General features: G+C 43.8%; 75 protein-coding genes (1 of these 75 running past the window's edge). 35 read left to right on the top strand and 40 right to left on the bottom strand.

Annotated features, from left to right (window positions below; translation table 11 throughout):
- Positions 1-2,114 (bottom strand): fasciclin domain-containing protein (locus W7W_RS23265; RefSeq protein ID WP_010664658.1); only part of this gene is annotated, 2,114 nt, incomplete at its 3' end.
- Between the two features lie 265 nt (positions 2,115-2,379).
- On the opposite strand from W7W_RS23265, the gene W7W_RS22330 reads away from it, so the two are divergent.
- Both W7W_RS22330 and W7W_RS0115735 read left to right on the top strand, forming a co-directional pair.
- Positions 2,380-2,988 (top strand): DUF6992 family protein, encoded by a 609-nt coding sequence (locus W7W_RS22330; RefSeq protein ID WP_010664657.1) that lies wholly within the window; start codon positions 2,380-2,382, stop codon positions 2,986-2,988.
- A gap of 65 nt (positions 2,989-3,053) precedes the next feature.
- Complete coding sequence (locus tag W7W_RS0115735; RefSeq protein WP_010664656.1) at positions 3,054-3,566, top strand: DUF4251 domain-containing protein; 513 nt, start codon at positions 3,054-3,056, stop codon at positions 3,564-3,566.
- Between the two features lie 214 nt (positions 3,567-3,780).
- Here the strand turns inward: W7W_RS0115735 and W7W_RS0115730 are convergent, their stop codons facing one another.
- Positions 3,781-6,615, bottom strand: coding sequence for a triple tyrosine motif-containing protein (locus W7W_RS0115730; RefSeq protein ID WP_010664655.1), 2,835 nt, complete (start codon positions 6,613-6,615; stop codon positions 3,781-3,783).
- A gap of 377 nt (positions 6,616-6,992) precedes the next feature.
- Between W7W_RS0115730 and W7W_RS0115725 the strand changes: the two genes are divergently transcribed.
- The 8 genes from W7W_RS0115725 (at position 6,993) to W7W_RS0115690 (ending at position 23,169) form a co-directional block, all read left to right on the top strand.
- Entirely contained in the window at positions 6,993-10,016 is a 3,024-nt protein-coding gene (locus W7W_RS0115725; RefSeq protein WP_010664654.1) for a SusC/RagA family TonB-linked outer membrane protein, read from the top strand.
- An 18-nt stretch (positions 10,017-10,034) separates the two neighbouring features.
- Positions 10,035-11,570: a RagB/SusD family nutrient uptake outer membrane protein gene (locus tag W7W_RS0115720; protein ID WP_010664653.1), complete on the top strand. Its 1,536-nt coding sequence runs from the start codon at positions 10,035-10,037 to the stop codon at positions 11,568-11,570.
- A 30-nt stretch (positions 11,571-11,600) separates the two neighbouring features.
- The gene (locus W7W_RS0115715) at positions 11,601-13,337 is read left to right on the top strand and encodes a LamG-like jellyroll fold domain-containing protein (RefSeq protein ID WP_010664652.1); all 1,737 of its coding nucleotides are present in this window, start codon (positions 11,601-11,603) and stop codon (positions 13,335-13,337) included.
- 104 nt (positions 13,338-13,441) lie between these two features.
- Positions 13,442-15,415 carry a glucoamylase family protein gene (locus tag W7W_RS0115710; protein WP_010664651.1) on the top strand — a complete coding sequence of 658 codons (1,974 nt, stop codon included), beginning with the start codon at positions 13,442-13,444 and terminating at the stop codon, positions 15,413-15,415.
- A 4-nt stretch (positions 15,416-15,419) separates the two neighbouring features.
- Positions 15,420-16,868, top strand: coding sequence for a glucoamylase family protein (locus tag W7W_RS0115705; protein WP_010664650.1), 1,449 nt, complete (start codon positions 15,420-15,422; stop codon positions 16,866-16,868).
- Positions 16,869-17,185: 317 nt separating this feature from the next.
- Positions 17,186-19,513 carry a beta-glucosidase BglX gene (gene bglX, locus W7W_RS0115700; RefSeq protein ID WP_010664649.1) on the top strand — a complete coding sequence of 776 codons (2,328 nt, stop codon included), beginning with the start codon at positions 17,186-17,188 and terminating at the stop codon, positions 19,511-19,513.
- A 104-nt stretch (positions 19,514-19,617) separates the two neighbouring features.
- On the top strand, positions 19,618-21,423 hold the full coding sequence (locus W7W_RS0115695; protein WP_010664648.1) for a family 43 glycosylhydrolase: 1,806 nt from the start codon (positions 19,618-19,620) through the stop codon (positions 21,421-21,423).
- Between the two features lie 114 nt (positions 21,424-21,537).
- Positions 21,538-23,169, top strand: coding sequence for a sulfatase family protein (locus tag W7W_RS0115690; protein WP_010664647.1), 1,632 nt, complete (start codon positions 21,538-21,540; stop codon positions 23,167-23,169).
- Positions 23,170-23,422: 253 nt separating this feature from the next.
- Here W7W_RS0115690 and W7W_RS0115685 read toward each other — a convergent pair whose 3' ends face one another.
- Positions 23,423-24,835, bottom strand: coding sequence for a hypothetical protein (locus W7W_RS0115685; protein ID WP_010664646.1), 1,413 nt, complete (start codon positions 24,833-24,835; stop codon positions 23,423-23,425).
- Between the two features lie 39 nt (positions 24,836-24,874).
- Positions 24,875-25,501: a hypothetical protein gene (locus tag W7W_RS0115680; RefSeq protein WP_010664645.1), complete on the bottom strand. Its 627-nt coding sequence runs from the start codon at positions 25,499-25,501 to the stop codon at positions 24,875-24,877.
- Between the two features lie 150 nt (positions 25,502-25,651).
- On the opposite strand from W7W_RS0115680, the gene W7W_RS0115675 reads away from it, so the two are divergent.
- Positions 25,652-26,653, top strand: a complete 1,002-nt coding sequence (locus tag W7W_RS0115675) for a glycoside hydrolase family 5 protein (RefSeq protein WP_010664644.1) — start codon at positions 25,652-25,654, stop codon at positions 26,651-26,653.
- Between the two features lie 349 nt (positions 26,654-27,002).
- A complete protein-coding gene (gene dnaB / locus W7W_RS0115670; RefSeq protein WP_010664643.1) occupies positions 27,003-28,583 on the top strand; it encodes a replicative DNA helicase in 1,581 nt (526 codons plus the stop codon).
- Between the two features lie 66 nt (positions 28,584-28,649).
- Here the strand turns inward: dnaB and W7W_RS0115665 are convergent, their stop codons facing one another.
- The 4 genes from W7W_RS0115665 to W7W_RS0115650 all read right to left on the bottom strand — a co-directional run bounded on the left by W7W_RS0115665 (position 28,650) and on the right by W7W_RS0115650 (position 31,938).
- Complete coding sequence (locus W7W_RS0115665) at positions 28,650-29,342, bottom strand: YjjG family noncanonical pyrimidine nucleotidase (protein ID WP_010664642.1); 693 nt, start codon at positions 29,340-29,342, stop codon at positions 28,650-28,652.
- A gap of 103 nt (positions 29,343-29,445) precedes the next feature.
- Positions 29,446-30,318, bottom strand: a complete 873-nt coding sequence (locus W7W_RS0115660; RefSeq protein WP_010664641.1) for a Cbp1 family collagen-binding glycoprotein adhesin — start codon at positions 30,316-30,318, stop codon at positions 29,446-29,448.
- Positions 30,319-30,422: 104 nt separating this feature from the next.
- Entirely contained in the window at positions 30,423-31,097 is a 675-nt protein-coding gene (rsmI, locus tag W7W_RS0115655) for a 16S rRNA (cytidine(1402)-2'-O)-methyltransferase (protein ID WP_010664640.1), read from the bottom strand.
- Between the two features lie 7 nt (positions 31,098-31,104).
- Positions 31,105-31,938 (bottom strand): hypothetical protein, encoded by an 834-nt coding sequence (locus W7W_RS0115650; RefSeq protein WP_010664639.1) that lies wholly within the window; start codon positions 31,936-31,938, stop codon positions 31,105-31,107.
- Between the two features lie 72 nt (positions 31,939-32,010).
- Between W7W_RS0115650 and W7W_RS0115645 the strand changes: the two genes are divergently transcribed.
- Complete coding sequence (locus W7W_RS0115645; protein WP_010664638.1) at positions 32,011-32,589, top strand: thymidine kinase; 579 nt, start codon at positions 32,011-32,013, stop codon at positions 32,587-32,589.
- On the top strand, positions 32,586-35,051 hold the full coding sequence (locus W7W_RS0115640) for a bifunctional UDP-N-acetylmuramoyl-tripeptide:D-alanyl-D-alanine ligase/alanine racemase (RefSeq protein WP_010664637.1): 2,466 nt from the start codon (positions 32,586-32,588) through the stop codon (positions 35,049-35,051). The genes W7W_RS0115645 and W7W_RS0115640 overlap by 4 nt, the downstream gene beginning before the upstream one ends.
- Before the next feature lie 125 nt (positions 35,052-35,176).
- On the opposite strand, the gene W7W_RS0115635 is transcribed toward W7W_RS0115640, so the two are convergent.
- Together W7W_RS0115635 and W7W_RS0115630 are read right to left on the bottom strand one after the other, a co-directional pair.
- On the bottom strand, positions 35,177-35,881 hold the full coding sequence (locus W7W_RS0115635) for a Crp/Fnr family transcriptional regulator (RefSeq protein WP_010664636.1): 705 nt from the start codon (positions 35,879-35,881) through the stop codon (positions 35,177-35,179).
- A 127-nt stretch (positions 35,882-36,008) separates the two neighbouring features.
- Complete coding sequence (locus W7W_RS0115630) at positions 36,009-37,196, bottom strand: M20 metallopeptidase family protein (RefSeq protein ID WP_010664635.1); 1,188 nt, start codon at positions 37,194-37,196, stop codon at positions 36,009-36,011.
- Between the two features lie 408 nt (positions 37,197-37,604).
- Between W7W_RS0115630 and W7W_RS0115625 the strand changes: the two genes are divergently transcribed.
- The 4 genes from W7W_RS0115625 to lpdA all read left to right on the top strand — a co-directional run bounded on the left by W7W_RS0115625 (position 37,605) and on the right by lpdA (position 42,714).
- A complete protein-coding gene (locus W7W_RS0115625) occupies positions 37,605-38,687 on the top strand; it encodes a DUF1573 domain-containing protein (RefSeq protein ID WP_157202497.1) in 1,083 nt (360 codons plus the stop codon).
- 233 nt (positions 38,688-38,920) lie between these two features.
- Complete coding sequence (gene meaB / locus W7W_RS0115620) at positions 38,921-40,036, top strand: methylmalonyl Co-A mutase-associated GTPase MeaB (protein WP_010664633.1); 1,116 nt, start codon at positions 38,921-38,923, stop codon at positions 40,034-40,036.
- 10 nt (positions 40,037-40,046) lie between these two features.
- Entirely contained in the window at positions 40,047-41,147 is a 1,101-nt protein-coding gene (locus tag W7W_RS0115615) for a TlpA disulfide reductase family protein (protein ID WP_025006812.1), read from the top strand.
- A 175-nt stretch (positions 41,148-41,322) separates the two neighbouring features.
- Positions 41,323-42,714, top strand: a complete 1,392-nt coding sequence (lpdA, locus tag W7W_RS0115610) for a dihydrolipoyl dehydrogenase (protein ID WP_010664631.1) — start codon at positions 41,323-41,325, stop codon at positions 42,712-42,714.
- A gap of 94 nt (positions 42,715-42,808) precedes the next feature.
- On the opposite strand, the gene aroA is transcribed toward lpdA, so the two are convergent.
- Positions 42,809-44,044, bottom strand: a complete 1,236-nt coding sequence (gene aroA / locus W7W_RS0115605; RefSeq protein WP_010664630.1) for a 3-phosphoshikimate 1-carboxyvinyltransferase — start codon at positions 44,042-44,044, stop codon at positions 42,809-42,811.
- A 218-nt stretch (positions 44,045-44,262) separates the two neighbouring features.
- Positions 44,263-45,318: a 3-dehydroquinate synthase gene (locus W7W_RS0115600; protein WP_010664629.1), complete on the bottom strand. Its 1,056-nt coding sequence runs from the start codon at positions 45,316-45,318 to the stop codon at positions 44,263-44,265.
- Positions 45,319-45,746: 428 nt separating this feature from the next.
- On the opposite strand from W7W_RS0115600, the gene W7W_RS0115595 reads away from it, so the two are divergent.
- A complete protein-coding gene (locus tag W7W_RS0115595) occupies positions 45,747-46,205 on the top strand; it encodes a hypothetical protein (protein ID WP_010664628.1) in 459 nt (152 codons plus the stop codon).
- 203 nt (positions 46,206-46,408) lie between these two features.
- On the opposite strand, the gene W7W_RS0115590 is transcribed toward W7W_RS0115595, so the two are convergent.
- The 17 genes from W7W_RS0115590 to W7W_RS22325 all read right to left on the bottom strand — a co-directional run bounded on the left by W7W_RS0115590 (position 46,409) and on the right by W7W_RS22325 (position 66,057).
- Entirely contained in the window at positions 46,409-46,753 is a 345-nt protein-coding gene (locus W7W_RS0115590; protein WP_010664627.1) for a TM2 domain-containing protein, read from the bottom strand.
- 6 nt (positions 46,754-46,759) lie between these two features.
- Positions 46,760-47,059 (bottom strand): DUF2752 domain-containing protein, encoded by a 300-nt coding sequence (locus tag W7W_RS0115585; RefSeq protein ID WP_010664626.1) that lies wholly within the window; start codon positions 47,057-47,059, stop codon positions 46,760-46,762.
- A gap of 327 nt (positions 47,060-47,386) precedes the next feature.
- Positions 47,387-49,054: a nucleoside kinase gene (locus W7W_RS0115580; protein WP_010664625.1), complete on the bottom strand. Its 1,668-nt coding sequence runs from the start codon at positions 49,052-49,054 to the stop codon at positions 47,387-47,389.
- A gap of 74 nt (positions 49,055-49,128) precedes the next feature.
- Positions 49,129-51,987, bottom strand: coding sequence for an excinuclease ABC subunit UvrA (uvrA, locus tag W7W_RS0115575; RefSeq protein WP_010664624.1), 2,859 nt, complete (start codon positions 51,985-51,987; stop codon positions 49,129-49,131).
- 527 nt (positions 51,988-52,514) lie between these two features.
- Positions 52,515-53,537, bottom strand: coding sequence for a lytic transglycosylase domain-containing protein (locus W7W_RS0115570; protein WP_010664623.1), 1,023 nt, complete (start codon positions 53,535-53,537; stop codon positions 52,515-52,517).
- Positions 53,538-53,668: 131 nt separating this feature from the next.
- Positions 53,669-54,241, bottom strand: a complete 573-nt coding sequence (locus tag W7W_RS0115565; RefSeq protein ID WP_010664622.1) for an electron transport complex protein RnfA — start codon at positions 54,239-54,241, stop codon at positions 53,669-53,671.
- 52 nt (positions 54,242-54,293) lie between these two features.
- The gene (locus W7W_RS0115560; protein ID WP_010664621.1) at positions 54,294-54,878 is read right to left on the bottom strand and encodes an RnfABCDGE type electron transport complex subunit E; all 585 of its coding nucleotides are present in this window, start codon (positions 54,876-54,878) and stop codon (positions 54,294-54,296) included.
- Complete coding sequence (locus W7W_RS0115555) at positions 54,875-55,585, bottom strand: RnfABCDGE type electron transport complex subunit G (protein WP_010664620.1); 711 nt, start codon at positions 55,583-55,585, stop codon at positions 54,875-54,877. The genes W7W_RS0115560 and W7W_RS0115555 overlap by 4 nt, the downstream gene beginning before the upstream one ends.
- A gap of 14 nt (positions 55,586-55,599) precedes the next feature.
- Positions 55,600-56,616: an RnfABCDGE type electron transport complex subunit D gene (locus W7W_RS0115550; RefSeq protein WP_010664619.1), complete on the bottom strand. Its 1,017-nt coding sequence runs from the start codon at positions 56,614-56,616 to the stop codon at positions 55,600-55,602.
- Between the two features lie 18 nt (positions 56,617-56,634).
- Positions 56,635-57,963 (bottom strand): electron transport complex subunit RsxC, encoded by a 1,329-nt coding sequence (gene rsxC / locus W7W_RS0115545; RefSeq protein WP_010664618.1) that lies wholly within the window; start codon positions 57,961-57,963, stop codon positions 56,635-56,637.
- Between the two features lie 30 nt (positions 57,964-57,993).
- Positions 57,994-58,869, bottom strand: a complete 876-nt coding sequence (locus W7W_RS0115540; RefSeq protein WP_010664617.1) for a Fe-S cluster domain-containing protein — start codon at positions 58,867-58,869, stop codon at positions 57,994-57,996.
- A 4-nt stretch (positions 58,870-58,873) separates the two neighbouring features.
- The gene (locus W7W_RS0115535; RefSeq protein WP_010664616.1) at positions 58,874-59,296 is read right to left on the bottom strand and encodes a SoxR reducing system RseC family protein; all 423 of its coding nucleotides are present in this window, start codon (positions 59,294-59,296) and stop codon (positions 58,874-58,876) included.
- 185 nt (positions 59,297-59,481) lie between these two features.
- Positions 59,482-61,581, bottom strand: a complete 2,100-nt coding sequence (recG, locus tag W7W_RS0115530; protein WP_029510633.1) for an ATP-dependent DNA helicase RecG — start codon at positions 61,579-61,581, stop codon at positions 59,482-59,484.
- Positions 61,582-61,733: 152 nt separating this feature from the next.
- Positions 61,734-62,042, bottom strand: coding sequence for a hypothetical protein (locus W7W_RS0115525; RefSeq protein ID WP_010664614.1), 309 nt, complete (start codon positions 62,040-62,042; stop codon positions 61,734-61,736).
- Between the two features lie 157 nt (positions 62,043-62,199).
- Positions 62,200-63,162: an L-threonylcarbamoyladenylate synthase gene (locus W7W_RS0115520; protein WP_010664613.1), complete on the bottom strand. Its 963-nt coding sequence runs from the start codon at positions 63,160-63,162 to the stop codon at positions 62,200-62,202.
- A 509-nt stretch (positions 63,163-63,671) separates the two neighbouring features.
- The gene (locus tag W7W_RS0115515) at positions 63,672-64,139 is read right to left on the bottom strand and encodes an AIR carboxylase family protein (protein WP_010664612.1); all 468 of its coding nucleotides are present in this window, start codon (positions 64,137-64,139) and stop codon (positions 63,672-63,674) included.
- A complete protein-coding gene (locus W7W_RS22325; RefSeq protein WP_010664611.1) occupies positions 64,132-66,057 on the bottom strand; it encodes a DUF4914 family protein in 1,926 nt (641 codons plus the stop codon). The genes W7W_RS0115515 and W7W_RS22325 overlap by 8 nt, the downstream gene beginning before the upstream one ends.
- Positions 66,058-66,397: 340 nt before the next feature.
- Here W7W_RS22325 and W7W_RS0115505 point away from each other — a divergent pair, with 340 nt between their 5' ends.
- The 3 genes from W7W_RS0115505 to W7W_RS0115495 all read left to right on the top strand — a co-directional run bounded on the left by W7W_RS0115505 (position 66,398) and on the right by W7W_RS0115495 (position 68,723).
- Entirely contained in the window at positions 66,398-66,952 is a 555-nt protein-coding gene (locus tag W7W_RS0115505; protein WP_157202496.1) for a helix-turn-helix domain-containing protein, read from the top strand.
- 141 nt (positions 66,953-67,093) lie between these two features.
- A complete protein-coding gene (locus W7W_RS0115500) occupies positions 67,094-67,849 on the top strand; it encodes an O-methyltransferase (protein ID WP_010664609.1) in 756 nt (251 codons plus the stop codon).
- 163 nt (positions 67,850-68,012) lie between these two features.
- On the top strand, positions 68,013-68,723 hold the full coding sequence (locus tag W7W_RS0115495) for an ABC transporter ATP-binding protein (RefSeq protein ID WP_010664608.1): 711 nt from the start codon (positions 68,013-68,015) through the stop codon (positions 68,721-68,723).
- 276 nt (positions 68,724-68,999) lie between these two features.
- Here W7W_RS0115495 and W7W_RS0115490 read toward each other — a convergent pair whose 3' ends face one another.
- Positions 69,000-69,947 (bottom strand): lysine exporter LysO family protein, encoded by a 948-nt coding sequence (locus tag W7W_RS0115490; protein WP_081485190.1) that lies wholly within the window; start codon positions 69,945-69,947, stop codon positions 69,000-69,002.
- 113 nt (positions 69,948-70,060) lie between these two features.
- A complete protein-coding gene (locus tag W7W_RS0115480; RefSeq protein WP_010664605.1) occupies positions 70,061-71,764 on the bottom strand; it encodes an alanine/glycine:cation symporter family protein in 1,704 nt (567 codons plus the stop codon).
- Positions 71,765-72,204: 440 nt separating this feature from the next.
- On the opposite strand from W7W_RS0115480, the gene W7W_RS0115475 reads away from it, so the two are divergent.
- A complete protein-coding gene (locus W7W_RS0115475; RefSeq protein WP_010664604.1) occupies positions 72,205-74,190 on the top strand; it encodes a coiled-coil domain-containing protein in 1,986 nt (661 codons plus the stop codon).
- Between the two features lie 94 nt (positions 74,191-74,284).
- On the top strand, positions 74,285-75,106 hold the full coding sequence (locus tag W7W_RS0115470) for a BT1926 family outer membrane beta-barrel protein (protein ID WP_081485189.1): 822 nt from the start codon (positions 74,285-74,287) through the stop codon (positions 75,104-75,106).
- Between the two features lie 97 nt (positions 75,107-75,203).
- Here W7W_RS0115470 and W7W_RS0115465 read toward each other — a convergent pair whose 3' ends face one another.
- From W7W_RS0115465 to W7W_RS0115430, 6 genes are all read right to left on the bottom strand, one after another.
- On the bottom strand, positions 75,204-77,327 hold the full coding sequence (locus W7W_RS0115465) for a Tex family protein (protein WP_010664602.1): 2,124 nt from the start codon (positions 77,325-77,327) through the stop codon (positions 75,204-75,206).
- Between the two features lie 308 nt (positions 77,328-77,635).
- Complete coding sequence (locus W7W_RS0115455) at positions 77,636-78,871, bottom strand: DEAD/DEAH box helicase (protein ID WP_010664601.1); 1,236 nt, start codon at positions 78,869-78,871, stop codon at positions 77,636-77,638.
- 23 nt (positions 78,872-78,894) lie between these two features.
- Positions 78,895-80,079 carry a class I SAM-dependent rRNA methyltransferase gene (locus W7W_RS0115450; protein ID WP_010664600.1) on the bottom strand — a complete coding sequence of 395 codons (1,185 nt, stop codon included), beginning with the start codon at positions 80,077-80,079 and terminating at the stop codon, positions 78,895-78,897.
- Between the two features lie 14 nt (positions 80,080-80,093).
- The gene (locus W7W_RS0115445; protein WP_010664599.1) at positions 80,094-80,714 is read right to left on the bottom strand and encodes a 3'-5' exonuclease; all 621 of its coding nucleotides are present in this window, start codon (positions 80,712-80,714) and stop codon (positions 80,094-80,096) included.
- 286 nt (positions 80,715-81,000) lie between these two features.
- The gene (locus W7W_RS0115435) at positions 81,001-81,648 is read right to left on the bottom strand and encodes a DUF5063 domain-containing protein (RefSeq protein WP_010664598.1); all 648 of its coding nucleotides are present in this window, start codon (positions 81,646-81,648) and stop codon (positions 81,001-81,003) included.
- Between the two features lie 100 nt (positions 81,649-81,748).
- Positions 81,749-83,656, bottom strand: coding sequence for a RecQ family ATP-dependent DNA helicase (locus W7W_RS0115430; protein ID WP_025006820.1), 1,908 nt, complete (start codon positions 83,654-83,656; stop codon positions 81,749-81,751).
- A gap of 102 nt (positions 83,657-83,758) precedes the next feature.
- Here W7W_RS0115430 and guaB point away from each other — a divergent pair, with 102 nt between their 5' ends.
- From guaB to W7W_RS0115400, 5 genes are all read left to right on the top strand, one after another.
- Entirely contained in the window at positions 83,759-85,228 is a 1,470-nt protein-coding gene (gene guaB, locus W7W_RS0115425) for an IMP dehydrogenase (RefSeq protein ID WP_010664596.1), read from the top strand.
- Positions 85,229-85,652: 424 nt separating this feature from the next.
- Positions 85,653-86,513, top strand: coding sequence for a hypothetical protein (locus W7W_RS0115415; RefSeq protein ID WP_010664595.1), 861 nt, complete (start codon positions 85,653-85,655; stop codon positions 86,511-86,513).
- Positions 86,514-86,734: 221 nt separating this feature from the next.
- Positions 86,735-88,096, top strand: coding sequence for a peptidylprolyl isomerase (locus W7W_RS0115410; RefSeq protein WP_010664594.1), 1,362 nt, complete (start codon positions 86,735-86,737; stop codon positions 88,094-88,096).
- Positions 88,097-88,106: 10 nt separating this feature from the next.
- Complete coding sequence (locus W7W_RS0115405) at positions 88,107-89,060, top strand: hypothetical protein (RefSeq protein WP_010664593.1); 954 nt, start codon at positions 88,107-88,109, stop codon at positions 89,058-89,060.
- Between the two features lie 290 nt (positions 89,061-89,350).
- Entirely contained in the window at positions 89,351-90,931 is a 1,581-nt protein-coding gene (locus tag W7W_RS0115400) for an OstA-like protein (protein ID WP_010664592.1), read from the top strand.
- Between the two features lie 121 nt (positions 90,932-91,052).
- On the opposite strand, the gene W7W_RS0115395 is transcribed toward W7W_RS0115400, so the two are convergent.
- Both W7W_RS0115395 and W7W_RS0115390 read right to left on the bottom strand, forming a co-directional pair.
- Positions 91,053-91,274 (bottom strand): DUF2795 domain-containing protein, encoded by a 222-nt coding sequence (locus W7W_RS0115395; protein WP_010425069.1) that lies wholly within the window; start codon positions 91,272-91,274, stop codon positions 91,053-91,055.
- 81 nt (positions 91,275-91,355) lie between these two features.
- A complete protein-coding gene (locus W7W_RS0115390; protein ID WP_010664591.1) occupies positions 91,356-91,916 on the bottom strand; it encodes a cob(I)yrinic acid a,c-diamide adenosyltransferase in 561 nt (186 codons plus the stop codon).
- 1,198 nt (positions 91,917-93,114) lie between these two features.
- Between W7W_RS0115390 and W7W_RS0115380 the strand changes: the two genes are divergently transcribed.
- The 6 genes from W7W_RS0115380 (at position 93,115) to W7W_RS0115355 (ending at position 104,427) form a co-directional block, all read left to right on the top strand.
- Positions 93,115-93,855, top strand: a complete 741-nt coding sequence (locus W7W_RS0115380; RefSeq protein WP_025006821.1) for an NUDIX hydrolase — start codon at positions 93,115-93,117, stop codon at positions 93,853-93,855.
- Positions 93,856-93,864: 9 nt separating this feature from the next.
- Positions 93,865-95,478 carry an MFS transporter gene (locus tag W7W_RS0115375; protein WP_010664589.1) on the top strand — a complete coding sequence of 538 codons (1,614 nt, stop codon included), beginning with the start codon at positions 93,865-93,867 and terminating at the stop codon, positions 95,476-95,478.
- A 123-nt stretch (positions 95,479-95,601) separates the two neighbouring features.
- Positions 95,602-98,034: a GH36-type glycosyl hydrolase domain-containing protein gene (locus W7W_RS0115370; protein ID WP_010664588.1), complete on the top strand. Its 2,433-nt coding sequence runs from the start codon at positions 95,602-95,604 to the stop codon at positions 98,032-98,034.
- Between the two features lie 130 nt (positions 98,035-98,164).
- Entirely contained in the window at positions 98,165-101,254 is a 3,090-nt protein-coding gene (locus W7W_RS0115365) for a SusC/RagA family TonB-linked outer membrane protein (RefSeq protein WP_010664587.1), read from the top strand.
- 21 nt (positions 101,255-101,275) lie between these two features.
- Positions 101,276-102,844 (top strand): RagB/SusD family nutrient uptake outer membrane protein, encoded by a 1,569-nt coding sequence (locus W7W_RS0115360; RefSeq protein ID WP_025006822.1) that lies wholly within the window; start codon positions 101,276-101,278, stop codon positions 102,842-102,844.
- A 143-nt stretch (positions 102,845-102,987) separates the two neighbouring features.
- Positions 102,988-104,427: a carbon starvation CstA family protein gene (locus W7W_RS0115355; protein WP_010664585.1), complete on the top strand. Its 1,440-nt coding sequence runs from the start codon at positions 102,988-102,990 to the stop codon at positions 104,425-104,427.
- Here W7W_RS0115355 and W7W_RS22320 read toward each other — a convergent pair.
- A protein-coding gene (locus W7W_RS22320) for a lycopene cyclase domain-containing protein (RefSeq protein WP_025006823.1) crosses the window boundary here: on the bottom strand, positions 104,383-104,900 show its 3' portion. 208 nt of this gene lie beyond the right edge of the window; only the last 518 of its 726 coding nucleotides appear in the window; its start codon lies beyond the right edge, outside the window — the gene reads right to left on this strand; its stop codon occupies positions 104,383-104,385. The genes W7W_RS0115355 and W7W_RS22320 overlap by 45 nt on opposite strands.

The following is a 104,900-nucleotide window of genomic DNA, read 5'->3' as shown; positions in this document are numbered from 1 at the left end:
ACATCCAGTTCAGCGGCCTCCAGAGCTGTCTCCAGGGTTGTATGGTCCGGACTGTCGTTGATAATATCCACAACTGTGGTGGGAGGAATAAGTACAGCATCAATCACATGCACAACTCCATTGTCGGTTTCAATATCGGCCACGGTAACCTGCGCACCGTTGATAAATACATCTCCGCCGACAATAGTCACTTCAATGTCTTTACCCAGCATGGTGGTGATGACTTGTCCGTCGGAAACACTTGAAGACAGTGCCTCAGCTTCCACTACATGGTATAAGAGAACCTCTGTGAGTGCTCCTGATGGGTCGGCCAAAAGGTCGTCCAAAGTCCCGGCGGGTAAAGCATCAAATGCCGCATCGGTAGGTGCAAATACAGTGAATGGTCCTTCGCCGCTCAGAGCGACTTCAAGCCCGGCTTCCAATAGAGCTGTTTCGAGTGTGGTATGATCGGGACTGTTGACAATGACATCCACAACTGTGTAAGCCGGGGCTGCCATCATTCCGTCTACTGCTACCGGCCACACACCTGGTGAGGGAGCACTGACACCCTGATTTTCGCCACGGTTCATATCCTGACCAAAGAAGTAGAGTGGCCAACCTTTAAAGGTTAACTGATCTCTGCCGTAAACATTGATGCTTCCAAAGTCTGAAACATTAAGGTCCGATGGCACTAATGCTTCTGTCTCTTCATAAATGGGCCAGTTCGAATTGTTAGAGAAATCTTCAGCAGTAAACATATTTCTCATGTCATAATCGTTGATCCAAGTGTAAAGCGTGTTGCCATAGTCATCCACAAAGTATTGTGTTACCTCTGTGCCATGCTCGTAGGTACTGGTGTAATCATTTCCATCCAGTCCGGTTAGTTGATTATCAACCAGCATAATGGTATAATCCGGTTTGGCAACATACCATTTTGCATTAACTCCTTCACCAACGATGTCACCAGCCGAGTGATCATTGATAAAATAATATAAAGGCCAGCCTTTGTAAGTAGTCTGCATAACGCCGCTTCCGCGATCGATGGAACCAAAGTCAGATTCGTCCAACTCTGCTGGAATGATCATATCTTCAGAGTAGAAAACCGGCCAGTTATCAAGGCAACCATCAATACAAACTGATGTTCCGTCTGCATCAAGTGTGAAGAAGTACAAAGTGTTGCCATCTACATCGGTCAGGATTTTTCCGTAATCAACAGTTTCGGAAATATTTACGTCATAAGTGGGCGTTAATACTGCATCAATGACATGCACAATGCCATTGTCGGCATGGATGTCTGCAGCAGTAACCTCTGCATTGTTGATAAATACGCCGTCTACATTGATCGTGACATGGATATCATCGCCCAGCATGGTTGTGATGATATCACCATCGCTTAAGCTTGAGGATGCAGCCTCAGCTTGAACCACATGGTAGCGCAATATGTTTGCAAGTTCTCCGGTGGGATCGGCCAGCAATTCATCAAGAAGACCTGCGGGTAAAGCATCAAATGCAGCGTCGGTTGGAGCAAAGACGGTAAAAGGTCCTGTTTGATTCAGGGGAGTATCCAGCTCTGACACCTGAAGAGCAGCTTCAAGCGTAGCATGGTCGGGGCTGTCGTTGATTATGTCCACAACGGTGGTGGGAGGAATAAGAACGGCATCAATCACGTGCACTATCCCGTTTGCGGCATCAATGTCAGCCATGGTTACCTGTGCATCATTAATAAAAACATCTCCGCCGGTAATGGTCACCTCAATGTCTTTCCCCAGCATGGTCGTAATGATCTGGCCATCTGAAAGACTTGTGGAGAGAGCTTCTGCTGCCACAACATGATAGATTAATACGTTGGCGAGTGCACCGGTGGGATCGGCCAGTAAATCGTCCAGAGTCCCTGCCGGAAGTGCGTCAAAAGCGGCATCGGTGGGGGCGAAAACGGTGAATGGCCCTTCGCCGCTCAGGTCGTCATCTAATCCGGCTGCCACCACTGCCGTTTCCAGTGTGGTGTGATCTGCACTGTTGACAATGATGTCGACAACAGTTTGTGCATTAACCTGGAAGGAAACCAGGAATAGCGCTACAAAAGTTAAAATCCTAAATGGGATTTTGAATCTTAAATTTTTGGTAAAATGCTTCATGACCTTTTATTTGATTGTTCAATAAAATGATTAAAAATTTAAACAAAACAAATTTAATGTGAATGGATTCTGTTGTCAATACCCTGATGGAAAAAAAAGTGGTAAAAAAACAAATATTTGGGGGTGATTGGCTTTTCGTTAGAAGAAGGCTGTGAGGGTTTTTGTCTCTCTTTTTTTATAAGGTAATCAGTTGAACTAATAAATGGACTAGAGTGTTATCTTCGATATAGGTTTGTTTATTTTATGTGTTGTAAATTATGAACAGATGAAGGGGTTTTACACTTTGCGATGGCTTTTTTTGCTTGCCTTTATAATGATATTTGCAATGGATGCAGATGCTCAGGTAAGTTCTGACGAGTTTTATCCAAGGCATGTTCAGACTCAGAATGCAGGGATGTATGTCCTGGGGTCATGGGCTGTTGCAAATATTGCCATAGGAGCTCATGGTTGGAATCGTTTCAATGGTGAAAAGAAATATTTTCATCAGATGAATCTGTTTTGGAATACCGTCAACCTGGGCATTGCCGGATTTGCTCTATATAACAATATGCGAACGGATCCGTTGATGTTTGGTGTAGAAGAAGCTTTGGGTGAAGCCCGGAAGATAGAAAAAATACTGTTGATCAACAGTGGGTTGGATGTGGCCTATATTGGCACCGGCTTTTTGCTCAGGCATCTTTCATCCAATTCAGACAAACGTAAGGATTTACTGAAAGGCTATGGAAACTCTTTAATTCTTCAGGGCAGTTTTTTGCTGGTGTTTGACCTGATCCTTTATGGAGTATTGCATTCATCCCGAATGGATTTTATGGAGGGAATCTCCTTTTCCATGGGAGAAAGTTATTGGGGCGTTTCCTGGTGTTATCGATTTTGAATGAGGATATTCCGGCATGTATTTTGGATGTTTTTGGAGTGAGAAACTTAAAAAACAGGAGAGATATGAGAAGATTAGTTACATTTTTTCTGGCTGGTGCTTTTATTTTCGGAGCTTTGACTTCCGTTGAAGCTCAGCAGAAAATGACCAAAGCAGAAAATCGACAACAGCAGTTTGAAGAAACAAAAAACCTGGTAGAGAGCCGGAATTTTATTTTTGAGGCTGACCGTGCTTTTCCTTCAGGTGGAGCATCTATTGATCTGACTACCAATTACGGTTATCTTAAAGTGAAAGAAGACTCAATTGTAGTAGGAGATTTGCCCTTCTTTGGCAGGGCTTTCAGCGTTGATTACGGAGGAGGTGGAGGCATTGAATTCTCAGGAAAGATGGATGAACAAGAGTCTGAAATCGATGAAGAAAAGAAAACTATTACATATTCTTTTAAGGTGAAAGATGGTGATTATTTTCAGGTGTCGCTGCAAGTCTCGTACAATGGAGATGCCTCCCTGAATGTAATTAGTCACAATCGCAGTGCAATCAGGTATCAGGGGGATATATCCCGGGTTGAGGAAAATTGATGTGCTTTTTTGTTAGGAATCTCTATTTGATGGATTTGAGGCGCTGTTGATTAGTGTCTATCAATGAACTAAGTAAATTCTGTTTTAGAACTGTTTCTGGTCAGAACGTGCCAATTGCTAGGCTTGCAAAGCCGCCAAAAACGGAGTTTACTAATCGTAAATGAGTATTTTGGCGGCAAGCGTAACGACGCAAGTGGTACTTTATGGACAGAAACTAGTTTCCGTTCTGAAAAGTCAAAATAAAATCAGTAAGATCGGTGTCGGGGGAAAGATCCAGTTTCTTTCGCACCCGGTAGCGATGGTTCTCCACCCCGCGTACCGAAATCCCGAGCAAGGGTGCAATCTCTTTCGACGTGAGATTAATTCGGAGAAAGGCGCAGAGTCGCAGATCGCTGGGGGTAAGATCGGGGTATTCGGTTTTCAGAGACTGGAGAAAAGTTTCATGGGCCAGGTTGAAGTTGTATTCAAACGTTTTCCAATCGTCATCGCCTGTAATGTTACTGTCAATTTTTTTGATCAGCTCATTGTAGTATTTGTCCGGATACCTAGTTCCCAGTTGCTCTTTGTGACGTTTAAGCTTTTCTTTTAAGGAGATCAGGAACTCATTCTTTTTGATGATTCCCATGGTAGAGTTGGCCAATTCTCTGCTTTTGAATGAGAGTTCCGATTGTAGTTTCTCGTTTCTCAGTTGTATCAATTCTCTCTCTTTTTCCTCATTTTTGTGTTTCTCGTTCATCTTCACTCTCTTAATGGTGATGTACTTGCCAATGAAGGTTAACCCGCCGAAGAGGAGTGCATAAACGATAAATGCCAGTGTGCTTTGGTACCATGGCGGATTTACGGTAAACGAAAGTTCATGAATTTGGGAAGTATTCCCCCAGCTGTTTTTTGCCCGTACCTTGATGGCGTAATCGCCGGGAGGGATACGGTTGATTACAAACTCAGGATACTTCACCGGTTCTGACCATTCGTTATTCAGTCCTTCAATCCTGTATTGATAACTGATTTTTTCTGATGAATAGAGTGGAAAGGAGTAGCGCAGTGCAATATTGTTTTTACTGTAAGGAATTGCCAGTCGGGAGTTGAATGGGGATACCGCTTCAGCATTTCCTTCCTGCCCCCGAATCTCAATTTTACGGATATGTAATTGTTTGTTTTCAATCTCGCTGCCACTTTCAGGAGAGGTTGCATCCAGCAGTGCAAATCCGTTTTCGAGACAAAGCAGACCTGTTTTATTATCCAACGGAATGAGATTTTCTTCTTTGGGAATCATTTCGTTACGAAACAGGCCAATTGGAAACTCTTTTATTTTTTCCACATCCGTACCAAGAATCCTGAACAGTGCAATTCCTGCCGAATTCATAAACCAGTAGTGGTGATCTGGTCCGGAGGCAATAAAGAAAGCTGAAGTATATTCTCCCAGGTGATTATTCAGGAAGGTGTAGGGAACAATGGCATCTTTGAGGTCATCGTAGGTGTAAATGGAATCTTCATTGGTGAAAACCACCCTGTTCTCAACGGAGAAGGTTCGGATGCTTGCACCTTGTCTCCATATTTTGGACTCCTTACCAAAATGAGTTACCTGAACGGCAGAGTCAAGTGCCTCATTGAGTCTGATTTTATATATGCCCTGATATAAGTGTGAGGCCCACAGGTTGTTGCGGTGATCAAACTCAACAAACCGGATGAGGTCGCTGAAACCTTTTACAAAATGATCTGCCTGCCATCGGTTGTTTTTTCGTGAGAAAACTACCAGATCATTGTAGGTGCTCTGTAACAGATGGTTCAGATGGTCAGGGATTTTGGTGATAGAATACCCGCCGGCATGATTTGAAATCATCTGAGCTTCCTGGTCTTTAATCAGAAAGGTGCCCGAATTATGTCCCACCAGCAACTGGTTGTCGATTATTTCGCAATCCCATACCTGTCGCTGTGTACCGGGAACCAATTTAAAAGGTTCAGTGCGCTTTTCCCATTTGCGGTGGAATACTCCCTGATTTGTACCTGCATACAAAATACCATCCAGCAGGGCTGCAGAGTAAACCGCCCCCAGTTCCGGATGCTGGTAAACGGTATAGGATTTATTGGAAGAGAAGGAAATGAAATCCACTCCCTTGTCGGATGCCACCCAGATGTTCCCCTCTGCGTCACACCTCATAAAATGGACCGTGTTGCTTTGAAGACCGGTTTGAATGTTGATGTCCTGGACGAGCGTTCCCTCTTCGTCCAACACTTTGATGCCTTCCAGAATGGTTCCCACTATGGTGTGTCCGTCTTTGGTACGAAGTGCATTGTTGATGTTGTTGCGAATGAAACTTTGATGAAGTTCGCCGGCCCAGATGTTATAACTGCCTGTCTCTGAATTATAAATATAAAATCCGCTACTTTCGGTTCCCAGCAGAAATTTGCTTTTGGAAAGTTTTTCAATAAATGTGATTGATTTGCCTGTGAAGAATTCACCTTTTAGCACGGGACTATAATTATCTTCAGTAATTCTATAGATTCCATCGGAAACCAGTGCGATTAACAATTCATTGTCAACCACGGTAGCATTGGTAATAAATCCGTTTATGCGGACGACTGAGAATTTCCCGTCGGCATAAATGTAAATCCCCGAAAATGATTGAAAATACACTTTATTGTCGATAACGAAAACATGCCAGAATTCTTCATTCTTAGGAAAATAATCCTCCACCATAGAAGTGAGTGAATGGTATTGCAATCTGCCCAGGTTGTTACGTTCCCAGTAGCCCAATTCCCGGTATCCGCCGGTATATATTCTGTTGTTTTTATCTACTGCAATACAGCGAACTGCAAAACCATTGGGGGAGTGGTGCAGGTGCCACGATACTCCGTCAAATTCGATCAGGCCGATGCTGTTTCCTATGTAGGTGAAGCCATTTTGATCCATGGCAATCGACCAGTTCTTGTTGGAACCGCCGTATTGCTGTTTGTTAAAGTTTATTACATGCGGATTTAGAAAGTTGCCGGCAGTGGCAACCCCTGTGAAGGAGATAAAAAAGACGAGCAATTGCAGGGATTTCCTCATTTCTTCTTTATTAAGTGGAACTGGATTCTGTTTTTTGGGTGCGTATGGTCGGCGAATTTAATTGATAAAATGCAAAAATGTGTTTCGTGTCCATGTGTTTTCCTTTACAAATTACCCTTTTTGGCCTTAAAACCCTAAAATATACCTCATTTTTTTGAGGCTAATGAAATCTTTAGCCGGAATGTTTTTAAGATTGGTGTTTTTGTTAAAATCTGAATAATAGTTTTTTAGGTTAGGATTTTTTTTGTTGATGAGGTAATTGTGAAACGGGAAATCACATTTTTTAACAATGAGAGTTGTTGGTGTAGCAGAATATTACTGCTTCGGGAATTGTTGACCGTAATTTTACATCAGCAAAAACAAAAAAAATCATAGTCATGAGAAAAACTCTGTTGTTTATCTGTTTCTTAATGGTGTCTGCATTTGTCTTTGGACAGGATGAAATATCCGTCAGTGGCAAAGTGACAGACTCGGATGGTCTTGGTATTCCCGGGGCTTCAATCGTAATTGAGGGAACCACCACAGGTACCATTACCGATATGGATGGAAATTACAATCTCTCTGTCCCGCCTGATGCAACACTTACTTTTAGTTTTGTAGGATTGCAGTCACAAATTGTACCGGTTGAAGGACGCTCTGTTATAAATGTTCAGATGACAGAGTCCACAGTCGATCTGGAGGAGGTTGTGGTAGTTGGATATGGAGAGATGAAGGTAAAAGACCTGACCTCTTCTATAACTACTATTAAATCTGATGACCTGGCAAAAACTCCGACCGGACAAGCGATGCAGGCCATGCAGGGAAAAGTGGCCGGTATGCAGGTGGTGAGCAGTGGTGCTCCGGGAGATGCGCCAACCATCAGGGTGCGTGGTATTGGGTCCTATCCCGGTCAGGGGAATGAGTCTCCCTTGTATGTAGTGGATGGGATGTTTTTTGATAACATCGACTTCCTGAACTCTTCAGATATTACTTCTATTTCTGTGTTGAAAGATGCCTCTGCTGCTGCCATATATGGTGTTCGTGCTGCCAATGGTGTTGTCCTGATAGAGACCAAATCGGGAAGTTACAACAAAGAAGCCGAAATAACTTATGATGGTTATTACGGGGTTCAGGTGGCTCAGGATATATTAAAGATGGCCAATGCCGAACAATTCACCACCATGGCAATGGAATCCGGCTCTGCTACTGATGCACAATACATCCAGAATGCAATGCAGCGTTATGGAAGGAGCCGCATCAATCCGAATGTTCCTGATGTGAATACCGACTGGTACGATGAGATCTTGAGACCGGGAGCCATTCAGAATCATAGTGTGGCCGTTTCAGGCGGTGGAGAAAATACTACCTATTCACTGGGAGCCAACTATTTTGCCCAGGAGGGTATTCTGGATATGAAAAACGATTATGAGCGTTTTAATTTGCGTTCAAAAATTGACTATAGAGCTACCGATCGTTTGACTGTCGGTGCCAATGTTATTTTCAGTAACTCGACTAAATACATGCAGGATGGGGCTGCCTGGTTTGAGGCTTATTACGCGGTGCCTGTAATGCCGGTATATGATGAACAGAATGAAGTTGCCTGGCCTGATAAGTTTGCCAGTGCTCAGACTCTTGGTTATCGGGGAGGAAAAAACCCTTTTACAGCCATGACCTATTCGGATAATCGTGACAAACAAAGGAAAACAATGGCCAGTTTTTATGCTGAACTGGACATTATTCCTGATGTACTGAGTTTAAAAACTACTTACAATCACGATTTTACATCTTCCGAGAGACGTGAAGTCAGATTGCCTTATTATTTGACAGAAGGCGCGCAACGAAAAAATTCTTCTGTTGCAAAAACGGCCGCCAATTGGTCCAACCAGAGTTGGGATAATGTGCTGACTTTCCAACAGGATTTTGGTCCGCATGATTTGACAGTGATGGCTGGTACCTCATATCGTGACGAAGCTTATCAGGATCTCTGGGCTACCGGACTGGATTTTCCGGTGAACCAGGAGCAGGCATGGTATCTCAATCAGTCGAAAACAACTCCTGAAAATTCTGTGAATGACAATGGCCTTCGTCAATACGGAATGTCTTATTTTGGAAGAATTTCGTATAATTACAATAACAGGTACCTGCTTTATGGAACAATGCGGGCTGACGGAAGTTCCAAGTATCAGGAAACCTGGGGATATTTCCCTACAATTGGCGCAGGCTGGGTGGTCTCGGAAGAATCATTTATGGATGATGTTTCATTTATTGACTATCTGAAAATTCGTGGAAGCTGGGGAGAACTTGGAAATGACAAGATTCAGGCCAGCGACGGAGCCCGAACAACGACAGTAATTAATACCGCCATTGACGATAACCTTGTGGCCGGAATCATTGCCAGTAGTACCTATGGTGAGCTGGAATGGGAATTGACCGAGGAGACCAATATCGGATTGACTTCCAGATTTCTGGATAGTAATCTCTCGCTGGAAGCTGATTATTACATCAGAGATACCAAGAATGCTGCCATTTATGTGAATATTCCTTCTGTTGGGCAACGTGTTCTTCGTAACGTGGGTGTCATTCGAAACTCCGGATTTGAGTTGGCTCTTAATTATAGTAATTCTATCTCAGATGATTTGAGCTATTCTGTAGGTGCTAACATCTCTACCTTGGAAAATGAAGTTCGCGACCTTTACGGGCAGCCCTATATAGATGGTGGTTCGGCAGAGTTCCGTCAGCGTTCCATCGTGGGAGAGCCATTGTTGGCATTCTTTGGTCATGAGGTGACAGGTGTCTTTCAGAATGAAGAGCAAATCGCCAACAGCGGTCTTACCGAGCAATTTATCAATGATAGCGGTATAGAACCCGGCGATTTTATCTACAAAGATCAGAATGGCGATAATGTAATTGACGACAAAGACCGGGTTGTGCTGGGATCCTATTTCCCTTCATTTATGTATGGAGCCAATCTGGGCGTCAACTACCGGAATTTTGATTTTTCTTTAAGTCTCACCGGACAAACAGGAAATAAAATTCTGAATCGTAAACGGGGAGAGATTATCTGGACCAACGACGGAAATTTGGATGCAGATCTTGCCATTAACAGATGGCACGGTGAAGGAACTTCCAATAAATATCCTTCATCAGCAGGGCTGAGAAAAGGATACAACCAAAAAATGAGCGATTACTTTGTGGAAGATGGTTCGTTCTTCCGAATCCAGAATGTGCAGTTGGGATATACTCTCGATACAGAAAACTGGTTGGGAGGACAACTTCCCGGGGCACGGATCTATGTGACCGCCGAACGACCTGTGACTGTATTTGACTACAACGGGTTCAACCCCGAAGTCTCCGATGGTATCGACCGTCAGACTTATCCCATTCCTGCAGTTTATACTGTTGGTCTGAATCTGAAATTTTAATCTCAAAACGCATTGATTATGAAACCAGTTAAATATATTTTATTCACTTTTTCGGTTGCAGGAATGTTGTTTGCTACGGCATGCCACGACCTGCTTGATGAGCCTGCAGAAAACCGGGCTTTCACCGAAGAGACAGATTATACCATATCTGAAAATATGGTGTTGCCGCTTATGGGAGCTTATGCAGATTTCTACCAAAGGGGCTGGGAGGATATTCCTTTGCTTGCAGTACGTGGTGATGATGTGAATCACGGAGGTGAAGGTGATCAACAGGATTATGCGAACACGGATGATTTTAATTACAATCAGAATTTCTGGATGTTCAACTCGGTGTGGCAAAATATGTACAAAGATATCTTCACTGCCCACTCTGCCATGGAACAGGTGGAACTCTACATTGCCAATGGTGCATCTGCTTCGCGTGGGGATCAGTATATCGCAGAAGCCAAAGTGCTTCGTGCATGGCTGATGCTTCAACTGTCCAGGATGTGGGGAGATGTCTTTATTACAGAAAGTTCTGATCCGGCTCAGCTTTACACGTTGGCACCCTCTCCCAAAACTGAGGTGATGCAACATATTTCGAATCAGATGGATGAGGCTATTCCAAATCTGCCCGACATGCGTCCCAATGAGCGGACTGATATACCTGGAGGTGTGACACGTTACACAGCTTTAGCGCTAAAAGCAATGGCTCACCTGGAAATGGAAAACTACCAGGGTGTAGCGGATGCTACCGGAGCAATTATTTCTTCAGGGTTATTCTCGTTGGAACCCGATTATTATAATTTATTTAAAGTTCCGGGGAAATTGAATGATGAGAACCTGCTTGAGTTGCAATACTCCGATTTCGGACAGGGATCAGGTGATAATATTAGTCATTTGTTTGAATTTTACGGTCCTCAAAACTGGACACCCGCTGTAGAAGGTGCCGGAGGTGGCTGGGGATTCTTCGAACCCAGTCTGAAATGGATTAAGTTTATGCTGGACAGAGGGGAACAACTTCGACTGGAGACCAGTGTGCTTTTTACCAACCGGGGAATTGCTGAAATTCAGGAGGATCCGGAGTACGCTGAACTTCCCGAATGGATTTCAAACACTACTCCCTCGGGCGATGTGATCAACGACTTTCCCCGTGGGCTGTTTTCCAGTGGAAAGCACTATCTGCCTTCCAATCAGCTGACAGAAGGTAGAACAGCCTATGGAACCAATAAGAATTATATCATCACCCGTTATGCTGAGATTTTATTGATGCATGCTGAGGCCCTTACCAGAGGTGCTAGTAGTTCAGTTATGACTGCAGATGAGGCGGTAAACGAGGTGCGTGATCGTGCCGGTTTGTCCCCGCTTAGTGGTGTGAACACTCAGCAGGTGATGGATGAGAAATTTGCCGAACTGGCCATGGAACTGGGAATTCGTTACTACGATATGATCCGCATCGATAACTACAATGCATTGAGTTACGACGGGCGTCAGTTTACAGCCGACAAAGAATATCTGCCTTATCCGCAGGCCCAGGTTGATCTGCTGCCTGTTTTGGGAGAAGACGCAGAATAATTGTTTTTCAAATTATAAAAAGACAATCTCATGAAGGTTTTAAAGAATATATTGGTTTTTTCAATGCTGCTTCTTTTTGCTGCATCTTGTGAAGAGGGCATTGATTCCATTTCACGCGTTGAACCCGGAGCCGATGAAACAGCTCCGCAGATTACCCTCAATTATCCCAAAGAGGGCACCCGTATTCAGGTTACTGAAGCGGAAACCACTATTGTTATTGATTTTGAAGTCACCGATGATATCGAAATCGGCACGATAAAAGTTGTACTTGATGGGACTGAAATCGGCACTTTCAGTGATTTTATTGATTACCGCAGGTTTCTCCATGAGCTGACTTATGAAGGGTTGGCAAATGGTGAACATACACTTCAAATTACCGCGACAGATTTAGACGGTAAGAGTACAAACCTGTCGGTAACCTTTGAAAAGGTACCTCCTTATGAACCTAAATTTGATGGTGAAATTTTCTATATGCCATTCAATGGTGATCTGATGGAGCTCATATCTCAGGAGATGGGCACCAAAGTTGGAGACCCCGGGTTTGTTGATGACGGAATATCTCTCAAAGCTTATCAGGGCGCTGAAAATTCTTATGTCTCTTATCCTGTTGATATTTTAAATACAGGTGCTTTTACTGCTGCTTTCTGGTACAAAGTGAATCCAGTGCCGGGCAATGCCGGTGTGATTTCCATCAGTCCCGAAGGAGAAGACCGCACGAAAGGTTTGCGCTTCTTCCGTGAAGGAGATGCTGCCTCTCAACGGTTTAAGCTGAATGTGGGAACCGGAAGTGGCGAAATCTGGAACGACGGAGATGTGATTGATGCATCCGCAGATCAATGGATACACATCGCATTTACGGTTTCTGAAGCTTCCACCATCATCTATTTCAACGGAGAACCGGTAAATTCTACCGATGGTGGTATCATCGACTGGACAGGATGTGAAGGTATTTCCATCGCCTCCGGAGCACCTAATTTTAGTTACTGGGGGCATAATTCAGATGAAAGTTTGTATGATGAGTTGCGTCTTTTCAACAGGGCTCTTTCTCAGGAAGAACTACATGCTGTAATGGCTGATGAGGGAGAAGTACCTCCCTATGAGCCGCAATACGAGAATGAAATGTTTTATATGCCGTTTGATGGTACTTATGAGGAGAAAATCAGTGAAACGATGGCCACCGAAATCGGGACACCCGGCTTTGCAGGCGAAAGTGTTGCGGGCATAAACGCTTACGCAGGTGCTACTGATTCCTATCTTACTTACCCGACAGAGGGGCTGACTTCCGGAGAGTTCAGCGCAGCTTTCTGGTACAAGTCAAATACCGAGGCTGCTCGCGCAGGAATCCTTGTGGCAGGGCCTGAAGATCCTGATAATCCGGATGCTCAGAACCTTCGAACTTCCGGCTTTCGGTTCTTACGTGAAGGAAGTGAAACAGAGCAGCGGTTTAAGTTGAACATCGGTACCGGAGATGGCGAAGTCTGGAATGACGGAGGTACGATTGATCCTACTCTAAATGAATGGGTACATCTTGCTTTTACTATCTCTGAAAGCCAGACGGTAATCTATATTAATGGAGTAGAGGCTATGGCGGTTGATTCCAGCCCCATCGACTGGACAGGTTGCGATATCATGTCTATAATGTCAGGAGCCCCGCGTTTTGCAGGATGGGATCATCTTTCGGATTTGAGTTATATGGATGAGCTCTACCTCTTTGATAAGGCACTCACCGCAGAAGAGGTGGAGTCTCTGATGAATGATGCTTTGTAGATTACACAACCGATAAAACCTTTGTTGGCCCGCCGGAAGTTTCCGGTGGGCCATCATCTACTTTTAGGTAAAAGTAATACCGGACTGTCATTAGTTTATTTGATATGCGTTACTTTTTGTTGCTTTTGTTATCGGGCCTGCTGTTTTTTCAGTCCTGTAAAGATGATGAACCGGAATCTGAAGATAAACCGGAGAATCTTACAGTGACTTATGTGCGGGTTGGAGAACAGGTTCTTTCTTCTTCAGGAGACAATCAGGATGTTGTGATTGATGAGCCAATAGAAATAAGGTTTAGCCATTCGGTGGCACCTGCTGAGGCAGCGAAGAGTATTGCTTTGTCAGGTGCCGATGGTCAGTTAGTTGACTTGACCTTTTCTTCGGTAAATGAGGATAAGCTCTTTAGCATTAGTCACCCTGTTTTGGCTGAAAATAGTAGTTACACCCTCAGTATTTCTGGTTCTCTCAAAGGGGTAAATAATGAATCTTTTGAGGAACAGGTTTACAATTTTACCACATTTATCACTCCTTTGGTTTTGGAAATCATCAAAATCAATGGTGCGAAAGTTGATCCTTCAGATCGAATTAAAGACATTGATCGAAATCCGCAAATCGATTTTTATTTTAATGGGTCCATTTCATCTGATGATCTTTCCGGTTATACTTTGTTAAGAAACAATGGCTCTCCGGTAGGATTTTCTTTAAGTCAGATTGATGACCAAGCCATTTCTCTTTCTCCCGATCAAACGCTGGATGACTACGAAAAATTTCGGTTGACTGTTTCTTCAAATATTGAAAACCGCATTGGCCGGCCTTTTGAAGGTTTGGATCTGGAATTTTATACCCAATTGGATTCCACCCCTAAATTCCCTCAGATTTCTGATGCAGAACTACTGACTAAAATTCAGCAGCAAACATTTCGGTATTTCTGGGATTTTGCGCATCCCGCTAGCGGAATGGCCAGGGAGCGGGATACCTCAGGGGAGATTGTCACAACAGGTGGCTCCGGCTTCGGTGTTATGGCGCTGATTATCGGTATGGAACGCGGTTTTATAACCCGCGAACAGGGTGTTATCCGGTTGCACAAAATTGTTGATTTTCTGGCATCTGCCGACCGGTTTCATGGCGTTTGGCCACACTGGCTGAACGGCACAACAGGTGAAGTTCAACCCTTCAGTACTTATGATGATGGGGGTGATTTGGTGGAGACCTCCTTTATGGCTGCCGGACTTCTGGCTGCCCGTCAGTATCTGAATGCAACCGATCCGGATGAGAACTCTCTGATCACCAGAATAAATCAGTTGGTGGAGACCATTGAATGGGACTGGTACACCCGGGATGGACAAAATGTACTTTACTGGCACTGGTCGCCAAGTCACGGTTGGGAAATGGATATGAAAATCCAGGGATACAATGAAGCTCTGATCACTTACGTTATGGCAGCTTCATCTGATACTCACCCGGTTTCTGCTGATGTATATCATGAGGGGTGGGGGCGTAACGGTGGCATCGTCAACGGGAAAGAGTTTTACGGGATTAATCTTCCTGTGGGATATGATTACGGAGGCCCATTGTTTTTTGCCCATTACTCATTTCTGGGGATTGATCCGCGGAACCTTTCCGATCAGTATGCCAATTATTGGGAGCAAAACCGCAATCATACGCTCATTAATCGGGCTCATTGTGTGAGTAATCCCAACAACTATGTTGGCTATAGTGAGGAGTGTTGGGGGCTAACCGCCAGCGACAATCATGAAGGGTATTCTGCTCATTCACCAACTAATGATTTGGGCGTGATAACTCCGACGGCTGCCATTTCGTCCATTCCGTTTACACCTGACGAATCGATGGCTGCCATCCGGTTCTTTTATTACCAGTTAGGAGACCGCCTTTGGGGTGAATATGGATTTTATGATGCGATCAATGTTACGGAAGAGTGGACTGCAAACTCCTACCTGGCCATTGACCAGGGGCCAATCGTTGTGATGATTGAGAATTACCGTACCGGGCTGATTTGGGATTTGCTGATGTCATCTCCCGAAGTTCAGGCCGGGCTGTCGAAATTAGGTTTTAATTATTAATCTTATGAGAACTACCGCTATATCTTTTTTGAAGCTGGCAGTCTTTTTTTCTTTAACGCTGCTTGCCGCCTGCAATTCCGGAAGGCAAAAAAACGGAAATACACCTTCAGGAAATGACCATGAAATCTCAGATGATTCACTGCTTACACTTGTGCAGTACCGGACATTCCAATATTTCTGGGAGGGTGCTGAGCCTAACTCTGGGTTGGCAAGGGAACGACTGCATATGGATGACATTTATCCTCAGGATGACAAGCATATTGTGACCACCGGAGGTAGTGGTTTTGGTTTGATGGCCATTCTGGTGGGTGTGGAACGGGGATTTATCACCCGTGAAGAAGCTTTTCAACGCTTTCAAAAGATTATTGATTTTCTGGAAAAAGCCGATCGTTTTCATGGTGCCTGGCCACATTGGTTGAATGGTGAAACAGGGAAAGTAAAGCCTTTCTCCCAATATGATGATGGGGGCGACCTGGTGGAAACAGCTTTCCTGGTTCAGGGATTGCTGGCAGTGAAACAGTATTTTGTTGATGGCAATGAGGATGAGCAGCAACTGGCACAAAAGATTGATCAGTTGTGGCGTGAAGTGGAGTGGGACTGGTACACCAAAGGAGGAGAGGATATTCTTTACTGGCACTGGTCGCCCAACCACGGCTGGAAGATGAATTTTGGTGTCACCGGCTACAACGAATGCATGGTGATGTATATCCTCGCAGCATCATCGCCAACCCATCCTGTTGATCCGGAAGTTTACCATCAGGGATGGGCTATGAACGGCGATATTTCAGGTGAATACACTACTTTTGGTCACACCCTGCCTTTGAAGCAGCACGTAGATCCCCGAAAGGGAGGCCCCCTGTTTTGGGCTCATTATTCCTGGCTGGGTCTCGATCCCAGAGGGTTGTCAGATCAGTATGCCAATTATTGGGATAACAATGTGGCACATACACTCATCAATCGACAACATTGTATTAATAATCCAAATAATTATGCCGGTTATGGCGAAGATGCCTGGGGGCTTACTTCCAGTTACAGTGTTCCGGGAGCAGCTGCCTTTGTCCGGGGACAATCTGATGAGAAGCCTGAAAGCGGTAATTCGCAACAGACGGGTTATGCAGGTCATCGACCTTCTTTCGATCTGGGAGTTGTAACGCCCACAGCAGCTTTGTCTTCCATGCCCTACGCTCCGGAGAAAGTACTGTCGGTTATCCGTCATTTTTACGAAGATCTGGGGGATGAAATCTGGGGCGTTTACGGATTTTATGATGCTTTCAGCGAGGAATATGAATGGTATCCCAAACGTTATCTCGCCATTGATCAGGGGCCCATCCCGGTAATGATTGAAAACCATCGTACCGGATTGCTCTGGGAGCTTTTCATGCAGGAGGAGGATGTGCAACAAGGCCTCAAAGAACTTGGATTTACTAGTCCACATATAAGTATAGATCGATAGATTTTTAGAAGCTAGTGACCATCAGGCAGAAGTTAAAGAGGCAGAAGGCAGAAGAACAAATATGGCTCCAAAAGCCATCTTTCATTATTCTAAAGAAAGTTTTGCCTGATAAGAAAAAATGTAATTGCATGCTATAATGTTTTGATATAGGGCAACTTGCAGCTCAATCAAGATGAAAGATAAATCGTATAGTATTGACATTGTGGATTTTATGAATGAGCATTCGTTAAGTCTTTAAGTTTTAATTTTCAGAGCTTTGAAAAATTTTAACGGACTATTGCATATAAGAAAGTATAACTGAAATAATAGTTTTTATCATGAAGGAATCGAAAATATTGATCGTTGTATTGGGGTTTATGATGACTTTGGGTGCCTGTAGTGAGGTTGGAATTGCCGGAAAGACCCCAGACTGGAAAAGTTACAGCGGCGACCCCGTTATTGAGAGAAAAGTGGATTCGGTATTGAATCTGATGACGCTGGAAGAGAAAATCGGACAGATGAATCAATACTCCGGGAACTTTGCCACCACAGGTGAGGTTGCTGATACCAAATCGGGAGAATATCTGAAGAAAGGAATGATTGGAAGTACCTTCAATGTTTTTGGCGCCGATCATCTGCGAATGTTGCAGGAACAAAACCTGAAACACTCAAGGTTGAAAATACCCATGCTTTTTGCTGCTGATGTGATACACGGGTTGGAGACCACTTTCCCCATTCCTTTGGCTGAGGCTTGCTCCTGGGATTTGGAGTTGATGGAGAAAAGTGCGCGAATTGCCGCCGAAGAGGCCACTGCCTCGGGTGTAGCCTGGAATTTTGCTCCCATGATTGATATAGGGCGCGATCCCCGCTGGGGCCGTGTGATGGAAGGTGCCGGAGAAGATGTGTATCTGGCAACCCAGGTGGCCCGTGCACGGGTCATTGGTTTTCAGGGAATTGAGGATTACACCGATCTGTCCCAATCCAATACCATGATGGCTACCAGCAAACATTTTGTGGGGTATGGTGCTGCTTTGGCCGGGAGGGATTATCAATCTGTGGATATGTCGGAACGTGAACTCCATGAAACATTTTTGCCTCCTTTCAAAGCAACCGTTGATGAAGGAGTGGCTTCATTTATGACCGCTTTTAACGATTTGAATGGTGTCCCCTGCACGGGTAATCAATATCTTTTTAAAGAGATTTTGCGCGATCGGTGGGGTTTTGGCGGAATGGTGGTCACTGACTACACAGCCATTATGGAGATGGTAGCACATGGTTTTGCCAAAGATCTGAAACATGCTGCCGAACTGGCCATTGATGCCGGCATCGATATGGATATGATCAGCGAAGCTTTTGTGACTCATCTGAAAGAACTGGTTGAGGAAGGCGACGTTTCTGAAGAACAGATTGATGTGGCGGTTTCGCGTATCCTGGAGATGAAATTTCTGTTGGGGCTATTTGATGATCCTTTCAGATACTTTGATGCTGAACGTCAGCAGGAAGTTGTGATGAACCCTGAGCACCTGAAAACTGCCAGAGAAGCAGCTCAGCGATCGATTGTATTGCTGAAAAATGAAGGCAATGTGTTGCCGTTGGATAAAAACACATCCAAAAGGGTGGCGCTCATAGGGCCATTTGTTAAAGAGCGCGAAAGTCTCAATGGAGAATGGGCCATTAAAGGTGATCGCAATAAGTCGGTAACACTCCTGGAGGGACTGGAGGAGAAATATGACGGCTCCCGGGTGGAATTTACTTATGCGCAGGGAACCACGTTGCCATTGATTGATCGCAGCACTCAGAAAGTTTCCGTGACCGAGGTCCCTGATCGAAGAGGTTTTGCCGAAGCAGTGAATGTTGCCCGCAACAGCGATGTGATAATGGTGGCGATGGGCGAGAATTACCACTGGTCAGGCGAGGCTGCCAGCCGCACAGATATTACACTGCCCGGAAATCAGCGTGAGTTGCTCAAAGAGTTGAAAAAAACAGGCAAACCAATCGTTCTGGTCCTGTTTAACGGCCGGCCTCTGGATCTCTCCTGGGAAGAAGAGAATGTGGATGCCATTGTGGAAGCCTGGTATCCGGGAATGATGTCGGGACATGCCGTGGCTGATATTTTATCGGGTGATTACAATCCGTCTGCCAAACTGGTAATGACCTTTCCGCGTAATGTGGGGCAGATTCCTATTTTTTATAATATGAAAAATACCGGACGGCCTTTTGATGCAGAGCACCCTGCCGATTACCGGTCCTCTTATATTGACAGTCCCAACACACCACTTTTCCCGTTTGGATATGGTTTGAGCTACACTACTTTTGAGTATGCCAATGCTAAAATAAGTTCTGACAAGTTTCAGTCGGGGAGTAGTTTAACAGCTTCAGTGGAGGTTACCAATACAGGCGATTTGGATGGAGAAGAAGTTGTGCAATTGTACCTCCGTGACAGAGTAGGGTCTGTGGTTCGACCGGTAAAAGAACTTAAAGGGTTTGAGAAAATACACCTCAAGGCAGGAGAGACCAAAACGGTTGAATTTTCCATCGATGAAGAAATGCTGAAGATGTACAACATTGACATGGAGTGGGTGGCTGAACCCGGTGAGTTTGACCTTTGGATCGCAACAAGTTCTGCCGATGAATCCAATCACCTGGAGTTTTCATTGGTAGAGTGATATTAGTGATTGATAGGTCACTGTTTCATGGGATGGCTTTGTCCGATGCAATCTCTGATTGCAACAACGTTATTTTATAAATTATTCGTATAAAATTTTTTTTTATGAATCGAATAAAATATCTCCTGGCTGTAGTTGTTCTGTCCATAAGCGCGACAACAAATGCCCAGGAAATAATTCCCAATACCTATTGCAATCCGTTGGATATCGATTATACCTACATGGTGTACAATTCGGCCAGGAATATTTCCTATCGCTCAGGAGCCGATCCTGCGGTGGTTGAATTCCGGGATGAATATTATATGTTTGTAACGCGCTCTTTCGGATACTGGCATTCTACCGATCTGGTGAACTGGGAGTTCATTGAGCCAGAAAAGTGGTTTTTTGAAGGATCCAATGCCCCGACGGCCTTTAATTACAAAGATTCTGTAATCTACTTTGCCGGCGATCCTGCCGGCTATGGAAGCATTCTCTATACTGATGATCCCAAAAGCGGGAAGTGGAAACCCACGGCATCTATCACCAATAATATTCAGGATTCGGAATTGTTTATTGACGATGATGGGAAGACCTATCTTTATTGGGGATCTTCTAATGTGCATCCCATTCGGGTGAAAATGCTCAATAAGGATGACCGTTTTCTGGAAACCGGAGTGCAAAAAGACCTGATCAATCTGAATGAGGAAGAACATGGCTGGGAGCGGTTTGGAGAGAATAATTTTCATCCAACCCTGAAAGAGGGGTATATGGAGGGGGCCTCCATGACCAAACATAATGGGAAATACTATCTCCAGTATGCTGCTCCCGGCACTCAGTTTAATGTTTACGGGGATGGTGCTTATGTGGGAGATTCCCCGTTAGGGCCGTTTGAATACATGAAGAACAACCCCATGAGTTTTAAACCCGGCGGTTTCACCAATGGTGCCGGTCATGGAATCACCATGCAACAAACGAACGGACAGTACTGGCATTTTGGCACGATGGCACTGGCTTCCAATTCGCACTGGGAACGGCGACTTTGCATGTTTCCTACCTATTTTGATGAGGATGGGTTGATGTATTCCAATACCCACTATGGCGATTATCCCCGCTTTGCCCCCGATCATCCTACCAAAGCCGGACAGCATAACGGGTGGATGTTGTTGTCCTACAGAGGGAAAGCTGCTGTTTCTTCCTCTCAGGTGCAGATTAAAAAAAGCACTTCTACCGACGATGAGTATGACATCACTGAGATGCCTCGGAAAAAAGATGCTGAAGGAAGAATAATATCGGAAGTTCTGACTGACGAAAGTCCCAGGTCATTCTGGGTTGCGGAAGCCAATGATGCCAATCAATGGGTAGAAATAGAAATGCGCTCGCCTGGTAAGGTGTATGCATTCCAGTTGAATTATCACGATCATAACACCGGTATTTATACCAGGGTGGATGGTTTGCGTCACCGTTTTACAATTGAGGTTTCTGAAGATGGTGAACAGTGGAAAACAGTGGTGGACAGAAGCAACAGTTACAAGGATGCTCCCAATGCTTATATTGTGCTTAATCAGCCCGTTCGGGCAAAATATGTTCGTTACAACAATGTGAACGTCCCGGGAAATAACCTGGGGTTGTCCGAAGTCAGAGTATTTGGAAAAGGGTATGGCGAAAAGCCGTCTCAGGTGAAGGGTTTTGATGTGAACCGTCAGACAGATCGCCGGGATGTGGGCTTTTCCTGGAAACCGGTGAAAGGTGCTCAGGGGTACAACATCCGATGGGGAATTGCACCGGATAAATTGTACCAGTCGTGGTTGTTATATGAAGTTGATGACCATTTTATGCGCAATCTCGACCGCGATACAAAGTATTATTTCACTATTGAAGCCTTTAATGAAAACGGAATTTCGGAGAAATCAGAAATTGTTGAAGTCAGGTAGTGTTGTTGCCATATACGGTAAAGGCTTAAAGCAGGAGGAGTCTGGTCAAAAAGTGAAAAGTTGACTTCGACTCTTTAGATATCTGTCGTATTAGTACCGAAAACTTATGATACTATGAATTCAGGAAATTACGTAAAAGCAGCAACGGCATTGACCTTCGCGGCGACACTCTGTCTGGTGAGTTCCTGTAAAGAAGAACAAGCCAAACCCGAAAGGCCAAACATTGTCTTCATAATGAGCGATGATCATGCCTACCAGGCCATCAGTGCCTACAGCGATAAGCTGATCAGGACGCCTAATATTGACAGGCTCTCCCGAGAGGGCATGCTTTTTACCAATGCCTCGGTGACCAATTCGATATGCGCTCCCTCCCGGGCAACCATTCTGACAGGTAAGCATACCCACATTCATGGGAAAATAGATAACATCTTCCCTTTTGATACGACCAATGTAACATTTCCGCAAATTCTGCACGAGCAGGGCTATCAGACAGCCATGTTTGGTAAGCTTCACTTTGGAAACAACCCCAAAGGTTTTGATGAGTTTAAAATTCTTCCGGGTCAGGGAGATTATTACAATCCGCAGTTCATTACCGACAAGGGAGATACGACCATTCAGGGGTATGTGACAGATATTATTACTGACCTGACGTTAGACTGGCTTGAAAAACGCCGCAGGGAGGAAGATCCGTTTATGTTGTTTTATCTGCACAAAGCTCCGCACCGGGAGTGGCTGCCTGCCCCGCGACATTACAAAGAATTTACGAAACGCTCTTTTCCAGAGCCGGAAACCTTATTCGATGATTATGATGGGAGAGGAAGTGCCGCTCGTGAAGCAGAGATGAACTTGTTGAAACACATGACCATCTCCGCGGATAACAAAATTTATCCGGAGGTGGCCAAAGATCTGGGGATAGAAGAGCTGAGTGAATGGGGATTTAACGTATTTAAAAGCAAGTACGATCGCTTTACAGAAGAGCAGCGTGAGGAGTGGGATGCCGTTTATGGTCCCATCAATGAGGAATTCAAAGCGTTATACCCCAATATGAATGATTCGGCATTTATGCGATGGAAATATCAGCGTTATATGCAGGATTACCTGGGATGTATTGCTTCGGTGGATGAGAATGTGGGACGGGTACTTGACTATCTGGATGAAAACGGACTGAGTGAAAACACCATTGTGGTTTATACTTCTGATCAGGGCTTTTATCTGGGAGAGCATGGCTGGTTCGACAAACGTTTTATTTACGATGAATCTTTTAAAACTCCACTCCTGATCAGGTGGCCCGAAAAGATAACACCCGGTTCGGAAACCGATGAGATGGTTCAAAACCTTGATTTTGCACAAACCTTTTTGGAAGCTGCCGGAGTCGAATCTCCGGAAGACATGCAGGGAGAAAGTCTGATGCCTTTACTGGAAGGAAGAGCTGGAGAATGGACCCGCGATGCCGTCTATTATCACTATTATGAGTATCCTGGCTTCCATATGGTAAAGCGGCATTACGGAATTGTCAATAAAGACTATAAATTGGCGCATTTCTATTATGATATTGATGAGTGGGAGCTCTTCGACCGCAAGAATGACCCGCTGGAATTGAACAATGTCTATGATGACCCCGATTATCAGGAGGTGGTCAAAGATCTGAAAAGGGAACTTCAGGAACTAAGGAGAAAATACAAGGATTCGAAAGAGCTGGATCAGCATTTTATTCAAAAGTATGAGGAAAGGGGATTGATTGAATAGGTTTTGTTGTTTCTGTTTCCCGGAGGTTAAGAGCCTTTATTTTTAATAGTCCGAAGGTCTTAAAGCAATAGCCTGAGGCAACGCCCCGGGAATATTGTAATAAATTAATCCCCCTCTCTTTATTGGTCCCAGCGCGACCAATAAAGAGAGGGGGGGGATAGCAATAGCCTCGTTTTGTTGCTGTCAGGCTTTCAGCCTGTTGTGTTTAACCTGTTTTCTGTATAATCCAGATTATATGTATTTAATGAGTAAATTACATAATCATAGGTATTCTCTGAAGCTGGACGTAAAAACCATATCCATCAACGTCCGGGTTATAGTTGGTAATTTTAAGAATCAATTTTTTATCATTAATATACCAAACTTCCATCATTTCAAAATAGGCATAATTTTCCTGAATGTTCTCAAAATCCTCTTCTTCTGTTGCAAACATGAGATAAAATTTATTCTTTGGACCCTGAGTAAACCTCCAGAAACCACTGAAGCCTCTATCCAGAATTTGTTCATCCCCTTCATCCCATGATCCTCTTTGTTCAATGCTCGATCCGTTTGGATTTAGATGAAGAATTCGTTCAAGACTATCGCCTAATAAATTCTCCTTTCTGTTTTTCGGATCAAAGTTTTCATTGGATGTGGGAAGGTTGTCGGTTGTGATGCGCATAAACCTCCATGAACCTGCCAGTAAATTTCTGATATCGTTTGGAGAATCCGGTTTCATCCGGTTTTCTCCTTCGATCATGGGTTTTATGGATTCATCATATTCAAGATCAACGAATTTAAAATTTGACTCTCCATTGTTGCCTTTTGTGATCATTTTTAGACTGTCTGTCAGGAAGTTATGGCCATTGAGGGCAAGGTTGTAAAAACCTCCGATCTCCTCACTTGCGGTGGTCTTAATTTTTTCCGCTTCTTCATAATTTTCAAGGATAGCGAGGATTTGGATGAGATTTTGGTACAGCCCTTTGGTGACTGATTCGTTTATTCTGGCGTTTTTATCGGAAAGATCCTTTTCATCCAGGGCAGACATCCATTTCTCCAGTGCTTTTTCAAATTCCATTTTTGCCTTATCATATTCTTTGTTATTATGCAGGACAATGGCCTTTTTTGCATCCTCAACTGCAGAGTTGATATCATCGTGGTCCTCACTTTTTTTGATATAAAACAGTTTTATGTCAAACCTGGGGACATAATTGGGCGAAAAAAGATAAGACAGTTCTCTGCCCTGATGCATCTGAACTGAAAGTTCTGATCTCAAAGTGCCATTGATGGGTTCACCTGATTCGGCTTCGAAAACGCTATATACGCGGTGAAAAATGATTTTTCCATCTTTGTCCTTTACAGTGGTGGTAAAGGGTTGTGTATAGAATGATTTGTCATACCGCTGACCGGCATCGATGCTGGTTGGATCTTCGAGCCACCAGTTGGAAAGTTTTGCGGCAGGATAGACATTGTTTAGAACAATTAGGTCCGGACTGCTGCTTGTTCTCTCAAGTCCACCAAGGTTTAGGTGAAAAGCGTTCGATCCAAAAGTTTTGGGTTGCGTCTTAAGTTTTACCAAGGGTGTGGTTTCGAATTGAATTTCAATTTTTTCTTTTCTGACTTTCTGAGAAGTAACAGTTATTACAAAGACACAAAGAAGCAGGAAAGTGGTAATAAGTTTTTTCATCGTTGAATTGAGGTTAGAAAAAATAATAATCAGATTGAGTTATTTTTTAGGACCGGTCAAAACCGATAAAGGCGTATGTATTCCGAATTTCAGACCATTTTCCCAAAGATGTTGATCTTCCCCCATGAATGATAGGAGTGAGTGCATCCTGGCGTAATGACTTACAGTGAAAGTCCATCCGGAGGTCATCTCATACTCAATCCCGTATCCCAACTCAACTCCCAGACCTGCCTGGTTATCAATGCGTGCATTCGGGCCTGTATAAATATCCACGATTCCACCTCCCTCTATGAAAAAAAATCTTAGAAAACGTGCTTTTAATGTTGCCGGGATTGTGAATAATGCGAAGTTGGAGTGGGTGATTGTCTTTTCAATTTCCGGACTATAGGGAACCGATTCTGTCCTGATTTTTTGGTGCGAGTACTCCAGACCGGTTTTAAATTTAAGCCAGTTTTTTGACAAGTTCTGCTGGTATGACAGGCCGATGGAAAAGTATCCCTCTCCATAGGTTGAGCCTGCACCATCCAGAGCATTAAAGGTTGAAACATCATTATCGCCAACGGGAGTGAAGGTAATTCCCAGCTTTTTGTCGGACGAATTTTGCTGTTGAGCGAAGCCAGTAAGAGTTAGCAGACTCAGACTGAGGGTCAGAATTAAAGTTTTCATTATTAACTTTTGGGTTTTTGTTGCAAGCTGTAATCTTTAATTGTAAAGATAGTATTTTTAAGAAAAACGATTTCCAAATAGCATCAAAATGTTTATATTTGTTAAAGTGTTTGGTGTACACTTTTTTACTTTCTAATATAAACTTATCCTATGAAGAAAAGATTAACTTTTTTGTGCCTGGGTTTACTGGTGGTATCACTGATGACATCAGCTCAGGACAATCCATTTTCACGCATCTCGGTCGAGGGCAAAAATTTTGTCAATGAACAGGGTGAAGTCGTTGTGTTTAAAGGTCTGAATATTGCCGATCCCGACCGTCTGGAAAAAGAAGGCCAGTGGAAGGCCGATATTTTTGATGAGGTAGCCGCCTGGGGTGCCAATATTGTGCGTCTTCCCGTTCATCCCGCTGCCTGGCGTGAAAGAGGGCAGGAAGAGTACCTTGGGTTACTTGATCAGGGTATTGAATGGGCCAAAGCTGCTGGTTTGTATGTGATTATCGACTGGCATTCTATCGGAAACCTGCGTACCGGATTGTTTCAGAATGAGATGTATGATACCTCTATCCGGGAAACCTATCGTTTCTGGTACACCATCAGTCGCAGATATAAGAATGAACCGGCGGTGGCACTTTATGAGATTTTTAATGAACCCACCACTTACAATGGTGAGCTGGGAACATTAACGTGGGGGCAGTGGAGCAATATAATGGTGGATGTTATTTCGGTGATACGTGCGAACAATCCTCATGCTGTACCTTTGGTGGCCGGATTTAACTGGGCCTATGACCTTACACCTGTTATGAATGAACCGTTACCGGTTGAAAATATTGCTTATGTGAGTCATCCCTATCCACAGAAACGAGAACAACCCTGGGTTCCCCAATGGGAGCGTGATTTCGGGTTTGTAGCTGACAACTATCCGGTAATTGCCACCGAGGTAGGCTACATGTATCCCGATCAGAAAGGGGCCCATATTCCTTGCCTGGGAGATGAAACTTATGGAGAGACTCTTACCGGTTATTTTACTGAAAAGGGAATTTCTTATGTTGTTTGGGTTTTTGATCCTGGCTGGTCGCCACAGTTGATTAAAGACTGGGATTATACACCCACCCGTGCCGGTGAATTTTTTAAAGGAGTTATGTCCGGAAAATAGCCAGACCCGTTTTTTCCCATGATGGGTTGAAGCAGATTTTTAAAAACCCCGCTGTGCAAATTCTGCAGCGGGGTTTTGTGTATTTATTATAGGTGTTCAGGTTGTTGAATATTAATGAGTTGTGTTGTTTTTGATGTCATTTGATAAATCTCCGTGTGGAAGTGCTACAATCAGGCACATTTTTTTCTAACTTTGTTTCCCTTTCCCCAAAATCCGATAATGAAACGAATTTGTGCTGGCAGTCCCTTCTAACTGTTTTATTTATTAGCATATAAGAGGGGATAAACTTGTTGTGGCACTATTTGTAAAAATGATAATTTTTCCCTGAGAAATAAAAACAGATTTGGTCATGGCCCAAAAAAGCAATTTTAAGAACAACAACAATCGAAGAACACCAATTCAGGCTGATTCCGAAATGGGACGAATTCCTCCCCAGGCAGTGGAGATTGAAGAGGCTGTTCTGGGTGCTTTGTTGTTGGAGAAAGACGCTTTTATTGCCGTATCGGAACTTCTGAAGCCGGAATGTTTTTACCGGGAGGCTCATCAGCACATTTTTCAGGCTATTTCTAATCTGTTTTTTCACGAACAACCTGTTGATATTCTCACGGTTACCGAGGAGTTGAAGAAGCTCGGAAAAATGGAAGAGGTGGGAGGTGCTTTTTATGTATCTCAGCTTACCAGCCGCGTGGCTTCTGCTGCTCATATCGAGTATCATGCACGAATTATCTGGCAGAAATATCTGCAGCGTGAAATGATTCATATTTCCAGCGATCTTCAGACCCGCTCATACGATGAGTCATTGGATGTGAATGACTTGTTGGATGAAGCGGAAAACAGCTTCTTTCTGTTGTCGCAGGGAACTATGAAAAAGGAGGTGACACAGATTGATCCTGTCATCCAGGAATCTATTGAAAGAATTAAAGAAGCCGGAAAGCGAACAGACGGTTTGAGTGGGGTTCCTTCGGGTTTTTCCGGTCTGGACCGCATTACCTCGGGATGGCAGGCTTCCGATTTGGTGATTATTGCAGCGCGTCCGGCGATGGGAAAAACAGCCTTTGTACTTTCGATGGCAAGAAATATGGCCATTACACATCAGCAACCCGTGGCTTTGTTCTCACTTGAGATGGCTAATGTGCAGTTGGTGAATCGTTTAATTGTTTCAGAGACTGAGATTCCCGGTGAAAAGATAAAAAATGGAAATTTGTCCTCTCAGGAATGGGAACAGCTGGATTCCAAAATTCATTCACTGATGGGAGCCCCCATTTTTGTGGATGACACGCCGGGGTTGTCTGTTTTTGAACTCAGAGCCAAATGTCGGCGGCTGAAAAAACAGCACGATGTAAAGATCATTATCATTGATTACCTTCAGCTGATGAGTGCTGCCGGAATGAACCCCGGAAGTCGTGAGCAGGAGGTGAGTATGATTTCGCGGTCGCTGAAGGGACTGGCTAAAGAACTTGATGTCCCTATTATTGCGCTATCTCAGTTGAACCGCGGGGTGGAGAACCGGACAGGATTGGAAGGAAAACGTCCCCAGCTGGCCGACCTGCGTGAATCCGGAGCCATTGAACAGGATGCTGATATGGTGTGTTTTATTCACCGTCCTGAATATTATGGCCTGTTCGAGGATGCAGAAGGTTATTCTCTTGAAGGAATGGGGGAAGTGATTATTGCCAAGCACCGTAACGGTGCTACCGGAGATGTGCGCTTGCGTTTCCGAAAAGAACTGGCACGTTTTGAAGATCCCGAACTTCAGGGATTGCCCATGTCGGGTGATGGTTTTGATCCGGGCAACGGAGGTTCTGAACCCATGACATTTAAGTCCAAAATGAATGAGGATGAAAGTGTTCCATCTGGAGGTTTAGCTCCGGGACAGGGAGGAGGTTTTGACGCACCTCCTGCCGGATTCGATAAGGATGCACCATTTTAACAAGCTTAACTGAATTTTGAAGTTCAGCTCTCATGCTCTATGCTCTGCGCTCCAAACTCTGCGACTTTAAAGCCACTCTATTAATTCCTTCAGAGATGATATTTCTTTTGAAATTGGCTCCTCGTGTGGTGTTTTCTCCGGGTTAAAATAGACCTGATCGACCCCGAACTCCCGGGCTCCTTTAATATCGTTTTCCAAACTGTCTCCAATTACCAGGCTCTCTTTTTTTCGGGCATTGGCACTTTTGATGGCATACTCAAAGAAATCCCTGTGAGGCTTACTGACCCCGACATCTTCGGAAATGAAAATTCGTTCAAAAAATGGTGTCAGGCCACTCTTTTCCATTTTTGTATGCTGGGCCTCCCTGAAACCGTTCGTGATGATGTACAGGTGATATTTTTTCTTTTTGAGATACTTAAGGGTTTCTTTTGCATGGGGAATGACCTTGGTTTGCAGTGAGTTTCCCGAAACAAAGTCATTGGCAAAGGATTCGGCAACGGCAATGTCATCAAATCCTGCCTGAGAAAATGTCTGATGGAACCGACCTACTTTTACATCTCGCTTGGGGATACGTCCATGTTGGTATTCATGCCAGAGGCCGGTGTTGATGGGCATATATTGGGCAAAGAAATCGTCGAAATTATTGAAAAACCGATTCAGTTGATAGGTGTCAAAAAGTTCTTTTAGTGTGGTTATCTGATTGTTGTGAAAGTCCCACAGGGTGTGATCGAGATCGAAAAAAAGATGTTTGTATTGCATGTCATTTCTTAGGTTAAAAATCCGAACCTCCGCAGGAATTTCCTGAGAGATCCGGATTTTGTATCTATTTTAAGTCCCCCCATGGGGGGATTTACGTGGCCTTTTATTTAGCTTGAACCACCAGATATCTTGAGATGCTCCAGAACGCATCCTTGTCTTCTATTTTCAGAACCATGTTGCCATTCTCATCGGCACCCAGAGAGAAAGACTCTTCCGGATGTGAGGTAAGAACTTCAACGTTAGGCTGAAACAATTCCAAGCTGTCGGTTTCCCGGATGTCGATTTCGGCAAAATACTCTTTTTCAAAGTTCTCCTTCAGGAGTTCTGTTTTGCCAAAGAATAGGAATCCTTCCCGGTTGATGATGTTTTTTTCTTTTAACTCATTCTTAGTGCCGATGGCATAATATGCGGTGTACATATCGTCGCGTGTTGACTGCAGCTCCTTGTGGGCTTCTTCGTTGGCAGTTTTGATGGAGTCAAGTGCAATTTCCATGTCAGTAAGGGCATAAAACATGTCATCAATCTCTGCATTTTTCTTTTTAAGAAGGTCGTTGAGTTGCTTTATTTCCACATTTTTCTGACGCAATTCGTCATTCAGACTGGCCACCAGTTTGTTCAAACGGCCTGTTTCTATGCCTGATTGCTTCAGTTGTTGTTCAAGCGATTCAATGCGCTCTTTGTTCTGGACCATCAGATCATAAATCAGCCGGATGTCTTCGTTGATTTGTTCGGCCGACTCACCGGAAGTTTCTCCCTGGCGGGCTTTTAAGGCAATAATTTGTTCCTTTTCTTTAATAACACGGAGGGTTGCTTCAATGTCACCAATCGTGTTGACCATTTGATTCATCTGGCTGTCTTTCTGAGCGGTAGCTCTGGCAAGCGAGTCGTTTTGCTGTTGGAGCTCGGTCCGGCTTGGACCACTTTGACATTGCCAAAGGAGAGGCAGGACAAACAATATAATTAGTAGCTTTTTCATTTTACTAAGGTTTATGTTTTTAAGATCTTTTCCTGATTACCTGTATAGTACGTAGTTCAGGAGATATTTATTGTATTCCTGAACAGAAATACCAATCAAAGTTATTAATCTTTTTGCCCGTTGACAATTAAAACAATTTCTCCTTTGGGTGGATGATCGGAAAAGTGGGCCACGAGATCCTGTAAAGAGCCTCTGACAGTTTCTTCGTGAATTTTGCTGATCTCCCTGCAAACAGCTGCCTGACGGTCGGCTCCGAAATGTTCGGAAAATTGACCGAGGGTTTTTAGCAACCGGTGGGGGGATTCATAAAAAACCATTGTTCTTTTTTCGTTCTGAAGAAATTCCAGCCTGGTTTTTCGTCCTTTTTTTACCGGCAGGAAACCTTCGAAACAGAATTTGTCATTGGGAAGTCCTGCTGTTACCAGAGCCGGGACAAAGGCGGTTGGTCCTGGCAGGCATTCCACGGCGATGCCGGCATCGATGCAATTTCGGACAACCAGGTATCCCGGGTCTGAGATGGCCGGAGTTCCGGCATCTGATATCAGGGCTGCAGTTTCTCCATGTGCGAGACGGGAAATGACCTTCTCTACCGATGCATGCTCGTTGAATTTATGGTGGGCATACATTTTTGTGGTTATTTCCAGGTGCTTTAGGAGTTTACCTGAAGTTCTTGTGTCTTCGGCGAGGATGAAATCCACCTCCTTGAGAGTTCTGACAGCCCGGAAAGTGATGTCTTCCAGATTGCCAATGGGCGTGGGAATCACATATAGTTTACTCATGATAATACTAAAGATAACGGCGTTCCACCAGTTCCATAAAACTCAGTACTGCCTCATTTTCCGGATCCCAGTTGAAATTGGCCAGCAGAAAATTTTGAGCTTCATTAATTCCGTGCATCTCATTGAGTTGCTCCAGGGTTTGATTCATTACATCTGCGCTGCCTCCGAACAACTCTCTTTGAAAAAAGAACCGGTCGTTGATGCCCATTGCTTTTTTTAGATCAGCAATGGGAGGAGTACTAAAGGAGCGTTGGGATGAAGTGCTTTTCTGATGTTTTCCTATTTGCTCGTTGAAGGAAGATTTTTCGGTTACCAGCTTTTCTCCCAGTACCTGGTTTTCCTTTTTTTTCTCCTGATGGTTTTTTTTCTCAGGTTCCGGCGAGGGAGCGGGGATCTCTTCTTTCGATGGTGCCCTCTCGTCAGGAATATCAGTCACCAGCGGTTCCTCTTCAGATTCTTTTTCCTGAGCTGTTTCATCCGGAGAGGGAAATTCTTTTTCATCAATGGTTTTCTCTTCAGGAAAATTTTTTGGACCCGTTTCTTTAGGTTTCGTGGTTGCCTGGTTGTTTTTTCCTTCTTCTTCCTCCTGATCAATTATTGAGATTTTCTCTGAAGGAGTAGTGCTTTCAGGTGTTTCAGGATTTTTAGTTGCTTGAGTTCCGGCAACGGGAAGCGAAATTTCTTCCAGCATTTCAATTTCATCCAGAATGCTGTTTATCCTGTTTCTGGTAAGCTTAAAGTAAGCTTTTGACAGATGTTTGTCACCTTTGGCATTTTCTGCCATTATCTCCACTTCTTTTAGATCGTGGATAATTATTTCGAGAAGAGCATCTTTTTCCATAATAGCTTGAGGCCCATTTTTGTTACATTTGCAAATGTAGTGATTGAAGTGCGAAAATAAATTTTTCTTTAAATGTTTCTTGAAAATAAGGTTGATAAGTCTGAAAAACGAGGTTGGATAGAAGTTATTGCAGGCTCGATGTTTTCCGGGAAAACCGAGGAGTTACTGCGTCGTCTTCGTCGTGCCGGAATTGCCCGTCAGCGGGTTGAAATTTTTAAACCCATGGTGGATAGCAGGTACAGTGAAGATGAAGTAGTCTCTCATGATTCCAATAGTATTCGTTCCACACCTGTGGAGAGTTCCGGGAATATATTGCTGCTAAGCAGTAATGTAGATGTGGTAGGAATTGATGAAGCGCAGTTTTTCGACAGTAACCTTTTGAGTGTGTGTAATCAGCTTGCAGGTCAGGGTGTACGTGTTATTGTTGCAGGTCTGGATATGGATTTTAAAGGGATTCCTTTTGGTCCCATGCCAGCACTGATGGCCTCGGCTGAGTATGTTACTAAAGTTCATGCTATTTGTATGCGTTGCGGCGATCTGGCTCAATATTCTTTACGAAAATCACAAAGCGACAAGCTGGTGGAACTGGGGGCATCAGACAACTATGAAGCTGTTTGTCGTGCCTGTTATCACAAATTTTATAAGAAATGATTACATATTCTCCTGAACAATTAGCAGAAGCCTGTGATGGGCATTTGGTGAAAAATAATGACTCGGTTGTGGCGCGTTTGCTGATAGACAGTCGCTCCGTTTATGATGCTGGTGAGAGTCTTTTTATTGCTTTGACCGGAAATAAACACGATGGACATCAGTTTTTACATCAATTGGCAGGAAAAGGGGTGCGTAATTTTGTGGTGAAGAAGGGACGCATTCCGGCGGATGTTGCGGCAAAGGCCAACTGGATTGAAGTGGATAACCCTGTGCGGGCACTTCAAAAAATAGGGGCATGGCATCGGTCACGGTTTCAGATTCCTGTATTGGGAATTGCCGGAAGTAACGGTAAAACCATTGTTAAGGAATGGATTACCCAGATGATGGGCAGCGATGTTTTCATTGCACGGTCACCTCGCAGCTATAACAGTCAGATTGGAGTACCTTTTTCTGTTTGGCACCTGAATGAAACTTCTGAATTGGGCATCTTTGAGGCCGGAATTTCCATGCCGGGAGAGATGCGGTTGTTGCAGGAGATTATCCGGCCGACCATCGGACTTTTTACCACTCTGGGACAGGCGCATCAGGAGAATTTTTCTTCGTTGGAGGAGAAGCTGAAAGAAAAAATGGTGCTTTTTAAGGATGTGGATACCATTTTATATGATTGTGATCAGGCGCTGGTGGATGAGCGGATGGGAACCATGTTTCCCGAAAAGGAATTGCTGACATGGGGCCGCGCCGAAAAAGCAACGCTTCAATTGCTGAGCGAGGATGAGGTCAATGATCGCAAGCACCTGATGCTTCGGTGGGGCGTGGACACATTCGAAGTGGTCATCCCTTATACCGATCAGGTGAGTGTGGAAAATACGCTACCTGTGGTTTTGTTCATGCTTTATCACGGATATTCACCCGAACAGATTCTTGAGAAAATTGGCGGATTGGTTCCTGTGGCAATGCGCATGGAACAGAAGGTTGGTATCAATAACAACCTGGTGATTAATGATACATACAATGCTGATTTTACCTCACTTGAGGTAGCCCTTGATTTCCTTGTACAGCAAAGCCGTAAAAAGGGGGTGAAGCGTACGGTAATACTTTCTGACCTTTTGCAAACCGGGATTCCTGATCATGATTTGTATCCGTTGGTGGCGACATTGGTGAATGAGAAGCAGATTGATCGTTTTGTGGGGGTAGGTCCCGCTATGGTACGCTATGCGTCGCATTTTCATTTGCCTTCATCGTTTTATGAAACCACGGAAGAGATGCTGGAAGCTCTTTCTACTTTTCATTTCAGAGGAGAGGCCATATTGGTGAAAGGGTCCAGGAAATACAGTTTCGAAAGAATTGTGGCGCGTCTTGAGTTACAACGACATGCTACGGTAATGGAGATAAATCTGGATGCCATGGTGCATAACCTTAATCGCTACAGACGGTTGCTTGGTCCGGAGACAAAACTCCTGGCCATGGTAAAGGCTTTTTCTTACGGAAGCGGATCTTATGAAATCGCCGCAGCACTGCAATATCAGAATGTGGATTATCTGGGAGTGGCTTTTGCTGATGAGGGAGTAGAGCTTCGCCGCGCAGGAATTGCAACCCCGATTATTGTGATGAATCCGGAAGAGAAGAGTTTTCTGCAAATGCTCGATTATAATCTGGAACCCGAGATTTACGGGTTCAATGTGTTGGAAGCATTTAATGCAGTGGTACGTGCAGAGGCGTCAGGAGTGATGCCGATTCATATAAAAGTTGATACCGGCATGAACAGAATGGGGTTTCTGGAGCATGAAATTGATGAACTGGTTGCCCGTCTGAAGCATATGCCTTCGTTGCGTGTCAAGTCCGTTTTTTCCCACCTGGCAGGAAGTGATGACGAGGCGCATGATGCTTTTACTCTGCAACAGATAAAGAAATTTAAAACCATTTGCGACCGTTTGAGAAAAGAATTGGATACTGAATTTATGATGCATATTCTGAACAGTGCGGGGATTGAACGTTTCCCGGAAGCACGATTCGATATGGCGCGACTGGGAATCGGACTCTATGGTTTTGGACCCGGTAAAATTGAAGATCTGCGCAATGTGGTCACTCTGAAGTCATACATTTCTCACATAAAGCCGGTTCCTGGATTTGAAACCATTGGATATGGCCGTGTGGGAATGGTAAAGAGAGACAGCCGGATTGGTGTGGTTCCGGTGGGGTATGCCGATGGTCTGAACCGCCACTTAAGCAACGGGGTGGGCAAAATGATGGTAAACGGCCGTTTGGCACCCATAGTCGGAAATATCTGTATGGATATGTGTATGATTGACCTGACAGACATCCAGGCCGAAGAGGGGGATGAGGTGATTGTTTTCGGAGATGACTATCCACTGACCAATCTTGCTCGTCAACTGGAAACCATTCCTTATGAAATTCTTACAAGTATCTCCCGGCGGGTTACACGGGTCTATTACAAGGAGTAGTCGGTTCTACTTTCTTTTGAATGTTGAAAGATGGCTTTTGTGTCAATATTTTTTCTTCTGCCTTTTAAACTTCTGCCTGTCGGGTCACTAACTACTGGCTACTAACTACTGACTAATTCTCTGCCTCACCCGAGCCTCGAAATCCGTTCCAATTTTTGCTCGTCGAGAATTTTTATGATGCGTCCGTCAACAGTGAGTACTTTCTCTTTGACAAATGCGGTAAGTGTGCGTATGGCATTGGAAGCGGTCATGTTGGAAAAGTTGGCCAGATCTTCCCGGGATAGATAAATGCCGAGCGTGATGCGATCTTCTTCATAACCATAGATGTCGCGCAATACCAAAATGCTCTCGGCCAGTCTTCCCCGGATGTGCTTCTGAGTGAGTGATACGGTACGGAAGCGTGCAAAGCCCAGTTCGGTGGCGAAAGATTTGATGATGTTCATGCACAGAGCATTGTTGGATTGCATCAGCTCCATGATTACATCTTTTGCTACATGGAAAATGACACATGGCTCAAAAACCACAGCGGAAGCAATGTGTGCTTCATCAGCAAAAAGAGCACGATATCCGATAAAGCCCGGGCCGCTTGCCATGCGGACAATTTGTTCACGCCCAGTCATTCCTTCTTTATAGATCTTTACTTTGCCGGAACCAATGCAAGACAGGCCGGTGGGTTTTTCACCCTCCTGATAAATAATTTGATTTTTCCTGTAACGGATGGTCGTGTGATTGGCCAGCAGATACTCTTTCTCCTCAGGGGTCAATACATCATATAGTTGAGGAATGTCCTTGATGGTTGGTTCTTGTAATGTGCCTTTTTTGTTACCCATTTCTTATTTGTGTGCTATGCTTTTCCTGTTTTTCCGGAATAAGCCCCCTTTTGAACAATGTTCTAAAACCATGTTTTACAACAGGCAAAATTAAGAAAAAAAGTGCATTAAGTGAATAACCGTTGAGTTATTGGTTCAGGAAACGAATAGCCAGCCAGGAGAGCATGCCTGTTGCTGTTTTCAGACTTTCTTCATTAATGTTGAGCCGGGGTGTATGGAGCGCACCTGTCTCTCCGTTTTTTTGTGCCACACCAAAGCGGTAGAAAACAGAAGGGAACCGATGTGTGTAATAGCCAAAATCTTCAGCGGTCATACGAATGTCCATCTCTTCCACTTTTTCAGGATTTAGAAATTCTCTGGCAAAAGAAAGAGCATCGTGGGTGGACTGTTCGTGATTATGCACCACAGGGTAGCCGTGTTTTATATCTACCTCGCACTCTGCTCCCATAGCTTTTGCTGTTCCTTCGGCTATCTCTTTTATTTTATTTTGAATGATTATTCGCCACTCTTCGTTCATCGTTCGTAATGTCCCGGCAATTTCCACTTTCTCCGGAATGATATTGGTGGCACCCAATCCTTCTATTCTGCCAAAAGAGAGAACTGTTGGGATGCTGGCCGGAACAATTCGTGAAACCACTTGTTGAAGTGCTACAATAATGCTGGAAGCAATTAAAATGGTATCATTGAGGGTATGTGGCAATGCTGCATGTCCGCCTTTTCCTTTCACGGTCAGATATACCTCGTCTCCTGAGGCCATGTACATCCCCGGTTTGAAACCTACGTGCCCTGCCGGCATATCCGGTAATACATGCTGCCCGATAACCAGGTCCGGTTTCGGGTTTTCAAGTGCTCCCTCCTTCAGCATCAGGTTGGCTCCGCCGGGAAACATCTCTTCTCCCGGCTGAAATATCAGTAAAATGGTGCCTTTCCAGTGCTCTTTTAATGTTGAAAGAATTTCTGCAGCCCCCAGCAGAGCCGATGTGTGTGCATCATGGCCGCAGGCATGCATTACGCCTTTGTTTACCGAGGCAAAAGGTAAGGATGTTTCCTCCTGAATTGGAAGTGCATCCATGTCGGCACGCAATGCAACGGTTTTTCCTTTCCCGGTTCCTTCAATGGTGGCCACAATGCCTGTTCCTGCATATCCATGCTTAAAAGAAATGCCCAGTTTCTTTAATTCTCCTGCTACATAGTCCGAAGTGTTGTGTTCCTGAAACGACAGTTCCGGATGTTGATGAATATGCCGTCTGTGGCCGATGATTTTTTCAAATTTCTCGTCGGTAAGTGCTTGTATTAATTGTTTTAAGCTGTTCATAGTGCATTGTTTGTGAGGTAATCCCGATGTGTCAGGTTAATGTTTGATAAATCCGGATAAAGAAATGTTAATTAGTGCTGGCAAGAAAATTAAGCTTTCCCCAGTCTTTGATAAGAAAGCGCCAAATACAAGGCTTTCGAAGTTTTTGAATCCAAGGAGTTTACTTTTTGTAAATGACTGATTCAAAAACAAGAATAACGAAGTAGTTGGTGTTTTTTTGCAAAGACTAATTACAAAGGTAGTGGTTTCAGTGGATAAAGGAAAAATATGGCTATTTCCAAATTAGTGAATTTATTTTTGGGGTTTGGCATGGTTTTGGAAAATTTTCGGAATTAAAATTATTATTAGCTTTGTGAGAATGTAATGGAATGAATTGTTTTATTCTAATTGGTTAACAAAAACATATAGATGATGCATAAATTATTATTGTCTTTCGCTATTCTTTTATTGGGATTTGGGGTGCAGGCACAACAAGCGAAGCCTGCCATTTCTTTTGAGGAAGAAATTTTCGATTTTGGTGAGGTTAAAGAGGATGGTGGGACTGTGACGCACACCTTCACATTTACCAATAAGGGGGAGCAGCCTCTGATTGTTCATAATGTTCGTGCCTCCTGCGGATGTACAAGTCCCGATTGGACTCGTCAACCCATCCAACCCGGGAAAAGGGGGTTTGTTAAGGTAACATTCGATCCCCGTAACCGCCCCGGCAATTTTAATAAATCGGCGATTGTTTCAACCAATGGCACTGAGCCTACCAAGGTACTTCGTATTACTGGGAAGGTTCTGCCAAAGGAAAAAACCATAGAGGATATTTACCCCAGAGAGATGGGCCCAATCAGATTGAAGACTTCTCATCTTTCACTGACACGCATTGCGCCGGAAGAGGTTAAAAGTGAAGAGCTTGAGTTTATTAATTCATCAGATAGTGAAGTAGCCATTGATTTCGAAAGTGTCCCTTCTCATCTGAATGTAAGTGTGGATCCTGAGGTCGTGGCTCCCGGTAAAAAAGGTGTTATTACTGCTGTTTATGATGCCGGAGTGAAAAGTGACTGGGGGTTTGTGGTTGATCAGATCTATCTGAAGATAAATGGTGAGAGCAATCGTAGAAACAGGTTGAGTGTAAGTGCGACCATTGAAGAGGATTTTTCTGCCTGGACAGATGAACAGATTGCCAATGCTCCTGTTTTAGATGTTAATAACAGGGTTTTTGATTTTGGTGAGCTAAAACAGGGTGAAAAAGTTTCTCACAATTTTGTAATCACCAACTCCGGAAAATCAAATCTGGTTTTAAGAAAGGTGCGGTCTTCTTGTGGATGTACTGCTATTCAGCCCGATAAAATGGTGATTGCACCCGGTGAAAGCACCAATGTGGTGGCTGAATTTAACTCCAGAGGTATGAGTGGAAGACAGAATAAATCGGTAACCATCTATTCAAATGACCCTAAGAAAAGCACCATGCTGCTTCGGTTGACCGGAACAGTGGTGAAATAGGATTTCCTGAATCCCATGGAAAGACTTATATCGGGTTAGGATAAGTAGCGGGGGAGAAATCAGAAAGTTTTTTCCGGATTAATTGCTAAGTGCCTTGTATTGTAGAGGGTCGAAAGAGCTTCGTCAGGAAGAGTGGTTGTACCCCGGAAAATAATTTTAATTTCCTTTTGTTTTCATCGCCTGATTGTATCGCAATCGGCGGGAAAAGCGGAAGGGTGAAAAAATATTGGAGAATGGATGTTTGGGACAGACACAAACATGTGGAAAATGATCCAGCCTATAAAGGGTTGAATGTAAACAAAGGCGTGGAGAGCCTGCCCTCAGTGAACCCTGAAGCTGCGAAACGGTTTCTGGGACGGAAGCGATCTAAATTGACTGTTGATCAGTATGTGGAAGGTATTCTGAAAGGGAATGTAACCATACTGAGCCGGGCTGTAACGATGATTGAGAGCAGTAAACCGGAACACCAGGAGGTAGCTCAGCAAATTATTGAGAAATGTGTGCCCTATGCCGGTAAATCTGTAAGGCTTGGTATTACCGGTGTGCCTGGTGCCGGAAAGAGTACTTTTATTGAGGCGCTGGGGATGCACATCCTGAAACGTGGCGGGAAGCTTGCGGTGTTGGCCATAGACCCTAGTAGTGAGCGTTCTCGCGGAAGTATTCTGGGGGATAAAACCCGTATGGAAAAGTTGTCTGCCGAAAAAAATGCTTACATTCGCCCCTCACCTTCAGCTGGTTCTTTGGGGGGGGTAGCCCGCAAAACCAGAGAGACGATAATTCTCTGTGAAGCAGCCGGATTTGATACCATTTTTATAGAGACAGTGGGAGTGGGGCAGTCGGAAACGGCCGTGCATTCAATGGTAGATTTCTTTTTGCTTCTGATGCTTGCCGGTGCCGGTGATGAATTGCAGGGGATAAAAAGAGGAATAATGGAGATGGCCGATGCCATTGCGATTAACAAGGCAGACGGACAAAATATCCAGAAGGCCAAAATGGCCCGGACGGAATACAAAAATGCCTTACATCTGTTCCCCCCCACACAATCAGGATGGACACCCAGAGTGGAAATCTGCTCATCTCTTTTTGATGAAGGAGTGGAAGATGTTTGGGAGATGATTCTGGAATATGTAAATATGACCCGGGAGAACGGTTATTTTAGCAATAATCGCCGGGAACAATCGAAATACTGGATGTTTGAAAGTATCAACGAACAGTTGAAGAATAATTTTTATCATCATCCGGAAATAAAAGGTGAGCTGAAAAAATATGAACAAAAGGTGTTGAATGCGGAAACCAGTTCATTTATTGCAGCTCGTGACTTATTGAATAAATACTTTGATAAACTATAATGATTATTTTATGAGAAAGATTGGTTTTTTATTATTGACTGGCCTTGTGGTTTTGGCATCTTGTGGCAAAACTGACCAATATAAGGTAAGTGGAACAGTAGAGGGTGTAACCGAAGGACAGGCCGTGTTGCAGAAAATTGAAGCACAGGGACCTGCAGCCATCGACACCGCTGAAATTATAGACGGTACTTTTACTTTTACAGGTTCTGTAGAACATCCTGAACTTCACTTGATTTATGTTGACGATAATCAGGTGCCTGTTGCATTCTTCCTGGAAAATGCGAATATCACCATTAATGCAGATGTTGAGAATATGCAGGATGCAGAGGTAACAGGATCTGATATCAACGCTAAATTTAAAGAGTTTAATGATGGTGTTCCTTCCAATGATCGAGCGCAAAGTCTTCAGCAGGAATTTATGGCTGCCCGCCAGAGTGGCGACCAGGAGAAAATGCAGGAACTGGCTGCTGAATATCAGGGAATTATGCAGGAGCAACAGCAGTATTACCACGACTTCGTAATGGCCAATACCGATAATGTGGTTGGTGCTTTTCTGGCTATGAATATGGCTGGTTCCATGGAGCTTAACGAACTTGAAGAATTGGTGACATCCTTGCAGGAAAGCAATGCCGGACATCCGTATGTGCTTGAACTGGAAAAAATGCTGGAACCTATGAAGAAGCAGAAGGCTGCTGAAACAACAATTCAGGCAGGAAATGCTGCTCCTGAATTTACATTGGCAGATATTGATGGAAACCAAGTGAGCCTTGCTGATTTTCAGGGAAAATATGTATTTCTGGATTTCTGGGCGTCATGGTGCAGTCCCTGTCGTAAAGAAAGTCCTAACATGGTTAAGGCTTATGAAGAGTTTGGCGGAGAGAACTTTGAAATTGTAGGTGTATCTCTCGATAAAACTGCCGAACCATGGCTGAAGGCTGTTGAAGAAGATAATATGACCTGGACGCTGCTTCACGATCCTCAGGGAGATGTGGCAAATACTTATGGTGTTCAGTCTATTCCATTTACTTTGCTCCTCGATAAAGAGGGAAATATTATTGAGAAAAACCTCAGAGGTGAGCAACTTCAAAATAAGTTAAAAGAACTTTTATAAGTCCGAGTCAAGACTTCTAAAAAAGAGCCGGTTTTCATTGCGAAGACCGGCTTACTTTTTTATAATATTGGCCTGTTTTCAACAAAGATTCAAATCGATTGTTTACTCTAAAATATCTACGATATTTGGATTTGAATCAATCACATTATTATATCAAATAAAGTAATACAAAATTATGAGTTACGATCTCGTTGTTATAGGAAGTGGCCCGGGTGGCTATGTGGCTGCTATCAGGGCTTCCCAACTTGGTATGAAAGTAGGCGTTGTGGAAAAGGCCGAACTGGGCGGTGTTTGCCTGAATTGGGGCTGTATTCCCACCAAGTCGCTGTTGAAGAGTGCTCAGGTTTTTGAATATCTGAACCACGCCAAAGATTATGGTATCAACATCGATGGCAAAGCCTCTGCCGATTTTTCAGCCATGGTGAAACGAAGCCGTGAAGTGGCCGGTGGTATGAGCAATGGCATCCAGTTTCTGTTCAAAAAAAATAAAATTGAAGTGCTTCAGGGGACCGGAAAACTTACCAAAGACAAAAAAGTTGAGGTTACCAACAGCGATGGTAAAAAAGATACCATCGAGGCAAAACATGTTTTGTTGGCTACAGGTGCCCGCAGTCGTCAGCTGCCAAATCTTCCACAAGACGGAGAAAAAATTATTGGTTATCGCAAAGCATTGACGCTGGAGAAACAACCCGAATCGATGGTAGTGGTTGGTTCCGGAGCCATCGGTAGTGAATTTGCTTATTTCTATAACTCCATTGGAACAAAAGTTACCCTGGTGGAGTATCTCGACAATGTGGTGCCTTTGGAGGATGAAGAGGTCTCTAAACAGTTGGGGCGTTCATTTAAGAAAGCCGGCATTAAAGTGATGACCAGCAGTGAAGTTACCAACGTGGATGCTTCTGGTAAAAAGGTGAAAGTAACGGTGAAGACCAAGAAAGGTGAAGAAAGCATTGAGGCAGATATCGTTTTGTCTGCAGTTGGAATTGCTCCAAACATTGAAGATATAGGACTCGAGGATGCTGGTGTTGAGGTTGAAAAAGGGCGCGTGAAGGTTGATGAATATTACCGGACTACGGCCGAAGGTGTGTATGCCATCGGCGATATTGTCCCTGGACAGGCACTGGCGCATACTGCTTCTGCTGAAGGAATTATTTGTGTGGAGAAAATTGCCGGAAAAGATGTGGAACCTCTCAATTATGGCAATATTCCTGCTTGTACATATACAACGCCTGAAGTTGCTTCCGTGGGAATGACCGAAAAAGCCGCCAAAGAAGCCGGATATGAGCTTAAGGTTGGTAAATTCCCGTTCTCAGCAAGTGGTAAAGCCAGTGCTGCAGGACATAAGGAAGGGTTTGTGAAACTTATTTTTGATGCCAAATATGGTGAGCTGCTCGGGGCTCATATGATTGGTGCAAATGTTACCGAGATGATTGCCGAACTGGTCTCTGCCCGTAAGTTAGAAACTACCGGTCACGAAATCATCAAAACGGTTCATCCGCACCCGACCATGTCGGAGGCTGTGATGGAGGCTGCTGCTGCTGCCTACGATGAGGTTATTCATATTTAGGAATAGACAAACATTATAATAAAAATGGAAAGGCTGCCAACTGGCAGCCTTTTCATTCTTATTATGGTTGATGATTTCTGAATATACTAAGCTTTTACTCAATAATCTCCACGCCAAATCCTGCTTTCACTAAATCGTCCCAATACTCGGGGTAAGATTTAGTGACAACCTCCGGGTCTTCAATGAATATTTGATCGTTGGTAAGTGCTGCCGGGGCAAATGCCATGGCCATACGGTGGTCGTGGTAGGTGCTGATGGTTGCCTGTCCGGAAACTTCTTCTCGTTGGCCATCCCATTTCAAATCATCCACATCGTTGGTGGTAAAAACAAAGCCTAATTTACGGGCTTCGGCAATAAGTGCATTGATTCGGTCGGTCTCTTTTATTTTTAAGGTGTGGAGACCCTTTAGATGAAAAGGGATGTTGAGGCAGGCACAGGTTACGGCAAAGGTCTGGGCCAGATCAGGCTGATCTGTGAAGTCGTAACTAAAAAGCTTGGTTAGAGTACCCGATTTGGTAAGTTGAAGGCCTTTCTGCGAAAATTTATGTTTTACCCCCAATTGATCAAAGAGGTTGGCCACTTCTGCATCTCCCTGCAGGCTGTAACGGTCGAGTCCGCCCAATGTAATAGTGCTTTCGTTTTTGGAAAGAGCCACCATCTGAAACCAGTACGATGCTGCGCTCCAGTCTCCTTCTGCTTTGGTTTGCACCGGTTTTAACTGTTGTTCGGGAACAATGATTGTGTCATTGGTCCATGTGTGCTGTACCCCAAATTGCTCCATAAGTTTGAGGGTGAGGTTGATATACGGTCGGGAGGTTATTTCGCCAACAAGCTTCAGTGTGAGCCCGTCAGTTACTGTTGGTGCAATCATCAAAAGGGCTGAAATGTATTGGCTGCTGATGTTGCCGGGCAATTCCAGCGTTTTGCCTTGCAGTGAACTACCAAATATTTTCAGGGGCGGGTAACCTTCCTTTTCGGTGTATTCAATCCTGGCTCCAATCTCTTTTAACGCATCCACCAAGACTCTGATTGGTCTTTCTTTCATTCGTGCACTTCCGGTAATAACCCATTCACCTGCGATTCTGCTTAAAAAAGCGGTAAGAAACCGCATGGAGGTACCGGCAGCTCCCACATTGAACAGGTTGGCATTGGATGTTAGTGCTGTTGCCAGAGCTTTTGTGTCATCGCTGTCCGATAAGTTTTTTACCGGATAGGGGCTGTACGACAATGCGTTTAAGATTAACAGACGGTTGCTGATACTTTTTGATGAAGGCAATTCTATCCGAATGTCCTTGATTTCTTTTGGAGCTGTAACTTTAAGTTTTGCCATATTGTTTAGTAATTTCTGGAGACCGGTTATTGCGGATACACGGATGGTTTATTCTGAAATTCTTGATTTATTGATACTGTAAGTTAAGATCAATTTCATCTTTTACTCAAACGATTTAAAGTTTTGGTCTTTGGTAACAAAATGAAACAATCTGTTCTTTTTGATCGAATACAAATGATTTAAAAATATTTGCTGACCACAATCTAATAACTGTATTTTCAGTCAAATATCGCTGATTTGATCTCTTCCTTGCTGCAATGGATGTCAATGACAGGTGTTCCCACATTGCTCAGAAGTGTGAAGTTGATTCGGTCTCCCTTGTTTTTTTTGTCGTGTTGCATCAGGGAAAACAACTCTTCAAAATCATCGGGCGTGAAGTTGTGATTTCCATAAAGCTGATTGATATAATCTGCTGTGTTTTTAGCAATCTCACTTGGAAATTTTTCCTTGACAACGGCCAGTCTTAATTCCGGAATCAGTCCCCAGGCAACCGCAAATCCGTGAAGAGCCGGGCGCTTTTTTTTCATGGCCAGGCTTTCAAAAGCATGACCAATGGTGTGTCCCAGATTAAGCGCCTTACGAATGTTTTTTTCCAATGGGTCCGCTTCCACATAACGGTCCTTTACCATGACTGAATCTGCAACGAGTTCTGCCAGGAATTCTGTAGAAATATTGTCCGGCTCAGTAATTAATAACTTTTCAAGCGTTTCGGGAGCGTCGATGAGGGCATGTTTCAGCATTTCGGCATATCCCGAGAGCAAATTGTCTTTATCCAGTGTATTTAGAAACGGGGTGTGAATCAGAACCATTTCGGCAATGCGAAAAGCTCCGATTTCATTTTTAAAGCCGTTGAAATTAATACCGGTTTTTCCACCAACGGAAGCATCGACCATCGACAACAGTGTGGTGGGAAGATTAATGAATGGAATTCCCCGTTTGTAGGTTGCTGCAGCAAATCCGCCAAGGTCACAGGGCATTCCGCCACCCAGGTTGATAAGCAGGGAGTGCCGGGAGGCTCCACCATCAGACAGCATTTGCCAGACAGAAGCAAGCGCCTCGGTGTTTTTATGATAATCGCCGGCCGCGATGGTGATGGATTGATTGTTGGTGACTCCTTTAACCCCGTCTATTAGCGGGCGGCAAAGACGTTGAGTGTGCTCATCGGTCAGCAGGAACACCTTGTCAGGTGATATTTTGTTAATCAGTTCATTCAGGTCGGCTACCGGATCTTTGCTGATGGATACGGGAGCAGATTTAGACGGTAATGGTTGCATCTGTTTTCTTTAATTAGTGTTAGCCTATAAACTAAGCAAAATTTGTTTCTGGTCATGTGTTTGTCAAGAAAGTACCAGTTACAAGGCTTGCGAAGCCCGAAAATACGCAGTTTACTTGAGTAAATGAGGAATTTTCGGGCGAGCGTAACGCAGTAAATGGTACTTTATGGACAAACACTAATTAGGTAATTGCTGCAAAAATAAGCTTTTTTATTGAGTTCGAACTTTTATCTTTGCTTTGGGATTGTGCCGAAATAACCTGACACTTTAAACGTGTTCTTTTGCCCTTTAACTTCCTTGAAAATCCATTAAATAGCCCGCTAATTGCAGTATTTTCAAGTCGATAAAGAACAAAATAACTTTGTTAAAGCTGTCAATTTATTTCATTACAAACCCTTTATGTATGATTCGAAATAAAAGATGGTAAAATGATATCAAACCAAAAAGAATCCGCCCGGGCTCTTATGATTTTTTCCGGCATTTGGGCAGGGCTGGTCATTGTATTTGCATTGTCCTTTTTCGAGCTTTTCTATTCGCCCATGTGGTTGCGAATCGGATTGGCTGTAACAATCGGTTTAATTGCTCTGTTTTTCTATATCGGAGGTTATTGCTATGTGCGTGTAGAAGTGGAAAACAATGCAAACCTGATGGTGAAATACTATAACCTTTTTCCCGTAGGGAGAAAGTTTAAAGCTTTCAAGATTCCTCTTCAGAATTTTCATCATCATGAAATCCGTTTCGGTGCAGCCGGCATGGTATCCAAACTTGTCCTTTTTCAACGGATGCAGGGAGGAGTGGCCAAATATCCCCCGGTTGGATTGTCTGCAATGGGAAAAGCAGGAAGGGAGAAATTGAGTGCATTTCTTCGGAAGCTGGAAAAGAGATAGCTCCTGGTAAGGAAGAAGTTTAACCTATCTGAGATTCTGAGTCAATACTCTGAAAGTTTAGAGTATGATATATTTATGACAGAACTGGAAAACCCTTGAAGTCAGCCATTAATGATTTTGCTTCAAGGCTTCTCTGTTTCCCACTTCAATCATCCCCAAAAATCTACTGACTATTCTCTAATCGCTATTGACTATTTCCAACTTCACCGCATCATTTGCATGATTTCATAGGCCATTTTTTGGTTGTATTCGAATGTAAGGGTTCGATGGTTTACCAGATCCACAATGGTTCCGATAAAGCAAAGACCGGCGGTGAAAAGGTACAGGATTCCCATTCCTATCTGATTGAGCAGGAAACGGTGCACGCCTGAGATGCCGAGAAAGCCAATGAGTGCTGTAAGCAGTGTCATTTGAGGGTCCCGCCTCCGAGTACGGTAAACGAATAAGAAATCTTTAGCCTGTTGATCACTTTTTTCTTTGAGCAGATTGTCCAGAAAATAAGCTTCTTCCATATCTGCTTCGGGCATTAGTTTAAAAATACGTTCCATTGGTGTTCAGATTAGTTTTTGTGATAGATGAATGTCATGTCTCAATAAATTGATGCTTCTGACTAAGAGGATAATCAATGCGGGAATTCCGAGTGGATGGCAATGAAAAGAGGCTATAATATCACCTCTGAAAATCCACGAAATTGAATGTCCCAGTCCGCATCCCGGACAGAAGTTGAACCCCATATTTTTTAGCGGACAAAGGGACAAATGTCCGGAGCCTTCCGGATTGGTGAAGGCCAGCAGGATAATGGCCAGAATCCAGAAAAATGCTTCGAGGTGTTTCTTATGAAATTGATATTTCATGAATGAAGTAGGCTAAAAAAACCGGAATTTTCAATCTTCGTGAAATTACAAACTATTTAGGAATAAAGAAATAATTCAGTAAAATAATCTGCGAATGGTTTTCAACCCCTCTAATAGCTTTTAAGACACAGTTTATTGCGGATAGGACAGAACTGGTTCGTCCCCGCAGTGGGCAAATTTAAATAATCCCGGGTGCCAAACCCGGGGGTTAAACTTAACATGAATCAGGTCCCCGAATGGGTGCCAACCATCAATTTGTTAACTCATTGATTGATTTTTGAATTTTGCAAAAAATCATCAATGAGGGCGAAGCGAATAAGGGAGCAATCAATACGTAAAACTGCTACCACCCAAAAATTCCCTCAATATGGAGGTGGGCGGAATTTCCCTTGGTTGTATAGGTTTGAAATAACTGAAGAATTTCAGCAGACGACTGGCTTCTGAATATTCTTCCTGGTTGGGTTGAACTTCAAGAAGAATGGGTTCTGCATAAGGTTTCAGCACCGCCAGTTCGTAAAGCAGGGCGGAGTTGAACATCACATCTGCTTCTTCCTGATACGGAAAGATATGCTTGTCTTCGCCCCGGCGTACACTGTCCCAACGGGAGATGGTTTCCTGAGCCGAATAGTTGCGATAACGGTAATCACGAATGATTCTTCTTACCAGGCGATTGTCGGTCGTCGGTATTCTGCTTTGATTGTCGATGTTGATGTTGGTTAGGGCTGAAACGTAAACTTTAAACTTTTTGTCGTTTTCAATCAGGTGGGTTAATTTGGGGTTTAGTCCGTGAATCCCCTCAATGATAAGAATATTGTCTTTTCTCATCTTCAGTTTGTCGCCGTTGAAAATTCTTTTTCCGGATTCAAACGAAAATTTTGGTAATGACACCTCTTCTCCTGCCATCAAATCAAGCAATTGTTGATTAAAAAGGTCAATATCCAAAGCTTCCAGGGCTTCAAAATCATATTGGCCATTCTCATCCAGTGGTGTTTTCTCCCGGTCCACAAAGTAGTTGTCCAGGGAAAGGTTTAGCGGGCAGATTCCATTCACCAGCAACTGAATAGCCAGTCGCTTGCTGAATGTTGTTTTTCCACTAGATGAAGGGCCGCTGATCAGTACAATTCTGAGCTCATCTTTTCGGGAGGCTATCATGTCTGCAACCTGGGCAATTTTCTTCTCATGAAGTGCTTCACTCACTTTTATCAATCGTTCTGCTGCCCCGTTGTGAGCGGCATCGTTAAGGTCACTTATGTTTGTTACATTCAGCACCCGGTTCCAGTGACTGAACTCGCGGAAAATTTCAAACATTTTGTTTTGTTCCACCAACTCCTGTACCTCTTCAGGGTGCTGCTGGCTGGGCATTTGCAGAAGCATTCCGTTGTAATATTTGTTAAGGTCAAATACTTTGAGGTACCCTGTGGAGGGAACCATGAATCCGTAAAATTTCCCGATATGCTCGTTTAAACTGTAATAGGTTGAATAGTACTGACCTCGATGTTCCAGCAATTGCACTTTGTCGTGTAATCCTTTTTCTTTGAAAAGTGCAACGACATCATCGGTTTCATCCTTGAATTGTAAAAAGGGGATGTCTTCTTCCACCATCTCTCGCATTTGGCGGCCAATCTCGAAAATGTCATCAATGGATAATGGTTGTTTCAGTCCGTGGAGTTCACAATAAAATCCTTTACTGACAGAGTGATCTATTCGCAGTGTGGCTTCAGGAAAAACTTCTTTCGCCGCAGCTGTCAGCAGAAAGGAGAGGCTCCGAATGTACATCCTCATTCCGTCTTTATGGGTGATGTCAATGAACTCGATGGTTTTCGGATTGTATATTTCAAAGGACAATTCTCTCACCTGATTGTTTACCATTGCTCCGAGTATCGGGTATTTGGTGGATATCTTCTGATTTTCTGCAATTTCCTTGAGAGAGGTGCCGCGCAGGGTGTTGAAGGTTTTGTTATTATTGAGGCATTTAATGCGTACTGTTTTATCCATATCAGGTTTTGCTATAGGTTTCCTATTCTCAAATCTACAAATTCTATTGTTAAGTGTAACTGCTTTTTGACGGATTAAAGTCCCTCATCTTTCTTCAGAAATTGTCCGGTGAAACTTTTCTTGCATTGGGCTACCTTTTCGGGTGTGCCGCTGATGATGAGTTCGCCTCCACGGGCTCCACCTTCAGGACCGATGTCAATAATGTGGTCAGCAGTTTTTATCACATCCAGATTGTGTTCAATCACGATGACGGTATTCCCTCTGGATACCAGTTTGTTTAGCACATCGAGCAATACACGTATGTCTTCGAAATGTAAACCGGTAGTGGGTTCGTCAAGAATATATACTGTTTTTCCTGTATCTTTCTTTGCCAGTTCACTAGCCAGTTTAACCCGTTGTGATTCTCCACCAGATAAGGTTGTGGAAGGCTGGCCTAATTTGATGTATCCCAGGCCAACTTCCTGAAGCACTTTTAAACGTGGGGTAAGTTTTGGGATGTTTTCGAAGAATTCAACCGCCTGATTGATGGTCATATCCAAAACATCGCTGATGGATTTCCCTTTGTATCTTACCTCCAGGGTTTCTCGGTTGTACCGCTTCCCCCTGCAGTCGGGGCACTCTACCATAACATCAGGAAGAAAGTTCATCTCAATAACCTGAACGCCTCCTCCCTTACAGGTTTCACAGCGTCCTCCGGCCACATTGAAGGAGAACCTGCCTGGTTTGTAGGCTCTGATTTTAGCCTCAGGCAAACCGGCAAATAGTTTTCTGATGTCGTCAAACATTTTTGTGTAGGTGGCTGGGTTCGAGCGTGGTGTTCGTCCTAATGGCGCCTGATCCACATCAACTACTTTGTCCACAAATTCCAGCCCTTCCACTTTCTTGTAGGCAAGCGGATCTTTTACCGATTTGTAAATGTGCTGATTGAGAATGGGATAAAGTGTTTCGTTAATAAGGGTTGACTTTCCGCTGCCTGAAACGCCTGTCACACAGATGAAAGTTCCAAGCGGGAAGGAGACGGTCAGATTTTTCAGGTTGTTTCCTGTTGTTCCCTTGATGGTCAGAAGGTGGCCGTTGCCGGTTCTCCTTTCTTCAGGTATGGCAATCTCTTTTACCTTCTTGAGATAATCGGCAGTCAACGAGTTGGAGTTCAGTATCTCCATGGGAGTTCCCTGGGCCACCACTTCACCTCCATGACGACCGGCATGTGGCCCCATATCAATTACATAGTCGGCAGCCATCATCATATCTTTATCGTGCTCAACGACTAAAATGGAGTTTCCGGTATCTCTCAGCTGCTTTAGAGACTCGATAAGTCGGTGATTGTCGCGTTGGTGCAGGCCAATGCTGGGCTCATCCAGTATGTAAAGCACATTGACCAGTTGCGATCCGATTTGAGTGGCCAGCCGGATACGCTGACTTTCCCCGCCCGATAAGGTCATCGCGCTGCGGTTCAGGGCCAGGTACTCAAGTCCTACGTCGAGCATAAAACCGAGTCGTGACCGTATTTCTTTCAGGATTTCGGTGGCTATTGCCTGTTGTTTTTTGCTGAGGCGTCCTTCCAGCCCTTCGGTCCAACTGTAGAGTTCATTAAGATCCATTTTGCTGATTTCGGCAATGTTTTTTCCGTCAATCATAAAATGAAGGGCCTCTTTGTTAAGGCGTTGTCCGTTACAGGTCGGGCACACAGTATTCCGAATAAACTGATTGGCCCATTTCCGGGCTTTCTGTGAAGTGTCGTTCGATTGTTGATTGTGAATGTAACTGATTACACCGTCAAAACTCAGCGAGTAATTGGATGAAGTACCCAGCGGGGTGTTTTTCAGTTTTAATGGTTCTGTGGTTCCGTGAAGGATTTCATCCAGTGCTTCCTCCGGAATGTTTTTGATGGCACTCTTCAGTTTGAAGCCATGCCGTTCGGCAAGTGCTTCCAATTGCCAGAAAATCAGGTTGTTTTTATACCTTCCCAAGGGGACAATGCCTCCCGAGTAGATGGAAACCTTGTCGTCGGGGATGATTTTTTCGATGTCTATTTCATCCACAAAACCTAAACCTTTGCATTTGGGGCAGGCTCCCTGAGGTGAGTTGAACGAAAAGTTGTGCGGGGCCGGCTCATTGTAGGAGATTCCTGTGGTGGGACACATCAACTGACGACTGAAATATCGGGGTTGGTCGCTCTCTTTGTCCAGAACCATCATTATGTTTTTTCCCTGTTTCATCGCCAGGGCCACGGATTCTTCCAGTCGTTTCCTGTCCTTGTCAGAGACTTTAAGTTTGTCAATGACGACCTCTACAAAGTGGTTTTTGTAGCGGTCAAGCTTCATTCCGTGCTTTATTTCTCTGATTTCCCCGTCCACACGTACGTTGAGGAATCCTTTCTTGCGGATTTGCTCGAAAAGCTCTTTGTAATGACCTTTTCGGCCTTTTACCATTGGAGCTAAGATATACACTCCTTTCTCCTCAAACCTTGAAAGAATCAGATCAATAATCTGGCGATCGGTGTATTTTACCATTTTTTCGCCCGTTTCGTACGAGATGGCTTCGCCGGCACGTGCATAAAGAAGACGGAAAAAGTCGTAAATTTCAGTGGTTGTTCCCACGGTGGATCGTGGATTTTTGCCTGTGGTCTTTTGCTCTATGGATATGACAGGACTCAATCCCGTGATTTTGTCCACATCAGGACGTTCCATTCCTCCCAGAAACTGGCGGGCATAGGCCGAAAACGTCTCTATGTAACGGCGCTGGCCCTCGGCATAAATGGTGTCGAAGGCCAGTGAAGATTTACCGCTCCCGCTGAGGCCGGTAATGACTACCAGCTCATTTCGGGGGATGGTTATGTCGATGTTTTGAAGATTGTGTACACGGGCACCCAAAACTTCAATCTGCTCCAGGTCGCTCTCTATGGGTAATGTGTCGTTTATTGCTGTCTTCACGTTTCAATTTTTTGGAACTTACAAAGATAGCAAAAGAAAAATAGGGGAAAAAAGGATTTTTAACCTACCTTATACATAAAACAGGTACGATGTAAACAGGCTGAAAGCCTGAGAGCAACAGCCCAGAGTTTTGAGGTATTCCTCATGCCCCCCTCTCATTATTTGTCGCGTCGCGACCAATAATGAGAGGGGGGAGGGTGTTTCAATTTTCCTGGGGCGTTGCCCCAGGCTATTGCTTAAAGACCTTCGGCCTTAAAAAACGCAACAACATTATGTATTCCTTTTAGAGAAATACATAAATCAACTATCTGTATTTAAATGTGTTGTTGATATTATGTAGTGCCAGCAATAAAACTATGGTTTTTCTGAGAGCTTGATTTGAAAAGTTCAAGTTCAAGGCTTGGCCTTTCTGAAAATCAAGGCGTTTATTTTGGTAAATAACTGTTTTCAGAAAGGGCGTGACGCAGAAATTGGACTTTTCGGGCAAGCACTATGTATAAGGTAGGTTAATTTGGTTGTAAAAACGATTATTGTTGGGTCTCTTCATCCAGTTCAGATGCAGAAGTTCCTGTTTTTTGGAAGTCACTTCGTAAAAAAGCACCTTTTTCTGGGATTTTTATTTCGTACGTTTTCCCTCTGGAATTTGTTAGGTGGTCGTCACGAAGCCAGGGATTCAGATCTTTCAATTCTTTGTAGGAAAGTCCGAATTCTGCTGCAAAGGTGGCAAAATTGCTGACTGCACTGTCTATTTCTACCGTGTAGGTGGGTTCCATATGATAAAGATCTCTTTCTTTAACATGGAATCCGTAACTCTCAGGGTCTTCCAGAATCTCTTTGATTGCGATAATCCGATAAACGTAGCGGCCCGTTTCTTCGTTGAGCAAAAGATCGTAGTAGTTGTTGGTTTGTTGCCGATCCAGTTGTCTGATGACATGGCTTCTCCCTGCATTGTAAGCTGCTGCTGCCAGCGTCCAGCTTCCGAATTTTTCGTAGCTGCTCTTCAGGAATCTGCTTGCTGCCCGGGTTGCTTTTTCCAGGTGGTATCTTTCGTCCACCTGACTGTTAATTTCCAGTCCGTAGTCGTTGCCAGCTCCTTTCATGAACTGCCATGGGCCAGCTGCTCCTGCAGGTGATACTGCCCGGAGAATCAGGGCACTTTCTGCCAGTGCCAGATATTTGAAATCTTCCGGAACTCCCTCTTCCTTCAGGATGGGTTCAATGGATGGGAAATATTTAGCTGCCCGCTTGATGAAAAGTAAGGTTTGTGACTGCCAGTAGGTGTTGACAAGCAATTCACGATCCAGGCTTTCGCGGATGTAAGTTCGCTCGATGGGAACCGCTTCGCCTGCAAAAGTGGGATTATTGGGTACGGGCAGAGAGAATATATTGTATTCGCTCTGGAATTGTTCAAAATGCGTGGGATCAGCTTCTGTTGGCTGCTTTTCAGGCTCAGCTGAATAGGTAAACAGGCCCCATGCAAAAACTGCAGCCAGCAATAAAGCACTTCCCGATAAAAACTTAAATGTTCTGAGTTGATTCCTGGTAGTCATTCTCTTTCCCTTCTTATCTGTTTCGAAATTCTGAGTGTTTCCGCAAATTTACATCATTTTGCGTACAAAAAAAGCTTGCAAAGGAGTTTACGCTGCAAGCTTTTATATGTTTCTTAAAAAACAGACTTTTTTTAAACCATTCCTGCAAAACCCATAAAGGCCATAGCCAGCAATCCGGCAACTACCAGAGCAATAGGTGCTCCCTGCATTCCTTTGGGAATATTTACCAGGTCAAGTTGTTCACGAATACCTGCAAAGGTAACAAGCGCCAGTCCAAAGCCTAAGGCCGAGGAGCCGGAGAAAATGACTGCTTCCACCAGATTGTAGTCACGGCTAACAGTCATGATGGCTACCCCCAGAATGGCACAGTTGGTTGTGATCAGTGGAAGGAAAACCCCCAGCGCCTGATAAAGCGGAGGACTTACTTTTTTAAGAACTATTTCAACGAGTTGTACCAGTGCTGCAATGACCAGAATAAAGGAGATGGTTTGCAGAAATGTGATGTTGAATTGCTCAAGAATAAGTTCCTGAATAAAATAGGTAACGATGGTGGCAATAACCATTACAAAAGTTACCGCACCGGTCATCCCGATTCCGGTGGATATTTTCTTGGAAACCCCCAGGAAAGGACAAATTCCCAGGAATTGACTCAGCACAATATTGTTGACAAATATGGCTGATATGATAATGATAAAATAAGTCATGATATATTCTTTTTATCAACTACTGACTAAAAACTATGTACTATTGACTTCTTCAGGCTTTGCGTACTTTATTGATGAAAGCAGTCAGGTAACCCAACGCAATAAAAGCTCCGGGGGCGAGAACGAAAATCAGCATCCCGTAACTCTCTGCAAAGAGAGAAATACCAAAAATTTTACCGCTACCCAAAAGTTCTCTGATTGCTCCCAGCATTGTCAGGGCCATGGAGAATCCAAGTCCCATTCCAAGACCGTCAACAATGGAAGATCCAAGTGCATTTTTGGAGGCAAAAGCCTCGGCACGTCCCAGTACCAGACAGTTTACCACAATCAGTGGAATGAAAAGGCCCAATGCTTCGAAAAGAGCCGGTATGTAGGCCTGCATGACCATTTCCACAATGGTTACAAATGATGCGATGATGACAATAAATGCCGGAATCCTGACCTTATCGGGGATGAAATCCTTTACCAATGCTACAACGATGTTTGACATGACCAGTACAAATGTGGTGGCCAGTCCCATTCCCAAACCGTTAACAGCCGATGAGGTAACCCCCAGCGTGGGGCACATACCCAGCAACATTACAAATACCGGGTTGTCTTTGAAGAATCCTTTTGTGAAATTTTTCCATTGATTCATTGGGCACCTCCTTCCTGAGCGTCATTGTTTTTTATGGTGGCAGAGCTGTATGCATCTGCATTTTTGTTGTATGTGGCCCATGCTTTTTGCACGGCATCCAGAAAAGCTCTTGAACTAATGGTAGCTGCTGTGATGGCATCGATGTCTCCACCGTCTTTTGATACGGTAAGGTTGGTTTCAGATGGATCCACACCTACAATGCTGGTATTGCCGCCCCCCGTATCACTTTTTATGCCGAAAAGCCAGTTGGCAAATGCATTACCGGAAGCTCCTGCCTCCGCATTGTCAGATGGCTTAAACCAGGTGACCATTTTTGTTCCCAGGCCGGGTGTTTCTTTATGCTCCAGCACGGCATAGTTGCTGATGGTGCCATCAGGAAGAATGCCTACCATGATCTTTACATCACCGCTGAAGCCTTTATGACTAACACTCTCAATGGCGACTCCCACATTGATGCCATCTTTTTTGGCCGGGAATACATTTAGCGAGTCACCTCCATCTGCAGCGATCTTATACATCTCCTGTGTCGGATTGTTGTCAAATTCCGGAACTACCAAACGGATAGCTTCCTGTTGTTTCTGCTCCTTGGCCACAGCAATGGGGCCGGAAGTCAGTTTGTATATGTATCCCAATGAGCCGCCTGCAATCATGGTGATGATAATCAGCGTTATTGCCATATTGGGGAGTGTTGATTCTTTCTTGCCCATACAATACGTCCTGTTTATTGTTTTTGAACTTTTGCTGCTTTTATTTTTTCTCCAAATCGCTTTGGTTTCATGTACCTGTCAATCAGAGGAACAAACGCATTCATGATGAGAATGGCAAATGAAACCCCTTCCGGATAAGATCCATAAACCCTGATGAGAACTGTTATTACGCCAATACCGACTCCATAGAGCAACATTCCTTTTCTCGACATTGGAGAACTTACGTAGTCGGTGGCCATGAAAAAGGCGCCCAGTAAAACACCTCCTGTGAGAATGTGAAACAGTGGTCCTGCATAATCATCAGGATTGGAAAAGTGAAGGATGGCTGTAAAAACAGCAATGGACCCAAGTACACTCACCGGTATATGCCAGGTGATGATTTTTCGTACCAAAAGGTAAAGACCTCCCAGTACCAAAGCAATTCCGGCGACCTCACCGGCACTACCTCCCATATTTCCCATGAAGAGATTGAGGTAGGATGGAATTTCTGACATTATTTCAGAAAATGAGGCACCTGAAGACAAGCCTTCTTTCATTACTGATAAGGGGGTTGCGCCGGTTGTGGCATCCAGATATTGAAAACGTGATGCTACAGGAACCGGCCAGCTGGTCATTTGTACCGGGAATGATATAAGAAGAAATACGCGTCCTACCAGTGCCGGGTTAAAGGGGTTGTTTCCCAAACCGCCAAAAGACATTTTTCCAATGCCAATAGCAACGGCAGCACCGATGATAATGAGTCCGATGGGAATGTTTGTGGGCAAATTGAATGCCAGTAACAATCCGGTTAATGCCGCAGAACCATCAGAGATTGATGGCGTGGCTTTCATCAGGTATTTCTGAATTACCCATTCAAAAAGGACACAGGCTGCAATGGCAGTTAGTGTCACGATCAGGGCCCCGATGCCAAAATACCACAAAGATGCCAGCAACGCCGGAATGAGTGCGATGATTACTCCATACATGTTTTTGGACACAGAGTCGCCACTGTGTACATGCGGGGATGGAGATACAACTAATTTTTGATTCATTTTATATGATGCTTTGTATTAGTTTCTGTTTCGGATGATTTGTCCCACTTTCCCTTTTCCAAGTCGGATGTAATCCAGCAGTGGCCGGGTGGCGGGGCATGTAAAGCTGCATGATCCGCACTCTATACAGTCCATGATATTGTCGCTTTCGGCTCGGTCGAGCAACTCTTTTTCTGTCTCAATCATCAGGAGGTAGGGTTCCAGCCCCATTGGACATACTGACACACACTTTCCGCACCGGATACAGTTTTCCATTGGTTTGCGGTGTGCTTCTTCGTGCGGGAAAACCAGGATTCCTGAACTTCCTTTGGTGACAGGTACTTCCAGATTCGACAATGCCTTTCCCATCATGGGGCCGCCACCAATAACCTTTCCTGTATTGTCGGGAAGGCCGCCTGCAGCTTCAATGAGTTGACTAACGGGAGTTCCGATGCGTGCCAGAAAGTTGGATGGTTTGCTAACGCCGGGTCCGGTAACGGTTACAACCCGTTCTATAAGAGGTTTATTTTTTTGAACAGCTTCATAAACAGCCAGTGTGGTGCCCACGTTGTGAACTACTGCACCTACTTCAATGGGCAATTTTCCGGAGGGAACCTGACGTCCGGTGACGGCGTCAATAAGTTGTTTCTCTCCTCCCTGGGGGTATTGCACTTTCAGTGGTTGAACTTCGATGCCTTGTTCTTTATCAGCTAACTGACTCAGGTGTTTGATGGCATCCGGTTTGTTGTTTTCGATGCCAATAACCGCACGGTCCACTTTGAGCGCTTTCATCAGTATCCTGATGCCAACGATGAGTTCATCCCCTTTTTCCAGCATTACACGGTGATCGCTGGTCAAAAATGGTTCGCACTCCACTCCGTTGATAATGAGTACTTCACATTTTTTTCCCGGGGGAGGGGCCAGTTTGACATGGGCAGGAAAAGTAGCTCCTCCCATTCCAACGATTCCCATTTCTCCCACTTTTTTCACAATTTCTTCAGAAGAAATGGTTATTTCGGTTTTTAATGTTTCTGAGCGATCAATGGATTCTTCCCACTCGTCATCTTCCACGTCAATTATGACAACTGGTTTTCTGTAGCCTGAAGCATCCACAACTTCGTCGAGTTTGAATACTTTACCTGATACAGGAGAGTGAATATTGGCTGATACAAAACCACCGGATTTGGCAATGACCTGTCCTGCTTTTACCAGATCGCCTTTTTTGACTTCAGTTTTGGCCGGAGCCCCTATGTGTTGGGCCACAGGTACCACCACTCGTTTGGGCAGAGGAAGCACCTCAATGCTTTTATCGGCAGATATCTTGCGGTCGGCCGGATGAATTCCTCCTATGGAAAATGTTTTAAGCACGGTGATATTTCTTTTAAATGAACATCCAGATTAATTACTGCTAGCGGGTGTGTTGGCCGGTTCCTCTTCTTTAGCCGGTTTTGGTTTCGGAGGAGGAAAGTTTATTTCATGAATGGCATTGGTGGGACAAACAGGAACACACTTCCGGCACAAACGACATTTGTCGTAATCGATGTATGCAAGGTTGTTTTCGATAGTGATGGCGTCGAACGGACAAACTTTCGCACATTTTCCGCATCCGATGCAGGCTACGTCGCAGGCTTTTTTAGCCACTGCTCCCTTGTCCTGATTTACACAGCTGACAAAAATCCGACGGCTCTTGGGGCCTTTTTTGCGAAGTTCGATGATGTCTTTGGGGCAGGCATCCACACAAGCGCCACATGCCACACAGTTGTCTTCAATGATAACCGGAAGTCCGGTCTCTTCATCCATATACATGGCCTCAAAGTCACATGCTTCCACACAATCACCCAGACCATAGCATCCGTAGGAACATCCTGTTTCTCCGCCATAAAGAGCGGCTGCCACGGCACAGGAAGTTGCACCTTCATAATCGTTGAGACGTGGCCTGTTTTCACATGTCCCGTTGCAGCGAACCACTGCCACCATAGGGTCGGCTTTGCTTACTTCTTTGCCAAGAATTTCAGCAACGGTGGACATCACATCGGGGCCTCCCACCGGACAGTTAAGGTCTGATATGTCATCAGCTTTCACCAATGCTTCCGCAAAGGCACGACAGCCGGGAAAACCGCATCCACCGCAATTTGCAGCCGGAAGGGCTTCTTCAACTTTGTCGATGCGGGGATCTTCGAAGACTTTAAATTTCTGGGAAGCCAGATAAAGTATCACTGCAGCCAATGCGCCCAGGCCGGCCAGTGTCAATATGGTAATCAAAACAATACTCATAACACTACTCCGTAGATGGTTTTATGGTAAAAGAAAACGTTTTAAAAAACTTGTGGTTAAATAACCTGAGGATTAGAAAGTAGGGGACCATTATTCCTAAAGCCAGAAGGCCGGCAAGGTTTTCATTGTTGGTAAGTGTGAAGGTGGTGATGAGGGTGGCCAGTATCAGAAACAACGGCAGAATATACGCCCACCAGGCTGCCTGTAACCCCAGCCTGCTTTCGCCCACCAATGTGACGCGGTCTCCGTGCTTAAAAGGACGGTCGCACGATGCATCAATCAGTTTTTCCTGAAGATCTGCAGCAGTGCAAACGCCTTTGGCATGACATGAGGCACAAGCCGACTGACTTAGTATTCTCACTGTTGCGCGCTCACCATCAGATTGTTCTACAATCCCCTGATGTTCTATTTGCTTGTTTTCTGACATGTTTTATACCCCTTGTGCGGCACAAATGTATATAATTGGGGATGATTGGATAGTGAGTGGTTCTATTTTTTGTTTAGAACAAATTAAAATAACATTTAACATCTTGTAGGATTGAGCAATAGCAGGAGGTAGGTGAGATAATTTAGACGATTTTATATTGAGGAATTTTTTCTGTATTGTTTTTTTCAACTAATCATCGCCCAGTTCATCTTTTGTTGTGCCAGTTTTTTAAGCTGGCGACGCAGCATTGCGCTATCGTGTTTATCCAAAAGAGGGTCATCTTTTAGGATGTCTGACGCTACATTGCGCGCCATTTGAAGAATGCGGGTGTCCTTGGCCAGGTTGGCAATTTTTAACTCAAAGGGAAGTCCCGATTGTTGTGTCCCTTCCAGATCGCCAGGGCCACGAAGTCTCATGTCGGCTTCGGCTATTTCAAAGCCGTCATTTGTAGCGGTCATAATCTCCATACGTTTTCGGGTCTCTGCCGAAAGTTTATATCCGGTCATCAGGATGCAATAGCTTTGATCGGCACCTCTTCCTACGCGTCCACGAAGCTGATGAAGTTGTGATAGTCCAAAGCGTTCTGCACTTTCGATAATCATTACAGAAGCGTTGGGAACATTAACTCCCACCTCAATTACCGTGGTGGATACGAGAATCTGGGACTTTCCAGAGGCAAATTCCTGCATGGCGGCATCTTTATCAGCCGGTTTCATTTTACCATGAACCATCGAAACCTTGTTGTTGGGAAATACACTTTTTATGTATTCAAATCCATCCGTCAGGTTCTGAAAATCCATTTTTTCGGATTCTTCAATGAGTGGATAGACTACATACACCTGGCGACCTGCATCTATCTGCTCCTTGACAAATTTATTGATTCCCAGTCGTTTCTTGTGGTAAGTGTGTGTCGTTTCCACAGGCTTTCGTCCGGGGGGCAATTCATCGATTACCGACACCTCAAGATCTCCGTAGGTTGTCATTGCCAGGGTTCTGGGAATGGGCGTAGCTGTCATTACCAGTACATGAGGTGGAGAGGTGTTTTTTTTCCACAAACGGGCCCGCTGAGCGACGCCAAAGCGGTGCTGCTCATCAATAACCACCAAACCCAGATTGTGGAATTTTACTGTATCTTCGATAAGCGCATGGGTGCCAATCAGTATGTTAAGTTCTCCTGACTGCAGCCGGGCGTGCAGCTCTTCTCTGGCAGTTTTTTTTGTGGAGCCAGTTAGTATTCCTACCTGAATATCCATTCCCATAAGCATTTCCGTGATGCTTTCGAAGTGCTGAGTCGCCAGAATTTCGGTGGGAGCCATAATGCAGGCCTGATAATTGTTGTCGATGGCTATCAGCATTACCATGAGGGCAACCAGTGTTTTTCCGCTTCCCACGTCTCCCTGTAGTAACCGATTCATTTGATGACCACTCCCCATGTCGCGACGTATCTCTTTAATGACGCGTTTTTGGGCGTTGGTAAGTTCGAAGGGAAGGTTTTCGGCATAGAAACGATTGAGGTGTTGACCTACGGTGGCAAAAACGTGTCCTTTCAGGTTGAAAGTGCGCTGATTGCGTAACCTGAGGATGTTTAGTTGAATGTAAAAAAGCTCCTCAAACTTCAGACGGAATGATGCTTTTTGAAGTGTTTCCGCGTCGGGTGGCATATGTATGTGTCGTAATGCCTGGTTAATATTCATCAACCTGAGTTGTTCCACAATACGGGCCGGGAGTGTTTCGGGGATGACTGAATTGTATGTTTGAAAAGCGTTTTGTACCAGTTTGAACATTGCACGGGAACCGAGGTAACTGCTTTTCATCTTCTCGGTGGTATTGTAAAATGGCTGAAGTCCTGCAAAGAACTGAACTTTTCCGTTTTGCTCTTTGTCCAGTTCAGGATGCACTACATTTATAGTGTTGTTGAATCTGGATGGTTTTCCGAATAAAATATAGGTTTCGTTGGGTTTTATTTGTTCTTTGAGGTACTTCAGGCCTTTGAACCATACCAGTTCCAGCGTGCCCGTACCGTCGGTGAAAGTGCCAACCATACGTTTGCCTCTGCTTTCTCCGGCGAGCTTCAATGAAGTGATTTTTCCTTTTACCTGGATGTATGGCATATCCCCGCTTATTTCGCGGATGCTGTAAAACCTGCTACGGTCAACATAGCGATACGGGAAATGATAAAGCAAATCCTCAAAAGAGACTATTTTTAGTTCTTTTTTCAGAATCTCTGCTTTCTTTGGGCCTACCCCCGGCAGGTACATGATATTATGTGTAGAGAGATCAGACATATTCTGAGCTCAAAAATAGAAGAAACCTTGATTTGAAACAAATGATGAAGCTACTTAAGCGTGTTTCACCATGAAAAATGATGCAATAAATTACGTAAAAAAGAGGCTGCTGTTCAGGCAACCTCTTAATTCGTAGGAATGAAAATTCTGTATTACAGCTTCTCAGCTTCGTCTTTTAGCTTGTCAGCTCCTTCTTCAGCTGCGTCAGCAACGTCTTCAGCAGTTTCTTTTGCAGCGTCGGCAGCATCTTCGGCTGCTTCACTAACTTCTTCTGTTGCGTCTTTTGCAGCATCTGCGGCGTCTTCTGCAACATCTTCTGCTTCGGCAGCAGCATCCTCAGCAGCTTCGGAAACGCTTTCAGTGGTTTCTTCTACAGCTTCTTCAGTTTTGTTGTCTTTTCCTGATTGTCCGGCACATGACATTAGGCCAAACACGATGGCAATGAAAAATAGCTTTTTCATAGTTTAAGTGAATTTTGGGTTTGAAATTTTGATAAATTGTAATGCATTAGCACAATATTGAGGGCAAGTTATAAAAAAATAAGGATTTTTGACAAAAAACCTTAAAAATATTTAGATGTGCTATTGGATACAACTCGGATAGTGATGGAAATATTAATTATGATGCGTTATTGCGGTGCCTGTAGGCTGCTTTTTTTAACCTGTCCATGATGGCAATACCGATTCCTTCTTCGGGAACAGTATCTGCAATAATGAATTCCACGTCTGCTGCTTCCATCGTGTGCAGCGCATTAAAGAGATTGATGGCAGCCTCTTCAGAGTTACGGGTTTTTGATAAGTATTCAACTTTTTTGAATTTTGAGGCATATTCCGGGGTTCCCCAAGCTATCAGACCTCCATTGCTCAGGTCTGAGTCATTGAAATCTGATATTCCGAGAAACATTGATTTTTGTGGACTGTAATGTGATTTTATCTGGCCGGGGGAGTGAAATTCGTCTTCTTTTTCTATCCGGATATGAGATTCAGGAATTACTTTTTTGATTTCTTCACTGCTTACTGCTCCGGGTCTGAGCATTACGAATCCATCGTCGTGCAACCGTATTACGCTCGACTCAATACCCACAGTTGTTGGTCCGCCATCAATAATATATGGCACATCGGGCAATTGATTTGCCACATGTTCAGCTCTGGTGGGACTTATTCTTCCAAATTTATTGGCGCTGGGTGCTGCAATGGGGGTTTGGGCTTCCGAAATCAACCGGAGTGCAAGCGGATGGTCTGGCATGCGAATCCCGACAGTGTTGAGCCCTGATGTTACAATGTCCGGTACCCTTTCATTTTTTTCTACAACAATGGTTAGCGGTCCGGGCCAGAATTTTTCTGCCAAAAGACGAATCCGGTCGTCAGAGTGTTTGCTTAATGAGGCGGCCTGTTCAAGATTGGCTACGTGAACAATTAACGGGTCAAAGGAAGGGCGTTCCTTGAGCCTGAATATATTGGCCACCGCATCCGGATTAAATGCATTGGCTCCTAGTCCGTAAACTGTTTCTGTTGGAAAAGCAACAAGTTTTCCTTCCCGGATTAATCTTGCTGCGTGCTGGATTGCTTTTCCTGTTTGCATAGTTGGTTTTGTTCAAAATTGCTTTTGAAAAAAAGCGTTAAAAACTTTTGAGGTGCAAAGGTAATACTTTCCTGAATGAGTTGTAATCGGTCAGGTTTTATAAAAAACAAATCCATGAGGCAGGTCAGAGATGTTGATGTCCCAGACGTTGTGCCTCATGGATGTTTTTTGGTCCCGATTTTGTGTCTGTTCATAAAGTCACGTTTGCTTCGTTATGCCATTCCCGAAAAGTACTCATTTACTCAGGTAAACTCCGCATTTTCGGGAATGCCAAGCCTTGCAAACCCAACATTCTGAACCGACACAGTTCCAATTGCAATTTTTCCCGACTTTATAGACGGGCACTATTTGGTGTTTGTCTTTAAAGTCCAACTTCTGGGTTGTTGCTCAAAATCTAAATCCTCAAATACAGTAGTATTCTGTAGTTTAGGTTTTTTACATGCATTGAGTCTGAACTTTCTATTTCAAACACGTGAAAAACGTTTAGTTTATGGACAAACACTATTTATTCAGGAAAGAGAAGCATTGTCTTCTTTTAGCTTTTGCCTTTGTTTTTCCTGAAATTCAACCACCTTTTGCCGGATGTTTTCATTGGAAATGCCGAATATTTTTGCGGTGGCCAGAGCTGCATTTTCCGGACTCAGAATTACCAGTGGAGCCACTCCTGAAGGCATTCTGAGGCTCGAGTAGATGTCGGATCCCGCAAATGAACTGCTTGTCGGAGGGCAGGCTATTACCGGACAGTGTGTTTGAGCATCACTGAATCCGCTAAGGGCATTGCTCATTCCCGCAATGGTGATGAAAACCGGATTGTTCTTTTCCTCTTCTTTTATAATTTTGTAGCATTCCAATGGAACCTTGTGCGCCGAGGCCACATATAGCACTGATTCAACGTCGAATTTTGTCAGGCTTTCAGAAATTCTTTGAGCCCATTCCAAGTCGGCTTTGGAACCCATTATGATTACTGCTTTACTCATGGTTGTCAATTTTATTAAAGGAATATCCATATTCAAAACTCATCGGTACAATCTCGTTGTACTCTTCTATGCTTGCATCGTTCAAACAAGCTTCAATAATTTTACGACCGGTAGGGTGCAGATCTGGTGTTAGGTATTTTTGAAGTTCTTCTTTGAAAAAGCTTTTCAACATCTCCGCACCGGCATCATATCCCTCAATTCCAACTTCAGGCTGATTGTAAACTTTCAGGAACCTGGAAGGAATCTTGGAACTTTCGATGGTCAGGTGATTTAATTCATATCCCAATAGCGGGCAACGTGCTTCCTGATATTGATCCTCTCTGAAACGTGCTGCTCCACGACGAGTCAGGTATTCTCGCATTAGCAACTGAGGCTTAAATCCAACTTCCCATGCACCAATATTTTGGTTTGGCACCAAAGTGAAGGTGGTTCTTGGTGTATCCGTGATTTGTTTCAAAAGCAGGTTGGCATGTGTGACCATTCTACCTGTGGCAAAAGGCCAGTAGGATCCAACACCCTCACTTTGCATTTTTCCGGTGCCCACGATACTGGGGTTCTTGAGTCCCCGGGGAGCAACCAAACGCCACAGCCATGCAATAGCAGGAGGTAAAATATGGAACATACCTACAATGCCAATGCTTGGATCTTCCTTGGTGCAACGTGTCGTTCTGAGTCCGAAGCTTCGAATATCTACAGCTACTTCACCTTCAATGGCATCCTCAACACTTTTGCGTGGTAATATTACTCTTGGATTAGGGCACTTGACACCAGGTTCATCCTCAATATGGTCCCAGATTAATGCCGTTGATTCCGGCTTTGTATCAATGTTTAAGAACAATAATGGCATTGAAGGATTAATGGTTTTTTCTTCCAGAAATGGATCATCACCATATTTGTTTACACTGTCAACTCTGACAAACCATGCATTTTCGGCATCAACAATCCGCAGTTTCCCGTCATCCTCCTGAACGTCGGGGTGGCAAAAGGCCATGTCATCAGCCACCGGTGTGAAAGAACAGAATCTTGGGATGGAAATATATCTTTTCTCTCCGGTGGTGGTATTTGTTCCAATGAGTACACGTCCGTCATGTTCCCGCACAATGTGCTGATGGAGTTCACTCTTTCCGCCTCCGCTGGCCCCCTCGTGCATTAATGTCGTGAGGTTGTCATAAGGACTTACGGACTGCACCGCTGAACAATGGGCAGTTATCCATCCTTCTTTTTCACCCTGCGTCAGCAGAACACCGTACAGACCCTTTTTTGCACTGGGGCCCGGGTATAAATTGTAGGAGTAGAGCTCATGAACTTTCTCAGTGCGGTTATGCACTACCACCTGCTTCCCCTCGAAATGGGTGTGTCTGAAAACAGGAGCTACAAAAATGGAAGATTTAATTTCATCTCCCTGTTTTAACTCTTCCAGTGAAACATGTTCCTGAAGCATTGCCAGTCCCAGTGCAAAAAATCCTGCATTGGCCGGAGCTATTGCAATTCCAAGAGATCCAATGCCTGCGCGTCCGGCAAAGTAGAAAAATACTGCAAGTTCCTGCTCTTTTAGCCAGGCAAAAGTCTCCTCTTGCAGGCTGGGGAAGTCATATTTGTATTTGTCCTTAAAGCGTGTTTTATCAGTAGGTTGATCGTCGGCAATGACCATGGTTCCCGGGTCGCGTCTTCTCATGTATGCTTCCGTGTAATTTGCAGATATTCCGTTCTTTACCTTTTGAACAACTGCTTCCACGTATTCGCCTTTGCCGGGAATGTCATACTTTACTTCGTATTCTTTTTGGCCATTGGTAGCGGCTTCCACAAGTTCATCTGTCGTATTGAAAAAATGCACAGCTTTGCAGTTCTCAAGAACATCCAGTACATTCTCCGGCAGATCAACCTTTTTCTCTTTAATTTTTTTGATTAAGTCGCTCATATTTGTTTGTTTTTGGTTTCAGTTTCAGTAAACTTTTATCTTCCTGATGAAACATTCATTTGTTGAGTCTTTTGTGTTTCGAATGCAATGATATAAAAAAAAGTTGTTGATGAAATATATTTAGTATAATTTAACTATGATTTTTTGCCACAAAGAAGTTTTGATGTTGAATTAATGCATTAAAAGCTCTGAAATATAGTGTGGTAAGCGGTTTTCGGCAGAGGTGTTTTGATATGGGCAAAGAGGCGGGAGTTTCAGTATAGTTAAACTTTTCGTGTGTGATTGTATAGCTAAGTCAAAAAAACCGTTATTTTTGCAATCATCATTTAAGTATCTTCTTATGGATAAATTGGGAAAGAGAATAAAGCAAAGAAGAGAGGCTGTTGGCCTTACTCTTAGTGGACTGAGTAAGGCTTCCGGGGCAAGTCTCAGTCTTTTGTCGCAAATAGAGCACGGTAAAACCTATCCATCGTTGCATACATTGAAGAATATTGCGGTAGCACTGAATTCATCGGTTGGAACATTGATTGGTGAGCAGGAAAACCTTTCTCACAATCCATTTATGAGTTTTAGCGAACGAAAACTGGTAAAGCAAACCGAGTGGGGCGCTTCTCTGTTTATGCTTACACATTACAGTCCCTCTCAAAGCATAGAGCCCTATATGGTAAGGCTCGAAAACCGGGGCACCTGTCAGGGGTTGGTGGAGGGGTCTCGGAGAGCGCAGGAATTTTGCCATGTGTTAACCGGTGCTATAGAGATTGATCTGCGTGGGAAGCCATTTATTCTTAAACAGGGTGACAGTATCATATTTGATTCGTATGAACTCAATTCCATTGTTAATCTTCATGATGGGATCAGTGACTTTCTCTGGATTTTTGCTCAGGAAAAAGGATAACATCAGAATATCAGTTTCCGTCTTAAAGTCTGTTTGGTAAATGTTTCATTATTTGCAATCTTTGAAGTCTTGATTTTATAGTTATTTTAAGTTTTAACATTGAACACTCATCTTCTTTCTTACCGTATAAAATCCTGGTTGTTGTATCTGATAAATGCCCGATACTACAAAGGGTTTGGCATACATTCTCCGTTTGTGTTTTATCTGGTTCGCGAACTTTTTTGGGAATCCCATCCTTTTTATGCTTTTGAGAAGATTGATGCCGCAAGAAGGATGTTGCTGAGAAATAAACAGCGGGTTAATGTGGATACATTGGGAATGCCCTCTGTTGTTTCAGGCAACAAAAAGAGTATCCGTAAACTTACAGCTCAGGGAAGTATTCCTGATAAATACGGCAAACTTATATTCAGATTGGTGAATAAGCTGGAATGCCATAATATTCTGGAGTTGGGAACCGGAACCGGGATGGCAACACTTTATATGGCTCTGCCATCTTCCCGGGCAAAGATTTTTAGTATTGATGGAAATGAGGCCTTGCAGCGAGTGGCTGCAAGTCTTTTTGAAATGACTGACGTTGGAAATGTGACGCTACGCAATGGCTCTTTTAAAGAATATCTACCATCGGTGCTTGATGAAATGGAATTTTTGGATTTTGCGTTTCTCGATGGTGATCATCAATACCAAAACACAATGCAATACTTTGAAATGTGTTTGAAAAAGAGTCATAACAACTCCGTTTTTGTTTTTGATGACATTCACTGGTCTCCGGATATGGAGAAGGCGTGGCATGAGATTTCGCATCACCCTGACGTGACGGTGTCAATGGATTTATACCGGATAGGGATTGTGTTTTTCCGGAAGGAATGTACCAGGCAGCATTATGTAGTGCGATACTAACAGCCGGAAAGGAGGGCATTGAAGGGTTTTTTTGCTCTTTTGTTAAACCATTATGGGTTTGCTTTATCAAAGTATCTGATAATTTTGGTCCGACGCAGGATTTCAACTCTTCTGCAAGACCTGATTTTGTGTTTTGCTAACTCTTTTTTAATAAACTCCACCAATGGATACAGCTGTTATTCACATAGAAGATCTGAAGAAACATTATGAGGTAGGAACTCAGGTGGTTAAAGCGCTCAATGGAGTGTCTCTTTCCATTGAGAAGGGCGAGTATGTGGCTATTATGGGCCCGTCAGGATCCGGGAAATCCACACTGATGAACCTTATTGGTGCACTTGATACGCCCACGTCGGGACGATACATCCTAAACGGAACCGATGTCAGTCACATGAGTGACGATCAGCTTGCCGAAATAAGAAATCGTGAAATTGGTTTTGTTTTTCAGACGTTTAATTTGTTGCCAAGATATTCTGCTTTGGATAATGTTGTGCTTCCATTGATATATGCGGGAGTAAAAAAAGAAGAACGTTATGATAAAGGACGACAGGCTTTGGATAATGTCGGACTTGCTGAAAGAATGACGCACAAACCCAATGAATTGTCAGGGGGACAGCGGCAAAGGGTTGCTGTGGCCCGGGCATTGGTCAATAAACCGTCTCTTATTTTGGCCGATGAGCCAACCGGTAACCTGGACTCCAAAACTTCCGTGGACATCATGCGTCTGTTTGAGGAGATTCACAATGCAGGCAATACCATTGTATTGGTGACACATGAAGAGGATATTGCCCAACATGCCAAAAGAATTATCCGGTTGCGCGATGGAGTCGTCGAAAGTGATGAGGCGGTGGAAAAAATTCTGAGTTCTGAGGTTTGATTTCTGGGTTTGGGCTGTGAGTTTTGGGTTCAGGGTTTTGAGTTGGAGTGTACGGAGTTGACAAAACCACCCTGGTAGAGACTTGCGGTTCTGTGTCTAATTGGTGTTTGACTAATAGAGATGCCCGGATCTGTGTTAAAATGGTCATGTGTCTCTACGAAAGTACATCTCTACAGACCTGCGTCTAACCCACCAAAACAAAGTTTCAGTTACAAGTTTTAATCTTCAATTTCTCTGTTTTTTTCTCAACCTTAACCTCATTCTTTGCCTCAAGTCTTAGGAACTTAAAATAAACGGTACCAATACCGGCACCAGAATCGAAAGAACGATTCCACTGAAAATACTGATGACCGCGTATTCTTTTCCGGTGGCTTTTACAATAACCGGCAAAGTAGTGTCCATGGCTGTGGCTCCGCCCGAAACTATGGCGCCAAGCTTTCCGAACCATCTGACCATGAGTGGTGCTGCGAGCAGGGTGATAACTTCTCTGAAAATGTTGGCAAGCAGTGCTATTACGCCCATTTCACTTCCGCTGATCTGGTCGATAAATATTGCTGAAAGAGAATAGTAGCCAAAACCCGCACCAATGGCCATTCCGTTAGCGGTGTCAATACTGTCTAAAAGAAAAGAGGTCAGTAAACTGCCACCAATACTGCCCACGATTACGATGGCCGGAACCAATAGTATTCTGAAGCTTGTTCGTTTCAATATTTCCAGTGCCCTAGGGTCTGCTCCCAGTCCTGTTCCCACAAGTATCATCATTACATACAATGTACCTGTGGCTACCATGTTATCGCCCCAATATGCCGGAAAGACTCCCCATCGGCTTCCAATTGTTCCGGCCACGAAGAAGAGCAGAATCCACAGACTTTGGTTTTTTAGGATACCGATAAACCATCCTGGAGTCAGAGGTTTATGACTTAATTTTGTGCGCTTTGGTACTTCTTCTTTGTCTTCTTTGAAGAATGAAGTTGCCAGACGGGCCAGAATCAGGCTGCCAAGAATGGCTCCACTGCTCAAAAGAACGGCTTGCCAGCCCAGGGAAGTGATGTTTTGGATCACCCGATCATCAGTCCCCACTGATATTCCAAGAAAGAACAGAAGGGCAAAAATGGCCACAGACACCAATGGCTCTGTTATTTTTAAAACAATGGGGTGTTTCCGTAGAAGGAGACCGATTCCTATGCCAACGATGAATAATCCTATTACGGCAAGTGATATCATTCAGGTATTGGTTTTTTTTATTAATGAACAGTGGTTTTTTGATGATTTAGGGGTTCAGGCTGAGACAAATATTGAGGCTGAGGTTTAGAGTTAGCTTACAGGCCGGTTATTGTTTACCATTTTGGACCCTTTTCATCCGGAAAACTCTCATTGTACTCATTCCAAAAACTTTTGACTTCCTGTTTTACTTCTTTATGAAGAAATAAGAGTCCTATCAGGTTTGGGATTGTCATCAGGGCGATGGTAATTCCTGAAAATATCCAGACAATGGTGGTGTCGGTAAATGATGCCAGAAAGAATCCGATAATATAGATGCCTTTGTACCATAAAACCCCCTTTATGCCAAACAGGAAGGTGACGGCTCTTCCGCCGTAATAACTCCAGGATATAGCAGTAGAAAAAGCAAACAGAAGTAAGCCGATGGAAACAATGTACTTTCCGTATTCTCCCAGCCAGCTTCGTGAAAAAGCTACCGTGGTAAGAGGAGCACTGTGCAGAAGAGATTCTCCTTCTATGGTGTAGCGATCGGACTCCTTTAATAGTCCGTTGATTACCCCGATGTTTCCTGAAAAAAGACTGCCGTCTTTGTATATTTTTACGTTTTCTGCAACGGAACGGGCATGGAGGATGGTGACATTACTCCCAGGGGCTCCGTTTTCGGTTTGCAGGGCCCCTGTAAACAGAGGCAAAGTGTTTTCTCCTGAAAGATGCTCTTGTAAAATGTTTCGGTCAGCGTCTGTGTAATGTCCATCAATGATTTCCATATCGGTCATCTGGAACCGGTTTTCAAGTTTTTCATTCCATACCCCTGATGCCATGAGGGTCAGTCCCGTAAGCATACAAATGATTATTGTGTCAATGAATGGCTCCAGCAGGGCTACAAGACCTTCGGAAACGGGTTCGTGAGCCCTTGCTGCGGCATGCGCGATAGGGGCAGAGCCCTGTCCTGCTTCATTGGAAAACAATCCGCGGTTAACTCCCCGGTTAAAAGCGAAAGCCACTGATGCGCCTAAAAATCCTCCCGTGGCCGAGCTGCCTGTGAGAATGCCGGAAGCTATGGCTTGAAGTGAGGGAATTATGTTTTCATAATTGTAAACGATAACCAGCATGGCTCCGATAAAATAGATGACTGCCATTACCGGAACCAGTGTTTGGGTCACTTTGGCAATCCTTTTGATGCCTCCAAGAATTACAAACCCCATCAGAACACTTAAAATTGCTCCTGTAAGGACATGGGGGATTTCGAAGGTTTCGAAAAGAGAATTGGATATGCTGTTGATCTGAGGAAGATTGCCGGTTCCAAAGGAGGAGAAAATTGTTGCTACTGCAAAAATGATGGCCAGCAGACTGCCTGTTTTTATTACTTTTCCTGATGGAAGTCTAAGGTTCAGCCTTTTTTTCATGTAGTACATCGGTCCTCCACTGATGGATCCGTCAGACGCTTTGTCTCTGTATTTATGAGAAAGTGTAACTTCCACAAACTTGGTGGTCATTCCAATCATCGCAGTTACCAGCATCCAAAACAGAGCCGCCGGGCCTCCCAGGTGAAGAGCCAGGGCCACTCCTGCAATATTTCCTGTACCCACCGTCCCCGAAAGTGCAGTGGTCAGTGCCTGAAAATGGCTTGTGTCCCCCACGTCGCCTTCCCGGTCGAATTTTCCCCTGACAATTTTAAGGGCATATTTAAAAAATCTTATTTGCGGAAAAACCAGGTAAATGGTAAAGAACAGGCCAGTGCCCAATAAAAGATAAACAAACCAGGCTGATCCTCCGATCATGCTGTCGATTTGTGTGAGAATGTTCGTGAATTCCTGCATAAGTTTAGGCTGATAAATGGTTGGGATTTGCAAATATAGCAATTGAAACGGGCTCCGGGTTTAACAGTTATTGCTTTTTTGTCGCTTTGTTTAATTTCTTATTTCGTTCGTTGGCTGAAGTTGTTCGTTCAGAAAACAATGATAGTTGTTCAGAAAGTGAGGGTGTTTGGGGTTGGAATATATGAACTTCTTCTGGTAAGTTTGTGGCGTTTTTAAAAGAAAAGCTCTTTAGTTTTTTCCTTTTTAGGCAGACAGATTTCACTGTGTTGTTTCTTTTATTTCCCCCTGAAAGAATTTTGCCACCGTGTAATAAGTGTTCAAACGATGATCTCGTTTGGTTTATCTCTTATTGATTTTAAATAGAAAATTTGTCGTTAAATATTGAATTTTCAAATAATTCTGAACAAATAATCTTTGTTTAATTTTAATCAATTAGTTAAATGAAAAATTTAAAACTCCTAACCGGTACGGCTGTTTTGGCCGGACTCCTACTCACCACCGGATGTGTGAAAAATGAAGAGGCTGACGGTGTAAAAGCCCTTAGACAAGCTCAGGCAGCTAAATTAAATGCCGAAGCTACTGCCACAACTCTTGCCGCTGAAGCTGAAGCTGCTTACAGAAACGCCGAAACAGCGGTTAAGCAGGCTGAAGTTGCCATTAAAGAGGCTGAAGCCCGAGCAAAAGAAATACAAAATGCTTACAATGAAGCCAGCAATGAGATTTCAATTGCCAATGCTCAGATCGCTGCTGATCTGAATCAGGCTCAGACTCAGGCTATCATTGACAAGGCTCTTGTTACTGCTGAAAAAGATTTGGCTGAAGCCCAGAAAGACCTGGAGATTGCGCTTTCAAAGTATGAATCCGAGCTTGCTGCTGATGCTGCAAAAAACAAGAATCTTTCTGCTTATCTGACTGCTTACAAAGAAGCTATCACAGATGTTAATACTTTGAGGCAGGAGATTATCGGTCTTCAGAGAAATCTGGCCACCGCTCAGTTGTACTTCCTGAATAATAATCTTACCGATTCAGGAAATCTGGCCGCTGCCAAAACCATTCAGCAGGAATACCTGAATGTTAAACTTGGATATCTTCAGGGATGGGTGGAACGCTACGAAGCAGTAATGGGTGATTTGGCAACCATTGCTGACGAACTGGTAGATGTGAAAGAAGATATCTACAATCTTAAAGCTCAGATTGATGACAAAGAAGTGGAGCAGAAGCTGGCAGAGCAAGCCCGCGAAGTTGCGCTCGAAGAGTACCAGGCTGCTTACGATGCATGGGAGGAAGTGGTGAATAAGGATAATTTGATTGATTTATTTTCTGATGAAGAAAACATAAATTCTGAGATTATTCCTTATAGTTATCTTACCAATGTAATTGATCCTGATAATATTGAAGAAACTGGTGCTGGTGATTCTGACTTTGATACCGAAGGTATTTATTTCCAGTCATACAAATATTACAATGACTGGATTGAAGGCTTCGAAGCCGATATTGATGCCAATGAGGAGTTGATTTCCGAAAAAGAAGATGTGGTTGATCTGCTTGAAGAGCTTCATGAGCAATATGCATCTCAACTGGCCGCTCTTGAACAGGCTGTTATTACGGAATTTGAAAAGATCGAGCCTCTGTTGCATGAAGTAAATGTGGCTGAAATTGCCAATCAGGCGGAACAAACAACTGCCAGTCAGGATGCATTGGATGATGCAGTGGATGCTCTTGAGGCTGTCACGGACAATCCCGGTGATCCGATGAACTCTACTTCAGGAACATTCTACGATGCATATACAGCTTATGACGAATTCATCAATGATGTGAATGATTCTGATATAGATCTCTCTTTCCTTTATATGGCCAACTATGCGGAAAGTCCACTGGGACCCAACGAGGAGGTAGTAAATATCCCTTATTTTATTGGAGTATTTAATGCAGAAATTGAAAGCTGGGAAGCAGAAATTGACGGCTGGGAGGATGATATGAGTGAGTATGAGGCCGATCTCGAAATTGTTGAAGGTTATGTTGCTTATCTCGAAGGTCTTCAGTCAGGTAATCTGACAGCCCTGGAAACTTCTTACCAGGATGCCAAAGCTGTATTTTATGCCGCAAGGGTTGCTTATGATGAAGTTTCAGCCGAATTGGCTGCTCTTAAAGCTGAGTTAGTTCGTGCTGAAGGTTTTGAGGATGTTCTCGAAGGAAATGGCGAAGATATTTCAGACGATTTGTATGAAAATGTAACCGGTCTTAAAGAGCAGATTGCTAAAACAGAGGCTGATATCGCTGAGATTGACAATGACTTTGCAAACTGGGAGGCTTTGATTGCAAGCCTGGAAGCAAAAATTGCCCAGAAACAAACCGAGCTGGATATCTATCAGGCAGAGGCAGATCATTACAAAGAGTTAATTGATGCAGAATTAGGAGAGGAGTAGTTTAGGAGAAATAAATATTCCCCGGCCGGGGAGTTCAGCTTCCCGGCCATATTTTTCACTATTACTATAATCCTTAAATAAAAGCCTGATTCTTATGAGAAAGATAAAAATGTCGTGGACGTTGATGGTGGCAATGCTCCTTCTTACCGGAGGAGTTATGGCTCAATCTTTTGGTCCGCAGGCAGGCGATAAATCGGTGGCCCTACGCTTTGGACGTGCTGTTTCGTTTGGCGATATGTATTATGAAGTAAATGGAGCCGTAAATGATTGGGATGGTATTGCAAGGAATCTTTCCTGGCCCCTGGAAAATACCTACAGTACAAGTAACAGCATGACAAATATGATTGGTGTCGAAGCGAAATATTTCATCACTTCACAAATTGCTGCACGCTTCAACGGTTCAGGAGCTATTGTTAGCTCTCCTGCTGCAGATGCAACAATGGTGACCGGAGAAGCAAGAGTGGAGGGAGAAGCTTCTTATCCTGGAACATTCGTTCCGGGTTGGGAGATGATGGAAAGCCGCACTACCAAACAGTTTTATGTTGATTTAGGTGCCGATTACTATTTCGCCAGTAACTATTCGAAAGTAAACCCCTACGGGGGAGTGCAAGTCAACGCTACCTATGGTCAGATGGAAATTGCTGATGGATTCAGAGGTGTTGATGATGATGGAGAAGTGATTCCTACCTATGATACGCGTCGCGGAGAGGCTTATGGCCTTGGCGGTAGTATTGTCGGAGGTATCGACTACTATTTGTCCGAAGGAATGTTTCTTGGGATTGAGATTAAAGCCTTTAATTATATGTACAATGCAAAACGTGTGTTTCATCAGAGTGGTATGGAAGCACAGGATGCTGCTACACATAATACTGCGTTCCTTTCACAGCCGGTTATTAAACTTGGTTTCCGGTTCTGATCAGGAAAGAATAAATGTTAACAAAAAAGGCGACCTTACGGGCCGCCTTTTTTGTGTTGTAAATACGATTCATGTATAGACGATTCATGAATCGTCTCTACAGGTTTTTCATCGACAACTGGATCCTTTTGCGGGCTACATCCACCTCCAGCACCCGCACTTCCACATGCTGATGTAACTTTACCACGTCATTGGGGTTTGAAATGAAACGGTCGGCCAGCTGGGAAATGTGCACCAGTCCGTCCTGCTTGACTCCCACATCCACAAAGGCACCAAAATTGGTGATGTTGGTAACAATGCCAGGGATTGTCATTCCGGGTTTCAGATCTTCCATGCTATGTACGTCTTTGGAAAACTCAAAAACTTTGATGGTTTGACGTGGATCCCGCCCTGGTTTCTCGAGCTCCTGCATGATGTCTTTTAGAGTAGGCAAGCCGGTATCGTTTGTTACATAACGATTCAGATCAATCTTTTCTCGAAGCGTCTTGTCATTAATCAGGTCTATTATTTCACATCCCAGATCAGCGGCCATCTGTTTTACGATGGAATAAGACTCGGGGTGAACGGCAGTGCTGTCCAGTGGGTTTTTTGCATCCGAAATCCGGAGGAATCCTGCCGCCTGTTCAAAAGCTTTGGCTCCCAGTCTGGGAACTTTTTTTAATGCTGCACGACTGGCAAAGGCACCGTTTTCATTCCTGTATGATACGATGTTTTTGGCCAGTGCTGGTCCCAGACCGGAGATGTATGTGAGCAGGTGATGACTGGCAGTGTTGAGGTTTACCCCTACACTGTTAACTGCCGATTCTACGACTCTGTCCAAAGCGTCTTTTAACTGATGTTGATCTACATCATGCTGATATTGGCCCACTCCGATGGATTTTGGGTCGATTTTCACCAGCTCTGCCAACGGGTCCATCAGGCGACGACCAATGGAGACTGCTCCGCGAACAGTGACATCATACTGGGGGAATTCATCACGGGCAACTTTGCTTGCGCTGTAAACAGATGCACCGTCTTCACTGACTACAAAAACCTGAACGTCACGATTGAATTTTGTTTTCCTTACCAAATCTTCGGTTTCCCTGGAGGCCGTTCCGTTTCCAATGGCAATGGCTTCTATTTTGTAGGCATCTACCAGCGAATCCAGTTTCTTCATGGCTTTCACGCTCTCTTTTTGCGGGGGATGAGGATAAATTGCTTCATTGTGCAACAATTCACCCTGAGCATCCAGACATACCACTTTACAGCCGGTGCGGTATCCCGGATCAATGGCTAGTACGCGCTTCTGGCCAAGTGGAGGAGCCAGTAAAAGTTGTCTCAGGTTGTCACTGAATACCCGAATGGCTTCTTCGTCGGCTTTTTCCTTGAAGAGTGCCATGGTCTCGTTTTCCAGGGAGGGGGCCAGTAATCTTTTGTATGAATCTTCGGTCGCCATTTCTACCTGATCTGATGCATCGTTGTTTCCTTTTACAAAAAGGCGTTTTAGACGGGGCAGCACATTTTCTGCATCAGGGGCTGCTCCCAGTTTCAGGAAGCCTTCTTTTTCTCCACGCTGCATGGCCAGGAACCGATGGGAGGGGCAGCGCTTAAGCGGTTCGTCCCACTCAAAATAATCACGGTATTTGGCACCTTCCTCTTCTTTTCCTTTTACCAGCCGTGCTGTTATTACAGAATGGTGCTGAAAACTGTTGCGGACAATCTCCCGGGCGGTCTGATTTTCGTTGATCCACTCAGCAATAATGTCGCGTGCACCCTGCAACGCAGCCTCTGTATCAGTAACTTCATCGGTCAGGAAGGAGGCTGCCCGGGTCTCTATATCCCGTTCATGCTGCTTCATTATGATTTTGGCCAGTGGTTCCAGTCCCAGTTCCCTGGCTTTTGTGGCGCGTGTTTTTCTTTTTGGCTTGAAAGGCAGGTAAATGTCTTCAAGTTCTGTACTGTCGTAACAGTTTTCTATTTTTGATTTTAATTCATCGGTGAGCAAATCCTGTTCTTCGATGGTTTTCAGAATGGTCGCTTTTCTCTTCTCCAGGTCCTGAAATTTGTCGTAGGCTTCCTTTATGTCTCCAATGGCAACTTCATCTAAACTTCCGGTGCGTTCTTTCCTGTATCTGCTGATGAATGGAATGGTAGCTCCTTCGTCAAGGAGCGCAATGGTGTTGTTGACCTGAGTTGCTGAAATACCTGTTTTTTCAGCTATTAGTTTTGGAATGGTTTGCATAATGAACGGATTTTATATGATTTTTTTGTTTTTGCCCGATCGTGATTCTCTCTGATGCTGAAAAGCTGCATAAACAGGGACTGGCCCGGCCCATACAGCCTTCTGATTTCTTGATAATGCAAATTTTATATTACCACATTACTCGTTTATCTGCTCTCCTGCACATATTTGCTCTTTTCGGGTAATTCCGGTTATCTGCCATGTGTCAGCAGGAAAGTAAACTTTTTTCAGCATTTGATAAAACGGTCCAAAAGCATTGTACTGCATGAGGTTTGTTGAAAAGCTGACCAGGAGCTTTACGGGCTGACCTACCTATTGTTATCCCGGGATTTTCCGGAAGGTTTCCCTCCTTTTTTGTTGTACCGTTTAAAAGGTTTTTTCCCTTTCCTGAAAGGTTTTGGATTATATGCCGGGCCTTCTCCAACCTCCTGAGGCAAAGGAATTTTTATGATGGTTGATTCAATCAGTTCTTCAATTTTTTGAAAATCCTGTTGATCTTTTTCGGTGATGAAGGTCAGTGCCACTCCTGTGGAGGATGCTCTGGCGGTACGCCCCACCCGGTGTACGTAATCTTCTGCATCATGGGGAACATCAAAATTTATGACCAGGTCGATTCCTTCCACATCAATACCCCTGGCTATGATGTCGGTGGCCACAAGAATCTGCACATTTCGGTTTTTGAATTCGCGCATTACTTCAGTCCTGTCTTTTTGTTCCAGATCTGAGTGAATTGCTTTTGCCGGGAATCCGTTTCGTTGCAGAGATTGTTGAATCTCCTTAACCTTTTGTTTGGTAGAAGAGAAGATTACAATGCTTTTCAGATCTTTCCCCTTCAGCAGGCTGTTGATCAATGGTATTTTCTGGGGTTCGTAAGTCATATAAGCTCCCTGGAGTACTCCTTCTGCCGGTTTGGACAGGGCGATGTTGACTTCTTCATATTCAGAAAGGAGTTCACGAGCCATGTCTCTGATTTTTTTGGGCATGGTAGCCGAGAACATGAGGGTCTGCCGTTCTTTGGGAAGGAAGGAGACAATTTGCATAATGTCTTCGTAGAAACCCATATCGAGCATACGATCTGCTTCGTCGAGGATGAGGTGTTTTAAGGTATCCATCTTGACGTATCCCATGCTCAGATGCTGAATCAGCCGGCCGGGTGTGGCCACGATCACATTGGCTCCTGTGGTCAGCGCATTTTTCTGTGCATTCCAGAGTCCGGCATCATTTCCTCCATATACCGCAATAGAGGTGATTGGTAGAAAATACCCAAAACCCTCCATTTGCTGATCAATTTGCATGGCCAGCTCACGGGTTGGCACCAATACTAAGGTATTGAGTCCTTCGGAATTTGATTGCACCTGACGATCGAGTACTGGAAGCAGATAAGCTGCTGTTTTTCCGGTGCCGGTTTGCGCACAGGCAATCATATCTTTCCCGTTCATGATGGGAGGGATGGTGGCCTCCTGAACGGGGGTTGCTTTTTCAAATCTCATGGCTTCCAGTCCGTCAATTACTTCCTGCGAGAAGCCAAATTCTGTAAATTTCAAAATCTTTTCTTTTTTAGTTACTGTTACTCCACTAGAAGAACCAACCCTTTCAGGTATTCACTTTCGGGATGATAAATATTAACCGGATGATCTGCCGGTTGCTCCAGCTGATGCAGAATTCTTACAAAACGGCCGGTTTTGGCGGCAGCCGAAAAAACTGCTTTTCGGAAGGCATCTTTACTGATGACCTGAGAACAGGAGAAGGTAAAGATAATGCCGCCTGGTTTAATTTTTTCTATGGCTTTTGCATTTAATTTTCGGTATCCCTGCAGGGCATTCGGAACCACATTCAGATGTTTTGCAAATGCCGGAGGGTCCAGAATCATCAGGTCATATTCATCTTTCGGGGAATTCAGGAATTTAAACGCATCTTCTGCAAAAGCCTGATGTCGCTCATCACCCGGGAAGTTAAGTTCCACATTCTGGCGGGTCAGTTCAATGGCGCGTTCGGAACTGTCCACAGAATGTACCAGCGATGCTCCTCCCCGCAAGCCATAAAAAGAGAATCCTCCGGTATAGCAAAAAAGGTTCAGAACTTTTTTGTCTTTGCTGTATTTCTCCAGTAAAGCTCTGTTCTCACGCTGGTCAACAAAAAATCCGGTTTTCTGGCCTTTTTCGTAGTCCACATTAAAGCGCAATCCGTTTTCAATAGCTGTTTTATCCTCTGTTTTCCCGTAAAGAAAGCCATTTTCTGCTGTGATATTGGCTTTAAAAGGGATGGTTCCCTCCGATTTGTTGTAAATGGCCTTGAGTTCCGGGCCCAAAGCATTTTGGAGGGCTTTACACAATGTGTCTTTGATGAGGTACATTCCAACTGTATGGATTTGCATAACAGCGGTTTGGTTGTACATATCCACGATAAGTCCCGGCATGCCGTCTCCTTCTGCATGAATCAGCCGGTAGGCATTGGTTTCCGGATTGTTGAAGAGACCTGATTTTTTTCTGACATCCAGGGCTTTTCGGATTTTATCTTCCCAGAATTTTTCATCCGGCGTTATTTTGGAAAACGAAAAGATTCTTACTGCGATGGAACCGATCTGCGAATGGCCCATTGCCAGAAAGTTGTTGTTGTTGTCCAGTACTTCTACAATATCTCCTTCTTCTATTTCTCCGGAAACAGATTTGATGGCCCCTGAGAATATCCAGGGGTGAAACCGTAAAATGCTTTGTTCTTTTCCCGGTTTTAGAATGATTTTAGCAAATTCCATATATAGGTTGGCTGTTATGAGCTTTTTTCTTGTGGTTGAGCGTCTTTTTTCTTCAGAGGAACCGGTTTCAGCTCTTTTAATTTGTTGTAAATCTCAAGAGATACCCAGGCATCGGTGGCCGCGTAAAGTATTTGTCCCTCTGATAGTTCCTGAGCTTCCCAGTTGGAGAGTCTTTGTCGCTTGGAAACTCTGAATCCCAACAGAAGACCGGCAAGGTTTTTCAAACTCAGGACTTCAATTCCGTATTTGGGAGCCATTTCCTGAAGCTCCACAAATCCTTTGGGAACAAAATTGTTTAACTGTTTCAGCCCCCGGATGTCGTCCCGAATGCCGACGCCAACCTTTACAACCCCGGGGTTGTTCATTAGTTTCGTCAGGGAACCGTTGAATCCTGTATTGGGAAGGCGAAACAGATAAGCTTCGTCTTTGGTGCTGAGTTGCAGGAGTGATATGTCGTGAGAAACACCTTTTTTAAAAGAGGGCTTGGTTTCGGTATCAAAACCGATCGCTTTTTCTTTTAGAAGTCTTTCTACGATTTCGGAAACGTGATCAGGATCCTCAATCACTGTCACTTTCCCTTCAAACTGTTTCAGGGGTAATTCGTTGATTGCGTCTTTGGATATTGTATGCTGCATTCAGTTAAAATGTTACTGTTGGCCGGTCTTTGTTTTCTGCCGGCACTAATTAGTGCTCGTCTATAAACTCGGGATAGTGTATTTGTTATCATGTGTCTGGTCAGAAAGTGCCTGTTGCATGGCTTGCCCCGATATCTTCGGGGGCTTGCGAAGCTGCCAAAAACGGAGTTCCGAAGTAGCTTTTGTAAGGTTTTTTGAACAAAAAACCATCAAAAAGCACAATCGGGATGAGTATTTTGGCGGCAAGCGTAACGACGCAAATGGTACTTTATGGACAGACACTAAATTAAATGTTGTTCCGATCTTCTTCGTGGTCATCCTGCCAGTTTTTTTGCATTTTTGAGATCAACCAGTCATCGGTGTTTCTACGATCTTCTGTCGGATCGGTTTCATCATTTTCTTCATCTATGTTCTCTCCGTTGAAGGCGACCTCATGCAATGCCCTGAGAACGTTGACTAGCTTTTGTCCCCAATACTCCTCAAAACTATGTATTAGTTCGATGAGTGCTTCATTCATGATCTCTGTTACGGCTGTACGGTAACTCATTAAGAAGTCCTTGACATCCTGATAGATGTCCGCCAGGTTTTCAGAAATCGTTGCCGTGAGCGGTTCTACACTTCTTTGCATATCTGCGGTAAAAACTTCCAAATAATCATTGTAGGGGCCCATTTTTACCAATACCGCATTAAGGATTTGTTGATACTCGTCCTCATTCACAAATTTTTCCAGGAAGTCATCTTCCAGCATTGTTTCCGTTTTGGGTAAAACGGATGCTTTGAGGTACAATAGTGGCAGCATTTTGCGCCCTGTATCCACAAAATCCCTGCGAGGCAGTGAAAGTGTACTTTCGAGCCAGACACAGAATTCCTTGGCAACAGTTACAAATTCAACTACGTTTTTGGAATAAACCGGATGTTCAAAATCTGTCTGCATAATTGTTGCAAAATTAGTGATAAATATTGATAATGTTGTGTTTAATCGGGGTAAAACCCTATTTTATATAGTCTTTCCTCAAGCCATGTCAGCAACTGTATTATTTCAGCCACTCCATCTCTCCCGTTTCCATCTCTCCAATTATTTCGTGATCTTCAAGCCATTTTAATACCTCCCAAACCTTTTTTTGGTCATATTGAAGGGAATCAACGAGTTTTTCTGCCTCCATGGGGTGTGCTTTCAGAAGTTTTTCCATCGATGTTTCGATGTCATTAAAGGTGTTGTCAGTCAGGCCGGTCTTTTTTCGGGAAAGACAGACATCGCATATTCCGCAATTTCCGGACTTGCTTTGTCCGAAGTAACTAAGCAGTAGCCGGCTTCTGCAGATATGATCCGATGAACCGTATTCAATGACGGCTCCGATCTGATCCATGTATTGTTGTTTTCTTTTTTCATAGACCTCAGGAGGCAGGCGCAGGTGCCGTAGTTCTTCGCGCGATTGAAGCCAGGTAATCAAAGGTGTTTTTCTTCGGGGGATGTAGTGAATAATGCCTGCTTTGGAGAGTTTCTGAAGTGCTTTGTAAATAACCTCCACCTTTGCTGCGGTTTTTTTGGCCAGATCTGCTTCATAGATAGAGGCATACTCAGTAAACAGGCCGGTGTATGTACGTAGCAATATTTTTATAAACGGATCCATATCTGCATGGGCCACCTGGTATTTGTAAAGTTCGTTACCCTCAACCAGAAACATTGCTTTTGAGGGGATGTCAAGCTCCTCAGTGAATGTCAGGTATCCGGCTCGCTGTAGGATCTTCAGGGAGTTGAAAACCTGAAGAATGTTGAATTTGAAGGTGCTGCAGAATTTCCCCATGTCAAAATCATAAATCATTTGAAAACCTGTGCCTACGGGTAACTGGAAGAAATTCCCCAGGGCCTCGTAAATTCTTTTTATTGCTTCCGGCTCCGGGAAAGTGGTTTTAACCTGCTTGTTTAATTTTGCTTTGTCGTTGTTGCTCCATAATAAAACGGCAAAAGATTTTTTCCCGTCACGTCCTCCTCTTCCGGCCTCCTGAAAATAAGCTTCGAGAGAGTCCGGTGCATCCATGTGTACTACCATCCGAACATCGGGTTTATCAATGCCCATTCCAAAAGCATTGGTGGCAACCATCACACGGGTTTGATTTCTTTTCCATTTATCCTGACGATCGTTTTTGCTGATATGGGTAAGACCTGCATGAAAATAATCGGTACTTATGTTGTTCTGAATGAGTAATTGGGCATATTCACGTGTTTTTTTTCGGCTTCTTACATATACAATAGCTGTTCCTGTTACAGCTTGAAGAATTTTTATCAGTGCTTCTTCCTTATTTTCTGTGGGACGGACGACATATGCCAGGTTGGGCCGGGCGAAATCTTTTTTGAAAATGTTTCTTGATTTGAACATTAACCGCTCCACGATGTCTTCCACCACTTGCGGGGTGGCGGTTGCAGTTAGTGCCAGGACAGGGGTGTCGGGTATGATTTCCCTGATGGCTGCGATTTTGAGGTAGGAGGGTCTAAAATCATATCCCCACTGGGAGATGCAGTGTGCCTCATCCACTGCAATAAGGTTGATGTTCAGAAATGGCAGTTTTTGCAGAAAAAGTTCGGTGGACAACCTTTCGGGAGAAACATATAAAAATTTAGTGCCACCAAACATGGCGTTGTCGAATGTAATTTGAATTTCACGGTAAGAAAGACCTGAATGAATTGCCGCTGCTTTGACACCCACACTTTTCAGGTTTTCCACCTGATCTTTCATGAGTGCAATTAAGGGGGTAACCACCAGGCAGAGACCTTCGCTGGCCAGTGCGGGAACCTGAAATGTGATGGACTTACCCCCGCCTGTTGGCATCAGTGCCAATGTGTCATTGCCTGCGCCTACAGATCGAACAATGTCCTCCTGCAGCGGTCTGAAGGTGTCGAAGCCCCAGTATTTTTTTAATATCTCATGATATTTGTCGGACATACGGGCAAAATTAATCAAATAATCTATCCGACAGAAACTGCAAAACAAAAGAGAATTTCTTACCTTTGCCAAAATTTTTTTAAACCTAAAAAGCATCAGCTCATGTCATTTCTCAACGACAAAATCGCATCAGACGGATTGACTTTTGATGACGTACTTCTGGTTCCGGCTTATTCGGAAGTATTGCCTCGGGAGGTGGATCTGTCAACTCGTTTTTCACGGAATATTATTTTGAAAACACCTATTGTTTCGGCAGCGATGGATACCGTTACCGAATCGCATCTGGCTATTGCCATTGCCAGAGAGGGAGGTATTGGTGTGATTCATAAAAATATGACCATCGAAGAACAGGCTAAGCAGGTAGAGATTGTGAAAAGAGCCGAAAACGGGATGATCTATGATCCGGTGACCATCAAACGGGATAAAACGGTTGCAGATGCTCTGGGCCTGATGAGTGAATACAAAATCGGTGGAATTCCGGTAGTGGACGATGAAGGTTATCTGGTGGGGATTGTTACCAACCGGGATTTGCGTTTTGAAAAGGATTTTGAGCGCTCCGTGGAGGAGGTGATGACTTCTGAGAATGTCATCACAACCAATCAGACCACCGATCTTGAAAAGGCTGTGGATATTCTTCAGCGACACAAGATTGAGAAGTTGCCCGTTGTGGATAACAACAATAAACTGATTGGTCTGGTCACTTATAAAGATATTACCAAGGCGAAGGATAAACCTCTTGCCTGTAAGGACTCAAAGGGACGATTGAGAGTGGCTGCCGGAGTGGGTGTTACTGCTGATACCTTTGAGCGCATTCAGGCACTTGTGGATGCCAATGTGGATGCCATTGTAATTGATACAGCACATGGTCATTCAAAAGGTGTTTTGAATACTTTGCGCGAAACCAAAAAGAGATATCCGGAGTTGGAGGTTGTCGTGGGAAACATAGCTACAGCCGAAGCAGCCAAAGATTTGGTGGATGCCGGGGCAGATGGCGTGAAAGTCGGTATTGGTCCCGGTTCTATTTGTACTACTCGTGTAATCGCAGGTGTGGGGGTTCCTCAACTTTCTGCCATTTATGAGGTGCATAAAGCTCTTAAAGGCACAGGAGTCCCGCTAATTGCTGATGGCGGACTCCGTTATAGCGGTGATATTGTAAAAGCTCTGGCTGCAGGAGCACATTCTGTGATGGCTGGTTCTTTGTTTGCCGGAGTGGAGGAATCTCCAGGTGAAACTATTATTTACAACGGTCGGAAATTTAAAACCTACCGGGGGATGGGATCCATCGAAGCTATGCAGAAAGGATCAAAAGACCGGTATTTCCAGGATGTGGAAGATGATATTAAGAAATTGGTTCCCGAGGGGATTTCTGCCCGGGTCCCTTACAAAGGCACCTTGTATGAGGTTATTTATCAGTTGATCGGGGGGCTTCGTGCCGGAATGGGATATTGTGGTGCTGCTGACATCGAAGGAATGCATGGTGCACGTTTTACGCGTATTACCAATGCCGGCGTGATGGAGAGTCATCCACATGATGTGACCATCACCAGGGAGGCTCCTAACTATTCACGATAGTTGAGTGATGGTTCTTAACCTGAACTATTCATAAATTATCTATTACAATGTTCAACTACCGGCTAAATACAGGCGTCCTCAATAAAATTGACTTGAAAATAAATTATTATTCCCATCATCAATTTTCTTTGCGGTTTCCCGTATTTATTGGTATTTGAACATCTCATGACGAAAACTTATGAAACGAAGTTCGACGAAGTCAATAGACCAGGTTAAATGAGTATAATACAGACCCGGAAAAAGCATTTGCGTTTTTCCGGGTTCTTTTTTGTAATTTTGAAGTTTGATCATGTTGTTGTTTGTCAACCACCAAACATTCCCTTATTTTTGTGTGATTAAGAACCTTCGGATGAACGTTTTCTTGTCTTGATCATAGATTTCCGGGTGTTTTTGAGGCAATTACCGATTATAAAATAATATACGAATGAAGTTTAGAGCACTTACAATATTTATTCTCTTTGTCGGATTTTCATTTTTGCTGCTCACATGCCGGGATTCCTCGCAGGAAAAAGCAGGAAATCCAGTTGTGCGTGTGGGGAATGAAGTGTTGACGGACAATGATTTGAAGGAAGTGTTGCCATTAGATGTCAGCAAAGAAGATAGTTCTGCGCTGGCAGATGAATATGTCAACCGTTGGGTGCGCAGTAAATTATTTCTTCGGCAGGCCGAGTCAAACCTGACAGATGAAGAGAAGGATGTTAGTCAGATGCTTGATGAATACAGAACTTCGTTGCTGGTGAATAAATACCAGCAGAAGATGTTGGAACAGAAATATTCTCCATTGTTGAAGCACGAAGAGATTGAAAAGTATTACAAAGAGATGCAGGACAATTTTAAGCTTCAGGAGAATATTGTCAGAGGATTGATGTTGAAGGTACCTTTGAATGCTCCGGGACAAAATGATGTTCGTCGCTGGTGCCGGACAGCCGACCCAGAGAGTCTTGTCGAACTTGAAAATTACAGCCTGCAAAATGCACGGATGTATAAAATGTTTTTGGATACCTGGGTGCCTTTTCAGAGAATAAATGCAAATTTGCCGGAACCGGTTAGAAATGAGGAACGGTTTTTGAGATACAACCGTTATTATGAAACCACCGATGAGCAATTTCGATATTTCTTTTTGGTCACGGATTATGAGTTCATAGGAAGTATTGCTCCGCTCACTTTTGTGGAAGAGAGAATAAAAGCCATACTTTTGAACAAGAAAAGGGGGGAATTTATAAAGAGTCTTGAAAAAGAGTTGTATAATGAAGCCCTTGAGAAGAAAACTATAAATTTTTATTAATAATCTTTTAGCCTGATCGTTCAGGCAAGTGTAATGATCCTTAATTTGACGAACTATAATTTTTGACGAATTTTTCTTTTTTCAGAGTAAGTTTTACAGTCATTGTGAACTGCGTCCAAAAATCTTAACGCAGAAAAATAAAATAAGACAAAAATTAGTTTAGGAAATTACGATTCTTTACACCAGAAGCTTTTTCTTTTTTTAATGAAAAAATTTTTCCAATGCAGATAAATTTTCATCGCATCAGACTTACTTTTTTGCTTATTCTGATAGGCTCAACGTTCATGGTTCATGCCCAGAAAAATGTGATTGACCAGGTTGTTGCCGTGGTGGGTGACGAACCCGTGCTTCGGTCCGATATCGAGTTTCAGCATCAGCAGGCACTTATGGAGGGCGTTGATTTTCCCGGTGATTTGAAATGTCACATTCTGGAGCAGATGATGGTTCAGAAACTTCTTTTGGAGCAGGCAAAAATTGACAGTGTAGAGGTAAGCGAAAATCAGGTGCTGATGACCGTGGACCGTCAAATTAATGAGTTTATAAACCGGGCCGGTTCGAGAGAGAAACTGGAAGAATGGTTGAATAAGTCTATTCTTCGCATCAAGGAGGAGCAACGAGATTTGGTTCGTAATCAAATGCTTACGCAGCAAATGAGGTCGCAGATTTCTAAAGATATTAATGTGACTCCGATGGAAATCAGACGGTTTTTCAGAGAAACATCGGAAGACAGTCTTCCACGTATGCCAGCGCAATTCGAATATCAGAAAATCGCCATTACTCCACGTATCAGTCAGGATGAAATTGACCGGGTGAAGGGGCGTTTGCGTGATTTTCAGCGTCAGGTGCGCGAAGGACGTGATTTTGCAACCCTGGCTGTTTTATACTCTGAAGATCCTAACAGTGCAGCCCGGGGAGGGGAGCTTGGTCTTACGCCCAGAGCAAATCTGGTTCCTGAGTTCTCGCAGGTAGCTTTTAATTTAAGAGACAAAAATAAAGTATCCAAAATTGTAGAGACAGAGTTTGGTTTTCATATTATGCAGTTGGTGGAACGTCAGGGAGACCGCATTAATGTTCGTCACATTTTGCTGAAGCCCAAACCGTCAACAGAAGCTGTTGAGGAAGCCAAAGAGGTAGCCGATTCACTTGTGACACTGATTCGTGCAGACAGCATCTCTTTTGAAGATGCGGCACTGCGGTTCTCTATGGATAAAGATACCCGGGCCAGTGGAGGTACAGTCATTAATCCTCAAAGCCAGTCCACCAAATTTGAACTTCCGCAAATTCCTCCCACCATTGCAAGGGTTATTGAGAATATGGAGGAAGGTACTGTTTCTGATCCTTTTCTGATGAAAGATCAGCGACTGGGAACCGATCAATATACCATTGTCCGGCTGCAAAAGAAAACACCTCCGCATCGTGCCAATATGGTAGATGATTATCAGACCATAAAACGGATGCTGGAGAACAAAAAGCAGGAGGAAACGTTTAACGAATGGATTGAGAGAAAACAACAGGAGACCTATATTTCCATCTCCGGGGAGTGGAGAAATTGTGATTTTGAATTTGAGGGCTGGATAAAATAAGCGGGTGAAAATGAGGCATGTTATATTGATTCGGGGAACCGTATTGTTTTTGGCGCTTCTACTGATTAGTGGATGTGCCAGAGAAGCGTATAACATCTCCTGGAAGGGCGTGGTAGTGGATAAAAGTTCCGGAAAGCCTGTAAAACATGCCCGCATTCTTGCCTCATCTGCTTATCAGGCCAACATTGATGAAACCGGAACTCAGAAGAAATATACGCTTAGCGATGAATACGGCCGCTTTCGGATGTCTTTTCGACGAGGATTCGGGATTACTGTTCGAACTAGTGCTTCAGGCTTTCTGAGTGGTCTCGATTATAAAGTGGTAAAGAAACCCGATATCAGTGATACCATTTTTTTATCTCCCTATCCTTTCAATGCAAGTCTGGTGGTGCGGAAAATGGATGAGGGATCCTTCGCTGCCACAGTTCCGTTTATCCGGGAGAAGCATATTGTTGAGCGTAACGGGACAGGAGCAGGCAGGTTAATGAAATGGGGTTTTAATTTTCTGGAGGGCTCCAATACACTGAACCTTGATAGTGCAGATATCTGGATTGAAGTCAACCAGAAAACCGGGAAAATGGTTTTAAATGCTTCCCCCAAAGGAGGGGTTTTTCCGGTTTTGCAGACTGAAAACAGTGATTTTATAACCAGTGTTACCAAAGCTCCTGAGTCGGGATATCTGAAAAGTTATGTGTTGACAGGAGATGAAGCCGGTTTTTTTGTGCTTTGCCGAAATGGAGTGAATGTAGCCAAGATGATTCCCGAAGATAAAATATGTATCCTTTCCTATGAACAGCCCAATGGTAGTATGGTTAAGGAAACAGGAATTCGTTTTGATTATTTGTTTCAGCCTGACTTACAGAACCGTTTTTATTTCCCGGTTTCAGCTTCTGCTGAAATGATTGAATTTCCGAAAGATGAAAGTTCGTTTAATCCTGAATTTCAGGAATCAAGTGTAGATTGAAATTAAATACTACGTGTTGATTCGGGTTTTTTTGAGAATAAAGCTAAAATGGAGCTTTGATTTTTCCCTGAGTTATGCCGCTTTGTTCAAAAAGAAACTTATATAAAAGAAGGCTTAATTTAAAGTAGCGTTATTGTAATTATAGAGATTGCATCGGGCCAGTAAATTAGATACATTTTATACGGATGAAACGAGCATGGAGCTTTGATTTCTCAAAACTGCCACAAAATAATATGTATAAAAGACTCGCGAGTTCCATCAGGCCAATAATTTAGATAATTTTTATACTGATGAATTTTTCCAGAATACTACTTCTATTTTCTTTTGTTTTTGTCACGCTTCAGGTGGTTCTGCCCCAGCAAAATCAGCGGGGTAAGGGCACCATCTTAATTGAATATGCAGACATGTTGGAGGGGGCTGAAAAGCGTCTCGGTAAAAACGTACAAGCTCTTAAGGGGAATGTAAAAATGCGGCATCACAATACGCGAATGTTTTGTGATAGTGCCATCATTTTTCGGGATTCCAATAAGGTTGAGGCTTTTGGTTCTATTCATATTATACAGAATGACACCATTGATCTTTATGGGGATAAACTTTATTACGATGGGAATGAAGAGATCGCGAAGGTTCGTGAGAATGTGCGTCTGGTAAACAGAAATGTTGTGCTCACGACCAATCATCTTGATTATGACCGCCGTGACGATGTGGCTTACTATTTTAACGGGGGCCGAATTGTGGATGAAAGCAATGAACTGGTGAGCCGGCTTGGATTTTATTATCCTCGAAGTGGCGAAGTAAACTTCAAGGACAGTGTTGTGTTGACCAATCCCGATTATCTGATGTATAGCGATACGCTGAAATATTTTACCAGAACAGAAGTGGTGGAAATTGTGGGGCCTACCGATATTGTTAGTGATCAGAATACCATTTATTCGGAATTAGGATTTTATGATACAAAAAAGGATAAGGCCCGGCTTTTGAGGAATAATTATATTGATGGGGGAGAACAAACTTTGCGTGGGGATACCATTTATTACGACAGGAAAAAGGGCTTTGGAGAGGTGTTTTCTTCTATGGAGTTGGAAGATACTGCCAATAATGTTATAATTACCGGGAATTATGGTTTTTATAATGAATTAAGTGAGCGGGCCATGGCAACCCGGCGGGCTGTGCTTAAACAAGTGTATGGCACAGATACGTTGTTCCTTCATGCCGATACGCTTCGCGCCGATCCGGTTGATGACGATCCTGAAAATAAAATTGTCCGGGCATTTCATCATGTGCAGTTTTTTAGATCCGACCTGCAGGGGCGTTGCGATTCAATGGTTTACGATTTCCGTGACAGCACCAACACCTTTTATCACGACCCTGTTATCTGGGCTCAGGGCAATCAAATGACTGCAGGAACCATTAAACTTTTTACCAAAAAACGTGCACTCTTTAAAGCTGAGATGATTGACAATGCCTTTCTGATTGCACCCGAAGATACCATGCATTATAATCAGATTAAAGGGAAAATGATGACGGGTTACTTTAAAGACAATCAGTTGTATAAGATTGATGTGGATGGTAATGGTCAAACTGTTTATTACCCAAAGGATCGGGAGTATGTGATAGGAGTCAACCGGGCAGAGAGCAGCAATCTTACTATTTTTCTTGAAGACCGGAAGGTAAATACGATTGTATTGCGAACCCAGCCATCAGGAAATATGAATCCTCCCTTGGTTTTGGCTCCGGAGGACACTAAACTTGACGGTTTTGTCTGGCTGGAACAGTACCGGCCCAAGAATTATGAGTCCATTTTTAACTTTAAAAAGATGGAGATAGATGTCAAACGTGCCGATTACAGCGGGTATCAATTTGACCAGTGAGTATTATTTATAAAAAAGAAGGCCTGTCTTTGCTAAAAAAACAAATTCAGGTCACCTGATATTGCAAGGGGTCTTGAAAAAGAGACCCCTTGTTTGTTTTTAATACTGTCAGATGAAGTATTTAATATTCATCTTCATTAAAGAAGAAATCGTCCTTACTTGGATAATCCGGCCAGATATCTTCAATACTTTCATATACTTCACCTTCATCCTCAATTTCCTGAAGATTTTCAATTACTTCAAGCGGTGCGCCGGAGCGGATTGCAAAATCGATTAATTCATCTTTAGTGGCAGGCCACGGAGCATCCTCTAGTTTAGAAGCTAATTCAAGAGTCCAATACATATCGTTAACAGTTTAACTCTTAATAATATTTTGTTTTTTACTATTGCTGATTTTCTGCGAAATTAGAAAAAAAAAACAATCTTACAACTTTGGACTCCATGGAATTTCATTATTATCGTAAAAATTAGATAAATATCTGGATAACACGAAGAAATAGTCCGACAATCTGTTCAGGTATCTTATGACCCACGTGGCAACGTCTGTTTTTTCAGCCATCTCATTGACTCTTCGTTCTGCTCTGCGACAGACTGTTCGTGCGATGTGTGCGTAAGTTGCGGCCGGATGTCCCCCGGGAAGAATGAAATTTTTTAACGGAGGAAGTGATTCTTCCATTTTATCCATTTCTCTTTCCAGCAAGGTGATTTCTGATTCATCGGAGTTTAATCTGGTCCTCAAATCAGATACAGAATCATCGGTAGCAAGGTAGGCGCCTATCATAAATAACTGATCCTGGATGTGCAGGACTGTCTTGTTAATGGATTCTTCATTTGGCCATGAGCGAATCATACCGATGTTTGCGTTGAGTTCGTCCACTGTTCCGTATGCCTCCAGCCGGTAATGGTGTTTATCGACACGGGTCCCGCCGATCAGACTGGTCTTTCCTTTATCTCCTGTTTTGGTATATACCTGACTTTTTGCCATTCGTTAAATGTTCTTGGTTTTGTAGGGTAACAAAGATATGTCGATAAGGATTATTTCAATAGGATTTTTAACCTAATTTAGTATCTGTCCGTAAAGTGCCATTTACAAATGGAAATATGCAATACAGATAAAATTAACAACAACAGCCTCGTGAGGGGTACTTGTATCTCAATAGTTAGTGTTTGTCTATAAAGTCCAACTTCTGCGTTGTTGCTCAAAATCTAAATCCTCAAATACATTAGTATTCTGCGGTTTAGATTTTTCATACGCCTTGAATTTGAACTTTCTAGCTCAAACACATGAAAAACGCTTCGTTTATGGACAGAAACTATTTAGTATCTGTCCATAAAGTACCATTTGCTTCGTTACGCTTGCCGCCAAAATACTCATTTACCCAAGTAAACTCCGTTTTTGGTGGCTTGCGCCACCCATCGGTCGCCAAAGGCTTGCCGACGGCACGGCGCTAAAGCTTTAGGCGGCACGCGGTCGCAAGCCTTGCAACTGGCGCTTTCTGACCAGACACATGACTTTTTACAAACTTTCCCGACTTTATAGACGGGCACTATTTAGGGAAAGGAGCGTTGCTGCCGTTGTATTGTGGAGGGAAGAGAGCATTTTAGTGCCATACGGTCGTTTTATCCCGGGGCTGCTTTTCAAAATACTATAAGACGGAAGGAATGTTGAATTTTTTTCTTCTTCCGTCTGCCTGTCCTTCTTCTGCCTTTGGGTTTTCTTTAATGAAAGGAGTCCTTCTTGTTTAGAATGAATATAAATTACCTCTTGTGTCAGAATTGCTTATTCGCCGAAAGCAAGAATTATCAACGCATCTAAGTGTTGATTTTACAATAAATATATTTTAAGGAATTAAAATACTTTTTATTCTTTGAATTTTATGGATTCCTTTTTAATTTAGCGATGTGAAATCAAAGTGTTTTTTTAACACTTAACAGTGTGGTCGGTTGAAGTAAGAGAACTTTGTCTGATTTATTTATGAATCATTGTGATGAGATGTTCATATGTCAGGAAAAACAAGACATCGCCAATGAAATTGAAAAAGAGAATGATCAATTATTTTCAAGTCAGTTTGATTGATGTTGGGTATGCTTTTCAGATTGTTGGACATTGTAACAGGTTATTCAGGAATTACTCAGGTTAAATGTACAAACAAATTTTTTAATTTTTAATGGCTCTGTAAAACATGGTGAAAAAGATACTTAATAATACGATTTCTGTTGATTGTGTAATTTTCGGATTTGATTTTGAAAAGCTTAATGTTTTATTGGTTGACCGTGTTTTGGTAGATGAAAAATCAGGAAAAGAGCTGTTTACAGATCTCACATTGACAGGTAATCATATTTTTGAAGACGAAAGCCTGGAGGATGCTGCCGCCCGTATTCTTTTTGATCTGACCGGGCTGGAGAATATTTATCTGAAACAGTTTGGCGCGTTTGGAGATCCTGAACGATTGCTAAAACCAAATGATCAGGCATGGCTTAAAGCCAGCGGACGTGATCCGCACAGTCGTATTTTGTCGGTAGGGTATTATTCTCTTTTGGCTACTGAAAAGGTCACTCTGAAGTGGAAAGGACGGAACGTAAAATGGTATCCGGTTTCTGAAGTTTCTGAATTGGCGTTCGACCACATTGATATCTTCCAATCGGCATTGGAAGCACTTCGGCGTGAGTTGCTTTACGAACCGATCGGCTTTGAATTGCTCCCTGAGAAATTCACCTTGTCTCAGCTTCAGAAACTTTATGAGGTAGTGCTTGGTGTTGAGTTGGATAAGAGAAACTTCCGCAAGAAAGTGAGTCGAATGAAATATTTGATACCTCTTGATGAAAAGCAAAAGGGTGTTGCTCATAAACCGGCCAGGTTGTATATGTTCAGTCGTGAGGTTTATGAGAGAACGCGGAAAGAAGTTTTTGATTTTAATATTTAAAAGGAATCCATGTCCAATATTATTCAGAAATTAAGTTTTAAAGAGAAGGTTGGTTATGCTCTGGGGGATGCTGCAGCCAATATAGCCTGGAGAGGGGTTGCCACTTTTCTGATTGTTTTTTATACCGATGTTTTCGGTCTGAATCCTGCAGCCGTTGGTTTGTTGATGTTGATTGCACGTTCCAGTGACGGTATCAGTGATGTACTGATGGGGATTGTAGGAGATCGGACCAATTCAAAGTATGGAAAGTTTCGTCCCTGGATTCTCTGGACAGCGGTTCCTCTTGGAGTTATTCTTTCCATGTTGTTTTCTACTCCTGACCTTGGTGCTACGGGGAAAATTGTCTATGCCTATTCCACCTATATCTTATTTACCCTCATTTATACTGCCAATAATGTTCCTTACGGGGCCTTGATGGCGGTAATGACCGGGGACGATAAGGAACGCACGAGTATCGGGTCTTACCGGATGGTGGGTGCTTTTGCCGGAGGGATGCTGGTTCAGGGGGCACTGCTACTGTTAGTGTCGCACTTCGGTAATATCAATCCTTCCATCGAAGTTGCCCAGATAGAGAATCAGAAGTATGAAGTGGTGGTTTCCACACCTGAGAATGTGGAAAACGTCAATATCAAAACCGAAGACGGAGTGGCTCTTTTCAGCTGGGCTGATGCTGCGCTGGCGGATAGTTCAAATATTCCTACCAAAGGGAAAAGTTTCTCAATGGAGGCTAACAAAGAATATGCGTTTATTGTGGAAGGTGAACCGGAACTGGAGGCTGCCAGAATCCGAATCATTGATCAGAAACAGGGGTACAGTAAGTCTATTTATCTGATGTCCATTGTTCTGGTGATTTCATTGTTTATCACCTTTGCAGCTACCAAAGAGCGGGTACTTCCACCCAAAACACAGGAGACTAATTTGTTGAGGGACCTGAAAGATCTGGTGAAGAATAAGCCCTGGCTGATTCTTTTGATTATTGGCTTGTTGTTTAATATTTACAATTCCATAAAACAGGGTATTACGGTCATTTATTTTACCCATTATCTGCACAACCAGCTGTTGGCAGGATCTTATATGGTGATGTTGATGATTGCTTCGATTCTCGGAGCCATGGCAACTTCCCCGCTTGGGCGCCGACTGGGCAAAAGAAAGTTGTTTATCTATGCACTGCTGTTCTCCGGAGGTGTTAACGCATTGATTGCTTTTTGTGGCCCGGAAGATACCACGGCCATTTTTGCCATCGGCATCATATCTGAATTTGGGGCAGCAATATTCCCCACCTTGTTCTTTGCGATGCTGGGAGATGCCGCTGACTATTCTGAATTCAAAAACGGAAGACGGGCTACCGGACTGGTTTATTCGGCCGGATCTTTTGCTACCAAATTTGGCGGTGGGTTGGCAGGTGCCATTATTGGAGTGGTGTTGGCCTTCTTCCATTATGACGGACAAAATGCTGTGGCTATTCAGGGAGCAGTGCCGGGAATTATTATGCTCATGAGCTGGATCCCTGCGGTAATTGCTATTATAGCGGCTGTATTGATGCGTTTCTATCCGCTGGATCAGGATGCTTTGGATGAAATAACAACAGAACTGAATGCACGCAGGGCTGCAGAAAATGCTTGACCTGATTAATTTATGAATTTTCGTAATGAAATTATTTGTGAAACAAAGTTCGATGAAGTCAATTATTCAGGTTAAATAAAAACACATTAATTAATAAATACTATATATTTTACGAAGAACATTATGAAGTTTGGATTTTTTGATGATGAGCGGAGAGAGTATGTGATCAATACTCCTGAAACCCCCTGGCCCTGGATTAATTATCTGGGAAATGAAGATTTCTTTTCCCTGATATCCAATACAGCCGGAGGCTATTCTTTTTACAAGGATGCCAAGTTCCGGAGACTGACACGATACCGGTACAACAATGTGCCCATGGATAACGGGGGACGTTACTTTTATATAAATGACGGAGGAACAGTGTGGTCACCGGGTTGGAAACCTGTAAAAACACCGTTGGATAATTATGAATGCCGTCATGGTTTGAGCTACACCAAAATAAAAGGAGAAAAAGACGGGCTGGAAGCAGAAGTGTTGTTTTTTGTGCCGCTGAAATCATGGTGCGAGGTTCAGAAAATGAAGCTGACCAATAAATCCGGGCAAAAGAAAAGCTTTAAACTGTTTTCTTTTCAGGAGTGGTGTTTGTGGAATGCTGAAGATGACCAAAACAACCTGCAGCGTAATCTGAATACCGGTGAGGTTGAAATTGATGGTTCCACGCTTTATCATAAGACCGAATACAAAGAACGTCGCAATCATTATGCGTTCTATCATGTGAATGAGCCGGTGCAGGGTTTTGATACCGACAGGGAAAGTTTTGTGGGGCTTTATAATGAATTTTCCGGCCCCCGGTCAGTATTGGAGGGAAAACCCTGTAATTCTGAGGCTCATGGATGGTCTCCCATAGCATCTCATTATTTTGAGATTGAACTGGCACCCGGTGAGAGCAAAGAGCTGGTTTTTCTTCTGGGGTATATCGAAAATAAAGAGGAGGAAAAATGGGAAGCCAAAAACATTATCAATAAAAAACCGGCAAAGGAAGTTATCGCCAGATTTGATTCCGTTGAAAAAGTTAATGCTGCTTTTGACGATTTGAAAAATTACTGGAATAATCTGCTTGATGGTTTTGTGCTGGATAGTGGCGATGAGAAACTTGACCGTATGGTGAACATCTGGAATCAGTATCAGTGTATGGTTACCTTTAATATGTCTCGTTCAGCCTCTTTTTTCGAAGTGGGTATCGGACGTGGTATGGGCTTCCGGGATTCCAATCAGGATCTGATTGGTTTTGTGCACCAGATTCCTGAAAGAGCTAAAGAGCGTATTATTGATATAGCCTCAACCCAATTCCAGGACGGTGGGGCTTATCACCAGTATCAGCCCCTTACCAAGCGTGGGAATGATGCCATCGGGGGTAATTTTAACGACGATCCTTTGTGGCTGATTCTTTCCACTGCAGAATACATTAAAGAGACAGGCGATTATGGCATTCTTGATGAGATGGTGCCTTTTGACAATGATATGTCGGTGGCTAAAAGTCATTTTGAACACCTGAAGCTGTCTTTTTATCATGTGGTAAATAACCTGGGGCCTCACGGTTTGCCACTTATCGGGCGGGCCGACTGGAATGATTGCCTCAACCTGAACTGTTTTTCGAAAGATCCCAATGAGTCTTTTCAAACTACCGAGAACAAATCTGGTGGAACTGCCGAATCGCTTATGATTGCCGGCCTTTTTGTGGTTTACGGAGGTGAATATGTAAAACTCTGCCGCCAGATTGGTAAAGATGCTGAGGCGGATGAAGCCCAAAAATACGTGGATGAAATGGTCAAAGCCATCAAAAAACACGGCTGGGACGGTGAATGGTATTTGAGGGCTTACGATTTTTATGGCAACAAAGTGGGAAGCCACGAGAATGAAGAAGGGAAGATATTTATTGAATCTCAGGGATGGTGTGCCATGGCAGAGGTCGGAAAAGACGAAGGCATGGTGGAGAAAGCCTTGGACTCGGTCAAAGAACGATTGGATTGTGAATATGGAATCGTACTCAACAATCCTGCTTTTACCAAATATGTGATTGAATACGGTGAAATATCGACCTATCCTGCAGGATATAAGGAGAATGCAGGAATCTTTTGTCACAATAATCCCTGGATCATGATTGGAGAGACCAATATCGGGCGTGGCGAAAGAGCATGGGAGTATTATAAAAAAATATGCCCGGCCTATCTGGAGGATATTTCAGAATTGCATCGTACCGAACCCTATGTGTATGCTCAGATGGTTGCCGGTAAAGATGCGGCAAAGCCGGGTGAGGCAAAAAACAGCTGGCTCACAGGGACGGCAGCCTGGAACTATTATGCCATTACCCGGTATATTCTGGGAATCCGCCCGGATTATGACGGCTTGATGATTGATCCCTGTATTCCTTCCGAATGGAAAGGATTTTCAGTTAAGAGGAAGCTCAGAGGAACCACCTTTAACATTAAAGTTGTTAATGCTGCTTCAGTAAGTAAGGGCGTTGCAAGAATGACAGTTGACGGAAAAGAGGTGAGTGCCAATGTGGTTTCCGTTTTTGACGGGCAGGAGCACGATGTATTGGTAGAAATGGGATAAAAAAAGATGCTTATGCAATAATTAAATGTAAATAAAAAAGGGATGTCATTCGGAAAAATTGGCGTTGGACCGAATGAACACCCCAGAGATTAGTTCTAACTATTGTTAAAACCTGTAAAACGGCAAATTTATGAAAAAGATCCGATCTTTTTTGGAAGGCGACCTGTTAAAAAAGGTCAAATCCGGTGGTAGAAAGATACTTACCGGTATTGCGATCGCTCTTGGAGCGACATTCTTAAGTGCCTCCGTCGCGTTGGCACAAGATGCACAAACGGTCAACGGAACAGTGACCGACTCTCAAAATCTTCCTCTGCCCGGAGTAAACGTGGTTATCAAAGGTACCCTGCAAGGGACCATCACGGATGTGGATGGTAACTACGAACTCCAGGCTTCATCGGAAGATGTTCTTCAATTCAGCTTTATTGGCTTTACCACCCAGGAAGTACCTGTTGGCAACCAGACCACCATTAATGTGTCTCTGGTGGAACAGGCCTCAGACCTGGATGAAGTAATCGTGGTGGGGTACGGTGTGAAGCAAAAATCTTTGGTTACGGGTGCCATCTCCAGCGTAAATGCTGAAGATTTGGAAAATACTTCCAACAGCAGGGTCGAGCAGGCTTTGCAGGGACGTACTGCCGGTGTTACTGTACTACCATCTTCCGGGTCTCCCGGAGCCGGAGCTAACGTGAGAATCCGCGGTACCGGCTCAAATAACCAGTCTGAGCCACTTTATATTGTGGATGGAATGAAAGTGGGAAGTATTGATAACATCGCTCCCGGCGATATTGAATCCATTGAAGTCCTCAAAGATGCTGCCTCTTCTGCCATTTATGGTTCGGAAGGTGGTAATGGTGTTGTGCTTATTACTACAAAAACCGGAAAGAAGGGGGCTGCTCAGGTATCTTACAATTTCCAGTACGGAATACAAAGCGTGAGAACCGATATGGAACTCATGAACGCGCAGGAATATGTGCAGTTTATGCAGGAGGCTGAGGAGAATGTTACCGTGCCCACCGGTGTTGGAAACGGGACCGATTGGTTGGACAAAGTCTTCGAAGATGCTCCGATGCAAAGCCATCACCTGAATTTTTCGGGAGGTGGAGAAAAATCCAATTATCTTGCCTCTGTATCTTACAATCAGCAAGACGGTGTTGTTGGAGGTGACAAGGCTTCATACGAGCGTATGACCTTTCGTTTCAATGCCTCTTATGATGTTAAAGAATGGCTGGAAGTTGGAAATACCCTTTCATACTCTCATGCCACCCGGAAAACAGTTGGCGAAGATGATGAGTATCGTGGTGTGTTAAACAATGCACTGCTGATGGACCCCACCACTCCGGTTTCTTATGCTCCCGGGCAGGAAACAGACAGAGAGAGAACGGCGCTTGAAGCGGGTAACACTTTACTTACCGACGAGAATGGTGGTTATTATGCATTGGCAGTTAATGCAACGGGTGAAATTGCCAACCCGGTTGCACGTCTGCAAACGTACAATAATAATAACACCAACGACCAGTTGATGGGCACGCTGTATGCTAACCTTAAGCCTGTTGAGGGGTTGACCATTACTTCACGTTTGGGGCTTGATCTGTCGTACAACCAATATCATGAGTGGCGAAATAAATACTACTTTTCACAAGAGAGTGTGAACTCGACCAACACGGTTAATGACAACCTGGATAAGTATTTTAACTGGTTGTGGGAGAATTTTGCTTCCTACAATCTTCGGGTTGCAGACCATGATTTTACGGTTATGGCAGGTTTTTCTGCCGAGAAAAGATCACATCCCGATTGGAGCATGACTTCCAGTCCTATGGTGTGGGAAGGTGACAGATATGCATTTCATTCGTACACTTCGTCGCATGATAATGACAGGATTTTTGGGGACCTGTATGAAGAAACCATGACTTCTGTTTATGGAAGGTTGTCTTACAGTTATCTGAGCAAATATTTGATAGAAGCTTCTGTTCGTCGAGATGCTGCTGCTGTGTTTCCCGAAGGTGACAAGGGGGCCGTATTTCCTGCAGTCTCCGCCGGATGGGTTGTGTCAGAAGAAGATTTCTGGAACAATGATTTTATGAGTTTCCTGAAACTTCGGTTTAGCTGGGGACAGAATGGTAGCACTTCAATTCTTAACGGACTGGAAGGTGAGGAGTTTTGGACAACATCCGGCATTCAATATCCGGGATCCAATGAGTCAGGTTATTATTCAGGAGCTCAGATTGAGCAGCTGACCAACGAGGATCTAAAATGGGAACGCTCGGAGCAGATTTCCATTGGTGCAGATATGCGTTTCCTGAATCAGAAACTGAGTTTCTCTGCCGATTACTATGATAAGCAGACCAAGGATTTGATTGTTAGGGGACTATTTCCACTATCAGTTGGAAACCAACCTCCATACGTAAATGCAGGGGATGTTTCCAATTCAGGACTTGAGCTGGAACTTGGCTATAATGACCAAATTGGAGATCTTTCTTTTGGTGCCAATGTGAATCTTTCCACATTGAAAAATGAAGTGACCTATCTTGGTCAGGATGCTCCTGTACGCGGAGCCAATGTGCGTGGTTATGATATCACGTGGTTTGCAGAGGGTGAACCGATCTGGTATTTTTCTGGATATAAGACTGATGGAATAAATCCGGAGACAGGAATGCCCAACGTGGTGGATGTCAATGAAGATGGCAGAATCTCTGATGCTGACCAGACGAATATTGGTGACCCACATCCCGACCTGCTCTATGGTGCAAGTCTTAATTTGGCCTACAAAGGCTTGGATTTCCGGATGTTTTTGCAAGGGACAAAAGGCAATGATATTTATACTGCCTGGTATCGTCCCGACCGTCCCAGATCCAATAAGCCAAAGTATTTCTTTACCGACCGGTGGACACCAGATAATACCAACGCCTCAATGCCACGTGCTCCCCGAGCCGATCTGGATGAAGAACAATACATTTACAGGAGTGACCTGATGATTCAGGATGGTTCGTATATGCGAATCAAACAACTTCAGTTGGGGTACAGTTTTCCGCAGTCTGTTATTGGACAGATGGGGTTAAGCAAAGCCCGGGTGTTTGTTTCTCTTGACGATTATTTCACTTTTACCGATTACAAAGGACTGGATCCTGAAGCAGGAAGTACCAATATTCAGACTCAGGGTGTGGATCGTGGTGTATATCCAATTCCCGGAAAAGTGTTGTTTGGTTTGTCAGTTAATTTTTAATCGTCTTAAATTCTGATAACTATGAAACGATATAAAGTATTTTTATTAATGATTCCGGCGCTTCTTTTGATTTTGACGCCGGCATGTAAGGATGAATTTTTGACCATTGATCCTACAGGACGTTTGTCCACTGAAGTGTATCCTGAGACCGACGAACAGGTGGTTTCTACCATTATTGGTGGCTATGCCTTGATGCAGTGGAATTATGGTCGCGACTGGCAAAGTGCATTTGTGGCCAAAGTACTCGCAGGTGATGAAGCCAATGCCGCCGGAGGTGGTTCCGGTGACCAGCCTCCCTATCAGAATATTGATGATTTTAATAATGAATCTGATAATCCTGTTACTACTGCTGTGTGGGAAGGTTTCTACAATACGATTAACCATTCCAACACCATTATTGAAAGAATCGAGCCATCTAATGCAATACGCGAACGGGTGATTGCAGAGGCTAAAGCTATGCGTGCCTGGAGTTATTTCGAATTGGTTTCTTTGTTTGGAGATGTCCCGTTTTTTACGGTTAACCCGACTGTAGTAGCGGAGTATCATAAGCCGCGCACACCGAAAGCAGATATTTATGCTCAGATTGAAACTGACCTAAAGGACGCTATGGCAGTATTGCCTTCAAAGTCTGAATTGGCAGATAATGAGAAGTTTCGCCTAACGAAGGGGGCTGCCCAGGCGATGTTGGGAAAAGCGTATCTGTACCAGGAAAAATGGGATCTGGCTCATGTAGAGTTTCAGAAGTTGATAGACTCTCCTGATTATGAGCTGGAGGAAAATTTTTCTGATGTCTGGAAAGGTGTTTCCGAGTATGGTGATGAGTCTGTTTTTGAGATTGCCTATACCTCTCATGAAGGTTACGATTGGGGAACTTTCGCCTGGGGCGGACTGGATGAATCAAACATTCATGTTCAGCTGATGGGGCCCCGTGCACCATTTTTCACCAATCTGGATGTGTTGGGAATTGTTCCCGGCTGGGGATTTAATCTGCCCACTGAAAAGATTGGAATAGCTTTTAATGAGGCTGGTGATAATGGACCTCGTTATCAGGCTACCATTATGAGTGAAGAGGAATTTTTAGCTGCTGGTGGCTCAATTGTTGCGGATACTGATGAAGAAGGTAATACAATTCCGGCGTGGGATTATGAAAACTATCTTCGGTTGAAGTATGCGACTTACGCCTCTGAAACCAATTCAGAAGGAGGAGCAGTTGCTGAATTGAACTATACCACCAACTGGCGACTCATCCGCTATGCAGATGTGTTGCTGATGGCTGCCGAGGCTTACAATGAAGATGGCGATCCCGGAACAGCAATTGGGTATGTGAATGAAGTTCGTGACCGTGCTGAGCTTCCGCTTTTATCAGGTTTAGGACAAGGCGACCTTAGGGAGGCTATTAAGCTGGAGCGTCAGCTGGAGTTAGCCTTCGAGGGAGCCCGTTATCCCGACCTGGTACGCTGGGGCGATGCTGCTGAAGAACTGGCAGCAGATGGGTTCCAGGCAGGCAGAAACGAGTTATGGCCCATTCCTTTGACAGAAATTGCAGCTAATAATGAAATAGAACAGGAGGACCAAAATCCCGGTTACTAACCTTTAACCTTATGAACCGGCCTATATGAAAACAGGGAAGGGCTGTCCGATGCGGACAGCCCTTTTTTTGGTGGATGTGGGAATTCCTTTTCGCACTTTTCAATAGTCTGTTATCTTTGTATTCAATAAATCCGAATAAACCCATGATAACTTTTGTAACTTCTATCGCAGCCCTGGTTTTAGGATTTTTTCTTTACGGAAAATTTGTGGAGCGTTTTTTCGGGGCAACCAACTCCCGGTCAACACCGGCTATCGAAATTAACAACGGAGTGGACTATGTGCCCATGCCTACCTGGAAGGTTTTTACCATAGAGTTTCTGAATATCGCCGGACTGGGCCCCATTTTTGGCGCTATTCTGGGGGCAATGTATGGCCCCATAGCTTATTTGTGGATTGTGTTGGGGTGTATTTTTATGGGGGCGGTGCATGACTATTTCTCCGGGATGTTATCGGTACGTAATCATGGGGCCAGCATTCCTGAAATTGTGGGTAAATATCTGGGGCCTGGATTTCAGAATTTTATGCGTATTTTTTCTTTGCTTCTTCTGATTTTTGTGGGGGTAGCTTTTGTTTCAGGGCCTGCCGGCTTGCTTGCCAATCTTACCGATGGAGGACTTGAACTATGGCTTTACAGTATTTTTGCCTATTATTTGATTGCTACGCTTTTACCGATCAACAAGATTATTGGTCGAATTTATCCCGTTTTTGGAGCAGCCTTGCTGATTATGGCTGTGGGGATTGCAGGAGCGATGATTTATTACGGAACAACCGGTGATTTGGTTATTCATGAACTGCAAGCCGGGAGCTTTCGCAACTGGCATCACAATCCAACAGAGAATTTACTTTTTCCCATGATGTTTATTGTTATTTCCTGTGGTGCCTTAAGCGGATTTCATTCTACGCAGGCTCCAATGATGGCCCGGTGTATCAGGAAGGAGAGCCATGGACGTCATGTCTTTTACGGAGCTATGATTGCCGAGGGGATTGTGGCTATTGTCTGGGCAACTGCAGCAATGAATTTTTTCGGCAGTGCCGGAGATCTGAATAAAACAATGATGGTGGACGGTCAAAATCCTGCTTGGGTGGTGAATGAAATTAGTCGTTCGTGGTTGGGGGCTGTGGGAGCTGTTTTTGCTGTGATCGGCGTAATAGCCTGCCCGATTACCACCGGCGATACGGCTTTTCGAAGTGCCAGGCTTACCATTGCCGATGTTTTTAAGTTTGATCAATCCTCTATTTACAAACGTTTGATCATTAGTATTCCCCTTTTTGCCGTTGGGTTTGTGCTTTCACGACTCGAATTTGCAACGATATGGAAGTATCTTGGCCTGTCGAATCAGGTGCTGGCAGTGGTGGTTTTGTGGACAGGAGCCATGTACCTGGTCAGAGTGAAAAAGAGTCACTGGATGCTCTCTTTACCTGCCACTTTTATGACCATTGTTTGTGCAGCTTATCTCCTGGTGGCACCGGTCAAAAATGGAGGTTTGTTTCTCGATTCATTCGGAGGAACCATTGCTGGTGTTTTGGTTGGTGTGGCCTCAATGGGATTTTTTCTTTTTCGTACCCGAAAGATCCGGCGTTGACGCCGTTCCCGGAATAAACCATTCCAGCAGGGTTATATTCAGGCCAATGAGTACAAACCCATAAGCTACATCTTCGATGGGAATGGTCACAATCCGGATTGCTGAGTTCATGGAATCATTGTACCAGACTACAGGCTCTTCCAAACCGAAGCCTGTTAAAACTCCATTGGTGATGAGGAATGGAATCAGGGCAATCAGGTAGGTTCTGTAAAAATGCAATAAATAGTCTGTCCTCAGCAGCCATTCTGTAACCAAAACAAAGAGAGCAGCCAGAGAAAAAGTGGCAACCGAATAAATCCGGTCGTAATATAATACCGCTGCCGTGGCAAATATAATAATGAGTGCATAGCTGATGGTTCGCTGCATCTCGGGATGTTTTTTCATAGGTACCCATACGTTTAATACCCGGTAAGTAAAAACCACCGCATAGGGAACCGTGATAAAAAACAGCCACTCTTCCATGGGGAGGTTTA

Origin of the sequence: Marinilabilia salmonicolor JCM 21150 (genome assembly GCF_000259075.1) — a bacterium.
GTDB classification, from domain to species: Bacteria; Bacteroidota; Bacteroidia; order Bacteroidales; family Marinilabiliaceae; genus Marinilabilia; species Marinilabilia salmonicolor.
This window is presented reverse-complemented; position numbering and strand designations above follow the sequence as displayed.

Coding starts and splice junctions, on each gene's coding strand:
- W7W_RS0115520 (WP_010664613.1), bottom strand. CDS start 63,162: ATGCAAACAGGAAAAGCAATCCAGCACGCAGCAAGATTAATCCGGGAA.
- W7W_RS0115650 (WP_010664639.1), bottom strand. CDS start 31,938: ATGGAAAAAGATGCTCTTCTCGAAATAATTATCCACGATCTAAAAGAA.
- W7W_RS0115495 (WP_010664608.1), top strand. CDS start 68,013: ATGGATACAGCTGTTATTCACATAGAAGATCTGAAGAAACATTATGAG.
- W7W_RS0115595 (WP_010664628.1), top strand. CDS start 45,747: ATGATATCAAACCAAAAAGAATCCGCCCGGGCTCTTATGATTTTTTCC.
- W7W_RS0115465 (WP_010664602.1), bottom strand. CDS start 77,327: ATGCAAACCATTCCAAAACTAATAGCTGAAAAAACAGGTATTTCAGCA.
- W7W_RS0115590 (WP_010664627.1), bottom strand. CDS start 46,753: ATGGAACGTATTTTTAAACTAATGCCCGAAGCAGATATGGAAGAAGCT.
- W7W_RS0115405 (WP_010664593.1), top strand. CDS start 88,107: ATGAGGCATGTTATATTGATTCGGGGAACCGTATTGTTTTTGGCGCTT.
- W7W_RS0115540 (WP_010664617.1), bottom strand. CDS start 58,869: ATGAGTATTGTTTTGATTACCATATTGACACTGGCCGGCCTGGGCGCA.
- W7W_RS0115360 (WP_025006822.1), top strand. CDS start 101,276: ATGAAACGATATAAAGTATTTTTATTAATGATTCCGGCGCTTCTTTTG.
- W7W_RS0115370 (WP_010664588.1), top strand. CDS start 95,602: ATGAAGTTTGGATTTTTTGATGATGAGCGGAGAGAGTATGTGATCAAT.
- guaB (WP_010664596.1), top strand. CDS start 83,759: ATGTCATTTCTCAACGACAAAATCGCATCAGACGGATTGACTTTTGAT.
- W7W_RS0115395 (WP_010425069.1), bottom strand. CDS start 91,274: ATGTATTGGACTCTTGAATTAGCTTCTAAACTAGAGGATGCTCCGTGG.
- W7W_RS22330 (WP_010664657.1), top strand. CDS start 2,380: ATGAAGGGGTTTTACACTTTGCGATGGCTTTTTTTGCTTGCCTTTATA.
- W7W_RS0115600 (WP_010664629.1), bottom strand. CDS start 45,318: ATGCAACCATTACCGTCTAAATCTGCTCCCGTATCCATCAGCAAAGAT.
- W7W_RS0115615 (WP_025006812.1), top strand. CDS start 40,047: ATGAGAAAGATTGGTTTTTTATTATTGACTGGCCTTGTGGTTTTGGCA.
- aroA (WP_010664630.1), bottom strand. CDS start 44,044: ATGGCAAAACTTAAAGTTACAGCTCCAAAAGAAATCAAGGACATTCGG.
- W7W_RS0115400 (WP_010664592.1), top strand. CDS start 89,351: ATGAATTTTTCCAGAATACTACTTCTATTTTCTTTTGTTTTTGTCACG.
- W7W_RS0115445 (WP_010664599.1), bottom strand. CDS start 80,714: ATGCAGCATACAATATCCAAAGACGCAATCAACGAATTACCCCTGAAA.
- W7W_RS0115625 (WP_157202497.1), top strand. CDS start 37,605: ATGATGCATAAATTATTATTGTCTTTCGCTATTCTTTTATTGGGATTT.
- W7W_RS0115715 (WP_010664652.1), top strand. CDS start 11,601: ATGAAGGTTTTAAAGAATATATTGGTTTTTTCAATGCTGCTTCTTTTT.
- W7W_RS0115675 (WP_010664644.1), top strand. CDS start 25,652: ATGAAGAAAAGATTAACTTTTTTGTGCCTGGGTTTACTGGTGGTATCA.
- rsmI (WP_010664640.1), bottom strand. CDS start 31,097: ATGAGTAAACTATATGTGATTCCCACGCCCATTGGCAATCTGGAAGAC.
- W7W_RS0115355 (WP_010664585.1), top strand. CDS start 102,988: ATGATAACTTTTGTAACTTCTATCGCAGCCCTGGTTTTAGGATTTTTT.
- W7W_RS0115390 (WP_010664591.1), bottom strand. CDS start 91,916: ATGGCAAAAAGTCAGGTATATACCAAAACAGGAGATAAAGGAAAGACC.
- W7W_RS0115410 (WP_010664594.1), top strand. CDS start 86,735: ATGCAGATAAATTTTCATCGCATCAGACTTACTTTTTTGCTTATTCTG.
- W7W_RS0115585 (WP_010664626.1), bottom strand. CDS start 47,059: ATGAAATATCAATTTCATAAGAAACACCTCGAAGCATTTTTCTGGATT.
- W7W_RS0115570 (WP_010664623.1), bottom strand. CDS start 53,537: ATGACTACCAGGAATCAACTCAGAACATTTAAGTTTTTATCGGGAAGT.
- W7W_RS0115690 (WP_010664647.1), top strand. CDS start 21,538: ATGAATTCAGGAAATTACGTAAAAGCAGCAACGGCATTGACCTTCGCG.
- W7W_RS0115550 (WP_010664619.1), bottom strand. CDS start 56,616: ATGAATCAAAAATTAGTTGTATCTCCATCCCCGCATGTACACAGTGGC.
- W7W_RS0115645 (WP_010664638.1), top strand. CDS start 32,011: ATGTTTCTTGAAAATAAGGTTGATAAGTCTGAAAAACGAGGTTGGATA.
- W7W_RS0115480 (WP_010664605.1), bottom strand. CDS start 71,764: ATGCAGGAATTCACGAACATTCTCACACAAATCGACAGCATGATCGGA.
- W7W_RS0115365 (WP_010664587.1), top strand. CDS start 98,165: ATGAAAAAGATCCGATCTTTTTTGGAAGGCGACCTGTTAAAAAAGGTC.
- W7W_RS0115635 (WP_010664636.1), bottom strand. CDS start 35,881: ATGGGTAACAAAAAAGGCACATTACAAGAACCAACCATCAAGGACATT.
- W7W_RS0115415 (WP_010664595.1), top strand. CDS start 85,653: ATGAAGTTTAGAGCACTTACAATATTTATTCTCTTTGTCGGATTTTCA.
- W7W_RS0115565 (WP_010664622.1), bottom strand. CDS start 54,241: ATGACTTATTTTATCATTATCATATCAGCCATATTTGTCAACAATATT.
- W7W_RS0115470 (WP_081485189.1), top strand. CDS start 74,285: ATGAGAAAGATAAAAATGTCGTGGACGTTGATGGTGGCAATGCTCCTT.
- W7W_RS0115515 (WP_010664612.1), bottom strand. CDS start 64,139: ATGAGTAAAGCAGTAATCATAATGGGTTCCAAAGCCGACTTGGAATGG.
- meaB (WP_010664633.1), top strand. CDS start 38,921: ATGGATGTTTGGGACAGACACAAACATGTGGAAAATGATCCAGCCTAT.
- W7W_RS0115660 (WP_010664641.1), bottom strand. CDS start 30,318: ATGAAAAAGCTACTAATTATATTGTTTGTCCTGCCTCTCCTTTGGCAA.
- W7W_RS0115720 (WP_010664653.1), top strand. CDS start 10,035: ATGAAACCAGTTAAATATATTTTATTCACTTTTTCGGTTGCAGGAATG.
- recG (WP_029510633.1), bottom strand. CDS start 61,581: ATGTCTGATCTCTCTACACATAATATCATGTACCTGCCGGGGGTAGGC.
- W7W_RS0115490 (WP_081485190.1), bottom strand. CDS start 69,947: ATGATATCACTTGCCGTAATAGGATTATTCATCGTTGGCATAGGAATC.
- lpdA (WP_010664631.1), top strand. CDS start 41,323: ATGAGTTACGATCTCGTTGTTATAGGAAGTGGCCCGGGTGGCTATGTG.
- W7W_RS0115535 (WP_010664616.1), bottom strand. CDS start 59,296: ATGTCAGAAAACAAGCAAATAGAACATCAGGGGATTGTAGAACAATCT.
- W7W_RS0115450 (WP_010664600.1), bottom strand. CDS start 80,079: ATGGAATTTGCTAAAATCATTCTAAAACCGGGAAAAGAACAAAGCATT.
- W7W_RS0115685 (WP_010664646.1), bottom strand. CDS start 24,835: ATGAAAAAACTTATTACCACTTTCCTGCTTCTTTGTGTCTTTGTAATA.
- dnaB (WP_010664643.1), top strand. CDS start 27,003: ATGGCCCAAAAAAGCAATTTTAAGAACAACAACAATCGAAGAACACCA.
- W7W_RS0115665 (WP_010664642.1), bottom strand. CDS start 29,342: ATGCAATACAAACATCTTTTTTTCGATCTCGATCACACCCTGTGGGAC.
- W7W_RS0115730 (WP_010664655.1), bottom strand. CDS start 6,615: ATGAGGAAATCCCTGCAATTGCTCGTCTTTTTTATCTCCTTCACAGGG.
- bglX (WP_010664649.1), top strand. CDS start 17,186: ATGAAGGAATCGAAAATATTGATCGTTGTATTGGGGTTTATGATGACT.
- W7W_RS0115505 (WP_157202496.1), top strand. CDS start 66,398: ATGGATAAATTGGGAAAGAGAATAAAGCAAAGAAGAGAGGCTGTTGGC.
- W7W_RS0115725 (WP_010664654.1), top strand. CDS start 6,993: ATGAGAAAAACTCTGTTGTTTATCTGTTTCTTAATGGTGTCTGCATTT.
- W7W_RS0115680 (WP_010664645.1), bottom strand. CDS start 25,501: ATGAAAACTTTAATTCTGACCCTCAGTCTGAGTCTGCTAACTCTTACT.
- W7W_RS0115435 (WP_010664598.1), bottom strand. CDS start 81,648: ATGCAGACAGATTTTGAACATCCGGTTTATTCCAAAAACGTAGTTGAA.
- W7W_RS0115525 (WP_010664614.1), bottom strand. CDS start 62,042: ATGAAAAAGCTATTTTTCATTGCCATCGTGTTTGGCCTAATGTCATGT.
- W7W_RS0115630 (WP_010664635.1), bottom strand. CDS start 37,196: ATGAACAGCTTAAAACAATTAATACAAGCACTTACCGACGAGAAATTT.
- W7W_RS0115640 (WP_010664637.1), top strand. CDS start 32,586: ATGATTACATATTCTCCTGAACAATTAGCAGAAGCCTGTGATGGGCAT.
- W7W_RS0115580 (WP_010664625.1), bottom strand. CDS start 49,054: ATGGATAAAACAGTACGCATTAAATGCCTCAATAATAACAAAACCTTC.
- W7W_RS0115380 (WP_025006821.1), top strand. CDS start 93,115: ATGGTGAAAAAGATACTTAATAATACGATTTCTGTTGATTGTGTAATT.
- W7W_RS0115710 (WP_010664651.1), top strand. CDS start 13,442: ATGCGTTACTTTTTGTTGCTTTTGTTATCGGGCCTGCTGTTTTTTCAG.
- W7W_RS0115555 (WP_010664620.1), bottom strand. CDS start 55,585: ATGGGCAAGAAAGAATCAACACTCCCCAATATGGCAATAACGCTGATT.
- W7W_RS0115695 (WP_010664648.1), top strand. CDS start 19,618: ATGAATCGAATAAAATATCTCCTGGCTGTAGTTGTTCTGTCCATAAGC.
- W7W_RS0115475 (WP_010664604.1), top strand. CDS start 72,205: ATGAAAAATTTAAAACTCCTAACCGGTACGGCTGTTTTGGCCGGACTC.
- W7W_RS0115375 (WP_010664589.1), top strand. CDS start 93,865: ATGTCCAATATTATTCAGAAATTAAGTTTTAAAGAGAAGGTTGGTTAT.
- W7W_RS22325 (WP_010664611.1), bottom strand. CDS start 66,057: ATGAGCGACTTAATCAAAAAAATTAAAGAGAAAAAGGTTGATCTGCCG.
- W7W_RS0115560 (WP_010664621.1), bottom strand. CDS start 54,878: ATGAATCAATGGAAAAATTTCACAAAAGGATTCTTCAAAGACAACCCG.
- W7W_RS0115430 (WP_025006820.1), bottom strand. CDS start 83,656: ATGTCCGACAAATATCATGAGATATTAAAAAAATACTGGGGCTTCGAC.
- W7W_RS0115705 (WP_010664650.1), top strand. CDS start 15,420: ATGAGAACTACCGCTATATCTTTTTTGAAGCTGGCAGTCTTTTTTTCT.
- W7W_RS0115735 (WP_010664656.1), top strand. CDS start 3,054: ATGAGAAGATTAGTTACATTTTTTCTGGCTGGTGCTTTTATTTTCGGA.